94 protein-coding genes and 4 tRNA genes (2 of these 98 cut by a window edge) are annotated in these 115,343 nt (G+C 70.9%); 68 read left to right on the forward strand and 30 right to left on the reverse strand.

The window, feature by feature from the left end; translation table 11 throughout:
* On the reverse strand, window positions 1-841 hold the 5' portion of the coding sequence (locus tag IE226_RS08420) for a mechanosensitive ion channel family protein (RefSeq protein ID WP_190080399.1). Its footprint begins 242 nt before the window's first position; the window shows 841 of its 1,083 coding nt (coding positions 1-841); it begins with the start codon at window positions 839-841; its stop codon lies beyond the left edge, outside the window.
* Between the two features lie 266 nt (window positions 842-1,107).
* Here IE226_RS08420 and IE226_RS08425 point away from each other — a divergent pair, with 266 nt between their 5' ends.
* Window positions 1,108-1,644, forward strand: coding sequence for an HNH endonuclease (locus IE226_RS08425; RefSeq protein ID WP_190080400.1), 537 nt, complete (start codon window positions 1,108-1,110; stop codon window positions 1,642-1,644).
* A gap of 72 nt (window positions 1,645-1,716) precedes the next feature.
* On the opposite strand, the gene IE226_RS08430 is transcribed toward IE226_RS08425, so the two are convergent.
* The 3 genes from IE226_RS08430 to IE226_RS08440 all read right to left on the reverse strand — a co-directional run bounded on the left by IE226_RS08430 (window position 1,717) and on the right by IE226_RS08440 (window position 6,588).
* A complete protein-coding gene (locus tag IE226_RS08430) occupies window positions 1,717-2,169 on the reverse strand; it encodes a hypothetical protein (RefSeq protein WP_190080401.1) in 453 nt (150 codons plus the stop codon).
* Window positions 2,166-3,506: a hypothetical protein gene (locus IE226_RS08435; RefSeq protein WP_190080402.1), complete on the reverse strand. Its 1,341-nt coding sequence runs from the start codon at window positions 3,504-3,506 to the stop codon at window positions 2,166-2,168. Before IE226_RS08435 ends, IE226_RS08430 begins: the two co-directional genes overlap by 4 nt.
* A 118-nt stretch (window positions 3,507-3,624) precedes the next feature.
* Window positions 3,625-6,588, reverse strand: a complete 2,964-nt coding sequence (locus IE226_RS08440; protein ID WP_190080403.1) for a glycoside hydrolase family 84 protein — start codon at window positions 6,586-6,588, stop codon at window positions 3,625-3,627.
* A 311-nt stretch (window positions 6,589-6,899) separates the two neighbouring features.
* On the opposite strand from IE226_RS08440, the gene IE226_RS08445 reads away from it, so the two are divergent.
* Genes IE226_RS08445 through IE226_RS08455 form a run of 3 tightly spaced genes read left to right on the forward strand, consistent with a single transcriptional unit; the run spans window position 6,900 to window position 9,658 of the window.
* Window positions 6,900-7,136, forward strand: coding sequence for a hypothetical protein (locus IE226_RS08445; RefSeq protein ID WP_160505071.1), 237 nt, complete (start codon window positions 6,900-6,902; stop codon window positions 7,134-7,136).
* A complete protein-coding gene (malQ, locus tag IE226_RS08450) occupies window positions 7,137-9,398 on the forward strand; it encodes a 4-alpha-glucanotransferase (RefSeq protein WP_190080404.1) in 2,262 nt (753 codons plus the stop codon).
* Between the two features lie 20 nt (window positions 9,399-9,418).
* Window positions 9,419-9,658, forward strand: a complete 240-nt coding sequence (locus IE226_RS08455) for a hypothetical protein (RefSeq protein ID WP_190080405.1) — start codon at window positions 9,419-9,421, stop codon at window positions 9,656-9,658.
* A 120-nt stretch (window positions 9,659-9,778) separates the two neighbouring features.
* On the opposite strand, the gene IE226_RS08460 is transcribed toward IE226_RS08455, so the two are convergent.
* The gene (locus IE226_RS08460) at window positions 9,779-10,378 is read right to left on the reverse strand and encodes a TetR/AcrR family transcriptional regulator (RefSeq protein WP_190080406.1); all 600 of its coding nucleotides are present in this window, start codon (window positions 10,376-10,378) and stop codon (window positions 9,779-9,781) included.
* 99 nt (window positions 10,379-10,477) lie between these two features.
* On the opposite strand from IE226_RS08460, the gene IE226_RS08465 reads away from it, so the two are divergent.
* The 3 genes from IE226_RS08465 (at window position 10,478) to IE226_RS08475 (ending at window position 14,179) form a co-directional block, all read left to right on the forward strand.
* Window positions 10,478-11,962, forward strand: a complete 1,485-nt coding sequence (locus IE226_RS08465) for an FAD-dependent monooxygenase (protein ID WP_190080407.1) — start codon at window positions 10,478-10,480, stop codon at window positions 11,960-11,962.
* 278 nt (window positions 11,963-12,240) lie between these two features.
* Window positions 12,241-13,254, forward strand: coding sequence for a DMT family transporter (locus IE226_RS08470; RefSeq protein WP_229870629.1), 1,014 nt, complete (start codon window positions 12,241-12,243; stop codon window positions 13,252-13,254).
* Window positions 13,255-13,258: 4 nt separating this feature from the next.
* A complete protein-coding gene (locus IE226_RS08475; protein ID WP_190080408.1) occupies window positions 13,259-14,179 on the forward strand; it encodes a LysR family transcriptional regulator in 921 nt (306 codons plus the stop codon).
* 592 nt (window positions 14,180-14,771) lie between these two features.
* On the opposite strand, the gene pepN (IE226_RS08480) is transcribed toward IE226_RS08475, so the two are convergent.
* Window positions 14,772-17,339 carry an aminopeptidase N gene (gene pepN, locus IE226_RS08480; protein ID WP_190080409.1) on the reverse strand — a complete coding sequence of 856 codons (2,568 nt, stop codon included), beginning with the start codon at window positions 17,337-17,339 and terminating at the stop codon, window positions 14,772-14,774.
* 320 nt (window positions 17,340-17,659) lie between these two features.
* Here pepN (IE226_RS08480) and IE226_RS08485 point away from each other — a divergent pair, with 320 nt between their 5' ends.
* Window positions 17,660-18,907 (forward strand): flavin-dependent oxidoreductase, encoded by a 1,248-nt coding sequence (locus IE226_RS08485; RefSeq protein ID WP_229870631.1) that lies wholly within the window; start codon window positions 17,660-17,662, stop codon window positions 18,905-18,907.
* A gap of 264 nt (window positions 18,908-19,171) precedes the next feature.
* The gene (locus IE226_RS08490; RefSeq protein ID WP_190080410.1) at window positions 19,172-19,672 is read left to right on the forward strand and encodes a DUF1203 domain-containing protein; all 501 of its coding nucleotides are present in this window, start codon (window positions 19,172-19,174) and stop codon (window positions 19,670-19,672) included.
* On the opposite strand, the gene IE226_RS08495 is transcribed toward IE226_RS08490, so the two are convergent.
* Window positions 19,669-20,601, reverse strand: coding sequence for a LysR family transcriptional regulator (locus IE226_RS08495; RefSeq protein WP_373306908.1), 933 nt, complete (start codon window positions 20,599-20,601; stop codon window positions 19,669-19,671). The two genes, IE226_RS08490 and IE226_RS08495, sit on opposite strands and share 4 nt — an antisense overlap.
* A 76-nt stretch (window positions 20,602-20,677) precedes the next feature.
* Between IE226_RS08495 and IE226_RS08500 the strand changes: the two genes are divergently transcribed.
* Entirely contained in the window at window positions 20,678-21,871 is a 1,194-nt protein-coding gene (locus IE226_RS08500) for an MFS transporter (protein ID WP_190080411.1), read from the forward strand.
* 91 nt (window positions 21,872-21,962) lie between these two features.
* On the opposite strand, the gene IE226_RS08505 is transcribed toward IE226_RS08500, so the two are convergent.
* Entirely contained in the window at window positions 21,963-22,979 is a 1,017-nt protein-coding gene (locus tag IE226_RS08505; protein WP_190080412.1) for an aspartate-semialdehyde dehydrogenase, read from the reverse strand.
* A gap of 196 nt (window positions 22,980-23,175) precedes the next feature.
* Between IE226_RS08505 and IE226_RS08510 the strand changes: the two genes are divergently transcribed.
* Both IE226_RS08510 and IE226_RS08515 read left to right on the forward strand, forming a co-directional pair.
* The gene (locus tag IE226_RS08510; protein WP_373306909.1) at window positions 23,176-23,712 is read left to right on the forward strand and encodes a sigma-70 family RNA polymerase sigma factor; all 537 of its coding nucleotides are present in this window, start codon (window positions 23,176-23,178) and stop codon (window positions 23,710-23,712) included.
* A gap of 2 nt (window positions 23,713-23,714) precedes the next feature.
* Window positions 23,715-24,458, forward strand: coding sequence for a hypothetical protein (locus IE226_RS08515; protein WP_229870634.1), 744 nt, complete (start codon window positions 23,715-23,717; stop codon window positions 24,456-24,458).
* Window positions 24,459-24,559: 101 nt separating this feature from the next.
* Here the strand turns inward: IE226_RS08515 and IE226_RS08520 are convergent, their stop codons facing one another.
* Window positions 24,560-27,871 (reverse strand): S8 family serine peptidase, encoded by a 3,312-nt coding sequence (locus tag IE226_RS08520; RefSeq protein ID WP_190080413.1) that lies wholly within the window; start codon window positions 27,869-27,871, stop codon window positions 24,560-24,562.
* A 271-nt stretch (window positions 27,872-28,142) separates the two neighbouring features.
* Between IE226_RS08520 and IE226_RS08525 the strand changes: the two genes are divergently transcribed.
* The 4 genes from IE226_RS08525 (at window position 28,143) to IE226_RS08540 (ending at window position 32,805) form a co-directional block, all read left to right on the forward strand.
* Complete coding sequence (locus tag IE226_RS08525; protein ID WP_190080414.1) at window positions 28,143-29,036, forward strand: pyridoxamine 5'-phosphate oxidase family protein; 894 nt, start codon at window positions 28,143-28,145, stop codon at window positions 29,034-29,036.
* Window positions 29,037-29,045: 9 nt separating this feature from the next.
* A complete protein-coding gene (locus IE226_RS08530; RefSeq protein ID WP_190080415.1) occupies window positions 29,046-29,501 on the forward strand; it encodes an NUDIX hydrolase in 456 nt (151 codons plus the stop codon).
* Between the two features lie 257 nt (window positions 29,502-29,758).
* Window positions 29,759-31,540, forward strand: coding sequence for a TIGR03767 family metallophosphoesterase (locus IE226_RS08535; RefSeq protein ID WP_190080416.1), 1,782 nt, complete (start codon window positions 29,759-29,761; stop codon window positions 31,538-31,540).
* 140 nt (window positions 31,541-31,680) lie between these two features.
* Entirely contained in the window at window positions 31,681-32,805 is a 1,125-nt protein-coding gene (locus tag IE226_RS08540) for a serine hydrolase domain-containing protein (protein ID WP_229870636.1), read from the forward strand.
* An 85-nt stretch (window positions 32,806-32,890) separates the two neighbouring features.
* Here the strand turns inward: IE226_RS08540 and IE226_RS08545 are convergent, their stop codons facing one another.
* Window positions 32,891-33,982 (reverse strand): hypothetical protein, encoded by a 1,092-nt coding sequence (locus IE226_RS08545; RefSeq protein ID WP_190080418.1) that lies wholly within the window; start codon window positions 33,980-33,982, stop codon window positions 32,891-32,893.
* 235 nt (window positions 33,983-34,217) lie between these two features.
* On the reverse strand, window positions 34,218-36,794 hold the full coding sequence (gene pepN, locus IE226_RS08550) for an aminopeptidase N (protein ID WP_190080419.1): 2,577 nt from the start codon (window positions 36,792-36,794) through the stop codon (window positions 34,218-34,220).
* A 163-nt stretch (window positions 36,795-36,957) separates the two neighbouring features.
* Between pepN (IE226_RS08550) and IE226_RS08555 the strand changes: the two genes are divergently transcribed.
* Window positions 36,958-37,605 carry a mycothiol-dependent nitroreductase Rv2466c family protein gene (locus tag IE226_RS08555; RefSeq protein ID WP_190080420.1) on the forward strand — a complete coding sequence of 216 codons (648 nt, stop codon included), beginning with the start codon at window positions 36,958-36,960 and terminating at the stop codon, window positions 37,603-37,605.
* 151 nt (window positions 37,606-37,756) lie between these two features.
* Here the strand turns inward: IE226_RS08555 and IE226_RS08560 are convergent, their stop codons facing one another.
* The 3 genes from IE226_RS08560 to IE226_RS08570 all read right to left on the reverse strand — a co-directional run bounded on the left by IE226_RS08560 (window position 37,757) and on the right by IE226_RS08570 (window position 41,669).
* Entirely contained in the window at window positions 37,757-38,407 is a 651-nt protein-coding gene (locus IE226_RS08560; RefSeq protein ID WP_190080421.1) for a superoxide dismutase, read from the reverse strand.
* A 213-nt stretch (window positions 38,408-38,620) separates the two neighbouring features.
* Complete coding sequence (locus IE226_RS08565) at window positions 38,621-40,072, reverse strand: amino acid permease (RefSeq protein WP_190080422.1); 1,452 nt, start codon at window positions 40,070-40,072, stop codon at window positions 38,621-38,623.
* A gap of 145 nt (window positions 40,073-40,217) precedes the next feature.
* Window positions 40,218-41,669, reverse strand: coding sequence for an amino acid permease (locus IE226_RS08570; RefSeq protein WP_373306910.1), 1,452 nt, complete (start codon window positions 41,667-41,669; stop codon window positions 40,218-40,220).
* A gap of 268 nt (window positions 41,670-41,937) precedes the next feature.
* On the opposite strand from IE226_RS08570, the gene IE226_RS08575 reads away from it, so the two are divergent.
* Entirely contained in the window at window positions 41,938-42,516 is a 579-nt protein-coding gene (locus IE226_RS08575; protein ID WP_190080424.1) for a biotin transporter BioY, read from the forward strand.
* 4 nt (window positions 42,517-42,520) lie between these two features.
* On the opposite strand, the gene IE226_RS08580 is transcribed toward IE226_RS08575, so the two are convergent.
* The gene (locus IE226_RS08580) at window positions 42,521-43,858 is read right to left on the reverse strand and encodes an FAD-binding oxidoreductase (RefSeq protein ID WP_190080425.1); all 1,338 of its coding nucleotides are present in this window, start codon (window positions 43,856-43,858) and stop codon (window positions 42,521-42,523) included.
* 133 nt (window positions 43,859-43,991) lie between these two features.
* Here IE226_RS08580 and IE226_RS08585 point away from each other — a divergent pair, with 133 nt between their 5' ends.
* Window positions 43,992-45,095, forward strand: coding sequence for a serine/threonine-protein kinase (locus IE226_RS08585; protein ID WP_190080426.1), 1,104 nt, complete (start codon window positions 43,992-43,994; stop codon window positions 45,093-45,095).
* Here IE226_RS08585 and IE226_RS08590 read toward each other — a convergent pair.
* Window positions 45,092-46,576 carry an amino acid permease gene (locus IE226_RS08590; protein WP_190080427.1) on the reverse strand — a complete coding sequence of 495 codons (1,485 nt, stop codon included), beginning with the start codon at window positions 46,574-46,576 and terminating at the stop codon, window positions 45,092-45,094. The two genes, IE226_RS08585 and IE226_RS08590, sit on opposite strands and share 4 nt — an antisense overlap.
* Window positions 46,577-46,771: 195 nt before the next feature.
* On the opposite strand from IE226_RS08590, the gene IE226_RS08595 reads away from it, so the two are divergent.
* From IE226_RS08595 to IE226_RS08605, 3 genes are all read left to right on the forward strand, one after another.
* Window positions 46,772-47,257, forward strand: coding sequence for a ribose-5-phosphate isomerase (locus IE226_RS08595; protein ID WP_190080428.1), 486 nt, complete (start codon window positions 46,772-46,774; stop codon window positions 47,255-47,257).
* 87 nt (window positions 47,258-47,344) lie between these two features.
* Window positions 47,345-48,199, forward strand: coding sequence for an Fpg/Nei family DNA glycosylase (locus IE226_RS08600; protein ID WP_190080429.1), 855 nt, complete (start codon window positions 47,345-47,347; stop codon window positions 48,197-48,199).
* Between the two features lie 2 nt (window positions 48,200-48,201).
* Window positions 48,202-48,420, forward strand: a complete 219-nt coding sequence (locus IE226_RS08605) for a superinfection immunity protein (protein ID WP_190080430.1) — start codon at window positions 48,202-48,204, stop codon at window positions 48,418-48,420.
* On the opposite strand, the gene IE226_RS08610 is transcribed toward IE226_RS08605, so the two are convergent.
* Complete coding sequence (locus IE226_RS08610) at window positions 48,417-49,646, reverse strand: GNAT family N-acetyltransferase (RefSeq protein WP_190080431.1); 1,230 nt, start codon at window positions 49,644-49,646, stop codon at window positions 48,417-48,419. The genes IE226_RS08605 and IE226_RS08610 overlap by 4 nt on opposite strands.
* Before the next feature lie 129 nt (window positions 49,647-49,775).
* On the opposite strand from IE226_RS08610, the gene IE226_RS08615 reads away from it, so the two are divergent.
* On the forward strand, window positions 49,776-50,936 hold the full coding sequence (locus IE226_RS08615; protein WP_190080432.1) for a PP2C family protein-serine/threonine phosphatase: 1,161 nt from the start codon (window positions 49,776-49,778) through the stop codon (window positions 50,934-50,936).
* On the opposite strand, the gene IE226_RS08620 is transcribed toward IE226_RS08615, so the two are convergent.
* The gene (locus tag IE226_RS08620; protein WP_190080433.1) at window positions 50,922-52,103 is read right to left on the reverse strand and encodes a cation:proton antiporter; all 1,182 of its coding nucleotides are present in this window, start codon (window positions 52,101-52,103) and stop codon (window positions 50,922-50,924) included. The two genes, IE226_RS08615 and IE226_RS08620, sit on opposite strands and share 15 nt — an antisense overlap.
* Window positions 52,104-52,363: 260 nt before the next feature.
* Here IE226_RS08620 and IE226_RS08625 point away from each other — a divergent pair, with 260 nt between their 5' ends.
* The 3 genes from IE226_RS08625 (at window position 52,364) to IE226_RS08635 (ending at window position 56,233) form a co-directional block, all read left to right on the forward strand.
* Window positions 52,364-53,194 carry an ABC transporter ATP-binding protein gene (locus tag IE226_RS08625; protein WP_190080434.1) on the forward strand — a complete coding sequence of 277 codons (831 nt, stop codon included), beginning with the start codon at window positions 52,364-52,366 and terminating at the stop codon, window positions 53,192-53,194.
* Window positions 53,195-53,238: 44 nt separating this feature from the next.
* Window positions 53,239-55,704 (forward strand): FtsX-like permease family protein, encoded by a 2,466-nt coding sequence (locus tag IE226_RS08630; RefSeq protein ID WP_190080435.1) that lies wholly within the window; start codon window positions 53,239-53,241, stop codon window positions 55,702-55,704.
* A 67-nt stretch (window positions 55,705-55,771) separates the two neighbouring features.
* Window positions 55,772-56,233: an HD domain-containing protein gene (locus IE226_RS08635; protein WP_190080436.1), complete on the forward strand. Its 462-nt coding sequence runs from the start codon at window positions 55,772-55,774 to the stop codon at window positions 56,231-56,233.
* Here the strand turns inward: IE226_RS08635 and IE226_RS08640 are convergent.
* Window positions 56,230-57,504, reverse strand: a complete 1,275-nt coding sequence (locus IE226_RS08640; protein ID WP_229870637.1) for an acyltransferase family protein — start codon at window positions 57,502-57,504, stop codon at window positions 56,230-56,232. The two genes, IE226_RS08635 and IE226_RS08640, sit on opposite strands and share 4 nt — an antisense overlap.
* A 629-nt stretch (window positions 57,505-58,133) precedes the next feature.
* On the opposite strand from IE226_RS08640, the gene IE226_RS08645 reads away from it, so the two are divergent.
* Entirely contained in the window at window positions 58,134-58,328 is a 195-nt protein-coding gene (locus tag IE226_RS08645; protein WP_160505028.1) for a hypothetical protein, read from the forward strand.
* Between the two features lie 86 nt (window positions 58,329-58,414).
* Window positions 58,415-60,562 carry a serine/threonine-protein kinase gene (locus tag IE226_RS08650; protein WP_190080438.1) on the forward strand — a complete coding sequence of 716 codons (2,148 nt, stop codon included), beginning with the start codon at window positions 58,415-58,417 and terminating at the stop codon, window positions 60,560-60,562.
* Window positions 60,563-60,640: 78 nt separating this feature from the next.
* Here IE226_RS08650 and IE226_RS08655 read toward each other — a convergent pair.
* Window positions 60,641-60,711 (reverse strand) — tRNA-Gly (locus IE226_RS08655).
* A gap of 189 nt (window positions 60,712-60,900) precedes the next feature.
* On the opposite strand from IE226_RS08655, the gene IE226_RS08660 reads away from it, so the two are divergent.
* The 5 genes from IE226_RS08660 (at window position 60,901) to clpX (ending at window position 65,704) form a co-directional block, all read left to right on the forward strand.
* A tRNA-Pro gene (locus IE226_RS08660) sits at window positions 60,901-60,977 on the forward strand.
* Window positions 60,978-61,103: 126 nt separating this feature from the next.
* Entirely contained in the window at window positions 61,104-62,495 is a 1,392-nt protein-coding gene (gene tig / locus IE226_RS08665; RefSeq protein ID WP_190080439.1) for a trigger factor, read from the forward strand.
* 417 nt (window positions 62,496-62,912) lie between these two features.
* A complete protein-coding gene (locus tag IE226_RS08670; protein ID WP_190080566.1) occupies window positions 62,913-63,518 on the forward strand; it encodes an ATP-dependent Clp protease proteolytic subunit in 606 nt (201 codons plus the stop codon).
* Window positions 63,519-63,580: 62 nt separating this feature from the next.
* Window positions 63,581-64,261 (forward strand): ATP-dependent Clp protease proteolytic subunit, encoded by a 681-nt coding sequence (locus IE226_RS08675; protein WP_190080440.1) that lies wholly within the window; start codon window positions 63,581-63,583, stop codon window positions 64,259-64,261.
* A 156-nt stretch (window positions 64,262-64,417) separates the two neighbouring features.
* On the forward strand, window positions 64,418-65,704 hold the full coding sequence (gene clpX / locus IE226_RS08680; RefSeq protein WP_190080441.1) for an ATP-dependent Clp protease ATP-binding subunit ClpX: 1,287 nt from the start codon (window positions 64,418-64,420) through the stop codon (window positions 65,702-65,704).
* A gap of 80 nt (window positions 65,705-65,784) precedes the next feature.
* Here the strand turns inward: clpX and IE226_RS08685 are convergent, their stop codons facing one another.
* The 3 genes from IE226_RS08685 to IE226_RS08695 form a co-directional block, all read right to left on the reverse strand.
* Window positions 65,785-66,660, reverse strand: a complete 876-nt coding sequence (locus IE226_RS08685) for a hypothetical protein (protein ID WP_190080442.1) — start codon at window positions 66,658-66,660, stop codon at window positions 65,785-65,787.
* A gap of 22 nt (window positions 66,661-66,682) precedes the next feature.
* Window positions 66,683-67,645, reverse strand: a complete 963-nt coding sequence (locus IE226_RS08690; RefSeq protein ID WP_190080443.1) for a hypothetical protein — start codon at window positions 67,643-67,645, stop codon at window positions 66,683-66,685.
* 119 nt (window positions 67,646-67,764) lie between these two features.
* Window positions 67,765-68,703, reverse strand: a complete 939-nt coding sequence (locus IE226_RS08695; RefSeq protein ID WP_190080444.1) for a hypothetical protein — start codon at window positions 68,701-68,703, stop codon at window positions 67,765-67,767.
* A 136-nt stretch (window positions 68,704-68,839) separates the two neighbouring features.
* Here IE226_RS08695 and IE226_RS08700 point away from each other — a divergent pair, with 136 nt between their 5' ends.
* A complete protein-coding gene (locus tag IE226_RS08700) occupies window positions 68,840-71,464 on the forward strand; it encodes a valine--tRNA ligase (protein WP_190080445.1) in 2,625 nt (874 codons plus the stop codon).
* 27 nt (window positions 71,465-71,491) lie between these two features.
* On the opposite strand, the gene IE226_RS08705 is transcribed toward IE226_RS08700, so the two are convergent.
* Window positions 71,492-72,160, reverse strand: a complete 669-nt coding sequence (locus tag IE226_RS08705) for a hypothetical protein (RefSeq protein WP_229870639.1) — start codon at window positions 72,158-72,160, stop codon at window positions 71,492-71,494.
* Window positions 72,161-72,321: 161 nt separating this feature from the next.
* On the reverse strand, window positions 72,322-73,329 hold the full coding sequence (locus IE226_RS08710) for a rod shape-determining protein (protein ID WP_190080446.1): 1,008 nt from the start codon (window positions 73,327-73,329) through the stop codon (window positions 72,322-72,324).
* 133 nt (window positions 73,330-73,462) lie between these two features.
* Between IE226_RS08710 and folC the strand changes: the two genes are divergently transcribed.
* The 18 genes from folC to obgE all read left to right on the forward strand — a co-directional run bounded on the left by folC (window position 73,463) and on the right by obgE (window position 97,194).
* On the forward strand, window positions 73,463-74,998 hold the full coding sequence (gene folC, locus IE226_RS08715; RefSeq protein ID WP_190080447.1) for a bifunctional tetrahydrofolate synthase/dihydrofolate synthase: 1,536 nt from the start codon (window positions 73,463-73,465) through the stop codon (window positions 74,996-74,998).
* Between the two features lie 5 nt (window positions 74,999-75,003).
* Window positions 75,004-75,354, forward strand: coding sequence for a DUF4233 domain-containing protein (locus tag IE226_RS08720; RefSeq protein WP_190080448.1), 351 nt, complete (start codon window positions 75,004-75,006; stop codon window positions 75,352-75,354).
* A 108-nt stretch (window positions 75,355-75,462) separates the two neighbouring features.
* Window positions 75,463-75,876, forward strand: a complete 414-nt coding sequence (ndk, locus tag IE226_RS08725) for a nucleoside-diphosphate kinase (RefSeq protein ID WP_190080449.1) — start codon at window positions 75,463-75,465, stop codon at window positions 75,874-75,876.
* A 354-nt stretch (window positions 75,877-76,230) separates the two neighbouring features.
* Window positions 76,231-77,250 carry a rod shape-determining protein gene (locus tag IE226_RS08730; RefSeq protein ID WP_160505014.1) on the forward strand — a complete coding sequence of 340 codons (1,020 nt, stop codon included), beginning with the start codon at window positions 76,231-76,233 and terminating at the stop codon, window positions 77,248-77,250.
* Window positions 77,251-77,491: 241 nt separating this feature from the next.
* Window positions 77,492-78,445, forward strand: a complete 954-nt coding sequence (gene mreC, locus IE226_RS08735) for a rod shape-determining protein MreC (protein WP_190080450.1) — start codon at window positions 77,492-77,494, stop codon at window positions 78,443-78,445.
* Between the two features lie 13 nt (window positions 78,446-78,458).
* Window positions 78,459-79,130, forward strand: coding sequence for a rod shape-determining protein MreD (gene mreD, locus IE226_RS08740; RefSeq protein ID WP_190080451.1), 672 nt, complete (start codon window positions 78,459-78,461; stop codon window positions 79,128-79,130).
* Between the two features lie 96 nt (window positions 79,131-79,226).
* A complete protein-coding gene (mrdA, locus tag IE226_RS08745) occupies window positions 79,227-81,401 on the forward strand; it encodes a penicillin-binding protein 2 (RefSeq protein WP_190080452.1) in 2,175 nt (724 codons plus the stop codon).
* Entirely contained in the window at window positions 81,401-82,603 is a 1,203-nt protein-coding gene (rodA, locus tag IE226_RS08750) for a rod shape-determining protein RodA (protein ID WP_190080453.1), read from the forward strand. The genes mrdA and rodA overlap by 1 nt, the downstream gene beginning before the upstream one ends.
* A 49-nt stretch (window positions 82,604-82,652) precedes the next feature.
* Window positions 82,653-84,263, forward strand: a complete 1,611-nt coding sequence (locus IE226_RS08755) for a CYTH and CHAD domain-containing protein (RefSeq protein ID WP_190080454.1) — start codon at window positions 82,653-82,655, stop codon at window positions 84,261-84,263.
* Window positions 84,264-84,327: 64 nt separating this feature from the next.
* Window positions 84,328-86,250: a TIGR03960 family B12-binding radical SAM protein gene (locus tag IE226_RS08760; protein ID WP_190080455.1), complete on the forward strand. Its 1,923-nt coding sequence runs from the start codon at window positions 84,328-84,330 to the stop codon at window positions 86,248-86,250.
* Window positions 86,251-86,820, forward strand: coding sequence for a GNAT family N-acetyltransferase (locus tag IE226_RS08765; RefSeq protein ID WP_308429442.1), 570 nt, complete (start codon window positions 86,251-86,253; stop codon window positions 86,818-86,820).
* Between the two features lie 58 nt (window positions 86,821-86,878).
* Complete coding sequence (locus IE226_RS08770; protein ID WP_444546073.1) at window positions 86,879-88,084, forward strand: hypothetical protein; 1,206 nt, start codon at window positions 86,879-86,881, stop codon at window positions 88,082-88,084.
* A 101-nt stretch (window positions 88,085-88,185) separates the two neighbouring features.
* On the forward strand, window positions 88,186-88,989 hold the full coding sequence (locus IE226_RS08775) for a TIGR03936 family radical SAM-associated protein (protein WP_190080456.1): 804 nt from the start codon (window positions 88,186-88,188) through the stop codon (window positions 88,987-88,989).
* A gap of 236 nt (window positions 88,990-89,225) precedes the next feature.
* A complete protein-coding gene (locus tag IE226_RS08780) occupies window positions 89,226-93,323 on the forward strand; it encodes an Rne/Rng family ribonuclease (protein WP_190080457.1) in 4,098 nt (1,365 codons plus the stop codon).
* A 189-nt stretch (window positions 93,324-93,512) separates the two neighbouring features.
* The gene (locus IE226_RS08785) at window positions 93,513-94,865 is read left to right on the forward strand and encodes a phospholipase D-like domain-containing protein (RefSeq protein ID WP_190080458.1); all 1,353 of its coding nucleotides are present in this window, start codon (window positions 93,513-93,515) and stop codon (window positions 94,863-94,865) included.
* Window positions 94,866-95,029: 164 nt separating this feature from the next.
* On the forward strand, window positions 95,030-95,350 hold the full coding sequence (gene rplU, locus IE226_RS08790; protein WP_055566950.1) for a 50S ribosomal protein L21: 321 nt from the start codon (window positions 95,030-95,032) through the stop codon (window positions 95,348-95,350).
* Between the two features lie 14 nt (window positions 95,351-95,364).
* Window positions 95,365-95,619 (forward strand): 50S ribosomal protein L27, encoded by a 255-nt coding sequence (gene rpmA / locus IE226_RS08795; protein ID WP_148013939.1) that lies wholly within the window; start codon window positions 95,365-95,367, stop codon window positions 95,617-95,619.
* 135 nt (window positions 95,620-95,754) lie between these two features.
* Window positions 95,755-97,194: a GTPase ObgE gene (obgE, locus tag IE226_RS08800; protein WP_190080459.1), complete on the forward strand. Its 1,440-nt coding sequence runs from the start codon at window positions 95,755-95,757 to the stop codon at window positions 97,192-97,194.
* Window positions 97,195-97,348: 154 nt separating this feature from the next.
* On the opposite strand, the gene IE226_RS08805 is transcribed toward obgE, so the two are convergent.
* Window positions 97,349-99,442, reverse strand: coding sequence for a CDP-glycerol glycerophosphotransferase family protein (locus IE226_RS08805; protein ID WP_190080460.1), 2,094 nt, complete (start codon window positions 99,440-99,442; stop codon window positions 97,349-97,351).
* A gap of 319 nt (window positions 99,443-99,761) precedes the next feature.
* Here IE226_RS08805 and proB point away from each other — a divergent pair, with 319 nt between their 5' ends.
* The 5 genes from proB (at window position 99,762) to IE226_RS08830 (ending at window position 104,726) form a co-directional block, all read left to right on the forward strand.
* A complete protein-coding gene (proB, locus tag IE226_RS08810; RefSeq protein WP_190080568.1) occupies window positions 99,762-100,868 on the forward strand; it encodes a glutamate 5-kinase in 1,107 nt (368 codons plus the stop codon).
* 185 nt (window positions 100,869-101,053) lie between these two features.
* Window positions 101,054-101,536: a DUF8830 family protein gene (locus IE226_RS08815; RefSeq protein WP_190080461.1), complete on the forward strand. Its 483-nt coding sequence runs from the start codon at window positions 101,054-101,056 to the stop codon at window positions 101,534-101,536.
* 74 nt (window positions 101,537-101,610) lie between these two features.
* The gene (locus tag IE226_RS08820; RefSeq protein ID WP_190080462.1) at window positions 101,611-102,921 is read left to right on the forward strand and encodes a glutamate-5-semialdehyde dehydrogenase; all 1,311 of its coding nucleotides are present in this window, start codon (window positions 101,611-101,613) and stop codon (window positions 102,919-102,921) included.
* A 67-nt stretch (window positions 102,922-102,988) separates the two neighbouring features.
* The gene (locus IE226_RS08825; RefSeq protein WP_190080463.1) at window positions 102,989-103,567 is read left to right on the forward strand and encodes an SCO2584 family spore wall biosynthesis protein; all 579 of its coding nucleotides are present in this window, start codon (window positions 102,989-102,991) and stop codon (window positions 103,565-103,567) included.
* Window positions 103,568-103,646: 79 nt separating this feature from the next.
* On the forward strand, window positions 103,647-104,726 hold the full coding sequence (locus IE226_RS08830; protein ID WP_190080464.1) for an SCO2583 family membrane protein: 1,080 nt from the start codon (window positions 103,647-103,649) through the stop codon (window positions 104,724-104,726).
* Between the two features lie 4 nt (window positions 104,727-104,730).
* On the opposite strand, the gene IE226_RS08835 is transcribed toward IE226_RS08830, so the two are convergent.
* The gene (locus tag IE226_RS08835; RefSeq protein WP_190080465.1) at window positions 104,731-105,843 is read right to left on the reverse strand and encodes a M48 family metallopeptidase; all 1,113 of its coding nucleotides are present in this window, start codon (window positions 105,841-105,843) and stop codon (window positions 104,731-104,733) included.
* 99 nt (window positions 105,844-105,942) lie between these two features.
* Here IE226_RS08835 and IE226_RS08840 point away from each other — a divergent pair, with 99 nt between their 5' ends.
* The 7 genes from IE226_RS08840 (at window position 105,943) to IE226_RS08870 (ending at window position 110,345) form a co-directional block, all read left to right on the forward strand.
* Entirely contained in the window at window positions 105,943-106,227 is a 285-nt protein-coding gene (locus tag IE226_RS08840; RefSeq protein WP_190080580.1) for a hypothetical protein, read from the forward strand.
* 84 nt (window positions 106,228-106,311) lie between these two features.
* On the forward strand, window positions 106,312-106,476 hold the full coding sequence (locus IE226_RS08845; RefSeq protein WP_190080466.1) for a hypothetical protein: 165 nt from the start codon (window positions 106,312-106,314) through the stop codon (window positions 106,474-106,476).
* Window positions 106,477-106,538: 62 nt separating this feature from the next.
* Complete coding sequence (nadD, locus tag IE226_RS08850; RefSeq protein ID WP_190080467.1) at window positions 106,539-107,177, forward strand: nicotinate-nucleotide adenylyltransferase; 639 nt, start codon at window positions 106,539-106,541, stop codon at window positions 107,175-107,177.
* Between the two features lie 16 nt (window positions 107,178-107,193).
* On the forward strand, window positions 107,194-108,888 hold the full coding sequence (locus IE226_RS08855; RefSeq protein ID WP_190080468.1) for an LCP family protein: 1,695 nt from the start codon (window positions 107,194-107,196) through the stop codon (window positions 108,886-108,888).
* Window positions 108,889-109,023: 135 nt separating this feature from the next.
* Window positions 109,024-109,470: a ribosome silencing factor gene (gene rsfS / locus IE226_RS08860; protein WP_190080469.1), complete on the forward strand. Its 447-nt coding sequence runs from the start codon at window positions 109,024-109,026 to the stop codon at window positions 109,468-109,470.
* The gene (locus IE226_RS08865) at window positions 109,467-110,108 is read left to right on the forward strand and encodes a histidine phosphatase family protein (protein ID WP_190080470.1); all 642 of its coding nucleotides are present in this window, start codon (window positions 109,467-109,469) and stop codon (window positions 110,106-110,108) included. Before rsfS ends, IE226_RS08865 begins: the two co-directional genes overlap by 4 nt.
* A 164-nt stretch (window positions 110,109-110,272) precedes the next feature.
* Window positions 110,273-110,345: transfer RNA gene (locus tag IE226_RS08870), tRNA-Ala, on the forward strand.
* A gap of 3 nt (window positions 110,346-110,348) precedes the next feature.
* On the opposite strand, the gene IE226_RS08875 is transcribed toward IE226_RS08870, so the two are convergent.
* A complete protein-coding gene (locus IE226_RS08875; RefSeq protein WP_229870641.1) occupies window positions 110,349-111,287 on the reverse strand; it encodes a helix-turn-helix transcriptional regulator in 939 nt (312 codons plus the stop codon).
* 94 nt (window positions 111,288-111,381) lie between these two features.
* On the opposite strand from IE226_RS08875, the gene IE226_RS08880 reads away from it, so the two are divergent.
* From IE226_RS08880 to IE226_RS08890, 3 genes are all read left to right on the forward strand, one after another.
* Entirely contained in the window at window positions 111,382-112,890 is a 1,509-nt protein-coding gene (locus tag IE226_RS08880; RefSeq protein ID WP_190080471.1) for an MFS transporter, read from the forward strand.
* 86 nt (window positions 112,891-112,976) lie between these two features.
* On the forward strand, window positions 112,977-113,171 hold the full coding sequence (locus IE226_RS08885; protein WP_190080472.1) for an IS1 family transposase: 195 nt from the start codon (window positions 112,977-112,979) through the stop codon (window positions 113,169-113,171).
* Between the two features lie 3 nt (window positions 113,172-113,174).
* The gene (locus IE226_RS08890; RefSeq protein WP_006137425.1) at window positions 113,175-113,408 is read left to right on the forward strand and encodes a hypothetical protein; all 234 of its coding nucleotides are present in this window, start codon (window positions 113,175-113,177) and stop codon (window positions 113,406-113,408) included.
* Here the strand turns inward: IE226_RS08890 and IE226_RS08895 are convergent.
* A complete protein-coding gene (locus IE226_RS08895) occupies window positions 113,387-114,643 on the reverse strand; it encodes a glycosyltransferase 87 family protein (RefSeq protein ID WP_229870648.1) in 1,257 nt (418 codons plus the stop codon). The genes IE226_RS08890 and IE226_RS08895 overlap by 22 nt on opposite strands.
* A 111-nt stretch (window positions 114,644-114,754) precedes the next feature.
* On the opposite strand from IE226_RS08895, the gene IE226_RS08900 reads away from it, so the two are divergent.
* Window positions 114,755-114,827, forward strand: a tRNA-Ala gene (locus IE226_RS08900).
* An 82-nt stretch (window positions 114,828-114,909) separates the two neighbouring features.
* Here the strand turns inward: IE226_RS08900 and IE226_RS08905 are convergent.
* Window positions 114,910-115,343, reverse strand: the 3' end of a protein-coding gene (locus IE226_RS08905; RefSeq protein WP_190080474.1) for an NADH-quinone oxidoreductase subunit NuoF family protein. The gene runs 1,156 nt beyond the window's last position; the window shows 434 of its 1,590 coding nt (coding positions 1,157-1,590); its start codon lies off the right edge, out of view — the gene reads right to left on this strand; its stop codon occupies window positions 114,910-114,912.

The raw sequence follows: 115,343 nt of genomic DNA on the forward strand, positions 1-115,343 counted from the left end.
CCCGTACGACCATCGAGTCCAGGAGCACGCTGTCCAGGCCGAGGACCTCGACCGGGCCCCACAGGCGCTCGTTCCACGGCTCGTCCTTGGCCATGGCCTCGCCCACCTCGACCAGCTTCTCCTGGATCTTCTCCAGATCCTCGTCCGGGCGGACGGTGACGTCCACGCCCGCCGTGGACCAGCCCTGGCTGAGATTGCCGATGCGCTTGACCTCGCCGTTGCGGACGTACCAGATCTCGCCGTCCTCGCCGCGCAGCTTGGTCACCCGCAGGCCGACCTCGATGACCTCACCCGATGCCACGCCCGCGTCGATCGAGTCGCCCACGCCGTACTGATCCTCCAGGATCATGAAGACGCCGGAGAGGAAGTCCGTGACGAGGTTGCGGGCGCCGAAACCGATCGCCACACCCGCGACACCCGCCGAGGCGAGCAGCGGGGCGAGGTTGATCTGGAACGTGCCGAGGATCATCAGCGCGGCCGTGCCCAGGATCAGGAACGACGCCACCGAGCGCAGCACCGAACCTATGGCCTGCGAACGCTGGCGGCGGCGCTCCACGTTGACCAGGAGACCGCCGAGCGCCGTTCCGTTCACGGACTGCGCCGTGCGGTTCATGCGTTCGATGAGCTTGGTGATCGAACGCCGGATGACCACGCGCAGGACGATGGCCACGGCGAGGATCAGCAGGATGCGGAGCCCGATGCCCAGCCACGCCGACCAGTTCTGCTCGACCCAGCTCGCGGCGTTCGTCGCGTGCTCCTGGGCGTCTTCCAGGGTCGGGGGCTTCGGCGTCGGTTTGTCGTCCGGGTCCGTTCCGGCTGTCGACAGGACGGACAGGAACACGGCAGGTACCTCCAGGCATAGCGGCCTGCCCAGGAGATGCACCGGGCAGAGACACCACACTAACGGGGCATTGTGTGTGGATCGTTGTGATGTTTGAGGGAGAGACAGTGCTCACTTGGGGAAGATGAGGGTGTTGTACATCTGTGGTCGAAAACACTCCGAGCCCGTTACGGGTACATGCTGGCGCTCGGACCAGGCATGAGGGGAGACTGGCTACAGATCGTCCCGGCGCGAGCCACGCGCCGCCGGCGTACAAGGAGGCATCCGTGCCGCACGTCCTGGTCCTTAATGCGTCGTACGAGCCCCTGGGCGTCGTACCGCTTCGCCGCGCGCTCGTCCTCGTCCTGGAGAACAAGGCTCTCTGCCTCGAGGAATCCGGCGCCTTCATGCACAGCGCAACGCGCACTGTCCCCGCACCCAGCGTGGTCCGCCTCAAGCGGTTCGTCCGGGTCCCCTACAGGGGGCCCGTTCCTCTGACCAGGCGGGCGCTCTTCGCCCGCGACGGCGGTCGGTGCATGTACTGCGGTGGCGTCGCAACCAGCGTCGACCACGTCATTCCGAAGAGCCGTGGCGGTCAGCACGCCTGGGAGAACGTGGTGGCGTCCTGCCGCCGCTGCAACCACACCAAGGCGGACCGCCATCTCCTGGAGCTGGGGTGGCGCCTGCGTCACAAGCCCGCGCCGCCCTCGGGGCTCGCGTGGCGCATCATCGGGACCGGGCATAGGGATCCGCGCTGGCTGCCGTACTTGCAGCCGTTCGGCGCGGACGACGCGATGGCCCGGATCGACGGCATTTCTGCCTGAGAGATCCGGGCTTTTACGTGTGGCCGGGGCGGTTCTACCGCTCCGGCCCTCCGGCACCGCTCCGGCCCGCGGTCACTGGCCGTTGCGCCGCTGCACGGCCGTGATCACCGCGGCGAGCGCCGCGACACCGCCGCCGAGCAGCCCTGCGCCCGCGCCCGCCGAACCGTGGTCGACGCAGTACTTGGCGATCCAGAGGTAGCCGACGATCCCGCCCGCGCCGAGGGTCACGCCGGTCACCACGCCCGCCGCCCGGAACCACACGTTGATCACGTCGAGGCGGCGGTTGTGCTCGGCGTCCCTGATGCGCTGGTCGACGAGCTTGTTCTTCATCTGGAATTCCTGCTCGACGAGCGACAGCATGCGCTCGGCCGAGTCCGACACCAGCTCGTTCCAGATCTTCATCTGCTCGCCGGACGGCAGCTCGCGGTACTCACCGGCCGCGGGCTGCGCCGCGGGTTCCGGGAACGTCTCCGGCTCCGGCGGGTTCTCCGGCTCCGGCGAGCGGGGTGGGACGGGGGCGGTCATGGAGTGGTCCCGTTGTCGTCGGGCGATGGGGATGAAGGGGGTGCGGGGGGAGCGGGGCGTGCGGAGGGTACGGGCGGGTCGGGCGGCCGGAGCCGGGGGACGGGCAGCCGGGCGTACAGGGCGTTCAGGGACTGCTCGACCGCGGCGCGGCTCTCCTCACGCGTGGGGCGCGCGGGCACCGGCTGCCGGGAGCGCACGGCGGTGTCCGGCAGCGGTGCCGGGAACCCCCAGGCGGTGAACACGCCGTCCATGAAGGCACGGTGCCGGGGCGCGGCCGGCGCCGTGCCGGGCGGGCGGGCGCGGGCGGGCGGTGTCCGCCGCCGGACGCCGAGGAGCCCGATGACGGCGAGCACCGCCCACAGCCCGAGCAGCACTCCCACGGCCCACGTCCCGCGCATCGGCGGCAACGCCCGCAGCAGCGCGAAGAGCAGGCCCGCGACCACCGCGACGGCCAGCAGGAGAAGGGCGAAGGGAGCGGCCGCGGAACATGCGGACGCGGTGGACTCGCGGGCCTTGGCCAGGGCGGGACGGGTGCGGTCGAGCCCCCGGGCGAGGGCACCGAGGCGGTTCCCGGGCACCGGCCCCCGCCCGCCGCGCCGGTCGGACGCGGTGAGCCGTACGTCGGGGCCGCCCGCGGTCAGGAGCCGGGCCCGCGGGTGACCGGCGAGCGCGTGCGCGGTGAGCGGGCCTTCGCCGCCGAGCGCGTCGGCCAGGAACGGCCGCGAGGAGCCGGGGTCCTGGTGGGCGGCGATCAGGGTGAGTCGGCCGGTGGCGCGTTGCGCCTGGTACTCGTACTGATCGTGGAGTGCCGCTTCGATCCAGGGCTCGTCCGGCCTGCCCGGTTCCAGGATCACGACGATGTGCCGGGCCGGGGACAGGTCGATGACGTCGAAGAATTTGGCGAGCGTCAGGCCGCCGCGGCAAAAGGGCCTGCCGTAGGTGTCGCCGACGCCCGAGGCGCCCGTGCAGTGGACGAGGAGCAGGTCGCGGGTGTCCCGGATGATGGCGGCGAGTCTGTGCGGGCTGTCCGGCGATGTGGTGTCGAACGTGACGACACGCTCCGGCTCCGTACGAAAGAGACTGTCGGGCCAGCGGGTCAGGGAGTCACGGACGGCTCGCGTGGCGAAGGGCGGCCCGGATTCGCGCCGTCCGGGGCCCGGCCGGTGCCACTCGTGCGGCAGCCCGGTCTCCGCGTCGTACCTGCCGTACCTGTCGTACCCGTCGTACCCGTCGTCCCACGGATCGCTCTCGTGGGCCGCACGCCGGCCGGCACCGCCCTCGTAGAGCAGAAGGGCGCGCGAGGACCGCGCGTCGGGCCGGTGCGCCCCTAATCGCATGCCGAACTCCCCCCGCCCTGGCCCCGACCGGGCCCCGCCAAGGTCTCGCGTCCATCATCGCGCGTCCGGGCGTCCGACTGGCAAGACCCACGGGCTTCCGGTTGACGTGCGGGGCCGCTTACGAGTCCTCCGCGACGGCGTAGGCCTCCACCGACCAGAGGGAGTAGCCGAAGCGCGTGGCCCGCTTGTCGCCCTGCACCCGGATGTACCGCGTGTCGCGGGCGTCCATGCGGACCGCCTCGCGGCCGCCCCTGCCGTCCCGCACGGTCGCCGCCGTGCGCCAGGTCTTGCCGTCCGCGGACGTCTGCACGCGGTAACCCGCCGCGTAGGCGTCCTGCCAGCGCAGGACGACCTGGCCGAGCCTGACCGGCTCCGCCAGCTCCAGCTGCCACCAGGCGCCGTCCTCGTACGGCGAGGACCAACGGGTCTTCGGGTCGCCGTCGTTGGCGCCGGACGCCGGGAAGTCCTTCGTCTCGTCGCCCGACGAGGACGCCTTCGCGCCGCGCGCCAGATCGGGTCCCGCGGTGCGCGGGTAGGCGCGGACCGAGACCGTCCGGGTCTCGCCGCCGAAGGTGACCGGAAGCTCGTACGTTCCCGCGCGCGTGCCCTCGGGCACGGTGACGTCGACCGGGACGTCCACCCGGGTGCCGCGCGGCAGGGTGGACTCGCGCGGGGTGCGCACCTCGATGCCCTCGGGGGCCTTCGCCGTGACCCTGCCCTCCACGTCGCCGGGGCGCAGGGACGTCAGCCTCGCCGTGATCCGCTGCGGTCCGCCGCCGATCTCCACGTCGGCCTCGGTGCGGGCCAGGGAGAAGCGGGCGTCGGGGGAGTCGGCGTACCAGGGGACGACGTGCCGGACGGTGCCCTCGGTGACCGTGACGCGGACGGCGTCGGCGCGCGGGTCGGCCTCCTTGCGCCCGGCGGCCCCGACCTCGGTGAAGCCCGTGCCGGACAGGCGGGCGATGCGGCGCCAGCCCTCGCCGGGGACATGGGCCTCGATGCCGCCCTTGGTGCCGGGGTCGGTCAGGGCCGTCACCGCCGCGAGGGGGCGGGCGCGGGGGGAGCGTACCGTCGCGCGGTCCGACGCCTGCTCGGTGTCCAGGCCCGCCCAGGTCTCGTACGCCTTCTGGGAGCGCGTCAGGAAGGGGGCGAGGACGCCCTTGCCGACCGTCGCTCCGGCGGCCTTCAGGTCTTTCTGGAGTCCGGTCAGGGTGCGCGACGCGCGCCAGGCGGCGGCGCCGTCGCCCGCGGACTGCGCGCGCAGCATGTCGACCGCCGTCTCGCCGGCTTCGCCGTAGCGCGCCAACTGCTCGATCCAGGGCCCGGCCTCGGCCTTGACGTCGCTGCCCGCGAGCCGCCGCGGCGCCTCCTTCATGACGGTGAAGGCGTCCCGGAGAGCCTGCGAGGACTTCTCGATGCGGGCGGCGTCGGTCGTCGTGCGCGCGCGCCAGAAGTCGTCCATGAGCGGGCGCAGATACGCCGATTCGTCGGCGCCGAGCACGGACGACGCGTCATTGCCCGCCAGGGCCCGCAAGGCACCGCGCGCCTTCTTGTCGCCGCCCGAGAGGTCGTCGATCGCGGCGAGCCAAGACTCGTGCGGGCGGTAGGCGCGGGGGTTCCAGGCGTAGTCGGCGGCCGTGAAGAGGGGGATGCGCGATGCGGACGGCTGCTCCATGGCGTTGCCGAGCAGCGCCGCGGAGCCGGTGGCCACGGCGGGCTCGCGGCCGGTGTAGGGGCCCAGGAAGATACGGTCCTGCGCGAAGTCGTTGACGGGGTAGTTGTCCATCGTCACCAGCGGATGCGAACCGAACGCCTTGCGGGCGCCCGCCAGTTCGCGCCCGGTGATGGTCCTGGGGACCACGCCGACGCCCGTCCACGCCACCTCGATGCCGTCCGCGAGCCGGTCCGCGATGGCGTCGCGGTACGCGGTCGAGCCGTCCTGGAAGTACTCCGTGGGCATCAGGGACAGCGGCTTCGCGCCGGGGTGGCGCTCGGCCAGGTGCGCGGCGACCGCGTTGGCGACGCGGGACTGCGCCTTGGCCGCGGCCTCGGGCCCCGAACCGAAGGCCTCGGCGTCCGCGTCGCAGTGCCACTCGCTGTAGCTGACGTCCTGGAACTGCAACTGGAAGGCGCGCACGCCCAGGGCCCACATCGCGTCGATCTTGCGGTTCAGGGCCTTGATGTCCTTGTCGGACGACATGCACATGGCCTGGCCGGGGGCGACGGCCCAGGCAAGCGTCACGTGGTTGCGCCTCGCCCGCTCGGCCAGGGCGCGGAAGTCGGCGCGCTGCCCGGCGGGGTAGGGCTCACGCCAGCGTGCCTGGCGGTAGAGGTCGTCGCCGGGGGCGTAGAGGTACCGGTTCTGCTTCGTGCGGCCCATGAAGTCCAGCTGGTCCAAGCGCTGTTCCCGGGTCCACGGAGTGCCGTAGAAGCCCTCCGTCATGCCGCGGACGGCGGTGCCGGGCCAGTCGCGGATCTGTACGCCGGGGACGGTGCTCCCGGCGGCGCTCTTCGTGACCAGCTGGCGCAGGGTCTGTACGCCGTGGAAGAGGCCGTCGTCGCCCGTGCCCGCGAGGGCGACGGTGTCCTGGCCGTCGATCCGGCCCACCGCGAGGCGGTAGCCGCCGGACGGGAGGTCGCGCCGGTCGCGGGCGCCCAGGGAACGCAGGGCCCGGTCGGCACCGGTGCCCTCGGTGCCGGTGCCCTCGGCACGGACGAGCAGCTTCCCGCCGGGCGCCGGGAGCGGGTCGCCGTCCTCCACCTCGGTGATCTTGCCGGCGCCCGCGTCACGGAGGAGGGCGCGCAGGGCCTCCATGGCGTACGGGTCCGGGTCCCGGCCGGTGACCAGGACGACCTCGTCCGTGACGGTGACCGGGGTCCCCGCCGCGTTCATCGACTGGGGGCGGGGCCAGACGGGGGGAAGGGCGCCGTCGGTCTCCCGGTCGTCGTCGGGAGAGGTGGCCGGGGTGCCGGGTTTGCCGGGGAGGCCGGGGGCGGCGACGGCGCCGGGGGCGCCGCCGAGCGCGCCTGCGATGACAGCGACCGCGATGGCCGCCGCGCCTTTCCTGCGCCGCAGTTGCACGGCCTCTCCTCGGTGTCCCTCGTCCTGATGATCACGTTTGGTGCTCTGGTTGTCTCAGGGTGTCACTGAGCCCACCACTCGCGTGGCCGGAGTGTCAACGGGCGTGGGTGTTGTGCGAGTTTTCTTCCGTGTGACATTGCCAGGCCTGAAACGCGGGACCACGGGGAAAGGAAGATCTTGCGTTCGCACCCCCTTCCGGGGAAACGAATGTGAGTACGCGCACGTTCATACAACGGATATGTCTGCGGCCCCGCGCACTGGGTAGGGCTGCTGCCGAAGACCAGTCCTGACCCCAGACAATGGAGCCCTACGTGCCCGCTTCCGCGAACCTCCTTCTCTCCGCTCTTTCCAAACAGGTCTCCGGGCCCGACTCCGGACTCGACGGCTCCTGCTCCTGCGGCTGCCTGGAGCCGCCCCTGACCAGCGAACCTCCGCTGGCCGACGCCGCACCCCTGACCAGCGAGCCGCCGCTCGCCGACGCCGCCCCTCTGACCAGCGAGCCGACCTCCACCGGCACCGCGTCGGGCCTGGCCTACATGGGGGTCTAGATGGCCCCACCCGGAGTCGCCGGATCCGCCGAAGCCCCCGAACCTGACGGAGCTCCCGAACCCGCCGGAGCTCCCGAACCCGCCGGATCCGCCGCGCCCACCGGACTCTCCCGTCTCGCCGCCCTGCACGGCGTGGCGACTTCCTACTCCCCGTCCCCGGACCGGACCGTTCCGGCCGACGACGCCGCGGTGATCGCCGCCCTGGCCGCCCTCGACGTGGACGCGAGCACCCCCGAGGCGCTGCGGCGCGCCCTCGCGGACCGTGAGACACAGCTGTCCGCCCGTCTCCTTCCGCCGACCGTGGTGGTGTGGCAGGGCGCTCCCCGCGCCGCCGTGCCCCTGGCGGGGCTGCCGCCGGGCACGCGGGTGCGCGTGGAGACGGAGCGGGGGGAGCGGTTCGAGTGGGAGACGGTCTCGGCGAGCGCCGAAGAGGCCGGGACGCGGCAGACGACGGCGCTGTCGGCGCGGTCGGCGCGGCTGCCGCAGTTGCCGCTCGGCGTGCACCGTATGCGGGCCGAAACCCCGGACGACCGCACGGCCACCGCTCACCTGGTCGTCGCCCCCGACCGGCTGCCGCCGCCGCGCGAGAAGACGTACGGCGTGCTCGTCCAGCTCTACTCCCTTCTCTCCCGGCGCTCCTGGGGCATGGGCGACCTCGGTGACCTCGCCGAGCTTGCCGCCTGGTCCGGACGGACCCTGGGTGCGGGATTCGTACAGGTCAACCCTTTGCACGCGGCCGTACCGAAGCCGCCCGACGGGCCGTCAGACCCCTCTCCGTACCGCCCCTCGTCGCGCCGCTTCCCGGACCCCGTCCACCTCCGCGTCGAGGCCGTCGAGGAGTTCGCCCACCTGGACGGCGAAGCCCGCGACCAGGCCGCCGCTCTCACGCGCCGGGCCGCGGCCCTGAGCGAAGCCGTCCTCCAGCAGGGCCAGTTGATCGACCGTGACGCGGTCTGGGCGCTCAAGCTCCAGGCCCTGGAACTGCTCCGCGAGGTCCCGCTCGGACCGGGACGGCGCGCCGCCTACAACGACTTCCTCGCCGAGCACGGCCAAGCCCTCGAAGACCACGCCACTTGGTACGCACTCGCCGAGAGGTACGGCCCCGACTGGCACACCTGGCCCGCCCCGCTGCGCGACCCCGCCTCGCCCGGAACCGCCCGCGCCCGCCGCGAGCTGATGGACCGTGTGGACTTCCACTGCCGTCTCGCCTGGCTCACCGACGCACAGCTGGCCGCCGCCCAGCGCTCCGCGCGCGAGGCGGGCATGGCCATCGGCCTCGTGCACGACCTCGCGGTGGGCGTGCACCCGGCAGGGGCGGACGCCTGGGCGCAGCAGCGGCACTTCGCCGCGGGCATGTCGACCGGCGCCCCGCCGGACGCGTTCAACGCGCGCGGCCAGGACTGGGGCCTGCCGCCCTGGCGCCCCGACCGCCTCGCCGAGTCCGGGTACGCCCCCTATCGCGCCCTCCTGCGCGGACTGCTCCGGCACGCGGGCGCGATCCGCATCGACCACGTGATGGGGCTCTTCCGGCTCTGGTGGGTCCCGGAGGGCCGCGCACCCACCGAGGGCACCTACGTCCACTACGACGCCGAGGCGATGCTCGCCGTCCTCACCCTGGAGGCGCACCGCGCGGGCGCCCTCGTCATCGGCGAGGACCTCGGCACCGTGGAACCCGGGGTCCGCGAGGCCCTTCAGCGCCGCAGCGTGCTCGGCACCTCCGTGCTCTGGTTCGAGCGGGACTGGGCGGGCACGGGACGGCCGCTGCCGCCGGAGAGCTGGCGCGCGGACTGCCTGGCCACCGCCACCACCCACGACCTGCCGTCCACCGCCGCCCGCATCACCGGCGAGCACGTGCAACTGCGCGACCGGCTCGGCCTGCTGACCCGCCCGGCGGCCGTGGAGCAGGCAGAAGCGGCGGCCGACGTGTCGGAGTGGCTCGCGCTGCTCTCCCGGCTCGGGATGCTGCCCGGCGGCGGGGGAAACGAGCAGGAGGAGATCCGCGCGGTCCACCGCTTCCTGCTCGCCACACCGGCCCGCATGGTCGGCATCTGGCTGCCGGACGCGGTGGGCGACCGCCGCCCGCAGAACCTCCCCGGAACCTGGGACCAGTACCCCAATTGGCGGCTGCCGATCGCCGACGCCGACGGCCGCCCCGTCACCCTGGAGGAACTCGCCGCCGCACCGCGCCTGCACGCGTTCATGGACGTGTTCCGCACACGCGAAGAACCCCGTACGGCACCCCCGGGCGCGCGGCCGCTTTAGCAGTTCGCTACGTTGGCACCGTGGACAAGAAGAACGCACTGCGCGCCGGCGCCCTTGCTTCCGGTACGACGCTGATGATGCTGCTCATGTCGTCCCCCGCGCTCGCGCTCACGCCCGACGACGGTGACGACCCGGGTCCCGGCCTGAGCGTGATCGAGACGCTCGGCCTCTATGTCGTGGCACCCATCGTGCTGTTCCTGGTGATCGCGGGCCTGGTCATGGTCGGCGACAAGTCCCACAAGCAGGAGAAGCGGGGCTGACGCCACCGCTTCCCTTCAAGAGCTCCCCGTAGGGGCCCTTCGTCGGCGTGCGCACACGGATGCGCGGGTGTACGCCGACGAAGGGCCCCTACGTGCGTCACACCCGGCGGCCCGCGTACGTCATGGCCGCTCGGCCGTCAGATAGCGCTGCACGGTCGGTCCGAGCCAGTCCGCCATCTCCTTGTCGGACAGCGCGACCGCGGGCGGGAAGCGCAGTACATAGCGGGCCAGCGCCATGCCGAGGATCTGTGAGGCGCAGAGCCCGGCCCGCTGCGGGGCGGCGGCGGGATCGGGGCAGACGCGGCGCGCCACCGGCAGCAGCTGGTCCCTGAAGATGCCCTGCATGCGCTCGGCGCCGGCCGGGTTCGTGATGCCGACGCGGAGCATCGCGGTCAGTACCTCGTCCTTCTCCCAGACGTCGAGGAAGTGGGTCACCAGGGTGCGCCCGACGTCCTCGCGCGCCACCGCGGTGAGATCCGGCAGGCGCAGGTCGATGGCCGACGCCGCGGCGAACAGGCCCTCCTTGTTGCCGTAATAGCGCATCACCATCGACGGATCGATCCGCGCGTCCCTGGCGATGGCGCGGATGGTGGCCCGTTCATAGCCGTCCGCCGCGAACCGCTCGCGGGCGGCCGCGAGGATCGCGCCGCGGGTCGCGTCGGAGCGGCGGGGCGGCGCCGCCGCTGTCTCGGTCACTGGATCAGGTGCGCCTTCGTTCATGCCAACAAGCGTAGGCCAACAGGTGTTGACAGTCCATGGCGGCGGCCCTACGTTAGCCAACAAGCGTTGACCAACAGTTGTTGGCACAAGGAGGCCGCCATGAACGGAACCCGCGGAACGCAGGACACGACCGGCGCCGGCAACCCCGCCGACCCCGCCGTTGTCGTCGTCGGCTCGGGCCCCACCGGGCTGCTGCTGGCCGGGGACCTGGCCGCGGCGGGGGTCCCCGTCACCCTGCTCGAAAAGCGGCCGCACGAGATCAGCAACCTCTCCCGCGCCCTGGTGCTGCACGCCCGCACGCTCGAACAGCTCGACGCACGCGGCCTCGCCGACGACCTCGAGGCCATGGGCAAGCCCCTGGACCGCCTGCGCCTCTTCGCGCACCTGGAGGTCGGCCTCGACAAGCTGCCCTCGCGCTACAACCACCTCCTGGTCCTGCCGCAGTACGAGGTCGAGCGGGTCCTTGAGCGGCGGGCGGTCGAGGCGGGCGTCGACTTCCGGTACGAGAGCGAGGTCACCGGGCTCACACAGGACGCGGACGGCGTGACCCTCGAAGTGCGGGGCCCCGGCGGCGAGACGAGCACGCGACGCGCCGCGTACGTCGTCGGCGCCGACGGCCTGCACAGCCCCGTTCGCAAGGCCATCGGCCTGCCCTTCCCCGGCAAGTCCGCCATCCGCTCGCTCGTCCTGGCCGACGTGAAGCTCGCCGAGAAGCCCTCGTCGGTCCTCACCGTGAACGCCGCCGGTGACGCCTTCGCCTTTATCGCGCCCTTCGCCGACGGCTACTACCGCGTCATCGGCTGGAACCGCGCCCGCAACGTCGCCGACAGCGAGCCCCTCGACCTCGAAGAGGTCAAGGAGATCACCAGGCTCGCGCTCGGCCGCGACTACGGCATGCACGACGCCCGCTGGATGTCCCGCTTCCACAGCGACGAGCGCCAGGCCCCCTCGTACCGGGTCGGCCGGGTCTTCCTCGCCGGGGACGCCGCGCACGTCCACACCCCGGCGGGCGCACAGGGCATGAACACCGGCTTGCAGGACGCCGTGAACCTGAGCTGGAAGCTGGTCGCGGCGGTCAACGGGCGTGCGCCCGAGGGCCTGTTGGACACCTACCAGTCCGAGCGGCACCCGATCGGCAAGGCGGTCCTGCGCAGCAGCGGCGGCATCGTGCGGCTCGCGATGGTCAAGCGCCCCTGGTCGCGCGCGGCCCGCGCCGTACTCGCGTCCTTCATCAACGTCGTGTCCCCGCTCCGCGACAAGGGGATCGGCCAGATCACCGGGATCGGCTACGCCTACCGCGCCCCGAAGGGCTCCCACCGCATGGCCGGGCACCGCGCGCCGGACATCGCACTGAAGGAGGGGCGGCTCTACGAGGCGCTGCGCGAGGGTGAGTTCGTGCTGATCACCCCGGCGGACACGGGGTACGACGGGGGCGACGCGGCGCCGCGTGCCGTCGTGACGCACTGGGCGAGCGACCGGCGTACGACCGTCCTCGTCCGCCCCGACGGATACGTGGCGTGGGCGGCGGAGGAGCCGGACGCGGACGCGGTGCGGGCGGCGTTGGGGGAGTGGGGGGCGGCGTAGGGGTCAGGGGATCGTTCAGCTGCGCTACAAAGAAACCTCGGAAAGATTCGATGGACCTGACGGTTGCGGAGGTGCGACGGTAGTCCCGCCAACCAAGAGATCAGCGAGACCAGCGCGATCAGCGAGATCAACGCGATCAGCGCGATCGAGGCGAATCAGACGAGAGATCCCCGCCGGGTGGTGTCCACCTCGGCGGGGTTCGTGTTTTCCCGGCGCGACCGGGAGAGAGACAAGGGATATCAGTGACTGTCCTGGACCGGACGACCCCCGTTCACACCGTGTCGGCACCGACGGTGGCGAGCAAGGCGCAGGCGCAGCGGGCCGCGGGCCCCATCGGCCTCGGTCTCGCCCTCGCGGCGCTCGCCACCGTCGTCTGGTCGGGCAGTTTCGTCACCTCGCGCGCCCTGGCCGACAGCGTGCCGCCCATCCAGCACGCGTTCTGGCGGTGGATCATCGCGATCGCGGCGGTGGCGCCGTTCGCGGCGCGGCAGGCGTGGCGGCAGCGGGCCCTGCTCCGCAAGCACATCCGCTTCCTTCTCCTCGCCTCCCTGCTCGGCGTCACCGTCTACAACACCCTGGTCAACCAGGCCGGCGTCACCACCACCGCGGGCAACATGGGCATGATCATGGCCGCGTCGCCCGTCCTGATGGCGGTGTACGAACGCCTCGGCGGGACCAAGCTCGGTGTACGCCGGGTGACGGGCATGCTGATCGCGTGTGCGGGCGTCGTGGTCCTGGTGTCCGGGGGGTCGCTCTCCATGGACTTCGCGCCGGGTGACCTGTGGGTGATCGCCGGGGCGCTCTCCTTCGGCTCGTACAGCGCACTGCTCAAGCGCAAGCCGGCGGAGATCGGCGGACTGCCGTTCCTCTTCGCGACGTTCGTGCTCGGCGCGCTGATGCTGCTTCCGGTGTTTGTGGCCAGCTATGCCGTGCAGGGCGGTTTCACGCCGAGCGCCGGGACCCTCTCGCCGCTCCTGTACGTCGGCGTCGTCTCGTCCGCGATCGCGTTCTTCGCCTGGAACAAGGCGATCTCGATCATCGGCGCCGCCCGCGCCGGAGTCATCTACTACCTCCAGCCGGTGTGCGTCGCCCTGCTCTCCTTCGCGGTGCTCGGTGAGGCGATGGGGTGGCTTCAGGTGATGTGCATGGGGCTGATCCTGGGCGGGGTCGTGCTGGGTGCGGCGCGCGCGAAGGAGGGGGCGCGTCCCGCGTCGCACGGGAACACCTCTCCTGACGGTGGGAACAGCTCCCCTGACCGCGGGAACGCCTCCCGTGACCAGTCGGTACGTTGACTCCATGAGCGAGTGGGACATCAAGAAGCTGCAGATCCTGCGCACGTTGAGCGAGCGGGGGACGGTCACGGCGACGGCGAACGTGCTGCGGATGACGCCGTCGGCGGTGTCGCAGCAACTGACCAACCTCGCGAAGCAACTGGGGGTGCCGCTCCTCGAGGCGCACGGGCGGCGGGTGCGCCTCACGGACGCGGCGCATCTCGTCCTGCGGCACGCGGAGGCGGTCTTCGCGCAACTGGAGCAGGCCGACGCCGAGTTGGCGGCGTACGCCCAGGGCGAGGCGGGGGAGGTGCGGGTCGGTGCGTTCTCGACCGCGGTGCCCGCGCTCGTGGTCCCCGCGGTGCGGGAGCTGCGGGCGGCGGCGCCGGGGATCTCGGTACGGGTCCGCGAGGCGGAGGCGGCGGAGGCGTACGAACTCCTTGCCGCGGGGGAGGTGGACGTGGCCCTGTCCCTCGCGGTGACGGCGCCTGCCGCCGCGGACGCGGACACGCGCTTCACGCGGGAGTCGCTCCTCGCGGACCCGCTGGACGTGGCGCTGCCCGGCAGGCATCCGCTGGCGGAGTTGGAGGGGCTGCGGCTCGCGGATCTGGCCGGGGAGCCGTGGATCTTCGGGGGCAGCGGGCCCTGGTCGGAGATCACGCGGGCGGCGTGCGAGGGGGCCGGGTTCACGCCCGAGCAGGCGCACTCCGCCGCCGGGTGGACGGCGATCCTCGCGATGGTGGAGGCGGGGATGGGGGTGGCGCTCGTGCCGCGGATGGCGGCGGAGCGGCGTGACGGCGTGGTGATGCGGGCCCTCGCCGCGGACCGGCCCCGCCGCCATGTGGTGGCGGCGGTGCGCCGGGGGGCGGCGGGCGGGGCGGGGGTCAGCAGGGTCTTGTCGGCGTTGCGGTCGGCGGTGCCTGTGCGGGGAGCGGAGCCGGAGTAGCGGCGACCCCCCTACGCCGGGGCCGCCACCACTCCGTCCCCCTCGGCGCCTCAGCCCCTCCGCGGGCCCCCGCCACACATGCCGCGCTGCGCGCGCCCGCTCTCCCGCCGACGCCACCCGAGCACTCTGCGGATGCGGGGTAAACGGGTGGGTGCCCGGGGCGGCTGGGGCCGTGAAGCCCCTGCAGACGCCGGTCCCGCCCGCCCCCCCGCGGATGCGCGGTGAACGGGTGGGTGGCCGGGGCGGCCCGGGCCGTGGAGCCCCTGGCCGCGCCCGTCCCGCCCACCCCCTGCGGATGCGCGGTGAACGGGCAGGTGGCCGGGGTGGCCTGGGCCATGGAGCCCCTGGCCGCGCCCGTCCCGCCCACCCCTGCGGATGCGGGGTGAACGGGCGGGCGGCCGGTCCGGGCCGTGGAGCCCCTGGGCACGCCCGTCCCGCCCGCCCCCGCGGACGCCGGGTAAACGGGTGGGTGGGTGGGAGACATCCGCCGCGAAGCGGCGGGCTTGTAGGGCGTGTGGCGGACCGCCGGTCGCCTCGCCGGGCAGCGGGGCCGCAGGGCCGCCCCGCACGGAGCAGCCCCGGCCGACAGGGCCTACGCGTCAGCCTCCTGCGCCCGCAGGGCCCGCTCGACACCCGCGCGGGACTCCGTGATCAGGCGGCGCAGGGCCGCCGAGGGAGCCGCCGAGGCCAGCCACGCGTCCGTCGCGTCCAACGTGGCCTGCGATACCTGGAGCGCCGGATACAGACCCACCGCGATCTGCTGCGCCATCTCGTGCGAGCGGGAGTCCCACGCCCCCTTGACCGCCGCGAAGAACTTCTCCGTGTACGGGGCGAGGAGTTCACGCTGGTCCGTCTGGACGAAGCCGGAGATCACGGACTCCTGGATCGCGTTCGGGAGCTTGTCGGACTCGACGACGGAGGCCCAGGCCTCCGCCTTCGCCTCCGGCGTGGGCCGCGCCGCCCGCGCGGCGGCGGCATGCCGCTCGCCCGCGGCCGTCTTGTCGCGGTCCAGCTCCGCCGTGATCCCGGCCTCGTCGAGCCGGCCCGTCGCCGCGAGCCGGTGCACGAACGCCCAGCGCAGCTCCGTGTCCACCGCGAGGCCCTCGATGGCCTGCTTGCCCGACATCAGCTCCTCGAGAAGCGTCAGCTGCTCCGGCGTACGCGCCGTCGACGCGAACGCCCGCGCCCACGCCAGCTGGTGGTCGCTGCCCGGCTGAGCCGACCGCAGGTGCGAGAGCGTCGCCTCGGTCCACTCGGCGAGCGCCGCGTCACGCCCGGCAGGGGCCGCGTACAGGTCGAGCGCCAGCTTCACCTGGCGGTGCAGGGACTGCACGACCCCGATGTCCGACTCCTTGGCGATGCCGGACAGGACGAGGGAGAGGTACTCCCGCGTGGGCAGTTCCGCGTCCCGCGTCATGTCCCACGCCGACGCCCACGAGAGCGCCCGCGGCAGCGACGCCTCGAAGTCACCGATGTGCTCCGTCACGAACGCGAGCGACTCCGCGTCCAGACGTACCTTCGCGTACGAGAGGTCGTCGTCGTTCAGGAGGATCACCGCGGGACGCTCGCGGCCCACAAGATCGTCCACGGCGGTCAGTTCGCCGTCCACGTCCAGCTCCACGCGGTCCGTGCGCAGCAGCTTGCCGCTCGCCTCGTCGAGGTCGTACAGACCGATCGCGATCCGGTGGGGGCGCAGCGTCGGCTCGCCCTTCGCGCCCGCGGGCAGGGCCGGCGCCTCCTGCTTCACCGCGAACGACGTGATCCTGCCGGACGTGTCGACGTCCACCACGGGCCGCAGGACGTTGATGCCGGCCGTTTCCAGCCACTTCTTCGACCAGGTCTTCAGGTCGCGCCCGCTGGTCTCCTCAAGCGCGCCGAGCAGGTCGGACAGGCGCGTGTTGCCGAACGCGTGCGCCTTGAAGTAGGCCTGCACGCCCCGGAAGAACTCGTCCTCGCCGACGTACGCCACCAGCTGCTTCAGGACGCTCGCGCCCTTCGCGTACGTGATGCCGTCGAAGTTGACCAAGACGTCGTCGAGGTCCTGGATGTCCGCCATGATCGGGTGCGTGGAGGGCAGCTGGTCCTGACGGTACGCCCACGTCTTCATGGAGTTGGCGAACGTCGTCCAGGAGTGCGGCCAGCGCGAGTTCTCCGCGTACGCCTGGCAGGCGATGGAGGTGTACGTGGCGAACGACTCGTTCAGCCAGAGGTCGTTCCACCACTCCATCGTCACCAGGTCGCCGAACCACATGTGGGCCAGCTCGTGGAGGATGGTCTCCGCGCGCGTCTCGTACGCCGCGTCCGTCACCTTCGAACGGAACACGTACTGGTCGCGGATGGTCACCGCGCCCGCGTTCTCCATCGCGCCCGCGTTGAACTCCGGCACGAAGAGCTGGTCGTACTTGGCGAAGGGGTACGCGTAGTCGAACTTCTCCTGGAACCACTCGAAGCCCTGCCGCGTGACCTCGAAGATCGCGTCCGAGTCGAGGAACTCGGCCAGCGAGGGCCGGCAGTAGATGCCGAGGGGAACCGACTGGCCGCCAGGACCCTCGTACGAGCTGTGGACCGAGTGATACGGACCGACGATGAGCGCCGTGATGTACGTCGAGATGCGCGGCGTGGGCTCGAAGGCCCAGACGTCGTTGCTGGGCTCGGGAGTCGGCGAATTCGAGATGACCGCCCAGCCGGACGGCGCCTTCACGGTGAACCGGAACGTCGCCTTGAGGTCGGGCTGCTCGAACGAGGCGAAGACGCGGCGCGCGTCGGGCACCTCGAACTGCGTGTAGAGATAGGCCTGTTGGTCGACCGGGTCGACGAAACGGTGCAGGCCCTCACCGGTGTTGGTGTACTCGCAGTCGGCGACCACCTTCAGCTCGTTGGGCCCCGCCCGCAGGTGCTTCAGGGCGATGCGCGAGTCACGGAAGACGGCGGCCACGTCCAGCGAGTGCCCGTTCAGGACGGCCTCGTGGACCGCCGGGGCGACGAGGTCGATGAACGTCTCGGCGCCCGCCTCCGCGGAGTCGAAGCGCACCGTGGTCACCGAACGGTAGGTGCCGCCCTCCTGTGCGCCGGAGAGGTCGAGATCGATCTCGTACGAGTCAACGGTGAGCAGCTTCGCGCGCTGCTGCGCCTCTTCGCGGGTCAGATTGGTGCCGGGCACGCGGTCATCTCCTCAGGTACGACTTGTGGCGTTTCCGGCCATCCTTCCACGTGGGTCCGCGGACGTGGCGGGGCATTGTCCGACGGCCGCCGTGCGGCATTGTTGGCGGGCTGCCGTGCCACTAGCATCCGCGCGTCGACTCACGCCCCGGGGGGAGCGTCCATGGGACTCCGACGGTCACTCCGACGGCCACGCCGATTACCGGGAGCGCCACGATTACCGCGCTCGCGAAGATCGGGGCGACTGGGGCGACTGGGGTGGCCGTGGCAACCGGGGCGGCCGGGGCGGCCGGGGCGATCGTGTAGTGCGGGGTGCGCCCGGTGATCGACGTACTCGTCGTGGGAGCCGGGATCGGCGGGCTCACCACCGCGCTCGGCCTGCACGCGGCGGGCGTCGGCGTGCGGGTCGTGGACGCGGTGGACGCGCTGCGGCCCGTCGGGGTCGGCATCAACCTCCTCCCGCACGCCGTGGGCGCCTTGACGGAGTTCGGGCTCGGGGCCGAGCTGGCCGCCACGGCCGTGCCGACCGCCGGCATCCTGCACTTCGACCGGCACGGCAACCACATCTGGGGCGAGCCCCTCGGCCTGGCCCGCGGCCACCACTGGCCGCAGTACTCCCTGCACCGCGGGGCGCTCCAGCTCATCCTTCTCGACGCGGTACGCGACCGCCTCGGCGAGAGCGCCGTCCAGACCGGTACGGCATTCGTGCGGTACGCCGAGCCCGAGGGGTCCGGGGCGCTGCGGGTCACGCTGCGGGACGTGGCCCGCGCGCGGGAGTTCACGGTGCCGGTGCGCACCCTGGTCGGGGCCGACGGCCTGTACTCGGCGGTACGGAACTGCCTGCATCCCGGCGAGGGGCCTCCGCTGTGGAACGGCGTACGGATGTGGCGGGGCGTCACCGAGTGGGAGCCCGTGCTCGGGGGCCGGACGATGGTGATCGCGGGCAACAACGCGACCACGAAACTCGTCGTCTACCCGATCTCGCGGGAGGCGGAGACACGGGGGCGTGCGCTGCTGAACTGGGTGGCGGAGGTGCGGTTTCCGGTGCATCACCACGGGGCGCCGGGCCCGGTGGACTGGAACCGTACGGGACGCCTCTCGGACGTACTGCCGCACCTCTCCGGGTGGCGGATCGGGGACCTGGACGTGCCGGCGCTCCTCGCCGCCACGGGTTCGACGGGGCGCATCCTGGAGTACCCGATGGTGGACAGGGACCCGTTGCCCTGGTGGGGGCGCGGCGGCGTGACCCTCCTTGGTGACGCGGCCCATCCGATGTACCCCGTGGGGTCCAGCGGGGGTTCGCAGGCGATCCTCGACGCCTGGGCGCTGGCGCGGTGCGTGGCCCTTGCCGGGGCCGACCGGCTCGGCGGGCTGCGGGCCTACGAGGCGGAGCGGTGGGGCCCCGCCAACGCCGTGGCCCTGGCCAATCGGGCGATGCCGGTGGATGAGGTGCTGCGGGCGGTCGCCGAGAGGGCGCCCGAGGGGTTCGCGCGGGTGGAGGACGTGCTGACGGGGGAGGAGTTGGCGATGCTGGGGGAGGGGTATCGGCGGATGCGGGGTAGTTGGTAGCGGTAGCGGTAGTGGGCCCCGGGGCCTTGGGGGCCGTCATCACCGGCTACGTCGAGTTCGTCCTCAATCTCCCCCAAGCCGGCCCGTCCGGCGATTGAGGACATCTTGTACGGGGTCCGGGGCGGAGCCCCGGATAGGTCCGGGGCTCAGGCACGCCATGCGGCGGAGCCGCAATGTGGCACAGCCGGGAAGGGGCGGGGTCGGGGAAAAGCAACGTCTGGAATCCGCCGGCCCCCACCCACCCCCACGCGCGACCCTCGACCCATGACCACCACGTACGCGCCCCTCCCCATCACCCCCACCGCCCTCAGAGAACTCCGCACCACCGACGACGCAGGCCGCCCCTGCGAGCCCTACACCGACAGCGAGGGAGGCGACCCCCTCCGCTGCTGCCTGCGCCCCGTCGCCCCCGGCGAAAGCGTGGCCCTCGTCTCGTACGCCCCCCTGCGCCGCTGGGCGGCGGAGACCGGCGCCAACCCCGGCGCCTACGACGAGCAGGGCCCGGTGTTCATCCACGCGCAGGAATGCGAAGGCCCGGCGCCGAGCGGCGGCGAGTACCCCTTCGCCCGCCCCGGAGCCCTCCGCACCCTCCGCCGCTACAACGCCCGAGGCCACATCATCGGCGGACGCCTGATGGAGATCCCGGACCCGGCGACGCAGGGCTTCGACGCCGCGTTCGCGGAGGCCTTCGCCGACCCGGAAGTCTCCCTCGTGCACGTCAGGGCCGTGGAGTACGGCTGTTTCCACTTCGAGGTCCGCCGCTAGGACCCAGCCCGGGAAGCCGCCTCCACCGCCGCCGCGAACTCCCGTACCCGCCCCGTCTCCCCGTCCCGCCGCCACACCATCCCGAGCACCGAGTCCGGCACCCCCTCCACCGGCACGAACGTGACGTCACGCCGCCCGTGGTACTCCGCCGTCGGACGGCACAGCAGCATCGCCCCGCGATCGGCCGCGACCAGCGTCAGGCCCTCCTGGAGGGTGCGCACCTGAGGCGCCGGCGCGGTCGCGAGCGTGGTCGCGGTGGTGGTCGCGGTAGCGGTCGACGGTGCTTGTGCCGCACGCCAGTACGCCGGTGCCGGCGCCGTCGCGGAGATCAGCGGAACCCCGGCCAACTCGTCCGCGTGCAGCGAGGCGCGGCCCGCGAAGGGATGGCGTACCGACACCGCGACCGTCTGCTGCTGGCGGGAGAAGAGCGGGCCGAGGACCAGATCCGGCTCCTCGACCGGCAGCAGCACGATCGCCGTGTCCACGTCCCCGTGCCGCACCGCCCCGAAGGGATCGGCGAACGGAACCTCCACGATCTCCGTCACGCAGCCCGGATGCCGCTCCTGGAAGTCCGTGATCGCCCGCATCAGACGGGCGTCCGCCGTCCCCTGGAAGCCGATCCGCAACCGCCCCGTGACTCCTCGCGCCGACTCCCGCGCCGCGTCCACCGTGGCGCTCAACTGCTCGTACGCCGGGCGCAGTTGGGCCAGAAACCGCGCCCCCGCCGGAGTCAGCCGCACCCGCCGGCTCGACCGCTCCACGAGCCGCGTGCCGATCCGCCGCTCCAGGTCCCGCAGCAACTGGCTGACGCGGCTCTGCGAGACGTAGAGCCGCTCGCCCGCGCGGCCGAAGTGCAACTCGTCGGCGAGCGCCATGAAGCATTCGAGCTCCCGTACCTCAAGCACCGGCAACCCCCTCGTCCACGCCATATCGATGAGCCTCGCTCATTCAAGGATGAGATCTTCGCCGTTGTTCCCCGCGCGCGCCCGGCGAAGGCTTGACCTCATGAAAGCCACCCGGGACACCCGCCCCGCGCTCACGGAGCCGCGGTGCTCCCTGCCGCCGTCCGTCCTCGCCGTCGCCGCCACCACGTTCTCCGTCGTCACCACGGAAATGCTTCCGGTCGGCCTCCTCACCTCCCTCTCCTCCGGTCTCGGCGTGTCCGACGGGACCGCGGGCCTGACCGTCACGCTCCCCGGCGTGGTCGCGGCGCTCGCCGCGCTGCTGCTCCCCGTCGCCGTCCGCCGCGCGGACCGCCGCACGGTGCTGTGCGCGCTGATGGCCCTGCTCGCCGCCGCCAACCTCGCCTCCGCGCTCGCTCCCGCCTTCGGCGTGCTGCTCGCCGCGCGGGTCCTGGTCGGGGTCTGCATCGGGGGCGTGTGGGCCATCGCGGCGGGGCTCGGCGCACGGCTCGTGCGCGAGGAGTCCGCGGCGGGGCGGGCCACCACGGTGATCTTCAGCGGGATCGCGGTGGCGTCCGTGCTCGGTGTCCCCGCCGGTACGTTCCTCGGCGAACTCGCGGGCTGGCGCTGGGCGTTCGTGGTGATGGGGGCGTTCGCGCTCGCGGTCGCCGGGCTGCTCGCGACCCTGCTCCCGCCGCTGCCCGCGTCGGCGGCGGTACGGCTCGGTACGTTCCCCGGGCTGTTGCGCGGCGCGCGGCTGCGGGCGGGACTGCTCGTGGTGCTGTCCCTGGTGACCGGGCACTTCGCCGCGTACACCTACGTCCGTCCCGTCCTGGAGCGCGTCCCCGGGCTGAACGCGGGGCTGATCAGCGGGCTGCTCCTGGTCTACGGCGTCGCGGGCATCGCCGGTAACTTCGCGGGCGGCGCCCTCGCGGCCCGCGATCCGCGCCGCACACTGCTCGCCATCTCCGCGGGCCTCGCCGCCGTGGTCCTGCTGCTCGGACCCGCGGGCGGCTCGCTCCCCGCGTCGGTGGCGCTGCTCGTCGCGTGGGGCCTGGCCTACGGCGGGGTCTCCGTCTCCACCCAGCAGTGGATCACCGCCGCCGCGCCCCGCGCCCGTGACGCGGCGTCGGCACTGTTCGCCGCCGTGTTCAACGCGGCGATCGCGCTGGGCGCGCTGACCGGCGGTCTGGTCGCGGACGGCTTCGGGACGACGGAGGTGCTGTGGCTCGGGGCCGGCCTCGCGGCGGCGGCCCTGGTCGTCGTGGGGTGTGCCAAGGGGGCGGACGCCGAGTGACGCGAAAGGGGCGGGCCCGGAGTGAATCCGGGCCCGCCCCCATCGGCGTACAAGCGATCGGGCTTCGGCGTACGAGCGATCGGGCGCGGCCTCAGCCCTTGAGCTCGGCCGCCACCAGCTCCGCGATCTGCACCGCGTTCAGCGCGGCGCCCTTGCGGAGGTTGTCGTCGGAGATGAAGAAGGCGAGGCCGTTCTCCACCGTCTCGTCGCCCCGGATGCGGCCGACGTACGAGTCGTCCTTGCCCGCGGCGACCAGCGGGGTCGGGACGTCCGTGACGACGACGCCCTCGGCCGACGCGAGGATCTCGGTGGCGCGCTCGGGGCTCAGCGGACGCTCGAAACGGGCGTTGACCTGGAGGGAGTGGCCGGTGAAGACCGGCACGCGGACGCAGGTGCCGGAGACCTTGAGGTCCGGGACCTCGAGGATCTTGCGGGATTCGTTGCGGAGCTTCTGCTCCTCGTCGGTCTCGTTCAGACCGTCGTCGACGATGGAACCGGCCATCGGCAGGACGTTGTACGCGATCGGCGCGACGTACTTGTTCGGGGCCGGGAACTCCGTGGCCGAACCGTCGTGCGTGAGCTTGGGCGCGTCGTCGCCGACCTTCTTGACCTGGTCGAACAGCTCGTCGACACCGGCGAGACCCGAGCCGGAGACGGCCTGGTAGGTCGCCACGACGAGCGCGGTGAGCCCGGCCTCTTGGTGCAGCGGCTTCAGGACCGGCATGGCGGCCATCGTCGTGCAGTTCGGGTTGGCGATGATGCCCTTGGGGCGGTTCGCGATCGCGTGCGGGTTGACCTCGGAGACGACGAGGGGGACCTCGGGGTCCATCCGCCAGGCCGAGGAGTTGTCGATCACGACGGGGCCCTGCGAGGCGACCTTCTCGGCCAGCGCCTTCGAGGTGGCGCCGCCCGCCGAGAACAGGACGATGTCGAGGCCGCTGTAGTCGGCCGTGGAGGCGTCCTCGACCGTCACACCGTCGAGGGTCGAGCCGGCCGAGCGGGCCGATGCGAACAGACGCAGCTCGTCCACCGGGAAGTCCCGCTCGACAAGGATCTTGCGCATGACCGTGCCGACCTGACCGGTGGCTCCGACGATTCCGACCTTCACAGGGACACCCTCCGTATGTGCATGGGCACAGGCTTTGGCCTGCGCCGGTTCCATCATGCGTCTGTCCACGTGCACCTTGTCCAATCCATTGTCCGAAGTTCGGGATGTCACATTCCCGGCGGCTTCCTCGCGCCCTCGCCGAACGTTTCGGACCGTCCCCGCGTCCTAGGGGAAACGCGGGGACGGGAGGGGTGTCTTGCTGCGCGGAAGAATGCGCCGGGACCGGCAGGGCCGGCGGGAGGGGGTCGATCCGCTCGACGCGGCCCAGGAGGACCGGGTGCGGGCGGTGCTCGCGCTCGGTGGTGTGCCGCACGCCGATCTGCCCGACGGGGTCCAGCAGGTCAGGCTCAAGCTCCTGGAGCGGGCCGCGGACGGGCGCGAGGCGCCGCGTGACGTGTCCGCGTGGGCGGCGGTCGTCGCGTCGAACCTCGCCATGGACTGGCACCGGGCGCGCCGCAGGCAGGAGCGGCTCGGGGAGCGGCTCGCCGTGCTGTGGCGGGAGGCGACGGACGAGGACGGCGCGGAGTCGCGGGCCCTTTCGATGGCCGTGACCCAGGGTCTCGACGCGCTGCCCGACACCCAGCGGCAGGTCGTCGTCCTGCGCTTCTACGCCGATCTGCCGGTGCGGGCGATCGCCGACGAGCTCGGCATCCCGGAGGGCACGGTCAAGAGCAGGCTGCATACGGCGGTACGGGTGCTGCGGACGCGGCTGCACGAGGGCGAGGTGGTGTGACGGTGGCCGGGGACGAGTACGACGCGCTGATGCTGGCCCTCACGGACGAGCCGCTGCCCGGGGACGCCGGGCGGGACCCGGAGCTCGCGGCCGAGCACGCGGCGGCTGTGGCGGACGTCGCACTGCTGCGCGAGCAGCTCGGGGTGGTGGGGCGGACGCTGGCGGCTCCCGCGCCCACGCCCACGCCCGCGCCGGACCGGCCCGTCGGCGTACGTCCTGCCGGACTCCGGCGGCGGCGCGTGACGGTGGCGTTCGGCCTGGCCGCGGCCACGGCTGCCGCCTCGCTGGTGGGCGGGCTCGCCTGGCTGGCGGCGGTGGGCGGGGGCGGGATCGCCGCGAACAAGGACTCCGACGCGGCGAAGGGAGTGGCGTCCGGGACAGGAGGCAAGAGGGCGGACGGGGGCGGCTCGAACGACACGGACCGGAAGCCGGGGGCGTACGCGGCCTGCGCCCGCCTCATCGTGGAGGGGACGGTGGAACGGGTCGAGCCGATCCCCGGCGGCGTCAGCGAGCGGATCGTCCTGGACGTGACCCGCTACTACAAGCCGGCCAGGGGGGAGAAGCGGATCACGTTCGTGATGGACGTGGACGCGGACCCGCGGCTCGGACCCGGCGACCGGACCCTGATCGGCATCCCGAGGGGCGAGGCATCGCCGGACGTCTGGTCCGAGGGAGACAAGGACCTCGCCAAGAGCCGGACCTGGGCCGAGCGGGAACTGCGGCAGGGGAAAGGCACGCAGTGCTAGGGCGAGGACGGAGTCCCGCGTTCGGCGAGTGCTTCGGGGACGCCGGGCGGGCTGAAGGGATCAGCATCAGCCCGCCCGGCGTCCGAGGAGGAACCCGGTGACTAGGGCGTCGTCACCTTCTCGATGAGCACGCTGCCGGTACCGGCGACCGTGCCGCGCCCGTTCAGGAGCGACACCTCACCGAACAGCTGGCGCCCCTCGGCGGCGGGCGCGTCCGCCGCGACCTCCGCCGAGACCGGGGCAGAAGCCCCGTTGGCCAGCTTCACCGGCGCCGACTCGTCGACCTTCACCGAGCCGAGCGCGCCCGAGAAGAAGACGTCCCGGTAGTCGTACGCGGTGGAGCCGGACGGGATCGAGTAGCCCGCCACCTCGATCTCGTACGTACCGGCCGCCGGCTTCGTGACGCTGACCGACTCCTCCGAGTCGCCGTCCGCAGACGAGCCCACGACCACGCCGTCCTTCAGGACCGACAGGTCGAGGTCCGCCGCGGAGTCCGCCGGCGAGCCGATGGAGGCGTCGAGCCGCTCCGCGCCCTCGGGCACGACCACGGTCGTCGTCTGCGTCTCACCCTGCTTGATGGTCGGCTTCGCCGCCTTCGCGGAGCCGAGCGAGCCGCCCTTCAACTTGCCGTCCACCGCGGCGAAGTTGTTCGTGACCTTCCAGGAGACGGGCGCCGGGGTGCCGACCTTCGCCTCGGGAACGGTCTGCACCGCGGGGTCGAAGGCGACACCCAGAACGGACACGTCCAGCTTGTACGGGTTGTCCAGGAGCGGCGACGTCCTGCGCGACTCGACCTCGATCTCCCACACGCCCGGCTGCGGCTCGGCGTACGAACGCAGGTCGGGGCGGCAGGTGTTGGCCGGGTTGTCGTAGTTCGAGTAGCAGACCAGGGACGACGTCGAGTCGACCGGGACACCGTACGGGTGCACCGCGATGAACCGCGTCTGGCTCTTGCCCTTCAGGCCGCCGAGCGCCAGTTCCAGGGACTTGGCGCCCTTCGGGACCGTCACGAAGTACGACTTGGTGCTGTTGCGCTGCACCGAGCCGGAGCCCGAGAACGTGTACGCGGGCTTCGCGAGCGGCGCCGAGACGACGACCGTCGACATGATCTGCTGGTCGATGCCCTCGGTGCGCTCGTCGTCGACGGTCAGGATGGCGCTGTGCAGACCCGCCGACCCGGCCTTCGCCTGCACCTTGACGGTGACCGGCTTGTTCAGCGGCAGCGTCACGTCGTCGTCGCCGAGCAGCTTGAACGTGTCCTCGTGGTTGTTGACCAGGTCCAGCTCGTGGCGGACGCCGCGGTCCGGGCCCGAGGTGCGGGTGATCGTGACGTCGTACGCCCGCTTCTGGCCGGTCTTCAGGCCGCCCTCGCGGTCGTAGATGCCGGTGCCGGGCTTCTTCAGCTCCTGCTCCAGGGCGGTGTCGACCGGGGCCTTCACCGCGTACGTGTGCGCCTTCGCGGCGTCCTTGGCGTCCGCGGCGTCCTCGATGGACTCCCAGGCGTCGACCACGTTGATCAGGCCGGTGCCCTGCGCGTACGCCTGCTCGCCGCGGATGCGGTCCGCGGTCGAGGTGAGCGCCGTGCGCAGCTTCGCCGGGGTCAGCTCGATGCGCTCGCGCTTGGCGGCGGAGAGCAGCAGTGCCGAGGCGCCCGCCGCCTGCGGGGACGCCATCGACGTGCCCTGGAGCATCGAGTAACCGGCGGGGAGCGTGTAGCCCGCCTCGGCGACCGGGGAGCCCGGCAGCCAGGTCTGTGTGGTGTTGATGGCGGCGCCGGGCGCGGAGATGACCGGCGCGAAACCGCCGTCCTCGCGCGGGCCGCGCGAGGAGAAGTTCATCATCGCGTACTTCTTCTCCACGGCGGAGCCGTAGTTGGCGGCCCAGGTCTCCTTGGAGATGGAGGCGCCGACCGAGATGACCTTGTCGGCCAGGCTCGGGTCGCCGATGGTGTTGGCGCCGGGGCCGGAGTTGCCCGCGGAGATCACCAGCTGGACGCCGTACTCGTCGATGAGGCGCGTGTAGAGCATCGCGCGGGCGTTGTTGCCGTCGTTGAGCGCCGGGAGTCCGCCGATCGACATGTTCACGATGTCGACGCCGCGCTTGGTGACGAGGTCGATCATGCCCTCGGTGAGCGCGACGTTCGTGCAGCCGCCGGTCCAGGTGCAGGCGCGCGAGGAGACCAGCTTGGCGCCGGGCGCCGCGCCGTTCATCTTGCCGCCGAACAGGCCGTTGGCCGCGGTGATGCCCGCGACGTGCGTGCCGTGCTCGGACTCGATGACGCCGATGTTGACGAAGTCGGCCTTCTTGCCGACCCAGTCGCCGCCGTACGGGTCGGTCGGCACGTCCTTGCGGATCTCGACGACGAACGGGACGCGCTCGACGACGTCGGTCGCCGGGTCGTCCTTGCCGAAGTAGGCGACCTGGTGGTCGTCCTTGTACGGCTTCATCGTCTCGTCGTCGGTGAAGTCCTTGTTGTTGTTCAGGTCTACGCGGACCGTTCCGGCGGCCGGGTCGTAGAGCACGCCCCAGCTGTCGGTGGTGTCGCCGTCGCGGTTGATGTCGCCCTTGGCGTCGCCGCCGGTGGTGGCCGACTCGCGGAAGCGGTTGACCTGGAAGGAGCCCGCGGGCGCCTGCCAGGTCTCGCTGTCCCAGGTGAAGGTGGGGCCGGTGACCGGGTTGGTCATGCGGCGCCAGGTGCCGTCCGCGTCCACGATCGGGTCGGTCGCGGTCACCCAGTCGGTGATCTTCCGCTCGCCCGTGGTGGTCTTCTTGAGCGCGGGGTGACCGAGGTCGACGCCGGAGTCCAGGATGCCGATGGTGGTGCCGCGGCCGTCCGCCTTCGGGTTCTTCTTCACGAAGTCCACGGCGCCCGTCTCGAAGGACGGGTTGTACGGGTTCTTCGCCGGGGTCTTCCTGCCGGGTCCGGAGTACGTCCCCTCGGCGGCGGTCTTCGCGCCCTTGGCCCGGTCGGCGGCGGGCGTCGGGTCGTCGAGCTCGATCTCGTGCCGCAGGTCGATGCCGTGCACGGACGACAGCTTCCCGGCGGCCTCGATAGCGGCTTCGGCCTTCGCGGTGGGCACGGTCGCGCGTACGTAACCGAGCTTGTCGTAGGTCCGGCCGACCGAGCCGCCCTTGACGGCGTCGAGCTGGTCGGCGACCTGCTCCGTCGCGCCGGGCGTGGTGGCGACCATCATCGTGACGGTCTTCTCGCCGTCCGCCTGCGCTTCGGCGAGCAGATCGGCGTCGGCCGAACCGAGCTTCTTCCCGGCGGCCTTGGGGGTGGTCTGGCCCCCGGGGTCCCCGTCGGCCGCGAGGGCCATGGGTATGGGCCCGGCGGCGGAGAGCGCGGCGGTCAGACCGACGGCTATCGCGAGACGGGTCGTGCGTCTAGCACTGGATCTGTGCATCAGCATCCCTGTACGTAAAGGTCGAAAAGGTCCGGAATCCGGAACCGGATGACCGCTCAGCCTTACGTAAGTGACTGCTGTTTGGGGAGAGTTGTCCGAGCTGTGATCAGGGCGTGACGCAATTCCGCCACCCGCCATGGCCGACAAGGCGGGGTATAGCGGGACTTGCCCTGCGCGGCGGCCTGCCCGGCGGAATGCCGCACGCCGTCCGCGGGTTGTCCGTGGCTGGTCGCGCAGTTCCCCGCGCCCCCTCGGGGGCTCTCCCGGCAGGAGTGACATGACCCCGCAGGCCCTGTACCACCACGGCTCCCGCGCCGTTCAGGATCTCGTCGGCGTACGGGAGTCGGCCGACCACGTGGGCCGGTCCGTGGGCGACGGCATCCGCCCCGTCGTCGCCGCCTTCCTCGAACAGCGGCCCATGCTCGTGATCGGCGGCGCCGACCCGGCGGGCGCCGTATGGGCCTCGCTGCTCACCGGCGAGCCCGGCTTCGTACGGGCCACGGGGCCCCACCAGATCTCCGTCGCGGGCGGCCCCCTGCGGACCGACCCCCTCGCGAGCACCCTTGCCGCAGAGGGCGCCCGCGTGGGCACCATCGCCCTCGACCCCCGCACCCGGCGCCGCGTGCGGCTCAACGGCCGGGCGCGCCCGACCCCGCGGGGCCTGGCGATCGAGACCGACCAGGTCTTCTCGAACTGCCCGAAGTACATCCAGAAGCGGGAACCGCTGCCGGGCGCCATTCCTGGCAGCCCCTCCGAGCCCCGCCGCGGAGCGAAGCTCACCGGCGAACAGCGCGCGTTCCTGGCCGGGGCCGACACCTTCTTCCTCGCCACCGTCCACCCGCACGGCGCCGACGCCAGCCACCGGGGCGGCAACCCCGGCTTCGTCCAGGTCCCTTCCCCCGGCGAAATCACCTGGCGGGACTACCCCGGCAACTCGATGTTCCTCTCCCTCGGCAACCTCGCCACCGACCCCCGCGCGGGGCTCCTCTTCCTGGACTGGCGGACCGGCAGCACCCTCCAGCTCACCGGAACGGCCCGCACCGACCACGCCGACGACGGGACCCGCACGGTCCGCTTCACCCTCTCCGAAGCGGTGGAGACCCCCGGCGCGAGCCCCTGGAGCTGGACCGCTCCGGAGTACTCCGCTGCCAATCCCGGCCAGGAGGACTAGCGTCAATCCGTGCATAAAGAGCTCCGGGTGGCGGCCTACGCCGTATGCGTGCGGAACGGGCAGCTGCTGCTCGCCCGGTGGGTGGCGGGCGACGGCAGCAAGCGCTGGACGCTGCCCGGCGGCGGGATGGACCACGGGGAAGACCCGTACGACACGGTGATCCGCGAGGCCGACGAGGAGACCGGGTACGCCATCGAGCCCGTCGCGCTGCTCGGCGTCGACTCGCTGCGCCGGCGCTATCCCCGCAAGCTCGGCGCCCTCGCCGACTTCCACGGCCTCCGGATCGTCTACGAGGGGCGGATCGTCGGCGGCGAGCTGCGCCACGAGCAGGACGGTTCCACGGACCTCGCGGCCTGGCACGCCCTGGACGCCGTGCCCGGTCTCGACCGCGTCGGGCTCGTCGACATCGGGCTCGACCTGTGGCGGACCCGGCCCGTCGACGGACACCTGCCGACGCCCGCCTGAGGCTCCGCGACGCCTCCCCTTCCCCGGAAGATGAACGTGGAGTGACCGCCTCCTCTCCGCCCGGAGAGAGGTGCGTGACCGCGCAGGGTGCTCGATGATCCACGTACGGTGATCGGCGCTGCCCGTTGCGGTCTCGTTAACGTGCAGGTCATCCCGGATGCCAACGATCCAGTACGAGCGGGAAATCCGAGAACACCGCATGGTGCGGAGCTGCCCGCGACCACTGCCGACTCGTCTGGAATCGGGGAGACCGCGCCATGCCGCGCATACGCTCTGTCGCCACCGCCGCCCGGTCCGCCGCCCACTCCGCCGTCTCCGCCGTGGATCGCCGGGCCTTCCTGGCGACCACCGGAGCCGTCTCCCTGTCCGCGGGCATCGGCTACGCCCTGCGGCCCGCCGCGAGCCACGCCGCCCCCAGCGGCCCCGCCCCCGTCGCGCTCTCCCGGCAGGCGCCCGCCGCCCCCCTCGCGCCCTACCGAGGCGGCACCACCCTGGGCGCCGTCGCGACGCCCCGCGGCACCTCCGGCTACCGGCGTCTCGGCGACGGGCCCGCCTGGGACCGGGTCGTCCGGGGCGACCTCGCCGCCGCCAAGGACGGCCGCGAGGGGCGACGCACGCCGCTCGCCGCGTTCGTCCAGTTCACCGACCTGCACCTGGTCGACGTGCAACATCCGTTGCGTTACGAGTATCTGCGCGCCCAGACCGCGAGCGCCTGGCGCCCGCAGGAAGCTCTGTCGGTGGCCGGCGCGGTCGCGCTCGTCGAGCGGGTCAACGCGCTGCGCGGCGCGCCCGCCACCGGATCGCCGCTGCACTGCGTGGTGACGACGGGCGACAACACGGACAACAACTCCCGCTCCGAGCTCGACTGGTTCCTCAAGACCATGAGCGGCGGGCGCATCAACCCCAATACCGGTGACCCGCGCCGCTACGAAGGTGTCCAGGACAGCGGCCTGAAGCTGTACTGGCACCCGGACGCCGACCTGCGCGATTCCGACAAGGCCCTCGGCTTCCCGCGGGTCGACGGCTTCCTGGAGGCGGCGCTCCGCGAGGTCAACAGCCCCGGCCTCGGCCTGCCCTGGTACTCGACCGTCGGCAACCACGACGCGCTGCCCGGCGGCTGCTGGGGTCCCGGAGACTCGTACTTCTCCGAATTCGCCGTGGGCGGACGCAAGTTGATGTCACTTGACGAGCCGCGCGGCGCCGCCCTGTGGAAGGCCGTCAAGAAGGGCCGCGACCCCAAGGGCGCGCACTTCAAGGAGCTCCTGAAGAGCGAGGCGCGGCACATGCGCTCGGTCACCCCGGACGAGAGCCGCGCGCCCTTCACCCCCGCCGAGTACGTCGAAGCCCACCTCGACCCGGCGTACAAGGGCCACGGACCCGCCGGGCACGGATACACGCAGGAGAACCTCGACTCGGGCACCCAGTACTACTCCTTCCGCGTCAGCGAGGACGTGCTCGGCATCAGCCTGGACTCGACGGACCCCGGCGGCCACTACGAGGGCTCGCTCGGCTCGGCCCAGCTGGACTGGCTGGAGCGGGAGCTGACGGCGAACGAGAAGAAGGACGGCGGCGGTTCGTACGTCGTCGTCTTCAGCCACCACACCAGCAGGACCATGCGCAATCTGCGCCAGGACCCGGGGCGTCCGCGCGAGGGCAGGCACGGCGGTGACGAGATCGTCGCGCTCCTCGCCCGCCACCGTTCCGTCCTCGCCTGGGTCAACGGACACAGCCACAAGAGCGCCATCACCGCGCACCAGACCCCGCAGGGCTCCTTCTGGGAGGTCTCCACGGCCTCGCACATCGACTTCCCGCAGCTGGCCCGCGTGGTGGAGCTGAGCGACAACCACGACGGCACGATCTCCCTCTTCACCACCCTCATCGAGTCGTCGGCCCCGCACCGCACGGATTACGCCGACCTCTCCCAGACCGGCCTCGCCGCGCTCTACCGCGAACTCTCGTTCAACGCCCCTGGTGCCAAGCCCGCGCTCGGCGGCGAACCGGGTGACCGGAACACGGAACTGATCCTCAAGAAGGGCTGAATCCCGCTCAACCCGCGTGAGTCGGTCAACCTCCCCGTGCGGCCCCCGAGTCCCTCCGGCCAACCGCACGTCCGAGAACAGCTGGGGGAGACATGGCAGCGCGCAGGAGAGGCTTGACGGGGGTGGCCGCGGGAGTGGCCATGACGGTGACGGCGGGGGTGTTCGCGGCACCGGCACTCGCGGGGGCGCCCGGAGCCGGCGGCGGGAGCGGGCACGGGGACCGGCACCGGGCGACGCAGCGGGCGATGGAGGCCGCCGTCAACGAGAACGCCCCCGGCGTGACCGCGCAGGTCAAGGACAAGCACGGCACCTGGAAATCAGCGGCGGGCATCGGCGACCTCGAACGCCAGAGCCCGCGCGGCGCCCACGACCGCTACCGCGTCGGCAGCATCACCAAGACCTTCGTCTCGACGGTGATACTCCAGCTGGCGGCCGAGGGCGAGCTGAGCCTCGACGACAAGGTGGGGCGGTGGCTGCCCGGCGTGGTCGAGGGCAACCGCCACGACGGGGACAACATCACGATCCGTCAGCTCCTCAACCACACGAGCGGCATCTACGACGTCCTGACCGACCCCGGCTACCAGGAGAAGATGTTCACCGAGAAGTTCCTCGCGCACCGCTACGACACCTGGACCCCCGAACAGCAGGTCGCCATCGCCATGCGCCACGAGCCGGACTTCGATCCCGGCGAGGGCTGGAACTACTCCAACACCAACTACCTCCTCGCGGGAATGATCATCAAGAAGGTGACGGGGGAGTCGTACGCGGACGAGATCAAGCGGCGCATCATCAAGCCGCTCGACCTGGACGCCACCAGCGTGCCGGGGACGGACCCCTCGATGCCAAAGCCGAGTTCACGGGCGTACATGAAGCTGGCCGAGGCGCCGGACGCCACGTTCCACGACGTGACGGAGCTCAACCCGACGATGGCGGGGGCCTCGGGCGGGATGATCTCCGACGCGGCGGACCTGAACCGCTTCTACACGGCCCTGCTGCGCGGCAAGCTCCTGCCGAAGAAGCAGCTCGCCGAGATGAAGACGACCGTCGAGCAGAACCCGGAGAAGCCCGACAACCGGTACGGACTCGGCCTGGTGCGCCGCACGACCTCCTGCGGCACCTTCGTCTGGGGCAACGGAGGCGACATCCAGGGCTCGACGTCGATGACCCTCGCGACCGAGCGCGGCGGCCATGCGATCTCCGCGAACTTCAACAGCCTGGAAGGCGACTTGATCACGATCAGGGACGCGGAGTTCTGCGGCCAGTGAGACAGACGGCGGCGGAGTCGCGTACGTGAGAGGGGGCGGGCCCGGTGTGCGGGTCCCGCCCCTTTCCGTTTCCCTCCCGCGGTGGCTAGCGCGGCAGTACCACCACATACGCCGCCGGCTCGCGGTCGGCCGAGGCCATCAGCGCGGTCCGTACGACGGTCGCCTGCTGTTCGAGCGACTCGCGCAGCTTCCCGGGGGTCACATGCACGACCGTGATGCCGAGCCGCTCCAGATGCTCGCGCTTGCGGGCGTGCTCGGACCACAGTGTGTCGTCGTCCTGCCCCGGGGCTTCCTGGAACCCCGCACGGAGGCCTTCCCCCGATCCCTGCCGGGGTGCGCGCGTGTCCAGCTCGACCGCCACGGCCAGGTCCGGCCAGAACGCGTCGACGCCGCCGAGGTACGGACCGCCGGGCAATCGCAGGTCGACGTTCCACAGCGGATCGGGCAGGCCGTGCTCGGCGACCATCTGGTACAGCCGGTCCTCCGCGATGGCCCGCCCCTCGGCGAGCAGCGAGTCCACCGCGTCCACGACATGCGGGCGGGTGAGCAGCTTGGCCTGGTTCAACTCGCGTACGACGGCGGCTGGTTCGCAGTGGTGGCCGCGCACCGCCTCGGTGAGCAGCCTGCGCACCGCACCCGCCTCGGAGAGCCCCGCCACGGCGTCGGCGAGCGCGCGCGCCACCGGGGCCACCGGAACTCCGGCGATCTGTACGGCGGTCGGCATCGCCGGGGCCCGCACGAGCCGCACGAACCCGGTGGAACGCAGCCGCCGGGTGCGCGGGACGAGTACGTCGACGCGGTCCAGGGAGAGCAACGGGGGCGCCGACGAAAAGCGGTGCAGGGCGAGCGCCGCGAGGCCCGTGACCAGGGCGTCGGCGTACGGGGCGCGGGGGGCGCCGGCGCCGGGCTGTGCGGGGACGGACTTCGCGGCCCTGGCCGGCGGTCGCCCCGCGTACAACAGGGCGCCGTGCAGGCGCTCTTCACTGGTCGGCGGCCCGGGGTGCAGCAGGCAGACGCCGGGGAGCAGCTGCTGCCAGGGGCCCTCGGGGCGGCAGTGGGCGGCGGCGTCTGCGGCGGAGATGCCGTGGGCGCGGAGCTGGGCGGTGCTCATCACGCGTCGCTGGACGTCGGCGAGGTGACGGAGGGGGCGGGGGGAGAGCGGGGTGTTGTGGTTCATGCCCCGGCCATTCCCGCCGCCGATCCGCCCTCTAACCGCTGTTACAGGCCCGTCGACATAACTGGACAACCCCGTACTAAAGTGCAGACGTTCGACTGCCGAAAAGGTCCGTTTGTTATCGGTACGTTCCAGGCGGCGGCCGGAGCGGGCGGGGCGGGCGGGGCGGGCGCAACACCGAAGCGAGGCGCCCGCCCCGACAGCTCCCGGGAAGCGGCAGCCCCCGGGAAGACAGTCCCTACGAAGCGGCAGCCGCGTCGCAGGCCTGCGCCCGCAGCGACCGCGCGAGGTCGTCACGGGCCTCGAGGACGAGCCGCCGCAGGGCAGGCGCGCCGCCCTCGTGAGCGGCGAGCCACGCGTCGGCCGCGTCCACGGTGGACTGATCGTCCTGGAGGTGCGGGAACAGCCCCTTGACCACGTCCATGCCGATTTGGATGGACCGCTCGGCCCACAGCCGCTCGATGACGTCGAAGTACTTCGGCGCGTACGGAGCGGTCAGCTCCCGCTGCGACGACTGTCCGAACCCGGAGATCGTCGCACCCACCAGCGCGTTGGACAGGGAGTCGGACTCCACCACGGCGGCCCACGCCTGCGCCTTGACCGCCGCGGAGGGCCGCGCGGCCAGGCACCGCACCTGGTGCCGCTTGCCCGAAGCCGTGTCGTCGCGGGCCAGCTCGGCGGCGAGCACCCGCTCGTCGGCGACGCCGTGCGCGGCCAGCGGGCCGAGGAAGGACCAGCGCAGCTCCTGGTCGACGTCCAGGCCGTCGATCTTCGCCGTGCCTTCGAGGAGCCCCTGGAGCAGCTGGAGATCGGCCGCCGACGAGGCCACCGCGGCGAAGAACCGCGCCCACGTCAGCTGGTTCTGGCTGCCGGGCTCGGAGATCCGCAGCTCCCGCAGAGCGCCCTCGGCGAGCGCGCGCCCGCCCTCCTCGCGCCAGTCCGGGGCCGCGTAGAAGGTGAGGGCGGAGTCCGCCCACGTGTGCAGCATCTGGAGGACGCCGATGTCGCTCTCGCGCCCGGCGAACCGCAGCACGAGCCCGATGAAGTCCCGCGCGGGCATCAGCGCGTCCCGCGTGAGGTTCCACAGCGCGGACCAGCACAGCGCGCGGGCGAGCGGATCGGTGAGGTCGCCGAGGTGCGCCCGCAGCGTGTCGAGGGAGTTCTCGTCGAAGCGGATCTTGCAGTACGTCAGGTCGTCGTCGTTGACCAGGACGAGGTCAGGGGCCTCCTCGCCGGCCAGCTCGGACACGACCGTGCGCGGCCCCTCGACGTCGAGCTCCGCGCGTGCGTACCGCGTCAGCTCGCCCTTGGGCGTGCGGCGGTACAGGCCCACCGCCACGCGGTGCGGGCGCAGTTCGGGGTGTGACTCGGCGGCCTCCTGGAGCACGGAGAGCTCGGTGATCCGGCCCTCCGCGTTCAGCAGGACCTGCGGGGTCAGGGAGTTGACGCCCGCCGTCTGGAGCCAGGCCTGCGACCAGGCCGCCATGTCGCGCCCGGAGGTCTCCTCCAGGACAGACAGGAGGTCGCCGAGCCGGGTGTTGCCGTACGCGTGGCGCTTGAAGTAGCGGCGCGCGCCCTCCAGGAACGCGTCACGGCCGGCGTAGGCGACGAGCTGCTTCAGGACGCTCGCCCCCTTCGCGTACGTGATCCCGTCGAAGTTGAGCTTGGCGTCCTCCAGGTCGCGGATGTCGGCCGTGACCGGGTGCGTGGAGGGCAGCTGGTCGGCGCGGTAGGCCCACGCCTTGCGGTTGTTGGCGAAGGTGATCCAGCCGTTGGTGAAGCGGGTGGCCTCGACCATCGAGAAGGTGCCCATGAAGTCGGCGAAGGACTCCTTGAGCCACAGGTCGTCCCACCAGCGCATGGTGACGAGGTCGCCGAACCACATGTGCGCCATCTCGTGCAGGATGACGTTGGCCCGGCGCTCGTACGACGCCCGGGTCACCTTGCCGCGGAAGATGTACTCCTCGCGGAAGGTGACGCAGCCGGGGTTCTCCATCGCGCCCAGGTTGTACTCCGGGACGAAGGCCTGGTCGTACTTCCCGAAGGGGTAGGGGTAGTCGAAGTTGTCGTGGAAGAAGTCGAGGCCCTGCTTGGTGACCAGGAAGACGTCGTCCGCGTCGAAGTACTTGGCGAGCCCCTTGCGGCACAGGGCGCCGAGCGGGATCTCCAGCGTGGTGCCGTCGTCGAAGGTGCGGCTGTAGGAGTCCGTCACGTAGTGGTACGGGCCCGCGACGACCGCCGTGATGTACGTCGAGATCGGCTTCGTCTCGGCGAACTTCCATACTCCGTCGACCAGTTCACCCGAGCCGTTCGACCAGGCGGTCCAGCCCTCGGGGGCCTGCACCTCGAACCGGAAAGGTGCCTTCAGGTCAGGCTGCTCGAAGTTGGCGAAGACGCGGCGGGAGTCCGCGGGCTCGTACTGCGTGTAGAGATAGACCTCGCCGTCCTCCGGATCGACGAAGCGGTGCATGCCCTCGCCGGTGCGGCTGTAGGCGCACCGGGCGTCGACCACCAGTTCGTTCTCGGCGGCCAGGTCCTCCAGCGTGATCCGGGTGCCGTCGAAGACCTCGGAGGGGTCGAGGTCCCTGCCGTTGAGGGAGACGGCCGTGACGCTCGGCGCGACCAGGTCGGCGAAGCTCGCGGCGCCGGGTTCGGCGGAGCGGAAGCGGATCGTGGTCACGGAGCGGAACGTGCGCGGCTCCTGGTCGCTCCCGCCGATCGCGGAGCGCAGGTCGAGAAAGACCTCGTACCCGTCGACGGACAACAGCGCGGCCCTCTCCTGGGCCTCGTCGCGGGAAAGATTCTCTCCGGGCACGGGCGGTACTCCCTTGTACTCGCAGGTGGAAGTCGTGGATCGCACGACCTGTACGAATGTCTACGATCCTCGCATGTGCCCCCAGCGCGCGGTATCCGGGAATGCCCGGGCAGATCACTGACGTTCCCCTGGCCAAGCGCGCACGCATTCCCTAGGGAGAGACATGTCCGAGAACGGCAAGTCCGGCAAGACCCCCGTCGACTTCTGGTTCGACCCGCTGTGCCCCTGGGCCTGGATGACCTCGCGCTGGATGCTCGAGGTGGAGAAGGTCCGCGACGTCGAGGTCCGCTGGCATGTCATGAGCCTCGCCGTACTGAACGAGGACCGGCTCGACGAGCTGCCCGAGGAGTACCGCGAGATGCTGGAGACGAAGGCCTGGGGCCCGGTCCGCGTGGTCATCGCCGCCCAGCAGAAGCACGGCGACGAGACCATCGGCGAGCTCTACACCGCCCTCGGCACCCGCTTCCACAACCTCGGCGAGGGCCCGACCCGCGAGGCGGTCGTCTCCGCGCTCAAGGACGTCGGCCTGCCCGAGGACCTCGCGGACTACGCGGACTCGGACGAGTACGACACGCAGCTGCGCGCCTCCCACCAGGAGGGCATCGACAAGGTCGGCCAGGACGTGGGCACGCCCGTCATCGCCGTTCCCGGCGCGGACGGCGAGCAGGTCGCCTTCTTCGGCCCCGTCGTCACCCCCGCCCCCAAGGGCGAGGCCGCGGCGAAGCTCTGGGACGGCACGCTCCTGGTGGCCTCCACGCCGGGCTTCTACGAGATCAAGCGCACGCGCACACAGGGGCCGATCTTCGACTGACCTGGCCGAAAGCCCGGTGTCGAGAACACCCGGCCCACCGAAAGACCCCCGTGAGTCACGTCCTCACGGGGGTCTTTCCTTTATCCGCCTGCCCCGGCGAAAGTTGAGAAGACGATCACGAGGCAGGGCGCTTCAGGGGGTGGAGCCGGCCTTACGGGGCCAGCAGCAGGCTGTTCACGCGCTGCTTGGCCGCCTCGTAACGCTTGGCCACGTCCTGCCAGTTGACGACCGCCCACATGGCGTCGATGAAGTCCACCTTCTGGTTCTTGTACTGCAGGTAGAAAGCGTGCTCCCAGGCGTCGAAGACCAGGATCGGCGTCGAGCCCTGGCCGACGTTGCCCTGGTGGTCGTAGACCTGCTCGACGATGAGGCGGTTGCTGAGCGGCTCGTAGGCGAGTACGCCCCAGCCCGAACCCTGTGTGGTCGCCGCGGCCTTGGTCAGCTGGGCCTTGAACTTGGCGAAGGAACCGAAGGACTCGGTGATCGCGTCCGCGAGGTCACCGACGCCGTCCGCGGCAAGCGGCTCACCGCCGCCGCCGTCCTTCGGGCTGTTCATGTTGTGCCAGTAGATGCTGTGCAGGATGTGGCCGGAGAGGTGGAAGGCCAGGTTCTTCTCCAGGCCGTTGATGGCGCCCCAGGACTCTTTGTCGCGCGCCTCCTCCAGCTGCTCCAGGGTGTCGTTCGCGCCCTTCACGTACGCCGCGTGGTGCTTGTCGTGGTGCAGTTCGACGATCTGGGGATTGATGACCGGCTCGAGCGCCGCGTAGTCGTACGGAAGTTCTGGAAGCGTGTAAATGGCCATGTCCGAGCCCTCCGACTGCTGCTCTGCTGTACTGCGATGCCTGGCAATTGTTATTGCAACTGATGTGCAAGTGCAGGCTAGCAGCAGGAGTGGGTCGGGGGTGGGGCGGGGATGATCAGTCCTTCGTCCTAGGTCCGGCCCCGGGACCTGCGGGTACGCCGAAGGGGCCCGGAGTCGTGATCGACCCCGGGCCCCTTCGTGTACGGCGATGTCCTACTCGGCGGCCACCGGCGCTGACGGCTCAGACCGCTCCGCCAGCTTCTGGCGCACGAAGCCGATCACGGCGAGCACCAGCGTCAGCGCCCCCGTCGCCAGAAGCTGCTTGCGCGTGTCGGGCTGCTGGGTCATCAGGTAGAAGATGTACGCCATCGCGGCGAGCGCCACCCACGTCAGGAACGGGTACGCCCACATCTTCACGACCAGCTTCTGCGGCTCCTCGCGCTCCGTCCTGCGGCGCAGGATCAGCTGCGAGGCGGCGATGAAGATCCAGACGACCAGGATCATCGCGCCGATCATGTTCAGGAGCCAGGGGAAGACGTCGTCCGGGCGCCAGTAGCTGAGCAGGACGCAGACGAAGCCGAAGACCGAGGACGCCAGGACCGCAAGGCGCGGGACGCCGCCGTAGACACGGCCGAGCGCCTTGGGGCCCTGGCCGCGCTCGATCAGGGAGTACGACATGCGCGACGCGCCGTAGATGTTGGCGTTCATCGCGGAGAGCAGGGCGATGAGGATGACGACGTTCATGATCTGCCCGGCGCCGGGGATGCCGAGGTGGTCGAGCGTGGCGACGTACGGCCCCTTCTCGGCGACCTCCTTGTTGTCCCACGGCAGCAGCGTGACGACGACGAGCATCGAGCCGACGTAGAAGACGGCGATGCGCCACATCGCGGTGCGCACGGCCTTGGCGACGCTCTGGACCGGCTTCTCGGACTCCGCCGCCGCGATGGTGACGGTCTCCAGGCCGCCGTACGCGAAGACGGAGGCGAGGAGGCCGATGATCAGGCCGTCCGTGCCCTTCGGCATGAAGCCGCCCTCGCCGGTGAGGTTCGCGGTGCCGGGGGCCGGGACGTCGGAGCCGGGCAGGATGCCGAGGATCGCGAGGACGCCGATGCCGAGGAAGAGCGCGATGGCGCCGACCTTGAGGGCGGCGAACCAGAACTCGAACTCGCCGAAGTTCTTCACGGCAGTCAGGTTCGAGCCGCAGAACACCAGCATGAACAGGGCGACCCAGGCCCACTGCGGAGTGCCGGGGAACCAGCCCACCATGATGTCCGCGGCGCCGATGCCCTCGATGCCGACGGCGACACAGAGCAGGAACCAGAAGCCCCAGCCCGCGGTGAAGCCCGCCCAGGGGCCGATCGCCCGCTCGGCGTGGACCGAGAAGGAGCCGGACGCCGGGTTCGCGGCCGACATCTCGCCGAGCATGCGCATCACGAGCATGACGAGCGCGCCGGAGACGGCGTAGGCGAGGACGATCGAGGGGCCGGCCGCGGCGATGCCCGCTCCGGAGCCCACGAAGAGTCCGGCGCCGATCACGCCGCCGAGGGCGATCATGGAGAGATGCCGCTGCTTGAGGCCGTGGACGAGCGGCGAATCGGCCGCGGGGGCCCCTTCGGGCGCTGCGTCCTTCGGGGTGTCCTTGGGGGTGTCCTTGGACGTGGACATCCGAGACATGGGCGTGCCCTGTTCCGTAGCTGAAGTGGGGGGAGCGAGCGGCCCACAGTCTGAAGTCCGGTACCGCTGACAGGGAACACCTGACCGCTATACGGACACGACGCTCACACTTTGTGAAGGTGCGGGCACTGGATGTTCACGCGCGTTTCATGCGTGCCTCGCGCCACTCCCGCAGCCCCGCGACCGCCAGGACTAGTCCCGTCGCCCCCGCCGACCACAACAGCTGCGGCCGTGCCCCGTCGTCGGTCAGCATCAGCCCGAGCACGGCCGCCATCGCCGCGAGCGCCGCCCACGTCAGATACGGGAACGCCCACATCCGCAGGACGAGCCGCTCCGGCGCCTCGCGCTCGATGCGCCGCCGCAGCCGCAGCTGCGAGAGAGCGATCAGCGCCCAGACGAAAAGGAGCACCGCGCCGACCGAATTGAGCATGTAGAGGAAGACCGAGTCGGGCCACTTCAGATTGAGCACGACGGAGACGAAGCCGAAGGCCACGGACGCGAGCACGGCCCGCCGGGGCACTCCGCCGCCCGACACCTTCAACAGGGCCTTCGGCGCCTCGCCGCGCTCGGCGAGCGAGAAGACCATCCGGGACGAGCCGTAGAGGTTGGCGTTCAGTGCCGAGAGCAGCGCCACGAACACCACGATGTTCATGATCGTGCCGGCGGACGGCACCCCGATCGAGTCCAGGACCGTCACATACGGACTGGCCCCCGCCCTCTCCGCCGTCCACGGAAGCACCGTCACGATGACGAGCATCGAGCCGACGTAGAAGAAGAGGATGCGGTAGACGGCGCTGCGCACCGCGCGGGCCACCGAGCGCACCGGGTCGTCGGACTCGGCGGCCGCGATCGTCACGACCTCCAGACCGCCGAAGGCGAAGACGACGGCGAGCACGCCGGAGATGACGCCCTCCCAGCCGTTGGGCAGGAACCCGCCCTGCCCGGTGAGATTGGTCAGGCCCACCGGGTCGGTGTCGGGCAGCACCCCGAAGATCGCGAGCAGCCCGAGGACGAGGAACGCGACGATCGCGAAGACCTTGAGCGCGGCGAACCAGAACTCGAACTCGCCGAAGTTCTTCACCGCGGCGAGGTTGGCCGCGGTGAACACCAGCATGAAGATCAGGACCCAGGCCCACTGCGGAACGCCCGGCACCCAGCCGCCCGCGATCTGCGCGGCGCCGGTCGCCTCCACGGCGAGCACGACCACGAGCAGGAACCAGTAGAGCCACCCGACGCTGAACCCCGCCCAGCGGCCGAGCGCGCGCTCGGCGTGCACGGAGAAGGACCCGGACGCGGGCATCGCGGCCGACATCTCGCCGAGCATCCGCATCACGCACATGGCGAGCGCACCGGCGATGAGATACGAGACGACGATGCCGGGCCCGGCCACGGCGATCCCCGCGCCGGAACCGACGAAGAGCCCGGCCCCGATGACGCCACCGAGCCCGAGCATCGTGAGATGCCGCTGCTTGAGACCGCCGCCGAGCGGTTCCGGCCCCACCGTTGTGCCCACCCGTCCCGCAGGGCGGGACGGGTGGGCACAACCCCCGCTGCCGGGTGCCGATTCTTCGGGGGGTGCGTCGTGCATGGTGCTCAGCGCTGCTCTCGGGATCACAAAGGCTTGGCGGGAACCTACAGTGTCGCCGGGCTGTAGCCTCCCGCGCAAAGCGGGCTCAAATCGCCCCTCACCTCAGTGACGAGCATCACGCCCCCCGCAGGGGTATACAGAGCCCTTTGTGCAGAGCCCACCAACAAGGTGCCCCGCACCTTGTCACCCGTACACCGTGAGAGGCGCCCCCCGCCCGGGATAGCGTCCTGGGGTCCCACCTGCCCGTCCCAGAACCCGCGGAGTCCCGATGAGCATCGCCGCCGTCTCTTCCCGTCCCGGCCAGGTCCTCGCGGACCTGTTGCCCGCGTCCCGCGCGAAGGACGCGGCCTTCGTCCTCGGCGGCGCCGCCCTCACCGGCATAGCGGCCCAGATCGCGGTGCCCGTCCCCGGCTCGCCCGTACCGGTGACGGGACAGACCTTCGCCGCCCTCCTCGTCGGCACCGCCCTCGGCGCCCGCCGCGGCTTCCTCTCCCTCGCCGTGTACGCCCTCGTCGGCATGGCCGGCATGCCGTGGTTCGCGGAGGCGGGCTCCGGCGTCGCCGCGCCGTCCCTCGGCTACGTCCTCGGCATGCTGCTCGCCGCCACCGTGGTCGGCGCCCTCGCCCGCCGCGGCGGCGACCGTTCCGTCCTGCGCACCGCGGGCACGATGGTGCTCGGCTCCGCGATCATCTACGCGGTCGGTGTCCCCTACCTCGCCGCCGCGACCGGCATGTCGCTGACCCAGGCCGTCGCCGCCGGGCTCACGCCCTTCCTGATCGGTGACGCCCTCAAGGCCGCGCTCGCGATGGGCGCGCTGCCCACGGCGTGGAAGCTGCTCGACCGCTGAGCGGTCACCCGATGCCGTAGTTCCGCCTGAAGAGGTTCGCCGGGTCGTACGTGGCCTTCAGCCCGGCGAGCCTCTTCCGCGTTTCCCCGTCGTAGAGACCCTCGTCCCGCTCCCCGGCGGCGAACGCGAAGTTGAGCAACCGCCCCACGGCCCCCGGCGCGAAAAGCCCGAACGCCCGGTCCTGCGCGGCCCGCACCGCGCCGAGATCCGTGCCGTCGGCGGGGTCGAAAGGCGAGAGCACCCGCACCAGCCACCCCGCCTCCCGGTGCGGCACCGCGTTGCCCGCGGGCTTCGCGAGGGCGCCGCCCAGCTGGTTGATCTGCACGACGTGCATCCTCCCGGCGGCCGGACCGGTCAGCGCGAGCAGCTCGCACGCGGCCTCGACGTCCAGCTCGCCCACCACCACGCTGTCCCCGTAGTAGGAGTGCGGGAAGTCGGGGTCGCTGTGGATCGTGTGGCTTTCGGTGTACGGCATCTCCCGCAACGAGTCCGACACCGCGGGCCCGATCTCCCGCAGCGGCGCCACCAGGCGCTCGCCCGCCGCCTCCGAGCCCGTGCAGGCGACCCGGACCGTGATCAGATAGCGGCCCCGCAGGTGGGGCGGCAGCTGCGGGATGTCCGGATAGACGAGCGCCGCCACCGACGAGGTCAGCTCGTCCGGCACCGTCCGGGTCCACGCCTCGTACGCCCGCAGCACATGGGCGGGGTCCACCTCGCGCCCGTCGAACTCGATCGCCCCGCCGTACAGCCGCGCCACCGGCACCAGGCCGATCTCCAGGGCCGTCACCACGCCGAGGTTCGCGCCCCCGCCGAGCAGGCCCCAGAACAGCTCGGGCTCGCTCTCCGCCGTGACGTGCCGCAGCGCGCCGTCCGCCGTGACGACGTCGAGCCACCTGACGTGGTCCGCCGCGTAACCGAACTCCCGCGCCAGGATGCCGAGTCCGCCGCCCAGCGTGTACGAGACCGCGCCCACGCCCGGCGCCGAACCGTTCAGCGGCGCGAGCCCGTGCGCCGCCGCGGCCTCGACGACCCGGCCCCAGCTGACACCCGCGCCCACGGTGACCGTGCGCGCGTCCGCGTCGACCCGGACGGAGTCCATCCGCCGGGTGCTGATCAGTACGCCGCCCTCCGAGGAACCGGGAAGCCCGTGCCCCGTGGCCTGCACCCCGACGGGCAGCCCCGCCTGAGCCGCGTACGACACGGCGGCCACGACGTCATCGGCGCTCCCGGCCGCGAACACGAGCGCGGGCCGCTGCGTGAAACCGGTCTGGAAGCCGGCGATCTCCTCCTCGTACCCGTCGTCGCCGGGCCGGTACACGAGTCGCCCATCGGTGAAGTCCACGGTGATCCTCCAAGAGGTGCTTGCTGACGCGTCAGAGGTTCCCCGCAAAACCTGACATCCGCCGTCAAGTTTTCTGCCCCTTCGGGAAAACCGCGAACTGTGCTGTCATGAAGGGAGGGTTGGGGGTGAGCCCATGCCGGAGCCTCGCGTGGTCGCGGGCCGCTACCGCCTGCTCGCCGTCATCGGCCAGGGCGGCATGGGCCGCGTGTGGCGCGCGGCCGACGAACTCCTCGACCGCGGCGTCGCGGTCAAGGAGATGCGGATCGACGCAGGCTTCGACGGCCCCGAGACGGAGGACACCCGCGTCCGCAGGGAACGCGCGCTGCGCGAGGCGCGGGCCAGCGCGCGGATCGACCACTCCGGTGTCGTACGCGTCTATGACGTCGCCGAGGAGGACGGCCGCCTCTGGATCGTCATGGAGCTGATCCACGCGCGCTCCCTGGCCCGGTACGTCGACGAGGAGGGGCCGCTGGACGAGCACGACGCGGCGCGCCTCGGCCTCGCCCTGGTGGCGGCGCTGCGCCGGGTGCACGCGGCAGGCGTACTGCACCGTGACATCAAGCCGGAGAACGTCCTGCTGAGCCCTTCGGGGCCCGCCGACCGGGTCGTCCTCACCGATTTCGGCATCGCCGCCCTTGAGGACACGGGCCGTCTCACGCAGACGGGCCTCCTGGTGGGCTCGCCCGAGTACATGGCGCCCGAGCGGGTCTCCGGGGCGCGGCAGGGCCCGCCGTCCGACCTCTGGTCCCTTGGGGCGACGCTCTGCACGGCGCTGCGCGGCAGCTCGCCCTTCGCCCGCGCCTCGACCCTGAACACGCTGGTCGCGGTCCTGCACGAGGCGCCCGAACTGCCGCCGGAGTCAAGCGCGTTGCGCCCGCTGCTCGCCGCGCTCCTGGTCAAGGAGCCGGAGCGGCGGCCGGGTCTCGACGAGACGGAGGCGGCCCTGCGCGCGGTGCTCGCGATGCCGCTGAGGCCGCCGACGCCGCCGAGGTCGCCGGAGCCCGTCGAGCCGCCGGACTCCGGATCACCGGCGGCTCCGGCGACCCGGCGGAATCAGCTGCCGGACTGGCGGTCCCGCGCGCTGACCGCCGTGGTCCTGCTGGTCGCGGCCGCCCTCGCGGCCGTCATGTTCTTCACCGCGCGCGATCCGGGCGGCGGGGCGCCGCCGGGACCGAGCACGCCTCCGCCGACGGTGGCGGGCACGTCGACCGCGCCACCGTCGGACGGGACGGGCTAGGCGTCGACGGAGTCGTTGCCGAGGCCGGTCTCGACGGCCGCGTCCGCGTCGGCGCGGGGCCGCACCTTCTCCCGTATGACGGAGAACGCCACCACGAACGCCGCGGCGAGCAGCGAGAGCAGGACCTGCTTGCGCCCGGTCTCGTCGGTCAGCATGTAGACGAGCACGAACGAGATCATCGCGATCGTGACCCAGGTCAGGTACGGGAAGAGCCACATCTTCACGACGAGCTTCTCCGGCTGTTCGCGCAGGATGATGCCGCGCATCCGCAGCTGCGTGAACGCGATCATCAGCCAGACGAAGAGGGCCACCGCGCCCGAGGAGTTCAGCAGGAAGTCGAAGACGGTGTCCTTCCACTGGTAGTTGAACCAGACGGCGACGAAGCCGAACACGACGGAGCCGAGGATCGCGGCCTGCGGGACGCCCCGCGCGTTGGTGCGCGCGAAGGACTTGGGCGCGTCACCGCGCCGGCCGAGCGAGAAGGCCATGCGCGAGGCGGTGTAGAGCCCGGAGTTGAGGCAGGAGAGCACGGCGGTGAGAACGATGACGTTCATGACCTGACCGGCGTGCGGAATGCCGATCGAGTTCAGCGCGGCGACGTACGAACCGTCCTCGACGATCGACTTGTCGTCCCACGGGAGCAGCGTGATGACGACGAAGATCGAGCCCAGGTAGAAGACACCGATACGCCAGATGACGCTGTTCGTCGCCTTGGTCACGGCGCGCTGCGGGTCCTCGGACTCGCCGGCGGCCAGCGTGACGATCTCGGAGCCCATGAACGAGAAGACGACCATGAGCACACCCGTGAGGATCGCGCCCGCGCCCTTGGGCATGAACCCGCCCGCGTCCGTGAGGTGCGCGAATCCGGCGCCGGGGTTGTCGGAGCCGGGCAGCACGCCGAAGACGGCGAGCAGGCCGATGATCACGAAGCCGCCGATGGCGACGACCTTGATCCCGGCGAACCAGAACTCGAACTCGCCGTAGGAACCGACCGAGACGAGGTTCGTCGCGGTGAGCACCACCATCACGATGAGCGCCCAGCCCCACTGGGGGACGCTCGGTATCCATCCGTTGAGGATGACGGCGCCGGCGGTGGCCTCCACGGCGAGCACGACGACCCAGAAGAACCAGTAGAGCCAGCCGATGGAGAAACCGGCCCAGCGGCCGAGCGCCTGGTCGGCGTAGGTGGAGAAGGAGCCGGAGGTGGGCCGTGCGGCGGCCATCTCACCGAGCATCCGCATGACGAGGACCACCATCGCGCCGACGAGGGCGTACGAGACGAGGATGGCGGGCCCCGCGGCGGCGATACCGGAGCTTGAGCCGACGAAGAGGCCCGCTCCGATGACACCACCGATGGCGATCATGGAGAGGTGGCGGTTCTTCAGCCCGGCCTTGAGGCCGTCACCGTTGTCTCCGGACCGCTGATCCCCAGGTTCATTGGGGTTGCGGTCTGCCTTCGCAAGGGAGGGTTGCGAGGTCATGGACGAATCCTTAAGTTCTCGGGTCACGAGCCCCCGCATTCAAACTCAGGGGTGGACGTGACGGAAGTCCCGACTCCGGATCGTTGCATTCCGGCCCGATGGCCTAGACCTTGCAGGCCACGGAGTCACCAAGGGTGAGCAAGGTCCCGCCCCCGATCGCCGCTACCCGCCCCGCGACGTGCCACACTCATTCGCATGCGCGTGTACCTCGGCTCGGATCATGCCGGCTACGAACTGAAGAACCACCTGGTCGAGTGGCTCAAGAGCCACGGCCACGAGCCCGTCGACTGCGGGCCCCACATCTATGACGCCCAGGACGACTACCCCCCCTTCTGCCTCCGCGCCGCGGAGAAGACGGCGGCGGACCCCGAGTCGCTCGGCATCGTGATCGGGGGCTCCGGCAACGGCGAGCAGATCGCCGCGAACAAGGTGAAGGGGGTCAGGGCCGCCCTCGCCTGGAGCGAGCAGACCGCCGCCCTCGGGCGTGAGCACAACGACGCGAACGTCATCTCGATCGGCGGCCGGATGCACACGCGGGAAGAGGCGACGAAGTTCGTCGAGATCTTCCTGACCACGCCGTACTCGGGCGAGGAGCGTCACTCCCGCCGCATCGAGATGCTGGCGCGCTACGAGACCACGGGCGAACTCCCCGAGATCCCGGCCCACCACCCGCAGGGCTGAACCCTCCTCCTCGATCGCCGGACGGGCTGACATGCAGCCCCTCCGGCGATCGAGGACGTTTTGTACCGCACCCCCCAGGAGGACTCCGTGCCGGAGGGGCACACGATTCACCGGCTGGCAGCCGATCACCGGGAGCGGTTCCAGAACCGCGGCCCCCTGCGGGTCACCAGCCCCCAAGGCAAGTTCTCCGACAGCGCCGCCCTGCTCGACGGGCAGGAGATGGACGCCGCCGAGGCCCACGGCAAGCACCTCTTCCTCGGCTTCGGCGGCACCGGCTGGATCCACATCCACCTGGGACTCTTCGGCAAGGTCGGCTTCGGCGGTACGGCGGCCGCGAACCCGCCCACGGACACCGTCCGCCTCCGCCTGGCCACCGGCGACGCGTACGTCGATCTCCGCGGCCCCACGACCTGCGCCCTCATCACGGACGAGGAGAAGCAGGCGATACACGCCCGCCTGGGCCCGGACCCGCTCCGGGACGCCGACGACCCCGCCAAGGCCTACGCCCGCGTCTCGCGCAGCCGCTCGACCATCGCCGCCCTGCTCATGGACCAGAAGGTCATCGCGGGCGTCGGCAACGTCTACCGCGCCGAGGTGCTCTTCCGGCACGGCATCGACCCGTACACCCCGGGCAAGGACATCGGGCCCGATCAGTGGGCGGCGATCTGGGACGACCTGGTCGCCCTGATGCGCGAGGGCGTGCGCCTCAACCGCATCGACACCGTCAGGCCCGAGCACACGCCCGAGGCGATGGGCCGCCCGCCGCGCGTGGACGACCACGGCGGCGAGGTGTACGTGTACCGCAGGGCCACGATGCCCTGCCACATCTGTGGCGGCGAGATCCGCACCGCCGATCTCGCCGCCCGCAACCTCTTCTGGTGTCCCAAGTGCCAGCGGGCCCGCCGCGCCCGCAGCGCCCGCGCCCGCCGAAAGGACGCTTGAGAGTGTTCGCCCACATCGGTGCCCTCGGCGCCATCGTGTTCATGCTGCTGAGCCTGATCGTCTATCTGCTGCCGTCCCTCATCGCCTTCAACCGGGGCATCGACAACCGCTATCTGGTCCTGGTCGTCAACATTTTCCTCGGCGTCTCGCTCATCGGCTGGCTGGTCGCCCTCTATCTGGCGACCCGCAAGCCGAAGCAGCAGGTGGAGACGGCCGCCTAGAAGCCGTGCGGCAGCCAGGGCGCCACGTCCGAGCCGAAGGCCGGCGAGGCCTCGGCCAGGGCGCCCTGGCGCAGCTCCCGCACCCGGCCCGCGGCAGCGAGCGACGTCAGGGAGACACCGCCGAGATAGACCGAGGCCAAGTCCCGTACGGACAGGGCGAGATCGGCCTCGTCCTCGGTGCGCTCGCAGATCGCGCCCTTCAGGTCCCCCTTGAGCCGCCAACGGCCCGCGTTCCAGGGGCAGAAGGCGTCCTCGACGTCGAGCACCAGGTTCACCGGCGTCCGGTAGGCGCGCGCCTCGAGAGCGGCACCCACCTCCACCAGGCGTACGTAGAGCGAATCCGTCACCCGCAGGCGGCAGCGCCGTACGTCCGAGACGAGGTGGACCACCGCGTCGTCCACCGGGCGGCTGTGCGCCTCGATCGTCGACGTCAGGTCGATGCCGAAGAGGAACCGCCACAGCGCCGCGTTGGCCGCCGGGTCGAGGGCTTCGAGATCGCGCAGCCGCACCGAGCCCTTGGGGCCCGCCGCGTCCCAGTCGGGCTTCACGCTGTAGCGCGCGTACCCGACGAGCTCTCCGTCGCGCTCGGCGAGCACGCACTGGAGGGGCGAGGCGCCGTGCCGCTCGCTCTCCGGATCGAGCAGTCCGAGCCGCTCCCAGCCGGGCTGCCTGGCCAGCATTCCCGGCCGCTCGCTCACCCGTCGCGCGTACAGCTCCTCGCACGCCGCGTGGACGTCGGCCGGCTTGGCGTACCGAAGACGTACGTCATCGGTGCCGGCCGGCACCGACAGACGTACGCGTGAGGTGTCGATCTCGGCCCTCAGCGCCTGCGTCGCCGCGCCGTACCCGAACCGTCCGTAGATGGCGGGCTCGGAGGCGGTGAGCACGGCAAGGCACTCGCCCCTGGCGCGTATGCCGTCGAGCTGGTGCCGCATCATCGACGTCAGGATTCCGCGCCGCCGGTGGGTCGCCGCGACGCTGACCATCGTCACGCCGGCCGCGTCCACCAGGGAACCTCCGGGCACGGACAGGCGGAAACTGAACGCTCCCGTCGTGCCGACGCAGGTCTCGCCCTCCCAGGTGCCGAAGAAGCGGTCGAACTCGGTCAGCGCGTTCCAGAGCTCGTGCTCCTCTTTCGCCTCGGCGACACCGCCGAAGGCGAGCTCAAGCGTGCTGTAGTACTCGTCCCAGTCTTCCGGGCGCAACTCCCGCAATTCCGTCGTCATATGCCATGCCTACCAGGCAGAAGCGGGCACAGCGACAGAATTTACGCGCCGCGGCGCCGTGCCTCTGACGGGGGACAACCGGCACCTCCCGTGCGCGGTGCCTGGCCCGGTGGATAGGGTCCGGGAGCAATGGCAGGCACGCGAGCGGAAGCCGAGACGTTCACAGCCCGGATGAAGAAGCGTATCCACCGGGCTCGCATAGGGCTGCGCAAGTCCGGCGTCGACTACTTCCGGGGAGACGGCTCGGACTGGGTCGCGCTCGCCGGTCTGCTCGTCACCATCCCGGTGATCGCCTTCTGCACCATCGCCAACAGCGTCTGGTGCGCGCCCTCCACGCTGGTCCTGCCGATCGTGGCCGGGGGCCTGCTCCTGCGCCCCTCCAGCCTGCTCGGCCTGTACGCGACGGCGGCCGCCGCGCTCATCGTGGAGTCGGTCCAGCTCGGCCCGTACACGCAGGGGCCCTCACGTGTCACGCCCGGAGTGGTCCTCGTCGTCGCGGCCTGCGGCTTCTTCGGGCTGATCATCGCGCAGTTCCGCAGCCGGGTCGGTGTGCCCTGGCGCGGCGGCGGGACGATGCTCTTCGATCTGCGCGAACGTATCCGCGTGCAGAGCAAGCTGCCGAAGCTGCCGTCGGGCTGGCACCGCGAGATGGCCCTGCGGCCCGCGGGCGGCCAGTCCTTCTCCGGTGACTTCGTGGTCGCGGCCCGTACGAACGGCGGGCGCACCCTGGAGGTCGTCCTCACCGACGTCTCGGGCAAGGGCATGGACGCGGGCTCCCGCGCCCTGCTCCTGTCGGGCGCCTTCGGCGGCCTGCTCGGCTCGCTTCCGCCGCACGCGTTCCTGACCGCGGCCAACGGCTATCTCCTGCGCCAGGACTGGGACGAGGGCTTCGCGACCTCCATCCACCTGGTCCTCGACCTGGAGAGCGGCGACTACGAACTCTTCACGGCGGGCCACCCGCCGGGCCTCCAGCTCAGCGCGGGCAGCGGCCGCTGGGAGCAGAAGGCCGCCGAGGGACCGCTCCTGGGGGTGTACGACGGGGCGCAGTTCGACCCGGTGAAGGGCTCCCTGCGCCCGGGCGACGTCCTGATGCTCTTCACGGACGGTCTCGTCGAGACCTCCGACCGGGACATCAGCGAGGGCATCGACCGCCTCACCGGGGAAGCCGACCGCTATGTGGCGGGCGGCTTCCACGGTGCCGCGTGGCATCTGATCGAGGCGGTCGCGAAGGACGTCAACGACGACCGGGCGCTGCTGTTGATCTGCCGGGAGCCGTCAGCGGGCTCCTGACAGCTCCGGTTCCGGTTCGCGTACGGGATCGCGCCCGCCCGGCAGGATCCGGGCCAGCCACTTCGAGCGTCCCGCGGCCAGCGGTCCGAGCACCGCGAGCAGCAGCACGTACCCCGCGATGAAGGGGGAGAGGCGGTCGTCGAGTCCCGCGGTGGCCGCCATGGTCGCCAGGATCAGGGCGAACTCGCCGCGGGCGAGCAGGGTGGTGGAGATGTTCGCCGCGGGCCCCGCCCCGAAGCCGTAGATGCGCGCCGCGCCGAGTCCCGCGAGGACGTTCATCAGCAGCGTCACGGCCACGGCGGCGAGCACCGGCCAGAACACCGTGGGCAGGTCGCCCGGGTCGATGGAGAGGCCGAAGCCGAAGAAGAAGATCGCCCCGAACGCGTCCCGCAGCGGGTGCACCAGCTTGCGCACGCGCTCGCCGGAAGCCGTGCTGCCCACCATCAGGCCGACCATGAACGCGCCGATCGCGTCCGCGACCCCGAACCACTCCGAGACCCCGGCGACGAAGACCGCGGCCCCGAGGAAGGAGATGACGAGCAGTTCGTCGTCCCGGGTGTCCATGAGCCGCCCGACGACCTTCGTGCCGAAGCGCGCCACGAGGGCGAGAAGCAGCAGGAAGCCGAACGCCTTGCCGCCGTCCATGACGGCCGCGGCGAGACTGTCGGCGCCGGACAGGACGGGTTGCAGCGCCGCCAGGTAGAGCGCGAGGAAGATGTCCTCGACGACGATGATGCCGAGGATCGGCTTGGTCTCCGGATTGCCGAGCCGGCCGGTGTCGACGAGCACCTTGGTGACGATCGCGGACGACGAGATGCCGAGCACCCCGGCGAGGACCAGAGCCTCGGAGGTGCCCCAGCCGAGGGCGAATCCGAAGCCGAGGCCCGCGCCGACGTTCAGCGCGAGGTACGTCCCTCCGGCGAGCGCCATCTTGCGGCCGCCCGACTTGAGGTCGTCCATGTGGAACTCGAGGCCCAGGTAGAAGAGCAGAAGCACCAGGCCGAGCGCCGACAGCATCTCCAGGTCGTGGGGGTCGGAGAGCAGGACCACGCCGGGAGTGTGCGGGCCGAGAAGGATCCCGGCCAGGATGAAGAGGGGGATGGTGGGAAGTCCGATGCGGCCGCCCAGACGGGCGAGCACGGCGGCGGCGACAAAGGCGCCGCCCATGGCTATCAGGGTGTCTGCGTGTCCGATGGGCCCGTTCCTCCTGGTAGTCGGCGACGCACCCGGCGCACACGGATGGCAAAGGGAGCGTCAAGAACGCGTCAATAGTTAGCTTACCAAACGACTTCTGGAGTGCCGTGCGGGGCGGATGTCCACTCCCTGCGGGGGATACCCCCACCCCCGATCCGCCGGGGGACCTCATGGTCCACAGAGCCCCCGAATCCGTACGTTCGATGCATCACCTACGGAAGGCGGAGAGAGCCATGGGGCTGCGTCGCAAGAAGGAAGCAGTCAACGGACCGGGACCGGTGCCCCCAATGACCGCCGGTGCGCCCCGCGGCGCCGACTGGGCCGTCGAACTGCACGGCGTACGCCGCAGGTACGGCAGGGGATCCGGCGCCGTGCACGCCCTCAGCGGCATCGACCTCGCCCTGGAACGCGGCAGCTTCACCGCCGTCATGGGCCCCTCCGGCTCGGGCAAGTCCACCTTCCTCCAGTGCGCCGCCGGACTCGACCGGCCCACCGAGGGCACGGTGCGCCTGGGCGGTACGGAGATCACCTCCATGAGCGAGAACAAACTGACCGCGCTGCGCCGCACCCGCCTCGGCTTCGTCTTCCAGGCCTTCAACCTGCTGCCCTCGCTGACCGTCGAACAGAACGTCGTCCTGCCGATGCGCCTCGCGGGCCACCGCCCCGACCGCCGCAGGGCCGCGGATCTGCTCCAGCGCGTCGGACTCGGCAGCGACAAGCACAGGCGCCGCCCCGGCGAGCTCTCCGGAGGCCAGCAGCAGCGCGTCGCGATCGCCCGCGCCCTGGTCACGGACCCGGACGTGATCTTCGCCGACGAGCCGACCGGCGCCCTGGACACCACCACGGCCGCCGAGATCCTCGCCCTGCTCCGCTCGGCCGTCCGCGACCTGGGCGCCACCGTCGTCATGGTCACCCACGACCCGGCCGCCGCCGCTTACGCGGACCGGGTGCTCTTCCTCGCGGACGGCGTGATCGTGGACCGCCTGGAGCGGGCCTCCGCCCAGCAGATCGCCGCCCGGATGACGACGCTCACGGCACCGGCCCACGCGACAGCGGCGGCATAGCCCGCACCAGCTCCCCGCCACTTCACCGACTCCGGAGAACCTCCATGCCCAACGGCCTCGCCCGCGCCGCCGTCCGCTTCAAACCCTCCGCGTTCGTGGGCACGTTCGTCGCGCTGATGATGGCCGCGATGATCGTCTCCGCGTGCGGCATCCTCCTGGAGACGGGCGTACGGGCCTCGATGCCGCCCACCCGGTACGCCGACGCCCCCGTGGTGGTAGCCGCCGACCAGCGGGCCCACTTCGTCACGGGCAGCGGCGACAGCCGCTCCGAGTCGGTGACCCCGCTGCCCGACCGGGCCCGGATCGACGATTCGCTCCTCGCGAAGGCGGGCGCGGTGCCCGGCGCGCGCACCGCCGTAGCGGACGTCACCTTCCCGGTGCGGTCCGGCGCCGGGAGCGTCACCGCGCACGGCTGGGGCTCCACGGCCTTCACCGGCGAGAAGCTCACCGCGGGCCGCGCCCCCAAGCCCGGCGAGGTCGTCCTCGCCGCACCCGGCGCGTCCGTAGGCGAACGCACCACGCTCACCACGGCGGACGGACCACGCGACTTCCGCGTCTCCGGCACCGTCAAGAACCGGCAGGGCGCACCCACCGCGTGGTTCACCGACGCCGACGCCGTACGCCTGTCCGGCCACCCCGGCCGCGTCGACGCCGTCGCGGTCCTGCCCGCGAAGGGCGTCACGGACGCCGTGCTCAAGGCCCGGGTGGCGGACGCCGTAGGAGACAGGGCACTGGTCCACACCGGCGACGACCGCAGCGCCGCCGAGGGCGCCGAACTGGCCTACGCCGAGGAGTTGCTCACCGGACTCGGCGGCTCCTTCGGCGGCATCGCCACCATGGTCGCCATGTTCACCGCGGCGGGCACCGTGGCGCTCTCCGTCGGCCAGCGCGCCCGCGAGTACGCGCTGCTGCGCGCCATCGGCACGACGCCCCGCCAGATCCGCCGCACCATCGCCACGGAGGCCCTGCTCGTCGCCCCACTCGCCGGAGCGGTCGGCGTCCTGCCCGGAATCGCCCTGGCCGACTGGTGGTTCGGGCAGCTGAAGGACAGGGGAGCGATCCCCGGCGCCCTGGACCTCTCGGTCTCCTTCATTCCCCTCGTCGCGGCGATCGGCGCCGCCGTCGTCACCGCGCTGCTCTCCGGCTATCTGGCCGCCCGCCGCCCCTCCCGCATCAGGCCGGGCCAGGCTCTCGCCGAGTCCTCGGTGGAACGCCTGCGCCCCGGCTGGATCCGTACGCCGCTGGGCATCGCGGCGGCCGTCGGCGGCTGCGTCCTCGCCGGGATCGCCTCGTCCCTGACGGGCGACGACGCGGCCAACGTGGCGCTCGGCATCGTCATGCTGTTCATGCTCGCCGTGGCCCTGCTCGGACCGCTGGTCGCCCGCGGTTGCGCGGCTCTGTTCGGGCTCCCGCTGCGCGGCGCGGGCGCGTCCGCCTCGCTCGCGGCCGCCAACTCCCGTACGAACGCCCGCCGGATGGCATCGGCGATCACCCCGATCGTCCTCGCGATGGCGTTCTCCTCGACCCTCGTCTTCATGCACACCAGCGAGGACCGGGTGACGGCCGACCAGCAGCGCGAGGGCATCACGGCGGACCACATCGTGACGGCGTCGGGGGCGGGCGCGACCCCGGCCGGGGTCACGAAGGCCGCGGAGGCGCCTGGAGTCACCTCGGCCGTGGGCCTCCTCAAGACCTCCGTCCTGGTGCCGGTGGGCTCGGGCGGCGACCGCTGGCTGGAGAGCGCGTCGGCCCAGGGCATCACCGGCTCGCCCCGTGACCTGGCCGAGGTCCAGGACCCGGGTGTCAGGACGGGCTCGATGGCCTCGCTCGGCAAGGGCGAGATCGCCGTCGACGCGAAGCTCGCGGACTCCGCGAACGTGAAGACGGGCGAGCGCATCGCCCTGCGCATGCCCGACGGTACGAAGACGTCACCGAAGGTGGTGGCCACGTACGACCGAGGCATGGGCCTCTCCCGAGTGACGCTCCCCTCCTCGGACTTGAAGCAGCACGTGACCTCGTCCTTCTCCTCGGAGATCTGGACGAAGGGCAAGGCGACGCAGGCCCTCACGGCCCTCGGCACACTCCAGGACCGCGACGCCTACGCCACCGCCCAGTCCACCGACCGCGCGGTCAACGCCTGGGCGAACGGGGTGATGGCGGCCGTGCTCGGCGGCTTCGCGGCGATCGCCGCGGCGAACACCCTGGTGATGACGGTCCTGGACCGCCGCCGCGAACTCGGCACGCTGCGCCTGATCGGCTCCACCCGGCGGCAGGTGATGCGGATGGTGCGCTGGGAGGCGCTCCTGGTCACCTGCGCGGGCATCGTGATCGGCTCGGCCATCGCCCTGGCCACCCTGATCCCCATGATGAACGGCCTGACGGGCGAGTCCCCTTACATCCCACCACTGCTGTACGGGTCTTTCGCGGGCGGAGCGCTGGCGCTCGGCCTGGCGGCGACGGCCCTGCCGGCGAGGGCGGCGTTGCGGGGTTCCAGCCCGTCCGGCGGTTGAGGACGAACTCGGCGGAGCCGTAAATGTCACGGTCGGGAAGGGGCGGGGTCGGGGAAAGAATCCCCGTATGAACCCCAGCTCCTTGCTGTCCCTGCCCGAGGTAGAAGCAATCGCCCGCCAGGCCCACGCCACCCAGAAAGACAAAGCGGGCCGCCCCTACACGGAGCACCTGGAAGCCGTGGCCAAGGGCGTCCACGCCAGAAACGGCACGCCGGAACAGATCGCCGCAGCCTGGCTCCATGACGCCATCGAGGACAACGCCCTCACGGAGGAGTGGCTGCGGGACGCGCCCCTCACCCCACGTACGAAGGACATCGTGCGAGCCCTCACCAAGAGGGCGGGCGAACCGCCCGAGGCCTACGCCGCCCGCATCCTCGCAACCCCGGGCGCCCGCCTGGTCAAGGAAGCCGACCTGGCCCACAACGCGAATCCGGCCCGCCTAGCAGAGCTAGACGGGCCGACCCGTGATCGCCTCACGGAGAAATACGCGAACATGCGCGCCCTACTGGGCATCCAGTCGCAGCGCTAGGCAGAAGACCTGGCCCGCTCCCGGGCCAACGCGGCAGCGTCCCGCTTGAACGCCCACTCCATCTTCGGCTCCATGGCGAAGCGGAACATCCGCTGCACCGGAGGCGTACAGAGAAGCGTCACCACAGCCGCGGCGATCAGCGACACGATCACCTGCCCGACGGGCGTGTGCATCCAGGGGTAGTCGTCGAACCAGCCCCAGAAGCGCGAGCCCTTGGCCAGGAAGCCGTGCAGCAGGTAGCCGTACAGCGTGCCCGCGCCGAGGACCGTGAACCACATCTTCCGGCGCGGAACCCACGCGAAGAAGCACGCGGTCAGGATCGCGGAGCAGCCGAACAGTGCCAGCGTCATCACGACACCGGCCCACCACGGCGCACCCAACTCCTGTGCGCTGTCCCGGCGGTAGAACCAGGCGGAGGTCATCCGCGGCCCCGCCCAGTACGCGAGAAGGAGCGCGCTCGCGAAAATCGGGATGGAGAGCAGCCGCACCTCGCGTCGCCGCACCAGCTGGAAGTACTCGGGCTTCATGAAGAGGCCGAGCACGAAGAAGGGCAGGAACTGCAGCACGCGCTGCAGGTCGAGGTCGTCGCCGATGTCGGGCGAGACCGACGCGAGCACCGCGATGGCGAGCGCGAGCGGAAGCGGCCAGCGGACCAGCTTCCACAGCGGGGTCGTCAGCCGCCAGACGAAGAGCGCGACCAGGAACCAGGTGAGGTACCAGGGGTCGAGCAGACTGATCGGCTGCGTCGGATCGTCGTCCGCGTAGCGCTTGAAGACGGTGTACGCGACTTCGAAGATGACGTACGGCACGGCCACGCCGGTCACCAGGCGCTTGAGGCGGTCGGACCGCATGTCGAAACTGCGCGAGAAGTAGCCGGAGATGAGGATGAACGCCGGCATGTGGAAGGTGTAGACGGTCATGTACAGCGCCTCTGCGGCGCGGCTGCCGTCCGTGAGTGGTTCCCAGGCGTGCGCCATCGCGACCAGGACGATCGCCAGGTACTTGGCGTTGTCGAAGAAGGAGTCGCGCTGCTTGGCGGGCTGGCCCGCGGGGGCGGGTCTGCCGCTGCTGGTACCGGCGTGTTCCGTGGTGCCGGTGGAGCCCGGGTAGCCCGTGGGGACGGGTCGGGCGGTGGTGCCGGCCGGAGCGTGGGAAACGGTCGCGGCCATGGTGGATTGGGGGGCGCGGGGGCCGGGTACTCCGTCCGCGGGCATATGTGCCGGGGGGAGTGGCGCCCGGTGGCGGCCGTGCGGCTGAACCGAGTTCGTCACAGGCCCTCCCACCAAAGGCTGGGTGGGACGATCCGGGACCGCACTGCGCTTGCGGGGATGGTGGCAGCGTGGAACATCTGAGGCACCCTAGCGTCGCTCGTGTGTATTCGTAAAACCCCCAACTCAGCTGTCATCTCAATCACAGACCGTTCAGGAGTAATACGGTCCGAGTACCCAGAAATCACGGGAGTCGACATGCGGATTCAACACATGTCAGGCCCCAAGTGCCGCTCCTGCTGTCCAGTACGTCACAACTCATCCCCCTTAAACGTTGCATAACGCCCGCAGGCGACTCTGGCGATATGTCCGGTTCATTGACCCTTTGTGATGCCCGTGGCGTGCGTCCGGCAACAATTCGAATTTCCTGCGAACGAGTTGTGTGCCCATGGAAACGATCAAGCCGAATTACTGGTCACGCGGGTCCTTCGAATTGCCGTGCGGGGGCGCCGTGTTCGTACGCCCCTAGGGCGCCCGCGTGCACGGGGCTCCCGGCGGGCGTGTGCGGCCTTGGCCGACGATGTGTCACCGGCCGCATACCGATGGCGCGTTGGTGGCACGATGGTCCTGGCGGGGGTGTGCGGGGTCGTACCCCCCGGGCCGGGGAGAGACCGACCTAGGGTGTGATCAGTGTGGCCATTTCGCTGTCAGTGGTGTTGCTGTTGGCGATCATCCTCATCGTGCTGATCCGCGGAGGATCGATCAAAGCGGGGCCCGCGATCGTCGCGGTGCTCTTCGGGTTCTTCCTCGCCTCGACCGGAATGGCGCCCTCCATAAACCGCTTCCTCAACGAGGTGGCCGAGACCATCAACTCGATCAGCTTCTGAGGGGCGTACGCGGCCTGCCGCGCGTACGCTGCCTCCTCCGCCCGGGGCATTCGGGCTGAGGCACGCTGGGACGGGGGTCCTCGGGGATGGCGCTGCGCGACTCGGATCCGGATCGGATAGGCGGCTATCCGATCGACGACCGGCTCGGTTCCGGCGGCATGGGCGTCGTGTATCTCGCCCGCTCCGCCTCCGGGCGGCGCCTCGCGGTGAAGGTCGTCCACGGCCAGTACGCGGACGACCCCGAGTTCCGTACCCGCTTCCGCCGCGAGGTCGACGCGGCCCGCCAGGTCAGCGGCGCCTTCACCGCGCCGGTCGTGGACGCCGACGCGGACGCGCCGAGCCCGTGGATGGCCACGCTCTACATCCCCGGCGAGAACCTCGGCACCCACGTGCGCCGGGAAGGCCCGCTTCCGCCGGCGCGGCTCCGGGAGCTCGCGGCGGGCCTGACGGAAGCTCTCCGTGACATTCACCGGGTCGGCGTGGTCCACCGGGACCTGAAACCGGCCAACGTGATGCTCGCGGACGACGGGCCCCGCGTCATCGACTTCGGCGTCTCGCGCACGGCCGGGGCGCTGGTGGGCGACCCGCTGACCCAGACCGGCCGCGTCATGGGCACCCCGCCCTACATGTCCCCGGAGCAGCTCACCGCGCCCCGCGAGGTCGGCCCGGCCTCCGACGTCTTCTCCCTCGGCGCGGTCCTGGTGCACGCGGCGACGGGCCGCGGCCCCTTCGACAGCGACAGCCCGTACGAGACGGCCACCCGCGTCGTCGAGGGCGAACCGGAACTCGACGGCGTCCCCGAGGAGTTGCTGCCCTTCGTGGAGCAGTGCCTCGCCAAGGACCCCGCGTCCCGCCCCACCGCGGACGCGCTCCTGGCCCTCCTCCGGGGCGAGCCGCTGCCGGACCCGCCGTCCTCGTCCGAGACCACCCCGCAGCCGTCGCGCCCGCGCCGCCGCAGGCGGCTGATCATCGCGGCGGCCGTGGGCGGGGCGCTGCTCGCGGTCCTCGGGGCGGGCGTCGTCGTACGCCTCGCGACGTCGCAGGAGCCGGGGGACGGCGATCTCCCGGCGGGGTGGCGGGCCTGGCAGGCGAAGGACACGTCCGGCGCGGCGGACGACGCGAGCGGCCCCTTCCTGCACTGCGCGGCGGTCCTCGACGGCCTCGTGTGCGCGGGGAACGACGTCAAGGCGGTGCGCTTCTCCCTGGCCACCGGGAAAGCGGCCTGGAGCCTGCCGGTGGACGCGGGGCCCGACAGCTGGTCCCTCGACGAGGGCGCCGTCATCGGCAGATCGGGCCACCGCCTCTTCGTCTACCGCAACGACCAGACCGAGGAGAGCCCGGACGCCGCCGAACCCGACAACGACTACGCGATCCAGGCCATCGACGCCCGGACCGGCCACGAGCTCTGGACCAGAGCGACCCAGCGAGGCGCCAACGCCATGGCGCCGGTGACCGGCACGGAAGCGCTGACCACCGGCGTCGCCGCATCGGTGGCGAGCGTGAAGGGCGGGGTCCTCACGGTCTACGGCAAGCGGGGGGACTCGTACGCCCTGCTCGGCTCCGCCGACGGCAGGCCCCGGTGGCGGCACCCGCTCCCCCGCGTCACCCGGTCGGACGGGGAGTGCGAACTGCGGTCCGCGGCCGGCCACGGCTATCTCCTCTGCCCCGCCGACGAGCCCGAAGGCACCCGGATCATCCGGCTCGACCCGGCCACCGGGAAGCCCGCCTTGACCGCGTCCGCGCGTCACGATCTCAGCTTCGTCGGCCAGTCCGGCGGCCGCCTGCTCTTCACGGACCAGGCCGCGAAGACGCACCGCCGGATCACCGCCCTCGACCTGCGGACCCGCCGCCTGCGCACCGTCCGCCTCGCCACGCCGCAGTCCGGCGACGCGACGGTCACCCTCAGCCGGGGCACCCTCTACTTCACCTCCACCAACGGCACGGTCCGCGCCGTTGACCCCCGCACGGGCCGCCAGGCCTGGTCCCGCAACTCCAGCGTGGAAATGCCGGGCCCGCCCCTGGCCTCCGACTCGCACGTCTACGTCGCGTCCCCCAGCGGCCGTCTCGCGGCACTCGACCGGAACACGGGCGAGATCGGCTGGACCCGCTCCGGCCGGGGACCGGCCACGCCGATGCCCGAATCGGTGGGCTCGCCCCTGACCCTGGTGGGCGACGCCCTCTACGTCCCCTACGGAACCCGTTCCGTCTACTCCGTGAACGTACGAAACCCCTGAGCCGTTGCACGGGCGACCTGCGTCCGCGCGCGAAAAAGCCTCCGGCCCGGTTCAGAGGAACCGGGCCGGAGGCCACAGAGCGGGTGACGGGAATCGAACCCGCGTAGCTAGTTTGGAAGACTAGGGCTCTACCATTGAGCTACACCCGCACAGCTCGCGCCGCAGTCCATTTCGAGACAGCCCGAGACAGCTCGAGGCAGCGAAGACACTGCCGGTCGGCGACCGCGGCACGGCAAGCATCGTAGCGGGTCAAACACCCTTTCCGCACACCCCGTACGTACTCGCGATTAACCGGGCGCCGCACTGCCTGCGGGCATGTACCCTACGTGTCGCACCGACGGGGTGTGGCGCAGCTTGGTAGCGCGTCCGCTTTGGGAGCGGAAGGCCGTGGGTTCAAATCCCGCCACCCCGACCAGCAAGATCCCCCTCACAAGATCGCATTGTGGGTCGCCTCCCGCTTGCCGTTACTATGCAAGCTGTGTGCCCGTGTGTCTCTGAGCCGGGCTCAATCCCAAGAAGTCAGCCCCAAGGAGACCGAACCGTGAAGAGCGCCGTGGAGACCCTGAACCCGACCCGGGTTCGGCTCACTGTTGAGGTGCCCTTCGAGGAGCTCAAGGACAGCCTCGACGCGGCCTACAAGAAGATCAACCAGCAGGTCACGGTGAAGGGCTTCCGCAAGGGCAAGATCCCGGCCCGAGTCATCGACCAGCGGTTCGGCCGCGGCGCCGTCCTCGAAGAGGCCGTCAACGACGCGCTCCCGAAGTTCTACACCGAGGCCGTGAACGAGGCCGAGCTCAACGTCCTGGGCCAGCCCGAGGTGGACATCACCGAGCTGAAGGACAACGAGACCCTCAACTTCACCGCTGAGGTCGACATCCGTCCCGCGATCGAGATCCCGGACTACTCCGGCATCGAGGTCGAGGTCGACGCCGTCGAGGTCAGCGACGAGGACGTCGAGAAGGCCGTCGAGGAGCTCCGTGAGCGCTTCGCGTCCACCTCGCCGGTCGAGCGTGCCGCCGAGGACGGCGACGTCGTGACGATCGACCTGGAGGCCAAGGTCGAGGGCGAGGTCCTGGAGGACGGCGTCGCGTCCGGCGTCTCCTACACGATCGGCTCCGGCGAGCTCCTCGAAGGCATCGACGACGCCGTCAAGGGCCTGGAGGCCGGTGGCGAGGCCACCTTCACCTCCGAGCTCAAGGGCGGCTCGGCCGCCGGCAAGGAGGCCGAGGTGACCGTCAAGGTCACCCAGGTCGCCGCCCGTGAACTGCCCGCCCTGGACGACGACTTCGCGCAGCTCGCGTCGGAGTTCGACACCCTGGACGAGGTCAAGGCGGACAGCCGCAAGCGCCTCGAGAACATGAAGCAGTACGACCAGGCCACGCAGGCCCAGGAGCGCGTCCTGGAGAAGCTGCTCGAACTGGTCGAGGTCCCCGTCCCCGAGAAGCTCCTCGCGGACGAGATCGAGACCCGCAAGCACAACCTGGTGAACCACCAGCTCGGCCAGATGGGCCTCGACCTCGCGAAGTACCTGGAGATCCAGGGCAAGACCGAGGAAGAGTTCGACGCCGAGACCAAGGAGCAGGCCGAGAAGGGCATCAAGACGCAGTTCGTCCTCGACGAGCTCGTCAACAAGGAGAAGCTGAACGTGAACCAGGAGGAGCTCACCGAGCACCTCATGCGTCGCGCGCAGTCCTCCGGCATGTCCCCCGACCAGTTCGCCCAGGCCGTCGTCGAAGGCGGCCAGGTCCCGATGCTGGTCGGCGAGGTCGCCCGCGGCAAGGCCCTCGCGGTCGTCGTGGAGGCCGCGACGGTCAAGGACACGAACGGCGAGGTCGTGGACCTCGACGACGACGAGGACGAGACGGCTGAGACCGTCGAGGCCTCCTCCGAGGAGCCGGCCGAGGCCGCCGCCGAGGAGAAGACCGAAGCCTGAGCTTCGCTCTGACGCACGTAAGACAGGCCCCCGGGATCCCGATCCCGGGGGCCTGTCGCGCCCTCAGGGGCGCGGGGAACTGCGCGGCCGGCCCGCGACGGCCCGCACCCGCCGTAGATCCGTCTGCGGCAGCCGCGACTGCGGCTTGTGGGGGTTGCCCGCGCAGTTCCCCGCGCCCCTGACGGGGCAGCTCGGCAGCCCACGAGGCGCCCCCGCCAGAACCTGCGCTCACAGCGAACAGGTCCCTTTGCGGGATTCCCCGGACGGGGCTGAGCGTTAGGGTCCATGAATACGAGGGCAGGGGAGTCCCCGAAGCCGTCCCGGAGCGGCGAGCACGCGGGGTCCCAAGCCTCAGAAGAAGACGTGAGACGGCCCGGCGCCGTCGTAAGACGAGCAGGTGGATACGTGACGAATCTGATGCCCTCCGCCGCCGGCGACCCCTCCATCGGTGGTGGCCTCGGCGACCAGGTCTACAACCGGCTGCTCGGCGAGCGGATCATCTTCCTCGGCCAGGCCGTGGACGACGACATCGCCAACAAGATCACCGCGCAGTTGCTGCTCCTTGCCGCAGAGCCGGACAAGGACATCTTCCTTTACATCAACAGCCCTGGTGGATCCATCACGGCCGGCATGGCGATCTACGACACCATGCAGTACATCCAGAACGACGTGGTGACGATCGCGATGGGCATGGCGGCCTCGATGGGCCAGTTCCTGCTCAGCGCCGGTACGCCCGGCAAGCGCTTCGCGCTGCCGAACGCCGAGATCCTGATCCACCAGCCTTCCGCCGGTCTCGCGGGCTCCGCGTCGGACATCAAGATCCACGCCGAGCGTCTGCTTCTCACGAAGAAGAAGATGGCCGAGCTCACCGCGTTCCACACGGGTCAGACCGTCGAGCAGGTCACCCGCGACTCGGACCGCGACCGCTGGTTCGACCCGCAGGAGGCCAAGGAGTACGGCCTCATCGACGACATCATGCCCAACGCGGCCAGCATGCCGGGCGGCGGCGGCACCGGAGCCTGAGCCTGAACCGCTCAGCCCTTCCGAAGCCGACCGAGCCCACGCTCCTCAGGAGACCTACAGAGATGAAGAACTACCCCGGCAGCGGCCTCTACGAGCGCACTGACGCCGAGTACACCGGCCCGACCGCCGAGTCCCGCTACGTCATCCCGCGCTTCGTCGAGCGCACCTCGCAGGGCGTGCGCGAGTACGACCCGTACGCGAAGCTCTTCGAGGAGCGCGTGATCTTCCTCGGCGTGCAGATCGACGACGCGTCCGCCAACGACGTCATGGCGCAGCTCCTGTGCCTGGAGTCGATGGACCCCGACCGTGACATCTCGATCTACATCAACAGCCCCGGCGGCTCCTTCACGGCGCTGACGGCCATCTACGACACGATGCAGTTCGTGAAGCCGGACGTGCAGACGGTCTGCATGGGCCAGGCCGCGTCCGCCGCCGCCGTGCTCCTCGCGGCCGGTACGCCGGGCAAGCGCATGGCGCTCCCGAACGCCCGCGTCCTGATCCACCAGCCCTACAGCGAGACGGGCCGCGGACAGGTCTCCGACCTGGAGATCGCCGCGAACGAGATCCTCCGGATGCGCTCGCAGCTGGAGGAGATGCTGGCCAAGCACTCCACGACGCCGATCGAGAAGATCCGCGACGACATCGAGCGCGACAAGATCCTCACGGCCGAGGACGCCTTGTCGTACGGCCTGGTCGACCAGATCATCTCCACCCGGAAGATGAACAATTCGTCGGTCGTCTGACGCAGGGCTGTAGCATCTGCCGTTCCTTGGCACGGTCCACGTCAAAGTGAACCGTGCCAAGGGGGGCCCGAACGGGGGGCCAGGCAAGGTACCGTCGGATATGAGGCACCAGGAGTCGCTGAACGTGGCGTCTCCCAGGCGAAGGGGAAGCACCTCGTGGCACGCATCGGTGACGGCGGCGATCTGCTCAAGTGCTCGTTCTGCGGGAAGAGTCAGAAGCAGGTCAAGAAGCTCATCGCAGGTCCCGGTGTGTACATCTGCGATGAGTGCATCGACCTCTGCAACGAGATCATCGAGGAAGAGCTCGCGGAGACGAGCGAGGTCCGGTGGGAGGAACTCCCCAAGCCTCGTGAGATCTACGAATTCCTCGAGGGCTATGTCGTGGGCCAGGAGCCCGCGAAGAAAGCCCTCTCGGTAGCGGTCTACAACCACTACAAGCGGGTCCAGGCCGGCGAGACCGGCGGCGCGCAGGGCCGTGACGACGCGATCGAACTCGCCAAGTCCAACATCCTGCTGCTCGGCCCGACCGGTTCCGGCAAGACGCTGCTCGCGCAGACGCTCGCGCGCATGCTGAACGTCCCGTTCGCCATCGCCGACGCGACGGCGCTCACGGAGGCGGGCTATGTCGGCGAGGACGTCGAGAACATCCTCCTGAAGCTCATCCAGGCCGCTGACTACGACGTCAAGAAGGCCGAGACGGGCATCATCTACATCGACGAGATCGACAAGGTCGCCCGCAAGAGCGAGAACCCCTCGATCACGCGCGATGTCTCGGGAGAAGGCGTCCAGCAGGCCCTTCTGAAGATCCTGGAAGGCACCACGGCTTCCGTCCCGCCGCAGGGCGGCCGCAAGCACCCGCACCAGGAGTTCATCCAGATCGACACGACGAACGTGCTCTTCATCGTGGGCGGCGCGTTCGCCGGCCTCGAGAAGATCATCGAGTCGCGGGCGGGCGCGAAGGGCATCGGCTTCGGCGCCACGATCCACTCCAAGCGCGAGCTCCAGGAGAAGGACCGGTTCGAGGACATCATGCCGGAGGACCTGGTGAAGTTCGGGATGATCCCCGAGTTCATCGGCCGCCTCCCCGTGATCACCTCGGTCCACAACCTGGACCGCGAGGCCCTGCTCCAGATCCTGGTGGAGCCGCGCAACGCACTCGTGAAGCAGTACCAACGCCTCTTCGAACTCGACGGCGTGGAGCTTGACTTCGAGCGCGAGGCGCTCGAAGCCATCGCCGACCAGGCGATCCTGCGCCAGACCGGCGCGCGCGGCCTGCGCGCCATCATGGAGGAAGTCCTCCAGTCGGTGATGTACGAGGTTCCGTCCCGCAAGGACGTGGCCCGCGTGGTCATCACGGCGGACGTCGTCCACTCGAACGTCAACCCGACGCTGGTGCCGCGTGATGCGCGGGGGCCGGGGTCGGGCGAGATGAAGTCCGCGTAGCGGCAGCCGATCGCGTACGACGAAGGGGGCACCCCGCGAGTGATCGCGGGGTGCCCCCTTCAACGTGTCGCCGTGCGGGGCTACTTGACCTCGGTGCGGACGTCGGCACGGAGCTTGGCGGTCAGGCCCGCCACCGTGTCGAGGGAGATGTCCTTGCCGCCCGCGGTGGCGCTCGCGTCGGAGTGCCCGACGGAGGCGACCGTGCTGTGGTCGCCCCAGATGCACATCGGCGTCTGGAAGGTGTTGGGGATGCCCTCCTCCTGCTCGGCGTCGTCGGGGGCGCCGAGGCGGAACTCGGCCTTCTGGCACTTCATCACGCCGTTGTCGAAGCCGTCCGGGGTGAACTCCTCGGGGCTGCCGATGAGCGTCACGCTGCCGGGCTCATCCTTGGACTTCTTCTTCATCTCGGCGAACATGGCGTCCACGACCTTCTCCGGGTCGTCGATCTCGCCGTACACGCCGGAGAAGTTGAGGCTCTTCATGGTCGCGCCCGAACCGGAGTTGTACGCGCCGTGGGCGTCCTCGGGGTTGCCGACGCCCTGCTGCTCCAGCTCCTTCAGGCCGCTCGACGACATACCGCCCCCGCCGGCGCCCGAGCCGTCCTTCTTGTACTCGCCGCCGAGGATGCCGGCGGGCGCCGTCAGCTTGTACGTCTTGCCGTCATCGGCGACGGAGCCGCCGTCCTTGCCCGCGGTGAACCACCACACGCCGGCGCCGATCGCCGCGATCGCGACGACGGCGCCGACGACGATCCCGGCCTTCTTGCCGCCACCGCCCTGCGGGGGAGGCGGCGGAACCTGCCCGTAGGGGCCTTGGGGCTGCTGCGGATAGCCGTAGCCGTATCCGGGCTGCGGGGCGGGCGGCTGCTGCGGGGCGCCGTAGGGCGGCTGCTGGCCGTAGGGGCCGGGCTGCTGGGGCGGCTGATTGCCGTACGGGCCCGGCTGGTTGTAGCTCATTGCTCTGGTTCTCCTCGGGCCGTCAGAGCTTGACGCGGACTTCCTTGCGGAACTTCGCCGTCTTCTCGGCGGCCTCGTCGAGGTCGGCGCTCTTGCCGCCCATCGCGTTCGCCACGTCCGTGGTGATCACGATGCCGAGCGTGCTCTTGTCACCCCAGATGCAGGTGGCCATCGACATCTCGCTCGGGCCCTGGCTGGCGCCCGCCGTAGACGAGCCGAAGTCGAGCTTCATCTCCTGGCACTTCAGCACCGCGCCGTCGAGCCCGGCGGGGCTGTACGTCTTGGGGGTGCCGACCAGCGACATCGACTCGCCGCTGCTGTCGGCCTCGTCGGCGTTCTTCTCCGCCTCGCCGAACATCGCGTCGACGACCGACTCCGGGTCGGCTATGTCGCCGTAGACGCCGTTGAACTGCAGGATCTTCTGCGACAGCGGGTTGTCCTCGGTGCCCGACTGGTACTGGCCCGCGACGTCCTTGGCGTTCTTCACGCCGTGCTTCTCGGCTTCCCTGACGTCACTGGAGGTCATGCCGCTCTCGGCGCCGGCCTCCTTGCTCAGCTTGTACTCGGTCAGGACCGTCGCGGGCGTGATGAGCTTGTGCGGTCCGTCGTCCTTGACGCCGGTGTCGCCGCCTCCGCCGCCCGCCACGTTCGAGGAGCCGCCGTCCTTGCCCTTGTCGTCGTCACCGCCCGCGAAGACGAAGTAGCCGCCGACGGCGACCGCGACGACCGCGACCACGGAGGCGATGATGATGCCGGTCTTCTTGCCGCCGCCACCCTGCGGCGGGGGCGGCGGGACCTGCCCGTAGGGAGCCTGCGGCTGCTGCCCGTACGGGGCCTGCTGCTGGGGATAGCCGTATCCGGGCTGCTGCTGCGGGGCCTGGGGCGGGTAGCCGTAGCCGGGCTGCGGGGCCTGCGGCTGCTGCCCGTAGGGGCCGGGCTGCTGGGGCTGCTGGCCGCCGTACGGACCGGGCTGGTTGTAGCTCATGAGTGGGTTCCCCCGTGAGTATGTTTATGTGATGTCGACATCCTGACGGAAGCAGCCCCGGCCGAAGCGACCGGGGCTGCTCGGCGCAAGGCGACGCCGTCGGGACATCAGCCGAGAAATCAGGCCTTGACGCGTACTTCCTTGCGGAGCTTCGTCGCCGTGTCGGCGGCGTCGTCCAGCGAGGCGCCCTTGCCGCTCATGGCGCTGGCCATGTCCACCGGAATCACGACGCCGAGGGTGCTGTGGTCGCCCCAGATGCAGACCGGCATGCTGATCTCCTTGGGGCCGGAGCCGCCGCCCTTGACCTTGGTCTCCTGGCACTTGATGACGGCGCCGTCCGCGTCGAAGCTCTTCGGGCTGCCGACCAGCTTGCCGGTGGAGGTGGCGGCGCCCTCCTTCTCGGACTGCGTCGCCATCTTGTCGAACATGCCGTCCACGACCTTGGACGGGTCGTCGATGTCGCCGTAGACGCCCATGAACTTGATCATCTTCTGCGCCAGCGGGTTGCTCTTGTCGCCCGACTGGTACTCGGCGTCGACGGGCTCGCCGTTCTTGACGCCGTCCTTCTCGGCCCTCTTCATGTCGCTGTCCGTGAAGCCCTCGCCGGCCGACACGGCCTTCTTGTACTCGGAGAGCACCGTCTCGGGCGTCACCAGCTTGTGCTTGCCGTCGTCCGCCACGGCCGAGTTGCCCGCCGACGAGCTGTCGTCCTTGCCTGCCGTGAACCACCAGACGCCGCCGCCTATCGCGACGAGGGCGACGATCGCGCCGATGATCAGGCCGGTCTTCTTGCCGCTGCCGCCACCGGCGGGCGGGGGCGGCGGGACCTGCCCGTACGGGCCCTGCTGTTGCTGGCCGTAGGGACCCGGCTGCTGCGGCTGGCTGTAGCCGCCCTGCTGCGGAGGGACGCCCTGCGGGGCCTGCTGGGGGTAGCCGTAGCCGGGCTGAGGAGCCTGCGGCTGCTGGCCGTAGGGGCCAGGCTGACCCGGCTGCTGCCCGTAAGGACCGGGCTGCTGGGGCTGCTGCCCGCCGTACGGGCCAGGCTGGTTGTAACTCATCGCGTGGGTTCCCCTCCGAACGCTTATGTGATGCCGACATCCTGACCGACACCGGAGTGCCGTGGGGGATCAGGCGGCAACCGTTACTCAAGAATCCGGTTTCGGGACGGGTCTGTGACACCTCTAAACTGGAGCGGTGACCGAGAACACTCAGCAGCAGAATCCAGCGCCCACCACCGAACTGCCGACCCAGTACGCGCCGGCCGAGGTAGAGGGGACGCTGTACGAGCGCTGGGTAGAACGCGGCTACTTCTCCGCCGACGCGGCCAGCGAGAAGCCCCCGTACACCGTCGTCATCCCGCCGCCGAACGTCACCGGCTCCCTGCACCTGGGCCACGCCTTCGAGCACACGCTCATCGACGCCCTCACGCGCCGCAAGCGCATGCAGGGCTTCGAGACGCTGTGGCAGCCGGGCATGGACCACGCCGGCATCGCCACGCAGAACGTCGTGGAGCGCGAGCTCGCCAAGGAGGGCAAGTCCCGCCACGACCTCGGGCGCGAGGAGTTCATCGAGCGCGTCTGGAAGTGGAAGGGCGAGTCCGGCGGGCAGATCTCCGGGCAGATGCGCCGCCTCGGCGACGGCGTCGACTGGGACCGTGAGCGGTTCACGATGGACGAGGGCCTGTCCCAGTCCGTCCAGACGATCTTCAAGAAGCTCTACGACGACGAGCTGATCTACCGCGCCGAGCGCATCATCAACTGGTGCCCGCGCTGTCTGACCGCGATCTCCGACATCGAGGTCGAGTACCAGGACGACGACGGCGAGCTCGTCTCGCTGAAGTACGGCGAGGGCGACGAGACCGTTGTCGTCGCCACCACCCGCGCCGAGACGATGCTCGGTGACACGGCCATCGCCGTCCACCCGGACGACGAGCGGTACAAGCACCTCGTCGGCAAGCTGATCAAGCTGCCGCTGACCGACCGCTCGATCCCGGTCGTCGCGGACGCGCACGTCGACCCCGAGTTCGGCACCGGCTGCGTCAAGGTGACCCCGGCGCACGACCCGAACGACTTCGAGATCGGCCAGCGCCACGACCTGCCGAACATCGCGGTCATGGACGAGCACGCAGTGATTACTGTCCCCGGTCCCTTCCAGGGGCTGGACCGTCTGGAGGCCCGCAGCGCCATCGTCGGCGCGCTGCGCGCCGAGGGCCGCATCGTCGCCGAGAAGCGCCCGTACACGCACTCGGTCGGCCACTGCTCGCGCTGCAAGACCACCATCGAGCCGCGTCTGTCGATGCAGTGGTGGGTCAAGGTCGGCCCGCTCGCCAAGGCCGCCGGTGACGCGGTCCGCGACGGCAAGGTCAAGATCCACCCGCAGGAGATGGAGAAGCGCTACTTCGACTGGGTCGACAACCTCCACGACTGGTGCATCTCGCGCCAGCTGTGGTGGGGCCACCGGATTCCCGTCTGGTACGGACCCAATGGCGAGGTCGTCTGCGTCGGGCCCGACGACGAGGCGCCCACCGGCGAGGGCTGGACCCAGGACAGCGACGTCCTCGACACGTGGTTCTCGTCCGGCCTGTGGCCGTTCTCCACGCTCGGCTGGCCCGGGGAGACCGAGAGCCTCGCGAAGTTCTATCCGAACTCCGTCCTGGTCACCGGCTACGACATCCTCTTCTTCTGGGTCGCCCGGATGATGATGTTCGGCCTGTACGCGATGGACGGCACCCCGCCGTTCCACACGATCGTGCTGCACGGCATGGTCCGCGACCAGTTCGGCAAGAAGATGTCGAAGTCCTTCGGCAACGCGGTCAACCCGCTGGACTGGATGGACAAGTACGGCTCGGACGCCGTCCGCTTCACGCTGGCCCGCGGCGCCAACCCCGGCGTCGACGTGCCGATCGGCGAGGACTGGGTCCAGGGCTCGCGGAACTTCGCCAACAAGATCTGGAACGCCACGCGCTTCGCGCTGATGAACGGCGCCACGATCGAGGGCGAACTGCCGCCCGCCGAGCAGCTCTCGGCGACGGACCGCTGGATCCTGTCCCGGCTGAACGCGACGGTCGCCGAGGTCGACGCGTTCTACGACGACTACCAGTTCGCCAAGTTGTCGGACGCCCTCTTCCACTTCGCGTGGGACGAGGTCTTCGACTGGTACGTCGAGCTGTCCAAGACGACGTTCATGGGCGGCGGCGACGCGGCGAAGGTCTCCGGGCGCGTCCTGGGCGAGGTCCTCGACGTGACGCTGCGCCTGCTGCACCCGATCGTCCCGTTCGTCACGGAGACGCTCTGGACGACTCTCACGGGCCGCGAGTCCCTCGTGATCGCCGAGTGGCCGAAGGACAGCGGCTTCCGCGACAGCGGCGCCGAGCGGGAGATCGAGACGCTCCAGCAGGTCATCACCGAGGTCCGCCGCTTCCGCGCCGACCAGGGCCTCCAGCCGGGCCAGAAGGTCCCGGCCCGGCTCACCCTGGACGGCACCGCGCTCGCCCCGCACGAGGCGGCCATCCGCCAGCTCCTGCGCCTCCAGCCGGAGGGCGAGGGCTTCGCGGCCACCGCCACGCTGCCGGTCTCGGGCGCCACGGTCGCGCTCGACCTGTCGGGCACGATCGACGTCGCGGCGGAGCGCAAGCGCCTCGCCAAGGACCTCGCGGCGGCCGAGAAGGAGAAGGCGCAGGCCACGGCGAAGCTGGGCAACGAGGCGTTCCTCGCGAAGGCGCCGGACAACGTGGTCGACAAGATCCGGGGCCGCCTCACCAAGGCGGACGCCGACATCAGCCGGCTCCAGGCCCAGCTGGAGGGCCTGCCGCAGGGCTAGCCACGCCGTCTTGCGCGGTGCGCCGCGTCACGCGGTGGAGACAGGGCTCTTGGAACCGACCGGTTCCAGGGGCCCTGTCCCGTCTTCCTGCCCTGCCGTCTCCTGCACGGGGATGTACACCTGCTCGGGGATACGCAGCCCCAGGCGCACCAGCTCCGCCTCCGCGAGGGCGTCGATGATCTCGGGGTCGCCGCCGCGCCAGCCCTCGGCGAGGCTGCCCGCGGTGGCGTCGGGCAGTTCGTACGCGGTCCGCGCGACCTCGTCCAGGGGACGCAGCAGGGCGCGCAGCGCGAGGAGTTCGCGGCCGTCGGAGCTCGCGGCGAGGTCCCTCGCGGCGGCTGCCTGCCGGACCCAGCGCAGGCGGCGGGGGAGCCAGCTGTTGAGCACGAGGCCGACGGGTACGAGGAAGACGACGACGGCGCCCACGACCACCGCCGCGCGGACGGTCACCGGGTCGCCGGCTCCGGCGAAGTCCGCGGCGAGCCGCAGGGCGGAGTCGACGCGATCGCCGACCAGGGGCAGCCGGGAAGGGTCGCCGAGGGGCGGGGCGGGGAGTTCCGGGGCGGGGCGGGTGAGCAGACAGGCCAGCCGGTAGGCGACTACGGCGGCGGCGGTCCACAGCGCGGTCCAGAGCAGGACCGCGCCGTCGCCGAGGAGCTGGCGGGTCCGCCGGCCGGGATTCTGGGCATACCACATGGTGTGATTTGACCCCCGGTGCCCCCCTTTCGGAGCCCGCCACGCCGTGACCCCGCACCAACCCCAACAAAGGTCATACATACGATAATTCAGGCAGAGCGGCCCAATTCCGCCCGCCTGCCGCACGGCCCCGCAGCAGTCCCGCCCCGTCGGCCGCAGGCCTAAGCCGCCGACATCACCCGTTCCAGCGCGTCGAAGTCCTCCACGCACTTTCCGCAGCCCAGCGCCACGCTGTCCAGCGGGTCGTCCGCCACGAAGACCGGGATTCCGGTGGCCGAGGCCATGCGCAGGTCGAGGGCGGGGAGCAGGGCGCCGCCGCCCGTCAGGACGATGCCGTGTTCCATGACGTCGCCGGACAGCTCCGGCGGGCACTCCTCCAGCGTCGAGTGCACCGCGGCGATGATCGCCTCCACCGGCTCGTCGAGCGCCGTCCGCACCTCACGCGCCGTCAGCTCCACCGTCTTCGGGAGCCCCCGCACCTTCTCCCGGCCCCGCACGGTGAACGTCCGGGACTCCAGCTCGTCGTCCCCCGGTACCGGCCACGCCGAGCCGATCGCGACCTTGATGTCCTCCGCCGTCCGCTCGCCGATGAGCAGCCCGTGCTCCTTGCGCACGAAGTTGGTGATCGCCTCGTCCAGGCGGTCACCGCCCACCCGCAGCGACTGCGAAGTGACGATCCCGCCCAGGGAGATCACCGCGACCTCGCTCGTCCCGCCGCCGATGTCGACCACCATCGATCCCCGCGGGTCCGCCACCGGAAGCCCCGCCCCGATCGCCGCGGCCATCGGCTCCTCCACCAGGTGCACGGACCGGGCCCCCGCCCGCTGCGCCGCGTGCACGATGGCCCGCCGCTCGACGGGCGTGACGCCGCTCGGCACGCACACCACCATCCGCGTACGAGGACGGCGTCCGGGGACGGCCTTGCGCACGAAGTGCCGGATCATCTCCTCGGCGGCTTCGTAGTCGCTGATCACACCGTCTCGCAGGGGGCGGATCGCGGTGATGGACCCCGGCGTACGGCCGATCGTCTGCTTGGCCTCCGTACCGACGGCGAGGGCCGTTCTGGCGCCCTCCTTGACGGCGACCACGGACGGTTCGTTGAGCACGATGCCCTGCCCGCGGACGTAGAGAAGGGTGTTCGCTGTGCCGAGGTCGATGCCTATGTCCATGATCGCCAAGTTTGCCCGGCGATTGACCGGATCGGGGGGACCAAGGTCCTGAATCGGACGGGACCAAAGTCCCGAGCGGAACCCGAGCAGGTCCCGGCGGCGACTGTCACACCCCGTCCGTAGACTGGCCTGCGTGAGTGACCTCCCCCCGCCTGACAGCGAGCACCCCGACCGCGACGACCGTGACGATCGTGATGACCGTTTCGACGAGATCGTCGGAGCCGAGACCGACCGCGACCCCGACCTCGCCGTGATCGAGGCGGGCAGCCGCACCCTGCGCACCCAGGCGGGCCCGCCCCAGAGCGACATCCCCTCCCGCCCCACCGACCCGGAGATCGACAAGGCCCTGCGCGACGTCGAGACGGAGCTCGCGGGCCGCTGGGGAGAGACGAAGCTGGAGCCCTCCGTCAGCCGGATCTCCGCGCTGATGGACGTCCTGGGCGAGCCCCAGCGCGCGTACCCCTCGATCCACATCACGGGGACGAACGGCAAGACGTCCACGGCCCGCATGATCGAGGCCCTGTTCAGCGCCTTCGAGCTGCGCACGGGGCGTTACACCTCGCCGCACGTCCAGTCGATCACCGAGCGGATCAGCCTGGACGGCGCCCCCATCGAGGCCGAGCGCTTCGTGGAGACGTACCACGACATCAAGCCGTACGTGGAGATGGTCGACTCCCAGCAGGACTACCGGCTCTCCTTCTTCGAGGTGCTCACCGGCATGGCGTACGCGGCCTTCGCGGACGCCCCCGTGGACGTCGCCGTCGTCGAGGTCGGCATGGGCGGCAGCTGGGACGCGACGAACGTGATCGACGGCTCGGTCGCCGTCGTCACCCCCATCGACCTGGACCACACCGACCGCCTGGGCAACACGCCGGGCGAGATCGCCGCGGAGAAGGCCGGCATCATCAAGCCGGACGCGACGGTGATCCTGGCCCAGCAGCCGGTTGACGCGGCGCAGGTGCTCCTGAAGAAGGCCGTCGAGGTCGACGCGACGGTGGCCCGCGAGGGCCTGGAGTTCGGCATCGTCTCCCGCTCGATGGCGGTCGGCGGCCAGCTGCTGACCCTGCGCGGCCTCGGCGGGGAGTACGAAGAGATCTTCCTGCCCCTGCACGGCGCGTACCAGGCGCACAACGCCGCGGTCGCGCTCGCCGCGGTGGAGGCGTTCTTCGGCATCGGCTCGCAGCACGCGCGTGCGCTCGACATCGACACCATCCGCAAGGCCTTCGCCTCGGTCTCGTCGCCGGGCCGCCTGGAGGTCGTGCGGACCTCGCCGACCGTCGTCCTGGACGCCGCGCACAATCCGGCGGGCGCCCGCGCGACCGCCGAGGCGATCAGCGAGGTCTTCGACTTCAGCCGGCTGATCGGCGTGGTCGCGGCGAGCGACGGCAAGGACATGAAGGGCCTGCTCGAAGCCTTCGAGCCGATCTTCGCCGAGGTCGTCGTCACGCAGAACTCCAGCCACCGCGCGATGGACGCGGACACGCTGGCCGGGCTCGCCGTCGAGGTCTTCGGCGACGACCGCGTCCAGGTCGAGCCGCGTATGCCGGACGCGCTCGAAGCCGCGATCACCCTCGCCGAGGAAGAGGGCGAGTACGCGGGCGGCGGCGTCCTGGTCACCGGCTCCGTCATCACCGTCGGCGAGGCCCGACTGCTCCTGGGGAGGGGCTGACTCCTGTGCGTACGCTCTGTGCTTCGACGCTGATCGGCGAGTTCTTCGTCATCGGTTTCGCCGGTCTGGTCGCCATGAAGGACCCGGACCTGTCGATGGGCACGGTCTGGACGGTCTGCGGCATCGCGATGCTGGTCAGCGTCCTGCTGTGCGGAATGATCACCCGTCCCGGCGGGGTGCAGCTGGGCTGGGCGCTGCAGATCGCGCTCATCGCGAGCGGGTTCATCGTGCCGATCATGTTCTTCATGGGGGCGGTGTTCGCGGCCCTGTGGTGGGCCTCGATCCACTTCGGCCAGAAGATCGACGAGGCGAAGGCGCGGTTCGCGGCACAGGCGGAAGCCGAGGCCGGGGCTTAGGCCTCCCCGGCGGGCGGGCTTCCGGGGCCGGAGGTAACGCGGTGTAGTGGGTGCCGGTATCGTGCCGGTCAACCCACACGCTCGTAGAAAAAATGCTTGGAGCCGCACATGACCCAGCGCACTCTCGTCCTGCTCAAGCCCGACACCGTCCGTCGTGGCCTGATCGGCGAGATCATCGGCCGTATCGAGCGCAAGGCGGGCTGGACGATCTCCGCACTCGAACTGCGCTCGCTCGACCAGGAGACGCTGGAGCAGCACTACGGCGAGCACAAGGGCAAGCCCTTCTACGAGCCGCTGGTCGCCTTCATGTCCTCCGGTCCGGTCGTCGCGCTCGTGGTAGAGGGCGAGCGCGTCATCGAGGGCGTGCGTGCCCTCGCCGGTCCGACCGACCCGATCGCCGCCGCGCCCGGCTCCATCCGAGGTGACTTCGGCACCATCGTCCGGGAGAACCTGATCCACGCCTCGGACTCCGAGGAGTCCGCCGAGCGCGAGCTGAAGATCTTCTTTCCGGGTCTCGTCTGACCCGCGAAACGCCGTCCGACGGACTGACGCGGTCTCGCCTGGCGGACACAGGTAAAGAGTTCCGTAAAGACTTCTGACGCCCAGTCAGCAAGGTACGGCCCTGACCAGGGGTGGCCGAGAAAACCGGCCGCCCCTTGGCATATGCGCCCCAATCGGGGGAACCCGTGCCTCCGATGGCACGTCTCCAAGAGCGAGGCGGTGCATCATCTGCTGACAATGGCGAAGACCCTAGCGCCGTGTTCGTGCAGGCGAGACTACGATGTAAGCCTCCACGCCACACAGCACCCACCTCGCCTACCTAAAAAGCCATCAGACGCTCCAGGGAAGGCCAGACGCATCCTCATGGGGAACAACATGTCGTTCATCGGCCGTGACATGGCTGTCGACCTCGGGACCGCCAACACGCTGGTGTACGTCAGGGGTCGGGGGATCGTTCTCAACGAACCGTCCGTCGTCGCGATCAACACCAACACCGGTGGCATCCTCGCTGTCGGCGCCGAAGCCAAGAAGATGATCGGACGCACGCCGGGCAACATCGTCGCCGTGCGACCGCTGAAGGACGGCGTGATCGCCGACTTCGAGATCACCGAGCGGATGCTCCGCTACTTCATCCTGAAGATCCACAAGCGGCGCTACCTCGCCCGTCCGCGGGTCGTCGTCTGCGTACCCTCGGGCATCACCGGAGTCGAGCGCCGCGCCGTCATCGAGGCTTCCTCGCAGGCCGGCGCGCGTCAGGTGCACATCATCGAGGAGCCCATGGCCGCCGCCATCGGCTCCGGCCTGCCGGTCCACGAGGCCACCGGCAACATGGTGGTCGACATCGGCGGCGGCACCACCGAGGTCGCGGTCATCAGCCTCGGCGGAATCGTCACGGCACAGTCGATCCGCGTCGCGGGCGACGAGCTGGACAACGCGATCATCCAGCACATCAAGAAGGAGTACTCCCTCCTCCTCGGCGAGCGCACGGCCGAGCAGATCAAGATCACCATCGGTTCGGCGTACGACATGGACGCCGACGAGCACACCGAGATCCGCGGCAGGGACCTGGTCTCCGGGCTGCCCAAGACCGTCGTCATCTCCGCCGCCGAGGTCCGCAAGGCGATCGAGGAGCCGGTCAACGCGATCGTGGACGCGGTCAAGACGACCCTCGACAAGTGCCCGCCGGAACTCTCCGGTGACGTGATGGACCGCGGCATCGTTCTCACCGGAGGCGGCGCCCTGCTGCGCGGCCTCGACGAGCGTCTGCGCCGCGAGACGGGCATGCCGATCCACATCGCCGAGGACCCGCTGGACAGCGTGGCACTGGGCTCCGGCAAGTGTGTCGAGGAGTTCGAGGCGCTCCAGCAGGTCCTTGACGCGTCGCCGCGCCGCTGAGAGTGGCGCGAACCCGCTGAAAGGGTGTCCGCCGTACGAGTGCCTGTCACCTCGTGCGGCGGATCGTTGATATAGAGGGCCTAGAGGACGTAGAGGGCACGGCATGACAATTCCGCGGCGTCCGCAGACGTCGCGGAATCGGATTGCATGGATTTGCTCCGATATACGTGCAGTTGCTCATACATAAGTCAATGCTAGAAATTCCAAGGATTTCCAACTGAGGAAGGCACGGCCGCCGCACGTGAGGGACACACGAGAGAGCCGGCTGCTCCTGGTGCTGCTGATCGCCATCGCGTTCGCTTTGATCACGGTGGACATCCGCGGTGGTGAGGACTCGCCGGTCGACGGTGCCCGCCAGGCCGCCGCCACGGTCTTCGGCCCGGTCGAGGACGGCGTGTCGTCCGCCGTCGACCCGATCGGCAACGCGATCGGCGCGGTACGGGACTCCGGTGACCGGCATGACCGCATCGCGGAACTCGAGCGCCAGAACGCCGCGTTGAAAGCGAAGCTCGGCAGCGACGACCGCAACCGCAGCCGGGTCAGACAGCTGGACAGCATGCTCAAGAGCGCCGGCGCCGGGCAGTACGGCATCAAGGGCGCCGAAGTCATCGGCATAGGAGCGGCCCAGGGCTTCTCCTGGACCGTCACGATCGACGCGGGCGCCAATGACGGACTCAAGCGCGACATGACCGTACTGAACGGCGACGGCCTGGTCGGCCGCGTCACCACGGTCGGCCCGAGCACCGCGACCGTCCTGCTCGCCAACGACCCCGACTTCACCGTCGGCACCCGGATGGAGAAGACCGACGAGCTCGGCTTCGCCACCGGCCAGGGCGACCGCCCGCTCTCGGTGCAGATGCTCAACGGCAAGGCGAAGATCAAGAAGGGCGACCGGCTCGTCACCTTCGGCTCGCAGAAGGACAAGCCGTTCGTGCCGGGCGTACCGGTCGGCGAGGTCGTCCGCGTCGACCCCTCGGGCGGCGACCTGACGCGCAACGTCTACATCAAGCCGTACGTCGGCTTCACCAAGCTGGACATCGTCGGTGTCGTCGTCGAGGCGCCCCGCGAGGACCCGCGCGACACGGTGCTGCCGAAGAAGCCCGCCAAGCCGAAGCCGACCCCGACGGTGACCGTCACGGCCACACCGTCAGGGCAGGCCCCGGCCGACGACGCCGACAACGGCAACGAGCAGTAGGAGCACCGGAACCATGCGCTTCAACCGAATCCTGCTCTCCACCACCCTGATCGTCGTCGCCCTGGTCATCCAGGTCAGCGTCCTGGCCCGGCTGCAACTGCCGGGCGCGGTGCCGGACCTGGTGCTGCTCACGGTGCTCGGCCTCGCCCTGGTCTACGGCCACGTCGGCGGCGCCCTCATCGGCTTCGGCGCCGGGCTCCTCGCGGACCTGGCCCCGCCCGCCGACCACGCGGCCGGGCGGTACGCCCTGGTCCTGTGCGTCGTCGGCTACCTCGCGGGCCTGGCCAAGCCGGAGACCGGGCGGCTCAGGTCGGCCACCGCGCCGCTCGTCGTGGTCGTGGGAGCGGCTCTTGGCTCGACCCTCCTTTACGCGGGCGTGGGCGCTCTCGTCGGGGACACCGCCGCCCGCCACGTGGGCCTGGGCGGGCTGCTCTTCACGGCCGCCCTGTACGACCTGCTGCTCGCGCCTTTCACGGTGCCGCTGATCATCGCGCTCGCCCGGCGCGCCGAGAACGACCCACTGGGGGAGACCTCCCCGGCCGCCAAGGCCACGGACGTCTCGGCCGGCTGGCTCTCCTCGGGCACCGGCCTGCGCATCGGCAGCCAGCGCGGGGGCATGCGCATGAAGGCGGCCAAGGCACGTGTCGCGCGCGCCGGACGCATCAAGGGGGTCAAGCGCCTGTGACCGCAGCGCAGTTGTCCCCGTACGCGACCGGCCGCGCACACAGGTCGGTCGTGTACACGTACTACTCGTACACACACTGAGAGGGGGAGGAAAGCAGTGACCAACATCCCCGAGACCGGACGGACCCCAAGGGTCCAGATCCGTCTCATCGTCATCCAGATCCTCGTGCTCTCCCTCCTCCTCACCCTCGGCGGCCGCCTCTGGTACCTCCAGATCCGCAACGGTGAGGAGTACGCCGAGGAAGCCTCCGGCAACCACGTCCAGCAGGTCGTCGACCCCGCCGTGCGCGGCTCGATCCTCGACGCGCGCGGCGTGCCGATCGCCGACAACGAGACCCGGCTCGTCGTCTCCGCGTCCCGCACGGACCTGATGAAGATGAAGGACGACGGCAAGGCGGCCCTCGCCAAGCTCGCCGACGTCCTCGGCATGACCGCCAAGGAAGTCTCCGACAAGGTCCGCCTCTGCGACTCCAAGACGCCGCAGCCCTGCTGGAACGGCTCGCCCTACCAGCCGATCCCGATCACGGACGAGGCCTCGCCCAAGCAGGCCCTCCAGATCCGCGAGCGCGCCGAGGACTTCCCCGGCATCACCGCCGAGCCCACCGCCGTACGCCGCTACGCCGCGCCCGGCAAGTCCAACACCGCCCAGGTGCTCGGCTACCTCTCGCCCGTCACCGACGAAGAGATCAAGAAGGCCGAGAACACCGACTCGCCGTTCCTGCGCTCCGACCAGGTCGGCCGCTCCGGCCTTGAGCGCACGTACGACGCGCAGCTGCGCGGCAAGGCCGGCGTCACCCGCTACGAGGTCGACAACCTCGGCCGCGTCATCGGCAAGGCCAAGGACGACCCGGCACAGCCCGGCGCGAACGTCGTCACCAGCATCGACGCGCGCGTGCAGGCCCTGTCCGAGTACTGGCTGAACGACGCGATGAAGAAGGCCCGCCAGGAGTTCGACAAGAACACCAACGAGAACTACAAGGCCGACGCGGGCGCCGTCGTCGTCATGGAGAACAAGACCGGACGCATCGTCTCCATGGCGTCCAACCCGACCTACGACCCGAACGCCTGGGTCGGCGGCATCTCCGGCAAGGACTACACGCAGCTCACCGGCAAGAAGTCCAACTACCCGCTCCTGAACCGCGCCATCCAGGGCCAGGCGGCCCCCGGCTCGATCTTCAAGGTCATCCCGACGACGGCGGCGGTCAACGCGGGCTACGACTTCAACGGCAGCTACCCCTGCCCCAGCTCGTACTCCATCGGCGGCCAGGTCTTCAAGAACTTCGAGTCCCAGGGCCACGGCAGCATCACGCTCGGCCAGGCCCTTGAGGTCTCCTGCGACACCGTCTTCTACAAGCTCTCGCACGACCAGTGGGCCAAGGACGGCGGCAACAAGCCGAAGAAGGACGCCAAGGACTGGTTCTACAAGACCGCCCACCAGTTCGGCCTCGGCAAGGAGACCGGCATCGACCTGCCGAACGAGGTCACGGGCCGCGTCCCGGACCGCCAGTGGAAGAAGGACTACTGGAAGGCCAACAAGGACGGCTGGTGCAAGCAGGGCAAGAAGGGCGGGGACTACGTCGAGAAGATCGCGTACGAGAACTGCCTCGAAGGCATGAAGATGCGCGCCGGTGACTCCGTCAACTACTCCATCGGACAGGGCGACACCCTCGTCACGCCGATACAGATGGCCACGATCTACTCCGCCATCGCCAACGGCGGCACCCTGTACAACCCCACCGTCGGCAAGGCGATCGTCAGCGCCGACGGCAAGCAGGTCCAGGAGATCAAGCCGAAGTCGCACGGCAAGCTGCCCATGGACGAGAAGACGCGCGCCGACATAGACGGTGCGCTCGCCGACGTGGCGACCAAGGGAACGGCCGCCTGGCGCTTCGGCGGCTGGCCGCAGGACAAGATCCCGATGCACGCCAAGACGGGTACGGCGGAGGTCCACGGCAAGCAGACCACCTCGTGGTTCGCGACGTACACCAAGGACTACTCGATCGTGATGACGATCTCCCAGGGCGGTACGGGTTCCGGCGCCTCGGGACCCGCCGTCCGCAAGATCTACGACGGCATCTACGGCCTGGACGAGGACGGCAAGCAGAACCTGAAGAAGGCCCTGCTCCCCGAGCCGCAGAAGAACCTGCCGAAGATCGAGAAGGACGGTTCGATCGACTCCCCGAAGATCAAGCCGTACAAGCCCGAGGCTCCCAAGCCCGCGGAACAGCCGCAGGAACTGGCGGGCGCGCCCGCGAACTGGAGGCGTGACTAGTGGCCGGCAACAATGGCTTCTCCGTCTCCGGCTACGGGCCCGAGCGCTCCTCCATGGCGTCCCGCGTGTTCGCCCGCGACTCGCTGGTGCGCAGGCTGGACTGGCCGATACTGTTCGCGGCGATCGCGCTCTCCGTGATCGGCACCGCGCTTGTCTACTCGGCGACGCGCAACCGCACCGAGCTGGTCGGCGACGACCAGTACGCCTTCCTGATCAAGCACATCATGAACACCGGCATCGGCATCGCCCTGATGGCGGGCACGATCTGGCTCGGCCACCGCACCCTGCGCACGGCCGTGCCGATCCTCTACGGCATTTCCGTCTTCCTCGTCCTGCTCGTCCTCACCCCGCTCGGCGCGACGATCAACGGCGCGCACGCGTGGATCGTGCTCGGCGGCGGCTTCTCGCTGCAGCCCTCCGAGTTCGTGAAGATCACGATCATCCTGGGCATGGCGATGCTGCTCGCGGCGCGCGTCGACGCGGGCGACCGGGACCACCCCGACCACCGCACGGTCCTCCAGGCCCTCGGCCTGGCCGCCGTGCCGATAGTGATCGTGCTCCTCATGCCCGACCTCGGGTCGGTCATGGTGATGGCGATGATCGTCCTCGGCGTGCTGCTCGCGTCGGGCGCCTCCAACCGCTGGGTCTTCGGACTCCTCGGCACGGGCGCGGCCGGCGCGATCGCCGTCTGGCAGCTCGGCGTCCTCGACGACTACCAGATCGCCCGCTTCGCGGCCTTCGCCAACCCCGCGCTCGACCCGGCGGGCGTCGGCTACAACACCAACCAGGCGCGCATCGCGATCGGTTCCGGCGGCCTGACCGGCACCGGCCTCTTCAAGGGCTCGCAGACAACGGGGCAGTTCGTGCCCGAGCAGCAGACGGACTTCGTGTTCACCGTCGCGGGCGAGGAACTCGGCTTCGCGGGCGCGGGTCTCATCCTGCTCCTGCTCGGCGTCTTCCTCTGGCGGGCCTGCCGCATCGCGCGCGAGACGACCGAGCTGTACGGCACGATCGTCGCCGCCGGGATCATCGCCTGGTTCGCCTTCCAGTCCTTCGAGAACATCGGCATGACGCTCGGCATCATGCCGGTGGCCGGTCTGCCGCTGCCCTTCGTCTCGTACGGAGGATCATCGATGTTCGCCGTCTGGGTGGCCGTGGGCCTGCTGCAGTCGATCAAGGTGCAGCGGCCGATGTCGGCCTAGGCCGGTCGCGGGGCTGCCACCGGCCCGCGATCGCGTCTAGATTCGATCCATGGCGGAGACGAAGCGCGAGATCGAGCGGAAGTACGACGTCGGGGCGGACGCGGAGCTGCCCGACCTGAGCGGTGTCGCCGGGGTGGCCGACGTCGTCGACAAGGGCGTCGTCGAACTGGACGCCGTCTATCACGACACGACCGACCAGGTGCTCCTCTCCGACTCGATCACGCTGCGCCGCCGCATCGGCGGCGACGACGAGGGCTGGCACCTGAAACTGCCGGTGTCTCCCGTACAAGGTGTGCGGGACGAGATCCAGGCCCCGCTCTCGGACTCGGTGCCGCCCGAGCTGTCCTCGCTCGTGCGATCCCGGGTGCGCGATGCGGAGCTCGTGCCCGTCATGCGCCTGCTGACCGCGCGCGACCTGCGCCACCTCGTCGACGGCGAAGGGGCGCTGCTCGCCGAGCTGAGCGTCGACCGGGTCAGAGCCGAGCGGCTCACCGAGGACGGCGGCACCGCCGAGTGGGCCGAGATCGAGGTGGAGCTGGCGGACGGCGCGGACCCCGCGCTGCTCGACCGGATCGAGAAGAAGCTGAAGAAGCTGGGCGTCGAGCGGTCGTCGTCCGCTTCGAAACTGGCCAAGGCTCAGGCGGGGACGGCTCTGACAGCGGCCCGGAAGCAGCTCGCGAAGGGCAAGCTGAAGCCTGGCAAGAGCAAAAAGGGGCAGAAGGGTGAGCGGTACACAGTCATCGAGCTGAAGGACTCCGCCGTGCAACCTGACCCCGTCACCGCTGCCGACCACGTCCTCGCCTACATCCGCACCCAGCGCGACGCCCTCGTCGCCCTCGACCCCGACGTCCGCCGCGACCTGCCGGACTCCGTGCACCAGATGCGGGTCGCCACCCGCCGCATGCGCAGCGCCTTCCGCTCGTACCGCAAGCTGCTCGACCGCTCCGTCACCGACCCGATCGGCGACGAACTGAAATGGCTCGCGGGCGAGCTCGGTGTCGACCGCGACCAAGAGGTCCTGGCCGAACGGATCACGAGCCGCGTCGACACCGTGCCGGGAACCCTGCTCCTCGGGCCGGTGCGGGCCCGCCTGCAGATCTGGTCCGTCGCCGGAGCCGCCGACTCCCGCAGCAGGACCGTCGCCGCGCTCGAAGGAGAGCGCTACGTACAGCTCCTGAACTCCGTCGACGCGCTGCTCGCCGACCCCCCGCTGCGCAAGGCGGCCACTTCGTCCCCCGGCAAGGCGCTCCCCAAGGCCGTCCGCAAGGACTACGCCCGTCTGGAAGCCCGCATCGAGCACGCCCTCGCGCTGGAGCCGGGGGAGGAGCGGGACGTGGCGATGCACAGCGCCCGCAAGGCCGCCAAGCGTGCCCGGTACGCGGGCGAGGCGGCCAGGCCCGCGCTCGGCAAGCCCGCCAAGCGGTTCGCGAAGCGGATGAAGGCCGTCCAGAAGGTTCTCGGCGATCACCAGGACAGCGTCGTCGCCAGGGACACGCTGCGGAACCTGGCGGTCCAGGCCCACGCGGCCGGCGAGACCGCCTTCACCTGGGGACTCCTGTACGGCCAGGAGGAGGCCAGGGCCGCCCGCCGCGAGAACGAGCTGCCCGGGGTGTGGCACCGGGCGTCCAGGCCCAAACTGCGGGCGGCACTGAGCGGCTGAACGCCGGGGTACGCTGGATGGTCACCCCTGCCAGATCATGAGAACCCTGCCGAAAGACGCTGTGATGCCTGTCGAGTCCGTCTTCCCACGCCTGGAAGCGCTTCTCCCGCACGTCCAGAAGCCCATCCAGTACGTCGGCGGAGAGCTCAACTCCACCGTGAAGAACTGGGACGAGTGTGACGTCCGCTGGGCGCTCATGTACCCGGACGCGTACGAGGTCGGGCTGCCCAACCAGGGCGTCATGATCCTCTACGAGGTACTGAACGAACGCGAGGGAGTGCTCGCCGAGCGCACGTACAGCGTCTGGCCCGACCTCGAAGAGCTGATGCGGGAGCACAAGGTCCCGCAGTTCACCGTGGACAGCCACCGCCCCGTCGGCGCCTTCGACGTGTTCGGGCTCAGCTTCTCCACCGAGCTCGGGTACACGAACATGCTCACGGCCCTGGACCTCGCGGGCATCCCGCTGGAGTCCAAGGACCGCACGGTCGACGACCCGATCGTCCTCGCCGGCGGGCACGCCGCCTTCAACCCCGAGCCGATCGCGGAGTTCATCGACTGCGCGGTCATCGGCGACGGCGAGCAGGCCGTGCTCGACATGACCGCGATCATCCGCGAGTGGAAGGCCGAGGGCCGCCCCGGCGGCCGCGAGGAAGTCCTCTTCCGGCTCGCGCGCACCGGGTCGGTCTACGTCCCCGGGTTCTACGACGTCGAGTACCTCCCGGACGGGCGCATCGGCCGCGTCGTACCGAACAAGTCCGGTGTCCCGTGGCGCGTGTCCAAGCACACCGTCATGGACCTGGACGAGTGGCCCTACCCCAAGCAGCCCCTCGTGCCGCTCGCGGAGACCGTCCACGAGCGCATGTCCGTGGAGATCTTCCGCGGCTGCACCCGCGGCTGCCGCTTCTGCCAGGCCGGCATGATCACGCGCCCCGTGCGGGAGCGAAGCATCACCGGCATCGGCGAGATGGTGGAGAAGGGCCTCAAGGCGACCGGCTTCGAGGAGGTCGGCCTGCTCTCCCTGTCCTCCGCGGACCACACGGAGATCGCGGACGTCGCCAAGGGCCTCGCGGACCGGTACGAGGAAGACAAGATCGGCCTCTCCCTGCCCTCGACCCGCGTCGACGCCTTCAACATCGACCTGGCGAACGAGCTGACCAGGAACGGCCGCCGCTCGGGTCTGACGTTCGCCCCCGAGGGCGGCAGCGAGCGGATGCGGAAGGTCATCAACAAGATGGTCTCCGAAGAGGACCTGATCCGCACCGTCGCGACCGCGTACGGCAACGGCTGGCGCCAGGTCAAGCTGTACTTCATGCTCGGCCTGCCCACCGAGACCGACGAGGACGTCCTGCAGATCGCGGACATGGCGGCGAACGTCATCGCCAAGGGCCGCGAGGTCGCGGGCAACGACATCCGCTGCACGGTCTCCATCGGCGGCTTCGTGCCCAAGCCGCACACGCCCTTCCAGTGGGCCCCGCAGCTGTCGGCGGAGGAGACGGACGCCCGCCTCGCGAAGCTGCGCGACAAGATCCGCGGCGACAAGAAGTACGGCCGCTCGATCGGCTTCCGCTACCACGACGGCAAGCCCGGCATCGTCGAGGGCCTGCTCTCGCGCGGCGACCGCCGCATCGGCTCCGTCATCCGCGCCGTGTACGAGGACGGCGGCCGCTTCGACGGCTGGCGCGAGCACTTCAGCTACGACCGCTGGATGGCCTGCGCCGAGAAGACGCTGCCCGCCTTCGGCGTGGACGTCGACTGGTACACCACGCGCGAGCGCACGTACGAGGAAGTACTGCCCTGGGACCACCTGGACTCCGGTCTCGACAAGGACTGGCTCTGGGACGACTGGCAGGACTCGCTCGACGAGACCGAGGTCGAGGACTGCCGCTGGACCCCGTGCTTCGACTGCGGCGTGTGCCCGCAGATGCAGACCGAGATCCAGATCGGCCCGACCGGCAAGAAGCTCCTGCCGCTGTCGGTGGTGAAGTAAGTGACGCGGCCGGAGCCGGTGGCAGAGACGGGTGCTCCGCGTCTCGCCCCGCCCTCCGGCCGCGTGCACCTCTCCTTCGTCGCCGCGATGGAGGAGTTCCGCGCCGAGGGCCGCGGCGGCGCCGACGACGACACGACGCTCGGCCGCACCCTGCGCGACTACGGCGACAAGTGGCACGACCCGGTGGTCTTCGAGCGCTATGTGGCCGAGGTCCACGAAGCCGTGCATCCCGCCGAGCCGCTCTCCGTCCCCGTGACCACCCTCTGGTACGCGGACGGCAGTAATTACCTCGGCCGTCTCGCCATCCGCCACAACATCGCCACGCGCTTCCTGCGCGAGTACGGCGGTCACATCGGCTACGACGTGCGCCCCACCGCCCGCCGCCGCGGCCACGCCACGGCGATGCTGATCGACAGCCTCCCGTACGCCCGTGCCCTCGGCCTCACCTCGGTCCTGGTGACCTGCGACACCGACAACACCGGTTCGCGCAAGGTGATCGAGGCCGCGGGCGGCGCGTTTGACGACGAACGCGGCGGAAAGCTGCGTTACTGGATCGAGACGGGCGACTGACGGCTCACGGCCGCCGCCCGGATTGAACCGGCATCCGCCCCTGAGCGTCTAGGACGGCATGGACCTGGAAAAGCGGCCCCCGCTGAACGAGCGCGAGCCGGAGCAGCCCCCCACCGCACCACAGCCGCAGGCCGAGGGCTGTCTCGCCGTCGCGATCCGCATCCCGGTGCGGATCGTGGTCCTTGTGCTCGTCGTGCCGGTACGCCTGGTGTGGGACGCGCTCGCCGTGTGCGGCCGTTTCCTGTACCTGCGGGGGCTGAGGCCCGTGGGACGCGCGTTCGCCTGGCTGGGCCGCACGCTGATCGTGACGCCGCTGACGTGGCTGTTCGAACACGTCGTCACGCCGGTCGCGCTCGGCATCACGACCGTCACGGAGTGGCTGCTCAAGGCGGTGTTCGTGTGGCCGTGGGTGGGTCTTTGGCGGTACGTGGTGGCGCCGGTCGGCAAGGGGCTCGCGTGGCTCGGGCGGATGCTGGTCGTGGTGCCCGCCGTCTGGCTGTACGCCGCCGTCCTCACGCCGATCGGGCACGCGATCGCCTGGCTCGCGCGAGGCATCGCCGCGGGCGCCGCGATGGCCGGACGCGGCATCGGCGCCTGCCTGATGTGGCTGCTCAAGGCGGTGTTCGTGTGGCCTTGGGTGGGTCTTTGGAAGTACGTGGTCGTGCCGGTCGGCATGGGGCTCGCATGGCTCGGGCGGGTGCTGATCGTGGTGCCCGCCGTCTGGCTGTATGCCGCCGTCCTCACGCCGATCGGGCACGCGATCGCCTGGCTCGCGCGGGGGATCGGGGCGGTCCTCGCCACCCTGGGGCGCTGGATCTTCGTCGTGCCCGCCGTCGCCCTGTGGCGCTGGGTGCTCGCGCCCGTCGGGCGGGGCATCGCGGTCGTCGCACGCGAGATCTTCGACGCGTTCGGACACGCCTGGCGGATCGCCGGACACATCTCGCTGGTCGTCGGCCGCTTCCTCGGCAGGCTCCTGCGATGGCTCTTCGTCGACCCGGTGCGCTGGGTCTACCGCGCGGTCCTCACTCCGGTCGGGCACGTCCTGCGCGACGGGGTCTGGCGGCCCGCGGCGCGGGCCGTGAAGGACGCGGGCCGCGCCACCCGGCAGGCCCTCGCCGGCGTCCGCCAGAGCGTGCGGGACGCGCGTGCCGACGTACGGCGCATGCTGTTCGGGGCGCCGAAGGAGCGGGTCCCCGTGGGGGGGCGCCGTGGCGGAGCCCGCGCCGGTGCCCGCGCCGGTGCCGGTGGCCCGGCGGGAACCTGACGCGCCGGGGGCACGTACTCTAGGTAGCAGTACGACCGCACTCACGAAGGACTAGAACACTGGGCAAGCGACAGCCCGAAGGCCCGCCGCCCGCTCCCGCGGTGCAGCGCATCCGACTGCGTTACACCAAGCGCGGCCGCCTCCGGTTCACCAGCCACCGAGACTTCCAGCGCGCCTTCGAGCGGGCCCTGCGCCGCGCCGAGGTGCCCATGGCGTACTCGGCGGGGTTCACCCCCCACCCGAAGGTGTCGTACGCCAATGCCGCACCCACCGGCACGGGCAGTGAGGCCGAGTACCTGGAGATCGCGCTCACCGAGCCGCGTGACCCCGACAAGCTGCGCGAGCTGCTCGACGAGTCGATGCCGACCGGCCTCGACATCGTGGACGCCGTCGAGTCCCGCACCCCGGGACTCGCCGACCGGCTCACCGCCTCCGTCTGGGAGCTGCGCCTGAACGGCGTCGAGCCCGCGGACGCGGAGCGTGCCGCCGAGGCATTCCGGGCCGCGGAGACCGTCGAGGTCCAGCGCCGCGCGAAGAACGGCATGCGGACGTTCGATGCCCGCGAGGCCGTCGTGCATCTGGAGTCCATCGCCTCTGACGAGGCGATCGCCCACGACACCGATAGGCCGACCGACCAGCCCTGTGCGATACTGCGGCTGGTTGTTCGGCACGTGACACCTGCCGTACGACCCGACGACGTCCTGTCCGGTCTCCGAGCTGTGGCCGACCTGGCGCCGCCGGTCCCCGCAGCGGTGACCAGGCTGGCGCAGGGGCTTCTTGACGACGAGACCGGCACGGTGACCGACCCGCTCGCGCCCGACCGCGAGGCAGCCACGACCCCGACCGAGAAACAAGGGGCCGACGCAGCCGCCGCGAAGGTGCCGGCGACGGAAGGTCCCGCGTAGGGACGGATGCCGAAGCGCCGCCCTTTGACTCGGGAGCCACCTGGGTCGGGCAGCGCACTGACCGAGACTTTCGCCAGGCCGTACGCATTTGGGCGTACGGAACCGGCGAGACAGACACATAGAGCTCCCGTGCGGCGCCCACGCCCCCGGATGGCGGCCCCGTGTAGGTGAGCGAGAGCCGCGGACATCACCGGACCAGGCGCGGCGCCCGGGAGCGTGACGGGAGAACCGCCCGCATGCTTGAGCCGAACGAACCCACTGAGGGCTCGGACAACAACACACCCAGCGACACCCTGCCGCCGCGCCGCAGGCGCCGCGCGGCGTCGCGGCCCGCGGGACCGCCCGTCGGGGCCACCGAGGCCACCGAGGGCGCAGCTCCGGCCATACCGGCCACCCCCGCCGCCGAAGAGCCCGCCAAGGCCGCCGCTGCGGAGCCGGAGCCGGCCGAGGAAGCCGCTCCCGCCCCGCGCCGCCGCCGTGCATCGCGCCGCGCCTCGGCTCCCGCCGGTGCGCCGCAGGGGGCCGAGACCGCCGTGGAGACGCCCGCCGAGGCCCCCGCCGCCGAGCCCGTCGTGGCCGTGGCCGAGCCCGCCGCCGAGACCGCTGAGACCTCTCCGGCCCCGCGCCGCCGCCGTGCGACCCGCCGCGCCTCGGCTCCCGCCGGTGCTCCGCAGGCCGCCGAAGCGCCGACGGCTGCCGAGACGCCGGTGGCTGCCGAGGCCGCCGCCGATGCGCCTGCTGCTGAGCCCGTGTCCGAGGTGCAGCCGGAGTCCGGTGACGCCGCGCCGCGTCGTGCCCGTCGTCGTGCGACCCGCGGTACGTCCGCGCCGGTCGCCGAGGCCGCTGCCGCCGTCCAGCCCACCGAGGCCGCTGAGGCGCCTGCCGCCGAGCCCGTGTCCGAGGGGCAGCCGGAGTCCGGTGACGCCGCGCCGCGTCGTGCCCGTCGTCGTGCGACCCGCGGTGCGTCCGCGCCGGTCGCCGAGGCCGCCGTTGAGCCCGCCGAGGCTCCCGAGCCCGCTGCCGAGGCGCCCGTCGAGACCCCCGACGCGGAGACCGCCGAGGACGACGCTCCCCGCGGGCGCCGCCCCCGTCGTGCCACCCGCAAGGCCGCCGCCGGCTTCTCGGCGCCGTCCCCGACGCGGGCCCGCAAGGCACGCGCGGGTGACACCGACGACGACTCCGGGCGGAAGCCCGCGCGGCCCGCCGTCGCCGTCTTCCAGGCGCCGGTGTTCGCCGAGCCGATGTTCCAGACCCCGGAGCGCGCGGCTGCCGCTGCCGCCGCCGAGGCGGCCGACGAGCCCGTCGAAGAGGTCGAGGTCGAGGAGCCCGTCGCCGCCGCGCCGGTGGCGGAGGAGGAGACCGGCCCGCGCCGTCGCCGCCGCCGTCGGGCCACCGACGAGCAGCCGGCCGCCAAGGCCGCCGCGCAGCCCGCCGAAGCAGAGGCGCCCGAGGCCGAAGAGGCCGAGGACACCTCCGCCGACAACGACATCGACAGCGACAGCGACACCGACAACGACGAGTCCGACGACTCCGGCGAGCGTCACGGCCGCCGTCGCCGCCGGGGTGGCCGTCGCCGCCGCCGCGGTGAGTCCGCCGAGGACTCCGGCGACCAGCAGGACCCGGACGCCGATGCCGAGCCGGAGGCCGCTGAGGACGTCAAGGGCGCTCAGGCCGCCGAGGACGCCAAGGAAGCGGCCGAGTCCGACGAGGACGAGGACAACGGCGCGGGCGCCGGCTCCAGCAGCAGCCGTCGCCGTCGTCGCCGTCGTCGCCGCGCAGGTGACTCCGGTGAGGCCGAGAGCGCGTCGGACGGCGACCCGGAGCGCACGGTCGTCAAGGTCCGGGAGCCGCGTAAGAAGGAAGAGCGCGAGCTCGGCACCGGCGCCGACGAGGTCACGTCCATCAAGGGCTCGACCCGCCTGGAGGCCAAGAAGCAGCGCCGCCGCGAAGGCCGCGAGCAGGGCCGCCGCCGCGTGCCGATCATCACCGAGGCCGAGTTCCTGGCGCGCCGCGAGGCCGTCGAGCGCGTCATGGTCGTGCGCCAGAACGGCGAGCGCACCCAGATCGGCGTCCTCGAGGACAACGTGCTCGTCGAGCACTACGTCAACAAGGAGCAGGCCACCTCGTACGTCGGCAACGTCTACCTGGGCAAGGTCCAGAACGTCCTGCCGTCCATGGAGGCCGCCTTCATCGACATCGGCAAGGGCCGCAACGCCGTCCTGTACGCCGGTGAGGTCAACTTCGAGGCGCTGGGCATGGCCAACGGCCCCCGCCGCATCGAGTCCGCCCTGAAGTCCGGCCAGTCGGTCCTCGTGCAGGTCACCAAGGACCCGATCGGCCACAAGGGCGCCCGCCTGACCAGCCAGGTCTCGCTGCCGGGCCGCTACCTCGTGTACGTGCCCGAGGGCTCGATGACCGGCATCAGCCGCAAGCTGCCCGACACCGAGCGCGCGCGGCTGAAGACCATCCTCAAGAAGATCGTTCCCGAGGACGCGGGCGTCATCGTGCGCACCGCCGCCGAAGGCGCGAGCGAGGACGAGCTGCGCCGTGACGTCGAGCGTCTCCAGCAGCAGTGGGAGGACATCCAGAAGAAGGCGAAGGCGTCCTCCACGAGCTCGCCGAGCCTGCTGTACGGCGAGCCGGACATGACCGTCCGTGTCGTCCGCGACATCTTCAACGAGGACTTCTCCAAGGTCATCGTCAGCGGTGACGAGGCCTGGGAGACCATCCACGGCTACGTTTCGCACGTCGCCCCGGACCTGGCCGACCGTCTGCAGCGCTGGACCTCCGAGGTCGACGTCTTCGCGACGTACCGCATCGACGAGCAGCTGATGAAGGCGCTCGACCGCAAGGTCTGGCTGCCCAGCGGCGGTTCGCTGGTGATCGACAAGACCGAGGCGATGATCGTCGTCGACGTCAACACCGGCAAGTTCACCGGCCAGGGCGGCAACCTCGAAGAGACCGTGACGAGGAACAACCTCGAAGCGGCCGAGGAGATCGTGCGCCAGCTGCGCCTGCGTGACCTCGGCGGCATCGTCGTCATCGACTTCATCGACATGGTCCTTGAGCAGAACCGCGATCTGGTCCTGCGCCGCCTGCTCGAATGCCTGGGCCGTGACCGTACGAAGCACCAGGTGGCCGAGGTCACCTCGCTGGGCCTCGTGCAGATGACCCGCAAGCGGGTCGGACAGGGCCTCCTGGAGTCCTTCTCCGAGACCTGCGTCCACTGCAACGGCCGCGGCGTGATCGTGCACATGGAGCAGCCGACCTCCGCCGGTGGCGGCGGCAAGCGCAAGAAGCGCGGTCGCGGCGGCTCCGAGCAGGGTCAGGAGCACACGCACGAGCACGAGGGCCACGAGGCCCCCGGGGTCACGGACGAGGTGGAGACCGAGACCGAGGCCGAGGTCGCCGCGGAGGCCGCCGCCCCGGTGGCGCTCCCCGAGCCCGAGTTCGTGCCGGACGAGGAGCTGTACAGCAGCGCCTTCGAGGCCGAGGCCGCGGCGTCCCGCGGTGGCCGTTCGCGCCGCAGGGCGACCCGCCGGGCCTCGGCTCCGGCCGGCACCCCGAAGGCGGAGGCCGCGCCCGTCGCGGAGTCCGCCCCGAGGCCGGAGAAGGCCGAGAAGTCCGGGAAGGCCGAGAAGGCGCAGAAGAAGCGGGCCAACTCCCGGCAGGCCGCCACGGCCGAGGCTCCGGCCGCCGAGGACCCGGTCGTCGAGGCTCCGGTCGTTCCGGCGGAGGAGGCGGCTGCCCCGCAGCCCGCCGCCGTCGAGGCCGCGCCCGAGGCGCCCGTTGCCGACGCCGACGACGCCGCTCCCAAGGGGCGTACGCGCCGTCGCGCGACCCGCAAGGCGACGGCGCCCGCCGGTTCGCCGAAGGCCGCGCAGAGCGTCGAGCCGGAGGCCGCCGCGGTGATCGTCGAGGAGGCGCCCAAGGCGGAGCCCGTCGCCGAGCCGGTCGTCGCGGAGCCGGTGGCCGAGGCCCCCGCCGACGCGGCTCCGGCCCGTCCGCGGCGCCGTGCGGTCCGCAAGGCGTCCGCGCCGACCGCGTCCGCGGAGGCGGCCGTCCTGGTCGTCCCGACGGCCGAGAAGGCCCCGGAGCAGCCCGCCGCGGACACCGAGGCGCCCGCCGAGGAAGCCGCTCCGGCCAAGAAGACGGCGCGCAAGACCGCGGCCAAGAAGGCGCCCGCGAAGAAGGCGGCGGCCAAGAAGACCGCGGCCAAGAAGACGGCCGCCAAGAAGACGACGGCCAAGAAGGCGTCGAAGACGACGAAGAAGACCGCCGCGGCGGAGCAGACGCCGGCCGGCGTCAAGGCCTCCGCGGCCGACGAGGGCTGACCTCCTCCTTCGTAGTCCGTACGTATGTCCGGGTGCCCCCGGTGCGGTGAGATCACCGCACCGGGGGCATCTCCTTGTCGGAACTTGGAACAGAGTGAAGTACCTGTAAAACTCATGCGGTTGGTGAACGGGAACGTGGGTGTGGCGTCTGGGGAGACGTCGCGGTCACGTCTGGGGAGGGGATGGACGATGGCGCACGGTCGCCTGGGAGGCACGGGACGTCACCGTGCCGTGAAACCGGTCAAGGGCGGGCGGCAGGCCGTCGCTCTGGCCACGATTCTCTCGGCGGCGGGTATCCAGACCGTCAGCGCCGCGGGAACGGCGGGTGCGGCAGACGGGGAGCCGTCCCTGGCCGAGGCGCCGATCTTCAACGATCCGCTGGGCACCCCCGAGCAGCAGCACGCCATCCGGACCCGCCTGATCGAGCTGACGAACACCGCGGTGCCGGGCTCGACCATCAAGGTCGCCGTCTACCACGTGTGGGAGGCCCCGGTCGTCGACGCGCTCGTGGCGGCCAGGAATCGCGGCGTGCACGTGCAGATGGTGCTCGACGAGACCAGCAGGAGCGACCGCCCCACGAACACGGCGTACAGCAGGCTCGCGACGGCGCTCGGCACCGACAGGAACAAGTCGTCCTTCGTGACGCTCTGCCCGGCGGACAAGTCCTGCCTGGGCGATCCCAAGTACGGCAAGTCGATCATGCACAACAAGTTCTGGCTGTTCTCGCAGGTCGAGGGGGCCAGGGACATCGTCGTGCAGACCACGTCGAACTCGACGCCCTCCGCGCACACGAAGTTCTTCAACGACGCGCTGCAGCTCCCGAACAACCCGACGATGTACGAGGCGTACGCCGACTACTTCGCCGACATGATCCGCAAGGACTGGCGGAACTGGGACTACCGCACGGTCAGCGACGGCCTCTACAAGGCGTACTTCTTCCCGCGCTCCGGCACGGTCAACGAGACCGACACCATGTACTCGGTCCTGAACAACGTGCAGTGCAACTACAAGGACGCGACCGGGGCGATCAGGCACACGAACGTCCGTGCCTCGATCTTCAAGATCACCCGGAAGCAGATCGCCGACAAGCTCGTCTCGCTCAAGAAGGTGGGCTGCACGGTGAGCATCCTCTACGCCGAGTCCGACAGCGCCAAGAGCCAGGGCGGCACCCCGGGCACCTGGGAGGCGCTGCACAAGACCGGCGGACCCACCATGCGCTGCTACAACGACGACCGGGACCCGCTGCACCCCGGCACCAAGCTGGTGACGCCCTACATCATCCACTCGAAGTACCTGCTCATCGACGGCATGTACGACGGCAGGCAGAACAAGCTCTCCTTCACCGGCTCACAGAACTACACGGCGCCGGCGCTGCGCGAGAACGACGAGGCGATCGTGAAGGTCGACGACGACTCGGTGCACGACGCGTACCGCGGGCACTTCGACCGCGTACGGGCCGTGGCCTGGCCCGGCAAGGCCGACACCACCGATCTGTGCAAGGGTGTCAAGCCTCTGCCGCCGGACGGCGAGAAGCCGGTTTGACCCTTCCGGGTGAGCCCCGTAATCTTGACCGTCGGCGTGTCAGTAGGCACGTCCTACCCCTGTAAACCTGATTTCCTTCCGGCGCCCGGCGCTCGGAAGAGGCCGACCGTGTATGCGGGCGGCTGGACTGCGGGGGTCCCGTTCCGAGCGAGAGAGAGATCCGCGTGTACGCCATCGTGCGCAGCGGTGGTCGCCAGCACAAGGTTGCTGTCGACGACATCGTTGAGGTTGACAAGATTTCCACCGCCAAGGTTGGCGACACGGTCGAGCTCTCGACCCTGCTCGTTGTCGACGGCGACGCCGTGACGAGCGACCCGTGGGTCCTTGCCGGCATCAAGGTCCAGGCCGAGGTCGTGGACCACCACAAGGGCGCGAAGATCGACATCCTTCGCTACAAGAACAAGACCGGCTACCGCCGTCGTCAGGGTCACCGTCAGCAGTACACGGCGATCAAGATCACCGGTATCCCCACGGCTGCGAAGTAAGGGACTGAGACAAGATGGCACACAAGAAGGGCGCATCGTCCACTCGGAACGGGCGCGATTCCAATGCTCAGCGGCTCGGCGTGAAGCGCTTCGGCGGTCAGACCGTCAACGCCGGTGAGATCCTGGTCCGCCAGCGCGGCACCCACTTCCACCCCGGCGCGAGCGTCGGCCGTGGCAAGGACGACACGCTGTTCGCGCTGGCCGCCGGTGCGGTCGAGTTCGGCACGCACCGTGGCCGCAAGGTCGTGAACATCGTTCCGGTCGCCTGAACCAGGCTTCCGTAGAACAGGTTCTTCGCGAGGGCGGACCTCACTTCCCTGTCGGGAAGCGGGTCCGCCTTTCGCGTGTTACACCTAGGGGCATTTCGCCCCTTACCTTTTCGCTCGTTTCTGGAGGCACATCCCATGACCACCTTCGTGGACCGCGTCGAGCTGCATGTCGCCGCGGGTAGCGGGGGCCACGGCTGTGCCTCCGTCCACCGTGAGAAGTTCAAGCCGCTCGGCGGCCCGGACGGCGGCAACGGCGGCCGTGGCGGTGACGTGATCCTGGTCGTCGACCAGTCGGTCACGACCCTGCTCGACTACCACCACTCCCCGCACCGCAAGGCCACCAACGGCGCCCCCGGCGCCGGTGACAACCGCTCCGGCAAGGACGGCCAGGACCTGGTCCTGCCCGTACCGGACGGCACCGTCGTCCTGGACAAGCAGGGCAACGTCCTCGCGGACCTGGTGGGCCAGGGCACGACCTTCGTCGCCTCGCAGGGCGGCCGCGGCGGTCTGGGCAACGCGGCGCTCGCCTCCGCCCGCCGCAAGGCGCCCGGCTTCGCCCTCCTTGGCGAGCCGGGAGACGAGGGCGAGATCGTCCTCGAACTCAAGACGGTCGCGGACGTCGCGCTCGTGGGCTACCCGAGCGCGGGCAAGTCCTCGCTGATCTCGGTCCTGAGCGCGGCCAAGCCGAAGATCGCGGACTACCCCTTCACGACGCTCGTCCCCAACCTCGGCGTGGTGACGGCCGGGTCGACCGTCTACACCATCGCCGACGTGCCGGGCCTGATCCCGGGCGCCAGCCAGGGCAAGGGCCTCGGCCTGGAGTTCCTGCGCCACGTCGAGCGGTGCAGCGTCCTGGTGCACGTCCTGGACACGGCGACCCTGGAGTCCGACCGTGACCCCGTCTCCGACCTCGACATCATCGAGGCCGAGCTGCGCGAGTACGGCGCCGGCCTGGAGAACCGCCCGCGCGTCGTCGTCCTCAACAAGATCGACGTACCGGACGGCCAGGACCTCGCCGACCTGGTCCGCCCGGACCTGGAGGCCCGCGGCTACCGCGTCTTCGAGGTGTCGGCCGTGGCGCACAAGGGGCTCAAGGAGCTCTCCTTCGCGCTCGCCGAGGTCGTGGCCGCCGCGCGCGCCGCCAAGCCGAAGGAGGAGGCGACCCGTATCGTCATCCGGCCCAAGGCCGTGGACGACGCGGGCTTCACCGTCAAGCTCGGCGACGACGGCATCTACCGCGTGCGCGGCGAGAAGCCGGAGCGCTGGGTGCGCCAGACCGACTTCAACAACGACGAGGCCGTCGGCTACCTCGCCGACCGGCTCAACCGCCTCGGCGTCGAGGAAGAGCTGATGAAGGCGGGCGCGCGCACCGGTGACGGCGTCGCCATCGGCCCCGAGGACAACGCGGTCGTCTTCGACTGGGAGCCGACGGTCATGGCCGGCGCGGAGATGCTGGGCCGGCGCGGCGAGGACCACCGCCTCGAGGCGCCCCGGCCCGCGGCCCAGCGCCGCCGGGAGCGGGACGCGGAGCGTGACGAGGCCGAGCAGGCGTACGACGACTTCGAGCCGTTCTAGGCTTTTGCCTGGCGGGGGCGCCCTGGACGTACGGGACATAAGAGAAGGCCCCCGGAGCTTTTGCTCCGGGGGCCTTCTCTTGTTCTTGTTCGTGCGCCGTGCGGGTGCGTGGGGGCTGATCGCGCAGTTCCTCGCGCCCCTTGGGGGCGCTGCTCTACGCCGTGACCGCGTCGTCCGCGCCGTTCGGCTGTTCGGTCGGGTCGGATTCCATTTCCTCCGCCGCCTCTTCCGCCGCGCGCTGGCCGGGGATCTCCGCGTCGATGCGGGTGGCCATGCGGATGCGGCGTTCGTCGGCCTTGGCCGAGAGCGCGAGGGCCGCTTCGTTGAAGCGGACCAGGGACGGCGGGTCCGAGGGGCCGAGGAGGTGCTCCTTGAGGGCCGCGCGGGCCTCGGCGTGCGTGTCGAGCTCCGGGGAGCGGACGGCCTCCAGGAGCGCCGGGATGTCCTCGGCGGTCGGGGAGAGGATCGTCGCCGCGCTCACCGTCGGGAAGCCCGCGCGGAAGTCCGCCTCGGACAAGCCGGAGGTGTTGGCGACCGCGTACGGCTTCTCGCTCGTCAGCCAGTCGGAGACGACCGAGGAGACATCGCTGATCAGCAGGTCCGCCTGGTTGAAGCAGGAGAAGATCGCCGGGCGCGCGGTGGTGATGATCTGGTGCTCCCACTCGGGGAACGAAGCCCAGTACGCCGCCTCCCACGCGGCCAGCGCCTCGGCGACCGCCGCCTGCTGGTCACCGTCGGGCGTGCCCTGGAGCATCATCCGCTCCATCTCGTCCACGCTCTTGCGGAACTTGGTGGAGGTCAGCTGGTCCAACTCGGCGGCGCGGCGCGCCAGTTCGGCGGCGGCCTCCGGGCCGGTGCGCTCGCCGGTGCGCTTGGCGGCGGCCTCGCGGATCATCGCCTTGATGCGCTCGTTGGCGGCGCCCGCGCGCGGGTCCTGCGAGCCGGTCATCGGGTGCGGCTTGTAGATGAGCCGGACGCCGGGGTCGGCGAGCAGGTGCCGGACGATGTTCTCGCCCGCGAGGGTGACCGAGGTGTTGCCGGGGTTGCCGTCCCAGCCCTCCCAGGTGGGGGCGTACAGGACGGTCGTGAACGCGCCGGTGGGAGCGCCCGTCGAGCGCAGGATCGGGGACAGCTGGGGGCGGCCGACCTCGACCACGTCCTTGTCGTCGATACCCACGTCGGCGGCCTGGTAGCGGTCGCGCGCGGCGGGCCCGGCCACCCACACCTCGTCGTACGCCTTCGCGTACGGGTTGCAGGAGGACAGCTTGTCGCTCTCGCCGTGGTTGATGAAGGCGTGCTTGATCGTCGGGATGCGCAGGACCTGCGAGGTCTTCGCGGCGTTCGCCGGGTGCAGCATCATCTTCAGCGTCGACGTCTCCAGGGAGAACATCGTCGCGACCTTCGGGAAGCAGATGATCGGGACGTCCGTCGCGTCGATCTTCTGCACCATGAAGCGCTCACGCAGCACGATCAGCGGCTTGCCGTCGAGCTTGGAGAGCGTGGAGAGCCACATGTTCGCCTGGTACGCGGAGGTGGCGCCGCCCGAGAAGTACATGGCGACGGTCGGCTGGTACTCGGCCAGCCAGTTGTCCAGCCACTCCATGACCTTCTCGTCGTTCTTCGCGCGCTTCTTGGGGAGCAGCCAGGTGGCGAGGTAGATCGCGCCGAGGCCCATCAGGGTGATGGAGATCCCGAGGCCGATGCCGCCCCAGTACGCGTCGGTGGTGGCGGCCGTGACCAGCAGGCCCGCCGTCGCGGGGATCGAGAACGTCAGCAGGCGGTGGGCCTGGCGGCGCGAGAGGATCCGCGGCGGGGCCGCCGTCAGATGCAGTGCGGACGCGTCGATGTTGCGCGTGACGATCGGCAGCTGGCGGGAGCGGCGCACCAGTATGGCGGTGGCCTGGCAGCCGAAGTGCAGGAAGTAGAAGGCGAGCAGCGAGATCGTCAGCGGCGACTGCTCGGCCAGCGGCTCGATGCCGTCGATGCGCAGCAGGCCGACCAGGATCAGCATGTCGCGCAGGAGCTGCCTGACGGTGACATCGAAGCGGATCTTGCCAAGGAGGGAAAGGAGCCCCGGCTGCTTGTACTGCAGATAGACGTCGAGCATGAGGTTCGCCGCGGACGCGGCGACGAACACCGGTACGTACGGGACCAGCGCGCTGACCAGCTGGGCCGTGAAGAGCGCGAACATCGCGAACAGCGCTGACAGCTGCACGATGCGGCGGGGGACGAGTCCGGCAGAGGGCACGGGCTTGGGCTCCTGGCGGGGGATCGGATGGGGGGAACACGGGGGGAGAACGCTGGGAGGAGAGAGAAGACAGGGAAGTCGACCACTGACCGTATGACGTGCGGTGGCCCCGTAGCAATCTTCCGTGACGACAATCACCGGATAAAGGGGCAAAGGTACTGAACCTGCGGACCCCGTTCCCCCTCCGGGGTGGCCGCGGTCCGCCCCTCGAAATGCGTGGGCACCCCACCGGGGCACTGGCGTAGATTGGCTGGTCCGGCAGGGAATGGGATCTTCGGGATCATTGGGGAAGCACGTGGCTGGGGCAGCAAGGCAGGGCATCGCAGAGGCCCACAGGATCGTCGTCAAGGTCGGGTCCTCGTCCCTGACCACCGCGTCGGGAGGTCTGGACGCCGACCGCGTCGACGCCCTGGTCGACGTGCTGGCCAAGAGCCGCAGCGGCGGCGAGCGCGAGATCGTGCTCGTCTCCTCCGGCGCCATCGCCGCCGGACTCTCGCCGCTCGGCCTGCGCAGGCGCCCCAAGGACCTCGCGAGGCAGCAAGCGGCCGCCAGCGTCGGCCAGGGGCTCCTCGTGGCCCGCTACACCGCTTCCTTCGCGCGTTACGGCGTACGCGTCGGGCAGGTGCTCCTCACCTCCGACGACATGGCCCGCCGCGCCCACCATCGCAACGCCTCCCGCACCCTCGACCAGCTCCTGGCGATGGGCGCGCTGCCCGTCGTGAACGAGAACGACACCGTGGCGACGGACGAGATCCGCTTCGGCGACAACGACCGGCTCGCCGCCCTCGTCGCCCATCTGGTCCGCGCCGACCTCCTCGTCCTGCTCTCCGACGTGGACGGTCTCTACGACGGCGACCCGGCGAAGCCCGGCACCGCCCGGATCTCCGAGGTGACGGGCCCCGCCGACATAGCGCACGTCCAGATCGGCAGCGCGGGCAAGGCGGGCGTCGGCACCGGCGGCATGGTCACCAAGGTCGAGGCCGCGCGGATCGCGGCGTCCGCCGGGATCCCGGTCGTCCTGACCTCCGCGAGCCAGGCCGCCGACGCCCTCGCGGGCCGCGACACCGGGACGTACTTCCACCGCACGGGCCGCCGCACCGCCGACCGGCTCCTGTGGCTGCAGTACGCCTCCGAGCCGCAGGGCGCGCTCACGCTCGACGACGGGGCCGTGCGCGCCGTCGTCGAGGGGCGCAAATCGCTGCTCCCGGCCGGGATCGCGGCGGTCGAGGGCGACTTCACCGCGGGCGACCCGGTCGAACTGCGGGACACCGCGGGGCGTCCCGTGGCGCGCGGCCTGGTGAACTTCGACGCCAAGGAGTTGCCGCAGCTCCTCGGCCGCTCCACGCGGGAGCTCGCACGGGAACTCGGACCCGCGTACGAGCGTGAAGTGGTGCACCGCGACGACCTGGCCCTGCTGCACGGCTGAGTCTTCCGCTGCCGCGTGTCGGCCCCCGGCCGAAAACAGGCGCGAACGCCGTGCGACGACCGGCCCCTGCGAGGGGAAACTCCCCAAAACGGCCCCGCGGGGGCGCTTGGCCTGCTCAACTTTGTTCCAGACACTTCCGTACGACCATTGCGTATCCGCACCACCATTGCGTAGAGGAGGACGTCGTGAGACGAGTGCGCCCGGGAGCGTCGTCCCGCGCACCGGCCGAGCGGTCACTGACCAGCGTCGCCGCGGGGGCGACGTACACCGGTGAGACGCGAGCGGCGGGCGAGACGGACGAGAGCCGGGAGGACGAGACGGTGGACGCGCCCCGTCTCTGGCACGTCACCCTCAGCGTCTCGGGGACGAAGACTCCGTTGCAGGAGGTCAGGCGCGGCCTCGAACAGCTCGCCCACGACCACCCCTTTCTGCTGACCAGCAGGTACGCGCCCGACCACGCGGAGATCCGGTACTGGGAAGAGGCCCGCGACCTGCACGACGCCGCCGCGGTCGCGCTCCGGCTCTGGGGCGAGCACCGGCAGAGCGCGCAGCTCCCGCCGTGGGAGATCGTGGGGCTCGAAGTCATCGACCGCGACACCTACCACCACCGGATCGCGGAGGGTTACGGTCCGCTTCCCGCGACCCCCGTGGGCGTGCACCCTTTTTGAGCCGTCGTGAGAGCGGCGGTCTCGGCTGCTGAAACGAGGGGTGGACCACCCCCGGCCCGCATTACGCTGCGAACATGACGTCCCTCCCTCCTCTGTTCTCGGGCCTGCCGTACGACAACCTCTCGCCCGTCGCCCAGGCCGCCTACCGCGCCCGCGGCGCCGCCGCGACGCTCGCGCCGCTGCCGCGCGCCGCCAAGGACGACGCGCTCCTGGCGATCGCCGACGCCCTCGAGGTGCGCACCGCCGAGATCGTCGAGGCCAACGGCAAGGACACCGCCCGCGCCCGCGAGGCCGGCACCAGTGAGTCCATCGTGGACCGTCTGACGCTCACCCCGGAGCGGGTCCGCGCCATCGCCGCCGACGTGCGCGACGTGGCCGCCCTGCCCGACCCCGTCGGCGAGATCGTCCGCGGCTCGACCCTGCCCAACGGCATCGACCTGCGCCAGGTCCGCGTGCCGCTCGGCGTCGTCGGGATCATCTACGAGGCCCGCCCGAACGTCACCGTGGACGCCGCCGCCCTCTGCCTGAAGTCCGGCAACGCGGTGCTCCTGCGGGGCTCGTCATCGGCGTACGAATCGAACACCGCGCTCGTCCGGGTCCTGCGCGACGCCGTCCACGGAGCGGGCCTGCCGGCCGACGCCGTCCAGCTCGTGCCGGGCGAGAACCGTGACTCGGTGCGCGAGCTGATGCGCGCCCGCGGCCTGGTCGACGTCCTCATTCCGCGCGGCGGCGCCTCGCTGATCAAGACCGTCGTGGAGGAGTCCACGGTCCCGGTCATCGAGACCGGCACCGGCAACTGCCACGTGTACGTGGACGCAGACGCCGACCTCGACATGGCCGTCGACATCCTCATCAACTCCAAGGCCCAGCGCCCCAGCGTCTGCAACGCCGCCGAGACGCTCCTGGTGCACGCGGACATCGCCGACGCGTTCCTGCCGCGCGCCCTGGACGCCCTGGCCGAGGCCGGGGTCACGGTGCACGCCGACGAGCGCGTCATCGGCTACGTGGAGAGCACGGGCGGCTCGAAGGCCACCGTCGTGCCCGCGACCACGGAGGACTGGGAGACCGAGTACCTCTCGTACGACATCGCGGCGGGCATCGTCGACTCCCTGGAGCAGGCCGTCGAGCACATCCGCCTGTGGACCTCCGGGCACACCGAGGCGATCGTCACCACCTCGCAGCAGGCCGCGCGCCGCTTCACCCAGCTCGTGGACTCCACCACGGTCGCCGTGAACGCCTCCACGCGCTTCACGGACGGCAGCCAGTTCGGCTTCGGCGCCGAGATCGGCATCTCCACGCAGAAGCTGCACGCCCGGGGCCCCATGGGGCTTCCCGAGCTGACGTCGACGAAGTACATCGTCACCGGCGACGGTCACATCCGCTGAATTCCCGCCCGGGCCCAATTCCCGTACCGTCTGCCCAGATTGCCCCTTCCGGGGCTACGCTGGGAGGGTGCCGGAGGACGTGGGGGGCACGCCGTCGTTTCCCGACGGCTGGGAGCCCGACGACGACCGCGACCACGGGGGTGCGGACGAAGAGTTCGCCTCCGTGGTCTTCGACGAGGACTTCGTCAAAGCCGCCGAGGTTCATGAACCGACCGCCGTGGAGCGGCTGTTGGCCGCCGCCCAGGCGCGCGCCGAAGCCTCCGAGGCGGAGAACCGCCGGGCCCGCACCAGAGGCTCCGGCCGCGAGTCGCCGGAGGACGACCTCTACGACGAAGGCTTCGGCCCCGACGACGGCGGCGACTTCGGCCACGACCCCGACCTCGACGACGTCTACGAACGCGAGTTCACCGAGGACGGTTACGGCCGCAGGGGCGGCTACCGGGGACACAGCCGTTGGTACCGCCCCGTCGCCTGGATGCTCGCGCTCGTGATGGGCGTCGGCATGGTGGCGCTCGCCTTCACCGCGGTCTACCGCGGCGCGTCCACGGGCCGCCAGGACCCGATCCCGCCGCCCGTGTCCACGGAACCGTCCGCCTCCGCGGAGTACGACCCGCCGCCGGTGTCCGCGGCGCCGCGCGCGCCGTGACGAGTTGACGGAAGAAGTTGTCAGAACTTGTCGTGTACCAGGGCGTTTACCCGACGGCGCTGAGACCTACTCTGAAGGTATGGGCGGGCCAGGAGAACCACCTGAGGGGACACCCGAAGGGACACCCGAGGGCGCTCCCGCGGGCGGTGAGGACGAGTACCGCTCCGTCGTCTTCGACGAGTCGTTCGTCCGTGCCGCGCGGCTCCAGGAGTACTCCGCGCAGGAGCGCATGGGCGATCACACGCATCCGGTGCGGCGCCTGCCCTCGCGCCACCGCCGCCTCTCCAAACAGGCCGTGATCCTCGTCCTCCTGATCGCCGTCGCCTTCGGCACCGCGATCTACATGGGCGTACGCCATCCGTACCAGACCCCGGCCGAGACGCGCCCCGAGCCGCTGCGCATCACGGTCATCCCGCTCGCCCCGCCGGGGGCCGTGCCCGGCGCCGACAAACCGGCCGATCTGTACGCGCACAGTCAGGCCGCGCAGTTCGAGGTGGGCGCTTCGGGCATCAACCTCCCCTCGGCACGGCGCACTTCGCACTTCTCGGACGGCCAGGTGATGACCGCGCTGACCACCGCCAAGGACTATCTGGTCGAGTCCTCGCTCGACCCGGACGTCCTCACCGGCGGCGCCGTGCGCTCCGCGCGGGTCCTGCTCGACCCGCGGCAGCTCGACCAGTTCGACCGGAGCTTCGCGCACCCGGCGGCGGACGGGCGGCACGCCCCCACCGGATGGCTGGTGCGCTTCGACCCGACGAAGACGGCCCTGGCCGCGCCCGGCATCCGGGTCCACGGCACGCTGCGCGCCACCGAGACGGACAAGAACACCCTGGAGGTGACCTCGGACCACACCTTCGTCTACGCGCTGCGTCCGGCAGGCGAGGGGGAGCACGCCAAGGCCTCGCTGTTCACCGTCCGCCGCGAGCTGCAGTTCCGCTTCGACCGCGACGACCTGCGGATGCGGCAGGCCGAGCTGATCGTGTCGTACATGCAGGCGGGCCCGCTCGCCTGCTCCGCCGATGCCGCCGATCAGCTGCGGCCACTGCTCGCGGGCCAGAAGGCGAAGGCGGGCGGTCCCGCGGGCACCGACCCGTACGCGACGGGTGACGCCACGGCGCTGTGCGGCTCACTCTCGGCGTCCGCCCAGCCCTCGCTCTGAGGGGTTACTTCTCTTCGGTGGGGCCGGCGCCCTGATCGCCGCTCTGCCGGCCGTTCTGTCCGGTGAACTTCCCGCGCAGCTTGCCGCCCAGGTCGCCCGCGCCGCCCGCGATGTCGTTGACCAGCTTCATCAGCGGGTCCTTGCTGGTGCGCATGTCGTCCGCGTAGCTGGAGGCCGACTGGCGGAAGGAGTCCGACACCGAGGTGTCGCGGTCGTCGTCGCGGCGGGGGTAGTGACCGTCCATGATCCGCTGGTAGTCGCGGGTCGCGGCCCACTTCTTCAGCTCGGCGGCGCGCACGGTGGTGAAGGGGTGCGTACGCGGCATCATGTTCATGATCTTCAGGACCGAGTCGCGCAGGTCGCCCCCCGCCTCGTACTCCTCGGCCTGCTCCAGGAACGCGTCCACGTTCATCTCGTGCAGGTGATTGCCGCCCGCGATCTTCATCAGGCCGCGCATCGACGCCTTGAGGTCCTGGCCCACCAGGAGCCCGGCGCGGTCCGCCGAGAGCTCGGACTTGCGGAACCACTCGCGCAGGGCGGTCACGATCGCCATGATCGCGAGGTTGCCGAGCGGGATCCAGGCCACCTTGAGGGCGAGGTTGGTGAGGAAGAGCAATATCGTGCGGTACACCGAGTGGCCGGAGAGCGCGTGGCCCACCTCGTGGCCGACGACCGCCCGCATCTCCTCCTCGTCGAGCAGTTCGACGAGGCCGGTGGTCACCACGATGATCGGCTCGTCGAGGCCGATGCACATCGCGTTCGGATTAGGGTCCATGTTCACGTACATCGGCGGGACCTTCTCCAGGTCCAGGATGTAACAGGCGTCCCGCAGCATGGTGTTCAGGTGCGCGAACTGCGCGTCGGAGACCCGTACGGAGTCCGAGAGGAACAGAAGGCGAAGGCTCCGCTCGGGCAGCAGCCCGCTCAGCGCCTTGAAGACGGTGTCGAAGCCGCTCAGCTTGCGCAGGGCCACCAGGGCGGAACGATCCGCCGGGTGTTCGTACGCCCGCGAGGAGATGCCGGGAAAGCGCCTGCGCTGCCTGCTCGGCACGTTCTCGTGGCCGCCGTCCTGCTCGTGGCCACCGTCGTGCCGGCCGTGGTCGTTGTGGTCGGTCATGCCCCATCCCCCATGCTCGTCCAGTCATGCCCCCGAGGTGGGACCCAGCCTAGGCGGAGATACCGTGACAGGGCAGCACAGCGAATGGAGTCGCCCGTCATGGCCGTCATGGAGCACAGCGCCGCCGCCCACCACTGGGTCACGGAGGCGGCCGCCCTGGCCGCCAAGGAGCAGGGGGCGGGCAATCTGCTCCGCGTCGTGCTGATCGTCATGGTCGTCGGCTGCGTGCTGGTCGCGTGGTTCCTGCTGCGGGGCTACCGCCAGGGTGCGGACACCGGGCGTTCCGCGGACACCGCCGAGGCCGGTGAGGACCGCCCCGCCGAAGCCGGCGAGAACCGCCCCGGCGGGAGCGGCGGCGACGACCGCGCAGACCACAACGGCTGAGTCGGCGTGAGCTCTGCCGGTGCCCCCGCATACGATGGTCCGGAAGTCTTTGTCCCGCCCACCTCCGGATAGGTCCTGCCGACGATGAGCCTCCACAGCACCGCCTCCCAGCTGGTCACTCTCGCCTCCGAGGGCGGCGAGCACGGTGGCAACCACGAAAGCCTCAGTCCTCTCCTCACCGGCGGTGGCGCGTTCGTCGTGCTCATGCTGCTCCTGTGGCTGACCACGCGCTTCAACCGGGACCGCTGAGCCGGTCCACCGAACGGACGCCGGAACAGCGCCCGTCCACCGGGCCGGTAGGGTCTGCACGCATGGGAGAGCAGGACATGCCTACCGGTCCCGGTGCCGGCCCGGCCAGCAAGGGCAAACGCCGCCTCGGCGTCATGGGCGGAACGTTTGACCCGATCCACCACGGACACCTGGTGGCGGCCCAGGAGGTCGCCGCGCAGTTCCACCTCGACGAGGTGGTGTTCGTGCCGACCGGACAGCCCTGGCAGAAGAGCGACAAGACGGTGTCCCCGGCCGAGGATCGCTATCTGATGACGGTCATCGCGACGGCCGAGAACCCGCAGTTCTCGGTGAGCCGTATCGACATCGACCGCGGCGGACCGACCTACACGACGGACACGCTGCGCGATCTGCGCACGCTCAACCCCGACACGGACCTCTTCTTCATCACGGGCGCCGACGCCCTCGGCCAGATCCTCACCTGGCGCTACACCGATGAACTGTTCTCCCTCGCCCACTTCATCGGGGTCACCCGACCCGGCCATACGCTGACCGACCCGGGTCTTCCGGAGGGCGGCGTCTCCCTCGTGGAGGTCCCCGCCCTCGCCATCTCGTCCACGGACTGCCGTGCGCGCGTGGCCAAGGGGGATCCCGTCTGGTACCTGGTGCCGGACGGTGTGGTGCGTTATATCGACAAGCGCGAGCTGTACCGCGGCGATTGAGCCGAGAGGGGCACCGGTGAACGACCGACAGTACGACCCGTATGCGGGCGGCGACCCGTACGCGGGCGAGTACGCGGCTGATCAGTACCAGGTCGTCGGGTACGACGAGTACGGCCAGCCGGTGTACCAGCAGGTGCAGCAGCAGCCCCCACAGCAGGCCCAGCCGTCGGCCTCGTACGACCAGTACGGGTCCCCGGGCCAGCAGCAGTACCAGCAGCCGCAGGGTTACGGCTACGACCCTTACGCGACGGGCCGGCAGGCGCCCGTCCCGCCGTACGACTCCGGTTCGTACGGCACCTACGACCAGCCTCAGCAGGCGCCGCAGCCCCAGTCGCAGGCCGCCCAGCAGACGCAGACCGGCTGGATCCCGCAGCAGTCGCGGCAGCCGGAACCCGAGCCGCAGCCCGAGGCCGAGCCCCGGCGTGCGCCGGAGCGCGATCCCGCGTACGAGACGCAGCAGTTCTCCTTCATCGAGGAGCCGGACGAAGAGTCCGAAGACGTCATCGACTGGCTGAAGTTCACCGAGAGCCGCACCGAGCGGCGCGAGGAGGCCAAGCGGCGCGGGCGCTCCAGGGTGGTCGCCCTCGTCGTGGTGCTCGCACTCGTGATCGCCGGCGGCGTCGGCTACCTCTGGTACGCGGGCAAGCTGCCGGGCCTGTCGGACGACGCGTCCGGCGACGGCGCAGCGGCGGCCGGACCGCAGAACCGCGACGTGATCGTCGTCCACCTGCACGACACCAAGGGGGGCGACACCTCCACCGCGCTCCTGGTGAACAACACCACGGCCAAGCGCGGCACCACCGTCCTGCTGCCCAACTCCCTCTCCGTGACGGACGACGAGGGCGCGGGAACGACACTGGGCAAGTCGGTCGACGACGACGGTTCGACCGGTACCCGCGATTCGATCGACAGCCTGCTCGGCACGCAGATCGAGGGCACCTGGCGGCTCGACACCCCGTACCTGAACAACCTCGTCGAGCTGGTCGGCAACATCGACATCGACACGGACGCCGACGTGCCGGACCCCAAGGCCAAGAAGAAGGGCCAGGCACCGCTCGTGAAGAAGGGCGAGCAGCAGACCCTGAGCGGCCCGATGGCGGTCGCGTACGCCACCTACCGCGCGTCCGGCGAGCCCGAGACGGCGCAGCTGGACCGGTTCGGGCAGGTCATGCAGGGTGTCCTGCGCAAGCTGTCGTCCGACCCGCAGGCCGCGACGACCACCGTCCAGTCCCTCGCCCAGATCCTGGACCCCTCGCTCAAGGAACAGGACCTCGGCGCGTTCCTCGCCAAGCTCGCCGATCGCGCGAAGGGCGGCGACTACGCCACGCAGCTGCTCCCGGTGCAGCAGGACGGAACGCTCTCGGAGAAGACCGGGGCGAGCGTCGTCAAGAGCGTCCTGGGCGGCGCGGTCAAGAACCCGGAGAAGGGCGCGGCCGTACGGGTCGGCGTCAAGAACGCCTCCGGGACCAAGGGCGCCGGGCAGGAGGCGCGGATCTCGCTGGTCAACGGCGGCTACACCTTCGTCGACAGCGGCGCGGGCTCGTCGGCACAGGCGACGTCGCAGGTCACGTACGCCGACGCGGCCAAGAAGACGCAGGCCGTCGAGGTCGCGAGGACCCTCGACCTGCCGGACAGCGCGGTCCGCAAGGGCACGACCGCGCCGAACGCGGACGTGTCGGTCGTCCTCGGCCGGGACTACAAGACGGGATGACCGCACCCGCCCCGGCCGGGGCTCTTCCCGGCCGGGGTGACGCAGCAGACAGGGCGATCGGACGCTCGTCGGGGGTGGTGTCGGCGGTCCGTGAGACCCTTGGTGTGTCTTGACCACCTGAAGGAAAGCTCAACTGTGACCGCCACGGACCGCTCCATCGAGCTCATCAAGGTCGCCGCTCAGTCGGCCGCCGACAAGCTCGCGCACGACATCATCGCGTACGACGTCAGCGACGTGCTGTCGATCACGGACGCGTTCCTGCTCGCCTCCGCGCCCAACGACCGCCAGGTCAAGTCGATCGTCGACGAGATCGAGGAGCGGCTGAACAAGGACCTCGGCGTCAAGCCGGTGCGCCGCGAGGGCGACCGCGAAGCCCGCTGGGTCCTCCTGGACTACGTGGACATCGTGGTGCACGTCCAGCACAGCGAGGAGCGTGTTTTCTACGCTCTGGAGCGGCTGTGGAAGGACTGCCCCGAGATCGAACTCCCCGCGGACGCCGTCGCGACCCGCGGCAAGGCCGCCGAGCACGCCGAGCAGCGCGCCGCGGAGGAGGCTGCCGATCTGGACGGTGAGCTTCGGTGAGCAGCCGCGGCTGCCGGGTGATCCTGTGGCGGCACGGCCAGACCGCCTGGAACCTGGAGCGCCGCTTCCAGGGCTCCACGGACATCGAGCTGACGGACACCGGTATCTCGCAGGCCAAGCGCGCCGCCCGGCTGCTCGCCTCGCTGAAGCCGGACGCCATCGTGGCGTCCGACCTCAAGCGGGCGGCGGCCACCGCGGGTGAGCTCGCCGCCCTCACCGGCCTCGACATCACCTACGAGCAGGGCCTCCAGGAGACCTACGCCGGTGAATGGCAGGGTCTGACGCACGACGAGATCATCGCGCGCTTCGGCGAGCAGTACGCCGCGTGGAAGCGCGGCGAGGCGGTGCGCCGGGGCGGCGGCGAGCTCGAGACCGAGGTCGCCGACCGGGCCGCGCCGATCGTCCTGCGCCACGCCGAGAAGCTGCCGGACAACGGCACGCTCGTGGTGGTCAGCCACGGCGGCACGATCCGCACCACCATCGGCCGTCTCCTCGGCCTGGAATCCCACCACTGGGAGAGCCTCGGCGGGCTCTCCAACTGCTGCTGGTCCGTGCTCGGCCAGGGCGCGCGGGGCTGGCGCCTGCTCGAGCACAACGCCGGCACGCTGCCGGAGCCGGTGCTCGGCGACGACGATTAGCCGCGGGCCGGGCGGGTGTGGGGGCGGGTGACAGAGCCGCTGGTCGGAGGGCCGGGGAGGGTCCGCCACCCGGATTTCACATTCCGGCCCGGCGCAGGCTAAAGTTCTTCTTGTTCGCCCGCCGAGCGGGAGAGAACATCACGCGGATCCATCGCGTGGCACACGGGGCTATAGCTCAGTTGGTAGAGCGCCTGCATGGCATGCAGGAGGTCAGGAGTTCAATTCTCCTTAGCTCCACAATCAGGATCCCGTCCTCATCAGAGGGCGGGATTCTTTCGTTCCCGGCGGGCCGTCAGCGTCCGGGGGTCTGAGCGCGCGAAGCTCGGCCGCCCGCATGCGGCTCTCCTCGTCGTCCGGGGTGTAGGCGACGATCCGGCATTCCGGCATGCCGTTGATGGACAGCGAGACCGACGTCATCCGCAGCTCACCGACCGCCTCGTGCCGGAAGGTCTTCACGCGCGGCCCCGGCGGGGCCACGTTTCCGCTCTCCCACAGCTCGGCGAAGTGCGTGCTCGCCGCGGACAGGCGGCGTATGAAGTCCTCCCAGGCGGGCTCGCCCACGTGCCGTCCGTACGAACTGCGCAGCGTCGCCACCATCACCGGCAGCTCCTCGTCGCGGAAGACCAGCGGGCAGACGGGGTCGGGCGCGATGAACAGCGTCCACAGCACGTTCGGCACCCCGAAGGCCTCCAGCTGGGGCACGAAGAAGAGATCGCGGTAGGCGGGGTTGGTGGCGAGGATGTCGTAGCGCGCGTTGTAGACCACCGCCGGACGCGGGTCGAGGGCGTCGATGATGCCCTGGATCTCCGGGCCGACGGTCGCGGGGGACGTGGTCTTGCGGACCGGCTCGCAGGGAACCTCGGCCAGGTGGTACAGATGCTCGCGCTCGGCCCTGTCGAGGCGCAGCGTGCGTGCCACGGCGTCCAGGACCTGCGCGGAGGCGTTGATCGGGCGGCCCTGCTCCAGCCACGTGTACCAGGTCACGCCGACTCCGGAGAGCTGGGCGACCTCCTCGCGGCGCAGGCCGGGCGTGCGGCGGCGCAGGCCCGGCTCCATGCCCACGTCGGCGGGCGTCACCCTGGCTCTGCGGCTCCGCAGGAAAGCGGCGAGCTCCGGCCTCCGTCGCTGAGTCGTCGTCCCCATCCGCGTCGCGTCCCCCGTCACCGTCACATCCCCCATCGTCGGTCCATGGCCCGGGGTTTGCCAGGTGCTGCCAGTACCAGCATCAGCGGGCTCTCGTTACCCGTACCAACTCGCCGCCACGCTCGGGCCCATGACAACGACCACCCCGTCCACCGCCGCACCGGGTCCCGTCGGCCCGGGTCCCGGTTCAGGTCCCGCATTCAGTAAAACCCCCGGCACTGACAATCGCCCCGGCCGAGTGCTCGCGGTCGTCATCGCCGCCCAGTTCATGGCGCTGCTCGACGTCTTCATCGTCAATGTCGCCGCGCCCACCATCCGCGGTGAACTGGGCGCGTCGGGCGCCGGGTTGCAGCTGGTGATCGCCGGATACACCATCACGTACGCCGTGCTCCTGATCACCGGCGCGCGGCTCGGTGACCGGCTCGGTCACCGCCGTCTCTACCTCGTGGGCCTCACGGTCTTCACCGTCGCCTCGCTCGCCTGCGGACTCAGCCGGGGGACGGGCGAGTTGATCGCCTTCCGGCTGTTGCAGGGCGCGGGTTCGGCGCTTCTCATCCCGCAGGTCCTCAGCCTGATCCAGCGAAACTTCACCGGCGAGGCGCGGACCAGGGCGCTCGGCGCGTACGCGGCCGTGCTCGCCGTCGGGGCCGCCGCGGGGCAGGTGCTCGGCGGGATCCTGGTCAGCGCCGACCTGTTCGGCACGAGTTGGCGACCGGTGTTCCTGGTGAACGTGCCGGTGGGCGCGGTTCTGTTGATCACGGCGGGACGTGTGCTGCCGCGTGACGGGGGCGCCGCCGAGAAGCCGGGGGATCAGGGAGCCGGGCGGCGGGTGCGCGGGCTCGATCTGCCGGGGCTCGTGCTGCTCGGTGCCGCTGTCTCGCTGCTCACCGTGCCGCTGGTGCTCGGTCAGCAGGAGGGCTGGCCGCTGTGGTCCTGGCTCTCGCTCGGCTCGGCGGCGGTGCTCTTCACGCTCTTTTGCGCATACGAGTCCCGGCTCGCCCGCAGGGGCGGCGCGCCGCTGATCGCGCCGGGGGTGCTGCGCATCCCGGGCATGGGCCTCGCGGTCTTCAGGATCACCGCGGTGATGGCGGTCAACGCCGGCTTCCTGTTCGTGCTCACGCTGCACATCCAGGGCGGTCTCGGCTACAGCGCGCTGCGTGCCGGTCTGACGTTCGCGCCGACCGCCGTCGTCTTCGGCGCGGTCGGCCTGACCTGGCGGCGGTGGCCCGCGGTGGTGCAACGGGCGCTGATCCCCGCCGGGTTCGCGCTCACCGCGGTGTCGGCGGTCGCGGTGGGTCTGCTCCTGCGGGACGGCGGGGAGGGCGGACCGTGGCTTTACGCGGCCTTCGCGGGCATCGGGGCGGGGCTCTCCCTGGGGTTCAGCCCGACGCTCACCCGGGCGCTCTCCACGGTGCGGCCCGAGGACGCCGCGGACGCCAGCGGCCTTCTCTCGACGGTCGCTCAGCTCGGCCAGTTGATCGGCGTGGCGTGTTTCGGGGCACTTTTCCTCAACCGGCTTGAGTCACAAGGGGCTGCGGAGGCGTATTCATCCGCGGACGCGCTCTTGGTGTGCGCATACGCCCTGGCCGGGGCGGCCGTGCTGGGCGCCGTGTCCGGACTGGTACGACTGCGTCGCTGACCGGGTCGCTCGGGCCATGGCAGAATCGGACAGCCGGAAGGGGACCGCACCAGACCACCGATTGTGACCCGACGGGAGGGAGAGCGATGCCTGCGAGCATCCTCGATGAGGCCGCCGGCCCCATCGCAGTGGCCGCGCCACGCCGCGCTGCCGCTCCCTCCGCGGTGATCACCCCCCTCCTCACCTGTCCGTCCTGCGGTTCGTCCCATGTCGCGCAAGTACTCGGCGACAACGGCGGTGTCTCGTACGTGTGCACGGCCTGCGGCCGCAGCTGGAGCTGATCGATGGGTGCACACAGGCGGAAGTGCGACTGGTGTGGCAGTGGTACGCCGATCGTCCGCGACATGGAACCGGTCAACCAGGACTACCAGTACTGGTGCGAGGAGTGCGCGCGGGCGCTGATCATAAAGGGCGACCCCATCGAGACGTACCGCGAGCTCGAAGGGGAGCCGATCTATGGCCGGCTGCTCGACGAACACTGCACGCTCAAGCGCTTCTACTCCTTCGCCACGGCCTGATCCCGGGCCGGGCCCGTCGTCCGGCCTCGGGTCCGTCGTCCGACCTCGCCCAGCAGGAACGCGAAAGCGGTCCCTACGTAGAGAGCTGACAGCGTCATCTCGCCATAATTCTGGTCGAGTTCAAGCCGTCCCGCGCCATGCGGGACCCACCACAGGGCGTACGAACAGAAGACGAGCACCGCGGCTCCGGTGGCCGTCCACCGTGCCCGGCCGCCCCGGCGCACCGCCTCCGTCCACAGGAGCAGCCCCATCGGTACGCACCACACCCAGTGGTGCGACCACGACACCGGGCTGACCAGGAGCGCGGTCACCGCACAGGCGACCGCGGCCCGTGCGTGCTCGCCGCGCAGCGCCGCGCGCACCGCCGCCGTGAGCCCGAGGACGCCCGCCGCCGCGGCGGTCGCCACCCACAGGGCGCCGGGCTCGTCGGTGTGCAGGAGCCGCGCGAGGACCCCGCGCAGCGACTGGTTCGCGGTGTCCTCGGCGAGCCCCACCCGGCCCGCCTCGAAGACCATCCGGGTCCAGAAGCGCCAGGAGTCGTACGGCAGGACGGCGGCTGCGACCAGCGTCACACCGGTGAACGCGGCGGCCGCCACGCACGCGCGGCGGACGGGCGCGCGCCAGGGCCCGCGCCGCGCGGCCTCGGCGGCGCCCGTGAGCAGCAGGAACACCGCGAAGAGCGCGGGCGTGAGCTTGACCGCCGCCGCGATGCCGATGCCGGCCCCCGCCCAGCGGTGACCGGGGCGCCGGGACAGATCCCACAGGACCAGGACGGCGAGCAGCAGATTGATCTGCCCGTACCGCAGGGTCGTCCACACCGGCTCCGCCCACACGGCGAGCGCGGACACCCACAAAGCGGCCTCCACGCGCGCGTGCCCGGTCCTGTCGACCGGCGCGACGAGGCGGAGGGCCAGGTGCGCGAACGCCACCAGGAGGAGCAGATTCCCGAGCGTGGCGAGCGTGCGCATGTCCGCCGTCTCCAGGAGCGTCAGCGGGGTGAACAGCAGGGCCGCGAACGGCGGGTAGGTGGTGGGCAGATGGGCCTCGGTGGTGCGCAGTGCGTAGAGATCGCCGCCCGCCCGGACGGTCTCGCCCTCGGCGCGGTAGACCATCAGGTCGATCATCGAGACGTCCGCGGCGCGCTGCGCCAGCCAGAAGGCCGTGAAGGAGAGCAGGCATGCCCCGGCGGCGAGGGGCACGCGATGGCGGGCGCCGACAAGCGCGATCACGGTCACGAAGGCTGACAGTACCGGCCGTATCCGTACAGACCGGAAACGATTTGGTGGAGCACGGGGAGGACCGTGTAATGTTGGCGGAGCCGCCGGGGAAACCGGGCGGACAAGCAAGGGGCTATAGCTCAGTTGGTAGAGCGCCTGCATGGCATGCAGGAGGTCAGGAGTTCAATTCTCCTTAGCTCCACAGGAAATGAGAGCGGGCCACCCGGATCGGGTGGCCCGCTCTCGTATGTCGTCGACTGCCTCCTGGCGGGTCGCCCGCCGGGTCACTGCCGTCCGCTGCCGAGCGCCCTGCGGCCACGGCCGGGCGGGAGCGCGAGCGGCAGCGCCGTGCGCGGCGCGGGCCGGTACGGGTCCTCCTCGATGCGCAGCGCGAGCGCGGGACAGCGGCGTACGGCACGTGCGGCACGCGCTTCGGAGTACCGCGGTACGGAGGCTTCCGCCACGGAGGGGAAGCCGTCGGGGCCCAGCTGGATCAGCTCGGGGACGATGTCCGCGCACAGCCCGTGGCCCTGGCAGAGCGTCCAGTCGACGGCCAGCTTGCGGCCGCTGGGGGCCTCGGCCTGCGGAGTGTCCTCCTGGAGCGGCAGGACACCCTCCATGGGGCGGCCGCAGCCGCCGCCCAGGACGTGGGCGGCGAGGTCGTCCGTGAACGCGGAGATCGTGGACTCGATGAACGCCGCCGTTCCGTCCGGGTGCT

This window comes from Streptomyces longisporoflavus, from assembly GCF_014649775.1.
Lineage (GTDB): Bacteria > Actinomycetota > Actinomycetes > Streptomycetales > Streptomycetaceae > Streptomyces > Streptomyces longisporoflavus.

Coding starts and splice junctions, on each gene's coding strand:
- IE226_RS08540 (WP_229870636.1), top strand. CDS start 31,681: ATGACGGTGACGGCGGGGGTGTTCGCGGCACCGGCACTCGCGGGGGCG.
- IE226_RS08565 (WP_190080422.1), bottom strand. CDS start 40,072: ATGTCCACGTCCAAGGACACCCCCAAGGACACCCCGAAGGACGCAGCG.
- IE226_RS08835 (WP_190080465.1), bottom strand. CDS start 105,843: ATGACCGACCACAACGACCACGGCCGGCACGACGGTGGCCACGAGCAG.
- IE226_RS08495 (WP_373306908.1), bottom strand. CDS start 20,601: ATGGCGTGGACGAGGGGGTTGCCGGTGCTTGAGGTACGGGAGCTCGAA.
- IE226_RS08830 (WP_190080464.1), top strand. CDS start 103,647: ATGGGCGGGCCAGGAGAACCACCTGAGGGGACACCCGAAGGGACACCC.
- IE226_RS08780 (WP_190080457.1), top strand. CDS start 89,226: ATGCTTGAGCCGAACGAACCCACTGAGGGCTCGGACAACAACACACCC.
- IE226_RS08625 (WP_190080434.1), top strand. CDS start 52,364: ATGGGGCTGCGTCGCAAGAAGGAAGCAGTCAACGGACCGGGACCGGTG.
- IE226_RS08770 (WP_444546073.1), top strand. CDS start 86,879: ATGGACCTGGAAAAGCGGCCCCCGCTGAACGAGCGCGAGCCGGAGCAG.
- IE226_RS08500 (WP_190080411.1), top strand. CDS start 20,678: ATGAAAGCCACCCGGGACACCCGCCCCGCGCTCACGGAGCCGCGGTGC.
- IE226_RS08555 (WP_190080420.1), top strand. CDS start 36,958: ATGTCCGAGAACGGCAAGTCCGGCAAGACCCCCGTCGACTTCTGGTTC.
- mreD (WP_190080451.1), top strand. CDS start 78,459: ATGCGCTTCAACCGAATCCTGCTCTCCACCACCCTGATCGTCGTCGCC.
- IE226_RS08465 (WP_190080407.1), top strand. CDS start 10,478: ATGAACGGAACCCGCGGAACGCAGGACACGACCGGCGCCGGCAACCCC.
- IE226_RS08520 (WP_190080413.1), bottom strand. CDS start 27,871: ATGCTGATGCACAGATCCAGTGCTAGACGCACGACCCGTCTCGCGATA.
- IE226_RS08630 (WP_190080435.1), top strand. CDS start 53,239: ATGCCCAACGGCCTCGCCCGCGCCGCCGTCCGCTTCAAACCCTCCGCG.
- ndk (WP_190080449.1), top strand. CDS start 75,463: ATGACCCAGCGCACTCTCGTCCTGCTCAAGCCCGACACCGTCCGTCGT.
- IE226_RS08435 (WP_190080402.1), bottom strand. CDS start 3,506: ATGCGATTAGGGGCGCACCGGCCCGACGCGCGGTCCTCGCGCGCCCTT.
- IE226_RS08840 (WP_190080580.1), top strand. CDS start 105,943: ATGGCCGTCATGGAGCACAGCGCCGCCGCCCACCACTGGGTCACGGAG.
- IE226_RS08755 (WP_190080454.1), top strand. CDS start 82,653: ATGGCGGAGACGAAGCGCGAGATCGAGCGGAAGTACGACGTCGGGGCG.
- IE226_RS08475 (WP_190080408.1), top strand. CDS start 13,259: ATGAGCGAGTGGGACATCAAGAAGCTGCAGATCCTGCGCACGTTGAGC.
- IE226_RS08890 (WP_006137425.1), top strand. CDS start 113,175: ATGGGTGCACACAGGCGGAAGTGCGACTGGTGTGGCAGTGGTACGCCG.
- IE226_RS08675 (WP_190080440.1), top strand. CDS start 63,581: ATGAAGAACTACCCCGGCAGCGGCCTCTACGAGCGCACTGACGCCGAG.
- IE226_RS08760 (WP_190080455.1), top strand. CDS start 84,328: ATGCCTGTCGAGTCCGTCTTCCCACGCCTGGAAGCGCTTCTCCCGCAC.
- IE226_RS08690 (WP_190080443.1), bottom strand. CDS start 67,645: ATGAGCTACAACCAGCCCGGTCCGTACGGCGGCCAGCAGCCCCAGCAG.
- obgE (WP_190080459.1), top strand. CDS start 95,755: ATGACCACCTTCGTGGACCGCGTCGAGCTGCATGTCGCCGCGGGTAGC.
- IE226_RS08785 (WP_190080458.1), top strand. CDS start 93,513: ATGGCGCACGGTCGCCTGGGAGGCACGGGACGTCACCGTGCCGTGAAA.
- IE226_RS08560 (WP_190080421.1), bottom strand. CDS start 38,407: ATGGCCATTTACACGCTTCCAGAACTTCCGTACGACTACGCGGCGCTC.
- IE226_RS08535 (WP_190080416.1), top strand. CDS start 29,759: ATGCCGCGCATACGCTCTGTCGCCACCGCCGCCCGGTCCGCCGCCCAC.
- IE226_RS08585 (WP_190080426.1), top strand. CDS start 43,992: ATGCCGGAGCCTCGCGTGGTCGCGGGCCGCTACCGCCTGCTCGCCGTC.
- IE226_RS08620 (WP_190080433.1), bottom strand. CDS start 52,103: ATGGGCGGCGCCTTTGTCGCCGCCGCCGTGCTCGCCCGTCTGGGCGGC.
- IE226_RS08885 (WP_190080472.1), top strand. CDS start 112,977: ATGCCTGCGAGCATCCTCGATGAGGCCGCCGGCCCCATCGCAGTGGCC.
- IE226_RS08490 (WP_190080410.1), top strand. CDS start 19,172: ATGACCACCACGTACGCGCCCCTCCCCATCACCCCCACCGCCCTCAGA.
- IE226_RS08430 (WP_190080401.1), bottom strand. CDS start 2,169: ATGACCGCCCCCGTCCCACCCCGCTCGCCGGAGCCGGAGAACCCGCCG.
- IE226_RS08845 (WP_190080466.1), top strand. CDS start 106,312: ATGAGCCTCCACAGCACCGCCTCCCAGCTGGTCACTCTCGCCTCCGAG.
- IE226_RS08595 (WP_190080428.1), top strand. CDS start 46,772: ATGCGCGTGTACCTCGGCTCGGATCATGCCGGCTACGAACTGAAGAAC.
- IE226_RS08650 (WP_190080438.1), top strand. CDS start 58,415: ATGGCGCTGCGCGACTCGGATCCGGATCGGATAGGCGGCTATCCGATC.
- IE226_RS08615 (WP_190080432.1), top strand. CDS start 49,776: ATGGCAGGCACGCGAGCGGAAGCCGAGACGTTCACAGCCCGGATGAAG.
- IE226_RS08880 (WP_190080471.1), top strand. CDS start 111,382: ATGACAACGACCACCCCGTCCACCGCCGCACCGGGTCCCGTCGGCCCG.
- IE226_RS08730 (WP_160505014.1), top strand. CDS start 76,231: ATGTCGTTCATCGGCCGTGACATGGCTGTCGACCTCGGGACCGCCAAC.
- IE226_RS08695 (WP_190080444.1), bottom strand. CDS start 68,703: ATGAGTTACAACCAGCCTGGCCCGTACGGCGGGCAGCAGCCCCAGCAG.
- nadD (WP_190080467.1), top strand. CDS start 106,539: ATGGGAGAGCAGGACATGCCTACCGGTCCCGGTGCCGGCCCGGCCAGC.
- IE226_RS08875 (WP_229870641.1), bottom strand. CDS start 111,287: ATGGGGGATGTGACGGTGACGGGGGACGCGACGCGGATGGGGACGACG.
- IE226_RS08610 (WP_190080431.1), bottom strand. CDS start 49,646: ATGACGACGGAATTGCGGGAGTTGCGCCCGGAAGACTGGGACGAGTAC.
- IE226_RS08705 (WP_229870639.1), bottom strand. CDS start 72,160: ATGTGGTATGCCCAGAATCCCGGCCGGCGGACCCGCCAGCTCCTCGGC.
- IE226_RS08575 (WP_190080424.1), top strand. CDS start 41,938: ATGAGCATCGCCGCCGTCTCTTCCCGTCCCGGCCAGGTCCTCGCGGAC.
- IE226_RS08670 (WP_190080566.1), top strand. CDS start 62,913: ATGCCCTCCGCCGCCGGCGACCCCTCCATCGGTGGTGGCCTCGGCGAC.
- IE226_RS08545 (WP_190080418.1), bottom strand. CDS start 33,982: ATGAACCACAACACCCCGCTCTCCCCCCGCCCCCTCCGTCACCTCGCC.
- malQ (WP_190080404.1), top strand. CDS start 7,137: ATGGCCCCACCCGGAGTCGCCGGATCCGCCGAAGCCCCCGAACCTGAC.
- IE226_RS08570 (WP_373306910.1), bottom strand. CDS start 41,669: ATGCACGACGCACCCCCCGAAGAATCGGCACCCGGCAGCGGGGGTTGT.
- IE226_RS08525 (WP_190080414.1), top strand. CDS start 28,143: ATGACCCCGCAGGCCCTGTACCACCACGGCTCCCGCGCCGTTCAGGAT.
- IE226_RS08635 (WP_190080436.1), top strand. CDS start 55,772: ATGAACCCCAGCTCCTTGCTGTCCCTGCCCGAGGTAGAAGCAATCGCC.
- IE226_RS08590 (WP_190080427.1), bottom strand. CDS start 46,576: ATGACCTCGCAACCCTCCCTTGCGAAGGCAGACCGCAACCCCAATGAA.
- IE226_RS08820 (WP_190080462.1), top strand. CDS start 101,611: ATGACGTCCCTCCCTCCTCTGTTCTCGGGCCTGCCGTACGACAACCTC.
- IE226_RS08460 (WP_190080406.1), bottom strand. CDS start 10,378: ATGAACGAAGGCGCACCTGATCCAGTGACCGAGACAGCGGCGGCGCCG.
- IE226_RS08710 (WP_190080446.1), bottom strand. CDS start 73,329: ATGGACATAGGCATCGACCTCGGCACAGCGAACACCCTTCTCTACGTC.
- rpmA (WP_148013939.1), top strand. CDS start 95,365: ATGGCACACAAGAAGGGCGCATCGTCCACTCGGAACGGGCGCGATTCC.
- IE226_RS08685 (WP_190080442.1), bottom strand. CDS start 66,660: ATGAGCTACAACCAGCCGGGCCCGTACGGCAATCAGCCGCCCCAGCAG.